The organism is Nocardioides sp. REDSEA-S30_B4 (assembly GCF_001627265.1).
GTDB lineage: Bacteria > Actinomycetota > Actinomycetes > Propionibacteriales > Nocardioidaceae > Nocardioides.
Genome location: NZ_LUPI01000104.1, coordinates 1 through 106307, shown reverse-complemented (window position 1 = coordinate 106307; position 106307 = coordinate 1). Strand labels below are relative to the sequence as shown.

Here is a 106307-nt window from a genome sequence, read left to right as displayed (position 1 = left end):
GCATCAGCCAACGTCATGGTCATCAGGTGTCTCGCTTCTCGCCCCGTGCAGGGAAGGAACTCAGAAGTGGTGTCTCACCTCAGCCTGACGCACAGGGAGGGCGCGATGCGCATTGCCATCCTGCTCGTGCTGGACCGTCATGTAGTCAAGAGCGACATGAGCCTGCCACCCCTAAGTTCGGTTACCCCAAACTGAAGCGCGCACTTCTGCCGCGACGCGTGCGCGAATCTGCCGGCGAGGGGGACAGATCTCTACGCTGAACTCATGGCCGGATCATCGTGGGGCAAGACGCCGCGAGAGCGTCGAGCAGGAGTGTGCTCGCCGTGGCAAGGATGAGGTTGTGGCGGGATGCGTCGAGCTCCTCACGAAAGGCGACGCGGACCCGGATCTGATCCTGGCCCTGGGTGGTCCGCCGGCGCGCTGGGTCGTCACCGGCGAGCCGCCAGGCCCTCCCTACTGGCTGCGTGTCTGGGCGTTGCGAGGTCTGCTGTGGGCCTGGGATGCCAGGGCACGCTCAGCAGTGGACACGGCACTTCAGGACGAGGCTTGGCGGGTGCGGGAGATGGCGCTTCGAGTCGTGGCCCGTCACCGGCTCGAAGACGCCGTGACGACAGCAGCCGACCTCCAAGACGACCCGAACGCCCGAGTGCGAGCCGCTGCGTCACGGGCTCTGGCCCGGCTCGCCAGCGACAAGGACAGCGCCTGAGAGTCATCGGAAAGACGTCCGCACATGCCGCGATCCGCGCACTTTGACGGGCGCCTCCTCGAGGGCGGGTTTCGTCAAAGTAGCCCGCATGGAGCTCGCCAATCTCCCTGCATCTCGACAGAAATGTCGAGATGCAGCGAATCTTGACAACTCGCTGTCAAGGTCAAGATCTACTCAGCGAATAGACATTCGGGGGCGTACGGTGTCGCGGCTCTTGCAGCGGCCCCGATTAGGATCCGGTTCGTGCCGCTGATCGCGCTCGACCTGGATGGGACGCTCGTCGACCAGGCGTCGGCAGCGCGCGCGTGGGCTCATGGCTTCGTCCGTGGGTGGGGCCTTCCCACCCACGAGGTCGATGTGGTCACAACTGCCCTCACCGAGCGTCGCCCCAAGGACGAGGTCTTCGCTCGACTGGTCGACCGTCTCAGGCTCCCGACGAGCGCAGACGAGGTGTGGCGTCGTTACCGCACCGAGATGCCGTCCCTGGTCACGGTCAATGACGACGACCGTCGCGCGCTCGCCGAGTTTCGCGCTGCGGGTTGGACGCTCGGCATCGTCACGAACGGCATGGCCGACAATCAAGAGGGCAAGATTCGTCGCACCGGCCTCGACACTTTGGTCGACGGCTGGGTGATCTCGGACGTGGTCGGCGCCCGCAAGCCATCCCCCGTGATCTTCCATGCCCTTGCTGAGCGGCTCGGCTGTCCACTCGATGGATGGATGATCGGCGACAGTCTCGAATTCGATGTCGCGGGAGGCGCAGGGGTCGGGTTACAGACCGCCTGGATCGACAGCGACGGATCCGACGCGACATCCTTTCAGCCAGATCTCGTCGTGCAGTCGGTCGCAGCAGCGGCGGTAACGATCCTCGACAGCTCGGCCATGGCGTAGCCGCCCACTGCGTCGCCCTGCGCAGCGACGAGGCGGCGCGACGAGGCGGCGCGACGAGGCGGAGCCCTGGGGCATGCGGAGAGCGCGTGAGCGTGTGTAACCTGTCGCTGTGCTTTGTCGATCGATCAACTGGTGGCGCGCCTAGCCAGGCGGCGTCCATCTGATCGATTCTTCTATCCGGCCGCCTCGACGAGGCGGCTGTTGCGTTATGCGAGTTGTGTCGACGAGGCCCACACCCTGAGGGCAGTCAATGTCGTTCACCGCACCGCACCGCGATCTCCCCGAACCCCCCAGCTCGAAAACGTGGCCTGATCTCCTGGACGAACTCCTCCGAGGCGGTCACCTCAATCGTGCGACGGCGCACTGGGCTATGCGGCAGATCGTGCGGGGCGAGGCCACCACAACGCAGATCGCCGGGTTCCTGGTCGCCCTCCGCGCCAAGGGTGAGACCTCCGCGGAGATCAGCGGGTTCGTCGATGCTCTCCATGAGTCGGCGACGCCAGTGATTATCCCCGGACCGACAGTCGATATCGCAGGCACCGGGGGCGACGGCACCGGCGCGATCAACGTCTCAACGATGGCCGCGATCGTCGCCGCCGCGGCGGGCATCACCGTGGTAAAGCACGGTGGCCGGTCGGCCTCATCGCTGACCTCTGGCGCCGCGGACCTGGCCGAGCATCTCGGCATCCCGCTGGACAACAAGGCCAGCGCCGCCGCCGCGACAGCCGCGAAAGCCGGCGTCACGTTCCTCTACGCGCCGCACTTCAACGCCGGACTGCGGCACGCCATCGACGCTCGTCGCGGCCTTGGGATCCCGACCGTCTTCAACACCCTCGGTCCACTGATCAATCCGGCTAACCCGCACCACAGAGTGATCGGAGCAGCCGACCGCCGGGTAGCACCACTCATTGCAGAGGTGCTGGCGGACCGCGGGCACACCGGCCTGGTCGTACGTGGCCGGGACGGCCTCGACAAGCTCACCACGACAGAGAGCTCCGACGTGTGGGTCGTACGAGAAGGCCGGGTCTCGACAGTCGAGCTGGATCCAGCCGTGCTCAGCCTCCCTCGTGCAGAGTCAGGTGACATTCGAGGCGGGACCGCGGCCGAGAACGCGGCGGCATTTCACGCGCTCCTTGCGGGTCAAATGGGTCCGATCCGTGACGTGGTTCTCCTCAACGCCGCCGCTGTCGCGGCGACAATGACGTTGACCGAAGACCCGCTGGAGGAACAGATCGGCGAGGCTCTGCCTCGATGCGCAGAGGCCATCGACAGCGGAGCCGCGGGTAAGGTCCTCCGCTGTCTGGTCGCACGGGGCGACGACTGGTAGGGGACCGGTCGACCGTAGCCGCGATCCGCGTGAACCGACATTGACAGGCCCCGCCAAGCGCGACCGTTTGGTCAGAGTTCCCCGCGGGGAGCTCGGCCATCTCCGTTACATCTCGACACCGCCGCTGTCGTAGCCGGACGGACCGAACCGGTGTGTCGAGCGGTCCGATGAGTCGGAGGCGGCGGCCTGCAGCACGTTTCGGTCCGTCCGGCTCCGGGCCGCTCGACCACGGGGCACACTGCGAGGTGTGAGCCGCTTCGGACGCCGCGACGAGCCCGGTACGCCGCTGGGCGCGGGTCGCCTGGCCGACATCTCCGACCCCGCCGTACCCGACTCGCTGCGGCGCATCGTCCGCCCGGCCGGTGGCCGGGCGCACCCGCACGTGCTGCGGATGGCCGGGGACCACCCCCGGGTGCTGGTGGCGGCACGTCCGGAGGCACTGGTCCACGTCAGCTTCGCCGACCAGGGCGACGTCGAGGCCTCCGCGGCCTGGTCGGTGGCGTTCGTGCCATGGGCGCAGGTCGAGGAGATCCGGGTGACCGGGGTGTCGATCACCTTCCGCTGGCCCGGGCACAGCGTCTCGGTGGACATGACCACCCACGAGGAGGCGCTGCAGACGGGGCTGTTCTTCCTCGACGTGCCCCACGGGTGAGCAGCGGTGCTGGGGGACGTGGTCTCGACGCCCGCTCCTCGCTGGCGCTCGTCGCTGCTCGACCACCGGAGGGCGGCCGTCGCCCTCAGCGCCGGTGCTTGCGCCCGTGCTTGAGCACGGTCACCAGCCCGCCGAGCAGGTGCTGGGTGAACCGGTCGTCGTAGTACATCGTGATCTCGTGGCCCAGCGCGGTGTACCAGGACCGCCCGCGCCCCACGCGGTGCGTCCAGGCCATCGGGTGGTCGCCCATGACCCCGCTGACGCCGGGGTAGGTGGGGAACGGGTTCGCCGGGCCGGTCGGCAGGTTCGAGGTGTTGGGGTCCTGCAGGTAGCTCGACTCGTCGATCGACAGCAGCACCCGTGACCGGCCGCGGACGCTGGAGGTGAAGGAGTAGAACTCCTCGATCGGGATCAGCCACTGCTCGGGCAGGTGCCGGGTCGAGCGGTGCGTGGCGCTCTCGGTCACCATCAGGCCCGGCTGCTCCAGCGGGTGCGCCAGGAACCGGCCGCCGGCCAGCAGCCGGGTGTAGAAGGGGTTGGAGTACTCCGTGTCCGCCGCCGAGTGGACCCCGGCCCAGCCGCCGCCGCGGCGTACGAACCTCTTCAGGGCGGTGCGCTGGGCGCCCTCGAGCACGTCGCCGGTGGTGTTGACGAAGGCGATCGCGTCGTAGCCGTCGAGGCCGCGGTGGGTGAAGGCGGTCGGGTCCTCGGTCGCGTTCACGTCGAAGCCGTGGGCGGTGCCGAGGTCGGCGATCGTGGCCACCGCCGTCTCGATCGACATGTGCCGGAAGCCGGTCGTCCTGCTGAAGACCAGCAGCCGCGGCCGCTCGATCCCCGCCCAGGTCGGGGGCGCCGAGAGCACCAGGGGCGCGACCGGCGCCGCCAGGGCGGCACCCAGCAGGGCGCGCCGGCTCGGGGCGGGGACGGTGCCGGAGGAGCCGGAGCAGGTGGAGTCGGTGCACATGGGGGTCTCCTGGAGCGGCTCAGACGGCCGAGCCGTCGGCGATGCCGCGGGCGATGCGGATCGAGTTGGCCATGATCGTCAGCGTCGGGTTGAAGCCGGGGAAGGTCGGGAACGTCGAGGCGTCGGCGACGAAGACGTTGTCGACGTCGTGCAGTCGCCCCGAGGAGGCGCACACCGAGGTGCGCGGGTCCTCGCCCATCCGCGCGGTGCCGGCCAGGTGCGCGGTGTAGGTGATGCCGGAGTTGATCAACGGGAACGGCAGCACGATCGCGCCGATCGACTCCGGGGTCGCCTGGTGGGCGGCGAGCATCTGCGCGCCGAGGTAGGTCGCGGCCGCCTGCTCGTGCCGGTGCGGGGAGTAGGTGATCCGCGCCGCCGGGTTGCCGAGGAAGTCGGTGACGTCGGGGTCGAGGTCGACCCGGTTCTCGGCCTGCGGGAGGTCCTGGTGGACCAGCTGCGAGCCGGCCACCCCGGCGTGCGGCCCGACCCGCATGGCGGCCTTGTGGGCCGCCCCGTAGCCGGCGAAGCCCGCCATCAGCTGCGCACCGTTGATCGGCGGACCGCCCGAGCCGAGCTGGATGATGCCGCCGGTCAGGTACGGCACCCCGAGCGCGCTCACCTCCGGCCCGGTGAACGGGCCCACGAGGTCGTCGATCTGCAGCGTCGTCGACTGCGCCCGCAGCGGGTGCACCGTGAAGGGGAAGAAGGCGGCGGCGATCGTGAAGTTGTGGAACATCATGTTCCGGCCGACCTGGTCCGAACGGTTGCCCAGCCCGGTCGGGTGGGCACGGTTCGCCGACATCAGCAGCAGCCGCGCGGTGTTGATCGGGCTGCCGGCCAGCACCACGGTCGAGGCGGGGATGCGGTGCACCTTCCCCCGGACGTCGCGGTAGCGCACCGCCCGCGCCCGACGGCCGTTGCGCGTGGTCTCCACCCGGTCCACGAACGCCCGCTCGACCACCCGCACCCGACCGGTCCGCATCGCGGGGTTGAGGAACGACACCAGCGCGTCGCCCCGGGCGTTGATCGGGCAGCCGAAGCCCGAGCACATCCCGCAGGAGTTGCACGCCGGACGGCCCTTGCGGTGCTCGGAGTTCACCGCCGCCGGGTAGGGGTAGGGCTCCATCCCGACCAGGCGCGCCCCCTGGGCGAGCAGGCCGGCGGCGTACCCCGTCGGGTTGGGCGGCATCGGGAAGTCGCGCCGACGCGGGGACTGCTCGAGGGTGCGCGCCGGCATCGCTGCGCGGTCGCCCTGGACGCCGACCTGGCGCTCGACGAGGTCGTAGTACGGCGCGAGGTCGTCGTAGCCGATCGGCCAGTCCGCCACCTGGGCGCCGTCGATCGGCCCCCTGTCGGAGAGCAGCGAGAAGTCCTGCTTCCAGAAGCGCGGCGTCTTGGCGTTGTAGTGCAGGCTCGTGCCGCCCACGGCCGCGCCGAGCTGACCGAGCGCGCCCTGCGCCGAGCGCGCGACCCCGGAGGAGGCCTCGGCCTGGGTGCGCGTCGTGTAGGGCTCGAGGTCGCCGTCGGGGAACCCGAAGCCGCGGTAGCCCTTCACCTCGTCCGAGCCGTACTCCGTGCCGAGCCGACCGCTCGACCGCTTGCCCAGCCCCGGGCGGAGGTTGCGTCCGCGCTCCAGGACCGTCACGTCCCACCCCTGGCGAGCCAGCTCCCACGCGGCCGCGGACCCGGCCGCGCCGGAGCCGACGACCACCGCCTCCCGGCTCACAGCAGGTCCTCCACGTCCGCCAGCAGGGCGCTGAGCCGCTCGGTGAGCACCCGGAGGTCGCCCTCGGCCTCGGCGAGCAGTCCCATCGCGGCCTCGGAGGTCGCCAGTGCCATCGCCGGGCCGTACGCCGCGAGCGCGCTGGTCACGTCGAGCAGCGGCAGCATCTCGATCTCGGGGTCGGTGACCTCCTCGTCGGTGTAGCCGCGCGGCTGTCGGTCGCCGTCGAAGCCGATGCCCTCCCAGCCCAGGCCGTCGCGGTTGCCGCCGTACTCCGGCGCACCCCACGTGCCCTCGAAGGCGTGGGTCACCGCGACACCCATCATCGCGGTGACGTCGGGGTCCTGCGTGGTCTGCAGCGCCAGGTCGCGCAGCGGCCCGGGCAGGTCGGCGAAGCCGGGGACGCTCGCGGCGAGCGCGTCGAGGCCCCGGGTGTAGACCTTCTGCAGCCGCCGCACCCGGCGCTTCCACGCCTTGCGCTCGTAGGCGTCCAGCGGCAGGAACCGCTCGAAGTCGTTGCGCCGCGCGCCGCCGCGGTCGGAGAACGGCCCACCGGCGTAGATCCGCGGTGGGTCGGTGCGGAAGGCGCCCAGCAGGGCGTCGATGCTCTCGTGCGCCCGGGCCGCCAGCGCCCCGGGGGCGCCGTCGTCCGCCGGCACCACCCGGTCGACGACCGCCGCCAGCGTGGCCAGCTGGTCCTCGTCGAGGAAGCGCGCCCGGTCGCGGCCGACCGGGACGGCCACCGCCGGGAGACCGGGTACGGCGAGCAGCGCGACCGTGCCCGCGGCGCCGGCCAGGACGCCGCGCCGGGTCGGCTGAGCGGAGCCGTCCGGCCGGTCCGGGAGGCCGGGCCAGGGCAGGTCGACAGCGGGTATGTCCGTGGTCACACCGAGATCAACGCGCAGAACTGGAACTGGTTACACCTGCGGGCCGGGGCAGCCGCGGGACGTCATACAGCAGCAGCGGACGTCCCGTCCGCATGACGTCCCACGCCCGCGACCGTCGGGAAGATCAAGTCTTCAACCAGTGTTACGAAGGCATGACCAAGAAGATCGGCTTCCTGTCCTTCGGGCACTGGACCCCCTCCCCGCACTCGGCGGCCCGCTCGGCCTCCGACGTGCTGCTCCAGTCGATCGACCTCGCGGTCGCGGCGGAGGAGCTCGGCGTGGACGGCGCCTACTTCCGGGTGCACCACTTCGCTCGGCAACTGGCCTCGCCGTTCCCGCTCCTGGCCGCCGTCGGCGCGCGCACCAGCCGGATCGAGATCGGCACCGGCGTCATCGACATGCGCTACGAGAACCCGCTCTACATGGCCGAGGACGCCGGCGCCGCCGACCTCATCAGCGGCGGACGGCTCCAGCTCGGCATCAGCCGCGGCTCACCGGAGCAGGTCGTCGACGGCTACCGCTACTTCGGCTACGAGCCGGTCGACGGCGACCACGCCGCGATGGCGCGGCAGCACACCTCGGTGCTGCTCGACGTGCTCACGGGCAAGGGGTTCGCCGAGCCGAGCCCACGCCCGATGTTCCCGAACCCGCCGGGCCTGCTGCGCATCGAGCCGCACTCCGAGGGTCTGCGGGACCGGATCTGGTGGGGCGCCGGCTCGCGGTCGACCGCGGAGTGGGCCGCCGAGCAGGGCATGAACCTGATGAGCTCCACGCTGCTGACCGAGGACACCGGCGTACCGTTCCACGAGCTGCAGGCCGAGCAGATCGAGATGTTCCGCAAGGCCTGGGAGGCCGCCGGCCACGAGCGCACCCCGCGGGTGAGCGTGAGCCGCAGCATCTTCCCGCTCGTCGACGACCGCGACCGCGCCTACTTCGGCACCCAGTCCGAGAGCCGCGACCAGGTCGGGCACATCGACGGCGGCATCGCGCGCTTCGGCAAGACGTACGCCGGTGAGCCGGACCGCCTGGTCGAGGAGCTCGCCGCCGACGAGGCCGTCCGCGCCGCCGACACGCTGCTGCTCACGGTGCCCAACCAGCTCGGCGTGGACTACAACGCCCACGTGCTGGAGTCGGTGATGACCCACCTGGCGCCGGCGCTCGGCTGGCGCTGAGAGGTCTCGAGGCTCGCTCCGCTCGCACCTCGACCAGCACGTGCCGCTGGTCGAGGTGCGAGGAGCGTCAGCGACGAGCCAGGAGACCCGGTGAGGGGACGCCCTCAGGACTCGTCGGTCTCCTCGACCGAGTCCGGGTGCGGCTCGTGCTCCACGGCCTGGGCGGGTGACTCGAGCACCTCGGCGAGGTGGACCACCGCATCGCCGGAGGACACCAGGGGGGCCTCGGTACGGCCGATGACGATTCCCTCGCGGTCGGCGTGGACCAGCCGCACCCGCTTGCCGAAGGAGTCGAAGAGCCCGCCCAGACGCTCGCCCTTGGTGACCCGCTGTCCGAGCTCGGCCTCGAGGTGGAGCATCCCGGTGCCCCGGGCGCGGACCCAGCCCGAGCGCCACGACTCCAGCGTCGGGGCGGGCGGGTCCTCCTCGGGGGGCTCGACCATCCCGAGGTGGGCGAGCACGCGGCGTACGCCGCGCACGCCCGCGTCGACGGCCCAGCCGTCCATCCGCCACGCCTCGCCCGCCTCGTAGAGCAGCACCTTGGCGCCGGCCTCACGGGCCGCGGCGCGCAGCGACCCGTCGCGCAGCCGGGCGTGCATCATCACCGGTGCGCCGAAGGCCAGCGACAGCTCGCGGGTGCGCTCGTCCTCGAGGTCGGCGCGGATCTGCGGCAGGTTCGTGCGGCGGTCCGACCCGGTGTGCAGGTCGATGCCGACCTCGCACTTGGCGACCACCTCGGTCATCATCAGGTGCGCGATCCGGGCCGCCAGCGAGCCGCGGCGCGAGCCGGGGAAGGACCGGTTGAGGTCGCGCCGGTCGGGCAGGTAGCGGTCGCCGTTCATGAAGCCGAGCACGTTGACGATCGGCACCGCGATCAGCGTGCCGCGCAGGGACTTGGCGTCGAGGTCGGCCAGCACCTGGCGCACGACCTCGACCCCCACGGCCTCGTCGCCGTGGATGGCGGCGTCGATCCAGACGATCGGCCCGTCGTGGCGCCCGTGGACGACGCGGATCGGCAGGTCGACGTCGGCCCCGGTCACCAGGCGCGTGATCGGCAGCGCCAAGGCCTGCTTGCGGCCGGCGCGGACCCGGACCGGACCGATCTCGAAGGAGTCGCGGGGCACGCTCACCGTCCCCGGTTGCGACGGCGTACGGCGACGGGCGGGCGGGGACCGAGGTAGGACCGTCCCGGGTCCACGGCGTACCCCTGCCGCAGCGCCTCGCGCCCCACCAGCATCCGGAACCCCATCTCGTCGCGCCGCGAGAGAGTCATCTCCGCGGTCACCGTCCGCTCGAGCAGGGTGATCTCCATCGGGACGACGTAGCGCTCCTCGGCGTGACCGGAGGAGGAGCGGACCTCGCGCACGTCGATCACGGGGCAGCGGGCCTGGACGGCGTCCTCGTCGGTGCCCTGCCAGGGGTGGATGGAGAACGCGACCCAGCGCTCACCGTCCACCTGCTCCTCGACGAGGTCGAAGGCGTGGATCGCGCTGGTGCGTGCGCCGGTGTCGAGCTTGGCCTTGACCCACGGCACCCCGAGGCCGGGGAGGCTCACCCACTCACGCCAACCCGCGAGGGTGTAGGAAGGAATAGGGGGGTGGTCGCCCGTCGGCTCTGCTGGCACGCTGGCTCGTCCTCTCCGTCGCTCGGCACCCGTCGGGCACATGGTGGTCCACACGTCCGGCACTCACACTCGGGTGGTCATGAAACTAGCGATCCTGTCCCGCGCACCCCGCTCGTACAGTACGCAGCGCCTGCGCACCGCCGCGCTGGACCGTGGGCACACGGTCAAGGTGCTCAACACCCTGCGCTTCGGCATCGACCTGTCGGGTGACGAGCCGGACCTGCAGTTCCGCGGCAAGCAGCTCTCGCACTACGACGCGATCCTGCCGAGGATCGGCAACTCCATCACCTACTTCGGCACCGCGGTGGTGCGGCAGTTCGAGCAGATGGACGTCTACACGCCCAACACCTCGTGGGGCATCGCCAACAGCCGCGACAAGCTCCGCGCGACCCAGATCCTGTCCCGCCACCAGATCGGGATGCCGGCCACGACCTTCGTGCAGGGCCGCGGCGACGTGATCCCCGCGATCGAGCGGGTCGGCGGGGCGCCGGTGGTCATCAAGCTGCTCGAGGGCACCCAGGGCATCGGCGTCATCCTGGCCCCCGACATCAAGGTCGCCGAGGCGATCATCGAGACGCTGCAGTCGACCCGGCAGAACGTGCTGATCCAGCGCTTCGTCAAGGAGTCCAAGGGCCGCGACATCCGCGCCCTGGTCGTCGGAGACCGGGTCGTGGCGGCGATGCGCCGGGTCGCGCAGGGCGACGAGTTCCGCTCCAACGTGCACCGCGGCGGGTCCGTGGAGCCGGTCGACCTCGACCCGGCCTTCGAGCGCGCGGCCGTGCGCTCGGCCCAGATCATGGGCCTGCGGGTCGCCGGCGTCGACATGCTCGAGGGCAACGACGGGCCGCTGGTCATGGAGGTCAACTCCTCGCCGGGCCTGGAGGGCATCGAGCGCGCCACCGACCTCGACGTCGCCGGCGCGATCATCGACTACATCGACAACCAGGTGGCCTTCCCCGAGATCGACGTGCGCCAGCGGCTCACCGTCTCCACCGGCTACGGCGTCGCGGAGATCCTGGTCTTCGAGGCCTCGGACATGGTGGGCAAGACCCTGGGCGACTCCGGCCTCCGCGAGCGCGACATCACCGCCCTGACCCTGCACCGCGGCACCCAGGTCATCCCCAACCCCAATGCCGGCCACGTGCTGGAGGCCGGCGACCGGTTGCTCTGCTTCGGCAAGCTCGAGGAGATGCGCTCGATGATCCCGAGCCGTCGCAAGCGGATGCGCAAGCCGAAGAAGCTGCCCGCCGAGCCGATCCACGACGCCTGAGATCCGCCGCCTGGGGGGTCCCCCGGCGGAGGAGCCCTGGCTCACCCGACCGCACGGCCGGGTGAGCAGCCCGCGCCGATGCGTGGGCAGGGTCGTGCGCATGACCCCCTCCGACGAGCGTGAGACGCCCGCCGAGCAGGAGTCCGTCGCGCTGGTCCTCGACGCGGGCGGGGCGCGCTCGGCCTACCAGGTCGGGGCGCTGGAGGTGCTGCTGCCGGCGCTGGCCGAGCGCGGCCACCGCCCCACGGTCCTGGTCGGCACGAGCGCGGGTGCGCTGATCTGCGGCGGACTGGCCGGGGTCGCGGACCGTCCCGCCCCGGCCCAGGCCGCGGCGCTGCGCGACCTGCTCGACCACGTCACCAAGCCGGCGGTGATCACGCCGCTCTGGCGGCAGGTGCCCGAGGTGGTGGCGAGGTACGCCTCGGAGACGCTCGGGCTGAGCAGGTTCCGCCTGCGCGGGCTCTTCGGCACCGGTCCGCTGCGCGCGACCCTGGCCGAGGCGCTGGACTGGGAGGCCGTGCACCGGCACCTGTCCGACGACACGCTCGACGCGGTGGCCGTGACCGCCACGACGGTGCGCACCGGGCAGGTCACGATGTTCACCGAGGGCCGCGGGGCCGACCTGCCGCGGCCGGCGCCCGGTCAGCACCGTCGCTACGTCGACACCCACCTCGAGGTCGAGCACCTGATGGCCTCGGCGGCCATCCCCGCGCTCTTCCCCTCGGTGCAGGTGCACGCCCCCGAGGAGGCCGCCGGGTGGTACGTCGACGGCGCCACGCGTCGCCGGCACCCTCTGGTCCCCGCGCTGGAGCTCGGCGCCACCCACGTCGTGGCCGTCGGCACCGGCAGCCTGCGCGCGCCGGCCGTCGACCGCTCCGCGGACCGGGAGCCGGTCGACCTCGGCGACGGCGTGGCGACGCTGCTCGGCGCCGTGATGGACGACCCGATGCGTCACGACCTGCGGCGGCTGCGCCAGACCAACCGCCTGCTGCAGGACCCCGGCACCGCCGAGGCCGTGCAGCGGATGCGGCGCGAGGAGGGCGAGCGGGACCTGCGGGTGGTGCCGCACGTCGCGGTCGCCCCCGATCGGGGGGACGAGCTCGCGGCCGCGGCGATGGAGGTCTTCGACCGCAACCACCGCACCCTGCTGGGGACGGCGGCCGACCCGGACCTGCAGGTCGTGCACCGGCTCCTGGGCGGGGACAGCCCGCTGCAGGGCGAGCTGCTGTCCTACTTGCTCTTCGACCGTGACTTCTTCGGGGCCGCCGCGGACCTCGGGCGCCGCGACGCCCGCCGGTGGGTCGAGGAGCACCCCGACCTCTGGGCCACCTGACCCCCCGCGGGGCGGGACTGCCGGGGCGGGGCTGCCGGGGCGGGGCTGCCGGGCGGGACTACTTGGTGCCGGCCGAGAGCCGGTAGCGACGCACCGAGAGCGGCACGAAGACGACCAGGATGATCGCGACCCACAGCAGGGTGTAGAGCACCGGGTGCTGCATCGACCAGGCGTCGGGCACGGCGCCGCGCGGGTCGACGTTGCCGAACAGCTCGCGGCTGGCCTGGGTGAGCGCCGAGACCGGGTTCCACTCGACCAACGTGCGTAGGAAGCCGTCGAAGGACTCCAGCGGCACGAAGGCGTTGGAGACGAAGGTCAGCGGCATGATGACGATGAACGAGGCGTTGTTGATGACCTCGACGCTCGGGACCATCAGCCCGACCCAGGCCATCACCCAGCTCACGGCGTAGGCGAACAGCAGCAGCAGCGCGAAGCCGAGCACCGCGTCGAGGAAGCCCTCGCGGATGCGCCAGCCCACGAGCAGGCCGGTCAGCGCCATGATCGCCAGGCTCAGCACGTTGTAGACGACGTCGGAGGTGGTGCGGCCGACCAGCACCGCGGCCTGCGACATCGGCAGGGACCGGAACCGGTCGATGATGCCCTTCTGCATGTCCTCGGCCAGCCCGGCGCCGGTGAACGTCGCCCCGAAGACGACGGTCTGGGCGAAGATGCCGGCGATGAGGAACTCGCGGTAGCCCACGCCGCCGGTGTCGATCGCGCCGCCGAAGACGAAGGCGAAGAGCAGCACGAACATGATCGGGCTGATCAGCACGAAGACGAGCACCTCGGGCACCCGCTTGATCTTGATCAGGTTGCGCTTGGCGACGACCCAGCCGTCGGTCAGCGCGCGGACCACTCCGGTGGGGCGGGACTGCTCGAAGGTCGGGGCGGGCGTGCTCATCGGGTCACCTCGGCGGTCTCGGAGGGGTCGGTCGTGGGCTGGTCGGACTCGGTCGCGTGACCGGTCAGGCTGAGGAAGACGTCGTCGAGGGTCGGGCGGCGCAGACCGATGTCGAGCACGGCGACGGACTCGCGCTCGAGGCCCTCGAGCACCCGGCGCAGCGCCCCGACGCCACCGTCGACGGCGGCGGTGAGCTCGCGGCCGTTCTCCCCGACGCCGACCTCGCCGCTGGCGACCTCGCCCAGCAGGGACCGGACCCGGTCGCGGTCGGCGGGGTCGGCCAGGACGACCTCGACCCTTTCGCCACCGGTCTGCGACTTCAGCTCGTCGGCGGTGCCGCGGGCGATGGCACGACCGCGGTCGATGACCAGGATGTCGTCGGCGAGGCGGTCGGCCTCCTCGAGGTACTGGGTGGTGAGCAGCAGCGTCGCACCCGAGGCGACCAGCTCGCGGATGACGTCCCACATCTGCACCCGGCTGCGCGGGTCGAGACCGGTCGTCGGCTCGTCGAGCACCAGCACCGGCGGCGCCGCGACCAGCGCACCGGCCAGGTCGAGGCGCCGGCGCATGCCGCCGGAGTAGGTCTTCGAGGGCCGGTCGCCGGCGTCGGCGAGGGCGAAGCGCTCCAGCAGCTCGTGCGCGCGGGCTCGCGCCTGGGTGCGGCCCATGCCGTAGAGCCGACCGACCATCTCGAGGTTCTCGAACCCGGTGAGGTGCTCGTCGACCGCGGCGTACTGGCCCGAGAGGCCGATGCGCGAGCGCACCCCGTCGGGGTCGGCGAGGATGTCGACGCCGGCGACGACCGCGGAGCCCGCGTCGGGCTTGAGCAGCGTCGTCAGCACGCGCACGGCCGTGGTCTTGCCGGCGCCGTTGGGGCCCAGCAGGGCCAGGACCGTGCCCTCGGGCACGGTGAGGTCGAGGCCGGCGAGGGCCTCCACCTCCTTGTAGCGCTTCACCAGGCCGGTGGCCGTGATCATGTCGGTCATCGCGTCCTCAGTCGTCGTGGGGTGGTCGTCGTCGGAGAGGTGGATCGAGGTGGCGGGGCATCGCCCGAGGATGCCGTCGCGACGCTACTGACCGCCACCGACATCCGAACTCATCGGATCCCGCACCGGAGTCCTCGTCGGTCGCCGTGTCCCCGGACGGGACCCTGGACGAGACCCTGGACAGGGCACGCGCGGTGCGTCAGCGTGAACCGCATGAGCATCGGGACGGTGACGTTCACGCCACGAGGAGCCGACAGCTGGGCCGACCCCTGGGGCGAGTACGCCGCGCTGCGCACCCACGACCCGGTGCACCACGTGGTCCCGCCCGAGCACCCGGAGCGCGACTACTACGTGCTGTCCCGACACGCCGACATCCTGGCCGCCGCCGTGGACACGCAGACGTTCTCCTCCGCGCAGGGCCTGACGACGGCGTACGGCGAGATCGAAGCCATCGGCCTGGCCGAGCCGCCGCTGGTGATGCAGGACCCGCCGGCGCACACGGCGTTCCGCAAGCTGGTCGCGCGCGGGTTCACCCCGCGCCAGGTCGCCGACCTCGAGCCGGACGTCCGCGCGTTCGTGCGGGAGCGGCTGCCCGCGCTGGCCGACGGCGGGGACGTGGTGGAGACGTTGTTCAAGCCGCTGCCGAGCATGATGCTGGCGTACTTCGCGGCGCTGGTGGAGCGGCGGCGCCGCGAGCCGCTCGACGACCCCGGCCCCGACACGGTCGCCCACCTCGTCGCCGCCGGCCGGGCCGACGACCAGGACGGCCTGGTCGCGGTGCTCGGCTACGTCTTCACCATGGTCACCGGCGGCAACGACACCACCACCGGGCTGCTCGGCGGCGCGGTGCAGCTGCTGGCCGCCGACCCGGCCCAGCGGGCGCGGCTGACCTCCGGCGAGGTGCCGGTCGAGGTGGCGCTCGAGGAGCTGCTCCGCCTGACCTCCCCCGTCCAGGGCCTCGCCCGGACCACCACCCGTGACGTCGAGCTGCACGGGGTGGAGGTCCCGGCCGGCCGCAAGGTCCTCCTGCTGTACGCCGCCGGTAACCGCGACCCGGAGCGCTACGGCCCCGACGCCGACTCGCTGGACGTCGGGCGGCGCCCCTCCCAGATCCTCACCTTCTCCCAGGGCAGCCACCACTGCCTCGGCGCTGCCGCCGCCCGGCTCCAGGGACGGGTCGCGCTGGAGGAGCTGCTGGCGGCGTACCCGGACTTCGAGGTCGACCCCGCCGGTGTCCGGTGGGCGCCCGGGCCCTACGTCCGGCGGCCCGCGGCGGTGCCGTTCGTGGGCCGCCCGTGACGCTTCCCACCGTGGTGGGACTGGAGTAGCATCGCGGCATGAAGATCAGCGTCAGCCTCCCCGACGAGGACGTCGCCGCGCTCGACGAGTTTGCGCAGCGAACAGGCCTGCCGTCCCGTTCGGCGGCAGTGCTGCACGCGGTCCGGCTCCTGCGTCACCCCGATCTGGAGAGCCACTACGCCGAGGCATGGGAGGACTTCGAGTCCTCGGGCGAGGCGGCGGCCTGGGCAGCGGCGACGGCCGACGGGCTCGATCGTGCGCAGGGGTGAGATCCGTCTGGTCGACCTCGACCCGGCTCGTGGCAACGAGGCCGACAAGCGTCGCCCGGCGATCCTTGTCAGCAACGACCGGGCCAACCTCACGGCGGCGCGGCTCGGCCGCGGGGTGGTGACGGTGGTGCCGGTGACCAGCAACACCGATCGGATCCTCGCCTTCCAGGCCCTCCTGCCGGCGTCCGACACGGGGTTGCGCCTGGACTCCAAGGCCCAGGCCGAGCAGGTCCGCTCGGTCTCGGTGGAGCGCATCGGGCCGCTGCTCGGCCGGGCCTCGGCCGAGGTGTTGAGCGCCGTCGACGACGCCCTACGCCTCCACCTCGACCTGTGAGCCGGCCACTCGCCGACCGGGTGGTGGTCGTGGGCGGCATCAACGCCGACCTCAAGGCCCGCACGACAGCGCCGCTGGTCCCCGGGACCTCCAACCCCGGCACCGCCACGCTCACCCCGGGCGGGGTGGGACGCAACGTCGCCGAGAACCTCGCACACCTGGGCCGCCCGGTCGCCCTCGTCGGCGTGGTCGGCGACGACGACCTGGGCCGGCTGGTGCTGGACGCGACCGCCGCGGCCGGGGTCGACGTGTCCCACGTCCGCACCCACCCCGGGCCGACCGGGTCCTACACCGCCCTGCTCGACCACCGCGGCGAGCTGGTCGCGGGCGTCGCCGACATGGCGGCCGCCGACGCGACGTCGCCCGAGGACGTCCTGCGCGCCGCCGACGTCGTGGCCGGTGCCGGGATGGTCGTGCTCGACGGCAACCTGCCCGTCGCGACCTTCACGGCCGCCCGCGCCCTCGCGGCCGAGCACGGCGTGCCGGTCGTCGTCGACCCGGTGAGCGTCCCCAAGGCGGCCCGACTGGCCGAGGAGGTGCGGGACCTGCTGGCGGTCACACCCAGCCAGGGGGAGCTCGAGGCGCTCGGCGGGGTCGCCGCCCTGCTCGCCCGGGGGGTCGCGCTGGTGTGGGAGAGGCGTGGGGCGTCCGGGTCGGTGCTGCACGCGGGGTCCGGCGCTGGCGCGGTCGAGCTGGCGGCCCCGGTGACCGAGGTCGTCGACGTCACCGGCGCGGGCGACGCGATGCTCGCGGCGTGGTGCCACGCGGTGCTGTCGGGCCGCGGCCACACTGAGGCGGCGGCGTACGCCCACGAGGCGGCGGCGCTCACCGTCGCCTCCCCGCTGACCGTCCGTCCCGACCTGGAGGAGATGCTGGCCCGATGACCGTGCACCCGATGCTGACCCTGACCGACGAGGTCGCCACCGCGCTGCGCGAGGGACGCCCGGTCGTCGCGCTGGAGTCGACGATCATCAGCCACGGCATGCCCTACCCCGACAACGTCGCGATGGCGCTCGAGGTCGAGTCGATCGTGCGAGCCGGTGGTGCCGTGCCGGCGACCGTCGCGGTGCTCGACGGGCGGCCGCGGGTCGGGCTGTCGGCCGAGGACCTCGAGCTGCTGGCCAGCCACCCCGACGTGGTCAAGGCCAGCGTGAGGGACCTGCCGTACGTCGCCGCGCGCGGCCTGCACGGCGCCACCACCGTCGCCGCCACGATGCGACTGGCGTCGATGGCCGGCATCGAGGTGTTCGTGACCGGCGGCCTCGGTGGCGTGCACCGGGGCGCCGAGACCTCGATGGACCTCTCCGCCGACCTCACCGAGCTCTCGCGCACCCCGGTCGCGGTGATCAGCGCGGGGGTGAAGTCGATCCTCGACATCGGCCTGACCCTCGAGGTGCTCGAGACGCTGGGGGTGCCGGTGCTGGTGGAGGGGAGCGACGAGTTCCCGTCGTTCTACTCGCGGGCCAGCGGGTTCGCCGCGCCGATGCGCGTGGACGGTGCGGCCGAGGCCGCCGCGGTGGCGCGCGCGACGTGGGACCTCGGGCTGGAGTGCGGTGTCGCGCTCGCCCACCCCGTGCCCGTCGAGGAGGAGATCCCGGCCGAGGAGATCGGCGTCGTCATCGACCGCGCCCTTGCCGACATGCACGCGCTCGGCATCACCGGCAAGGCGACCACGCCCTACCTGCTCGGACGCATCGTCGAGCTGACCGGCGGGTCGTCGCTGGCCACCAACATCGCGCTGGTGCGGGCCAATGCGGCGTACGGCGCGGCCGTGGCCGTCGCGCTGGCCGGCTGACGCCGGGGGCGGTGCGTGGTCAACCGTTCTGCTCGGACTGTCGGTCGATGACTCACCGCTCGACGCGGCACCGGCCGGGGCGGTGAGTGGTGAACCGATCCGGGTGGGCCGTCGGTTGATCGCCCACCGCCGGTCGCGGCCTGCCCCGAGGGCGGGTGCGTGGTCAACCGTCCCAGTTGGGCAAAGCGTTGAGGACTCACCGCCCACCCCGGGTCAGCGGGCCGCGGCCGTGACCCGGTAGCGCACGAACGACGGCACGACCAGCGCCGCGACCACGACGCCGACCACCACCAGCACGCCGCCACCCGCAGCGGCCGCACCGGCGCCGACGGCCGCGGCGGTGGCACCGTGCGCGACGTCGGCGACCCGGGGTCCACCGGCGACCACGACGATGAACACGCCCTGCAGGCGACCCCGCACCTCGTCGGCCGCGGCGCTCTGCAGCATCGAGGAGCGGAACGCCGCCGACGCCATGTCGGCCGCGCCGCCCACCACGAGCATCAGCAGCGCGGTCACGAGCATGGTCCGCTGCCAGCCCGCGCCGCCGGCGTCGGCTAGCAGCACCGCGACGCCGAAGCCGGTCATCGCCACGCCCCACACCACGATGCACACGACGACCGCCAGGCCCTGCCTCACGATCCGCGACACCCAGCCGCTCAGCACGCCGCCGACCACCGCACCGGCCGGGATGCCGGCGAAGAGCAGCGCGAAGGTCAGGCCGCCCTCCTCGGGGCCGCCGAAGTCCAGGTGGGCGATCTCGGGGAACAGCGCGCGCGGCATCCCGAAGACCATCGCGATGATGTCGACCACGAACGACATCAGCAGCACCGGCTGGTGCCGCAGATAGGCGAAGCCGTCCACGACCGCCCGGACGCCGGGCACCGCGGCCGCCACGCCCTCGATGCGCAGCGATGGCAGCCGCACCACCGCCCACAGCGTGGTGAGCAGCGAGACGGTGTCGAGCGCGTAGAGCCAGCCGAACCCGGTGAACGGGATGAGGATGCCGGCGACCAGCGGACCGGCGATCGCACCGGCCTGCATCACGGTCATGTTGAGGGAGTTCGCGGCGGGCAGCTGCTCGGGCGGCACCAGCCGGGGGAGCAGCGCGCTGCGGGTCGGCTGGTTGACCGCGAAGAACGCCTGCTGGAGCGCGAACAGCCCCAGGAGCAGCCACACGTCGCCCACGCCCGCGAAGGCCTGCACGGCGAAGAGGCCGCTGGTGACGATGAGCCCGATCGTGGTGACCAGCAGGATCGTGCGGCGGTCGAAGACGTCGGCCAGCGCACCGCCGTACAGGCCGAAGACGACGAGGGGCACCAGTCCGAAGACGCCGGTGAGCCCGACGTACGCCGAGGAGCCGGTCATCGCGTAGATCTGCGCCGGCACCGCGACGACCGTGAGCTGCGCGCCGATGACCGTCACGATGTTGGCGGTCCACAGGCGTCGGAAGTGCGGCTCCTTCAGGGGCCGGGTGTCCGCGGTCAGCCCGCGCCACCGTCCGGCCGGCACCCCGGCCGTCGACCTGCCCGCCCTCGCCACGCGCCAGAACCTACGCCTGCCGGTCACCAATCCTGCGCCGAGGGTCACGAGCCCACAACGAACCGGCGCCGACCGTTGCCCCGGCCGCACCCTTTACTGTCTGCTGGCCCACGGACAGGAGGTCATCAGGTGACGGTCGTCGATGCCGACGTCGACTTCGGGGAGCTGGACAGGCAGGGCGGCCTGGGCGTGCGCTGCCTGGGGGTCGTGCACCTCTACCGCACCTTCGAGGGCCACGACGTCGTCGCGCTGCAGGGGGTCGACCTGTCGATCCGGCCCGGCGAGCGGGTGGCGTTCCTCGGGCCGTCGGGCTCGGGCAAGTCCACGCTGCTGACGCTGCTCGGCGGCATCCAGCGCCCCAGCGCGGGCCGGATCCTCCTCGGCGACGCCGAGATCTCCCGGCTCCCGGAGCCCGAGCTCGCCCGGCTGCGCTCCCGCCGCGTCAGCACCATGCTGCAGGGCGCGACGCGCAACCTGCTCCCCTACGCCACCGCCCGGCAGAACATCGCCTTCGCCCGGCTCGCCCTCTCCGGCGCCGAGCGCAAGCAGGCCGTGCCCGACCGCGAGGTCTCGACCGGCCCGCAGCTGCTGCTCGCCGACGAGCCGACCAGCCAGCTCTCCCACGAGGACCGCGACGCCGTCATCGGCCTGATCCACGAGCTCGGGGACGAGCTCGGCACCACCATCGTCGTCGTGACCCACCAGCCCGAGGTCGCCGCGACCTTCCCGCGCACCATCACGATGAAGGGCGGCCGGGTCGGCCTCGAGGGCCGCGACGGGGCGGAGTACGTCGTCATCGGCGCCGAGGGCGTCGTCCACCTGCCCACCCACCTCGCCGAGCAGTGGCCGCAGGGCACGCTGGTGCGCATCGAGCCCGAGGACGCCGACCGGCTGCTGGTCTCCCGCTCGGCTGAAGCTGTCACGGGAGCGGTCGACGGAGAGGCCCCCACCGCGTGAGCGACCTGAGACTGAGCGGGGTGCGCTACGAGCTGACCCGCACGCTGCTGCACGACCTCGACCTGACCTTCGCGGCCGGCCGGATGACCGCGCTGTCCGGGCCGTCCGGCTCCGGCAAGACCACGCTGCTCTCCATCGCAGGCGGTCTCCTCCGTCCGACCGCCGGCGAGGCGACGTACGCTGGAGCGCCGATGTGGCGCGGCACCGGCGACCCGCGCCCGGAGGTCTCGTTCGTCCTGCAGGTCTACGGCCTGGTGCCGATCCTGTCGGCCCGAGAGAACGTCTCGGTCGCGCTGCGCGCCCGTGGCGTCGACCCCGACGAGGCCGACGAGCGGGCCGCGCAGGCGCTGGCCCGCTTCCACATCGCCGACCTCGCCGACCGTCAGGTCGAGGAGCTCTCCGGAGGTCAGATGCAACGTGTGGCACTGGCCCGCGGCCTCTGCGTCGAGGCCGGGGTGCTGCTCGCCGACGAGCCGACCTCCGAGCTCGACGAGGGCAACCGCGGGCTGGTGCTGGCCGAGCTGCGCCGCGAGGCCGACCGTGGCGCCGTCGTCGTGGTCGCCACCCACGACCCCGCCGTGGTCGACGCCTGCGACGACCACCACGCCCTCGACGAGGGGCGCCTGGTCGACCACACCGAGCCGGTGCACCTGCCCGTCACGCGGTCGTACCCCGACCCGGGGAACGGCTCGACCGGAGGGTCTCCCGTGACCCCCTCTCACGACACACCCTCCGATCCGGCCCCGGTGGTCGAGCAGGGAGGAGCGCCAGCGACGAGCGGGCGTCGAGACCACCCGGCGGAGACGTCCGATCCGGTGCGCTCGGACCTCGACCAGCCCGGGGACGACGACCCGTACGAGCTGTTCCGCCGACCCCCGGGGAGCCCGTGAGCGGCACGCGGCCGCGGCTGCGGTCCCGCACCCTGCGGGGGGCGTGGGCGCGCCGGGGCACGCTGCTGCCCCTGTTCCTGCTGACCGTCGTGGTCGTCGGTGGTGTCGTGGCCGTGGTCGGGTTCGCCGCCGCCGCGGGGACCTCGCGCCTGCTGGCCGTGCCGCTGCTGCTCGTGGGGGCCGTCGCAGTGCCCGCCACCGGTCGCGAGCTGGCCGCCGCCCGGCGTACCGAGATCGCCCTGGCCCGCCTCCGCGGCCTCGAGGGCGGCGAGCTGTTCACGCTGCTGCTCGTCGAGCCGCTGCTGGTGCTCCTGCTCGGCGCCGCAGCCGGCACCGGAGCCGGCCTCGTCGTCGCCGACCTGGCCGCCCGGGCCTGGGTCGGCGACCCGATGGGGACCCCGGGTGCCGACGTCGCCGCCGCCGTCGCGGTGGTGCTGGTCGTCGCGCTGGTCGCGGTGCTCGTCGGCATGGCCGCCGCGCTGCGCGAGCCGCTGGTCGCCCAGGTCCGCGGCGCCGCCCGCCCCCGGTCCTCGGGAGTGGCCTCGGTCTTCGCCCAGGTGCTCGCGGTGGTCGGTGCGGTGGTCGCGGTCTACCGCGCCCGGGTCGTCGACGGCACCCAGTCCGACCTGCTCGTCCTCGCCGGCCCGGCCCTCATCGGGCTCGCCGCCGGGCACGTCGCGCTGTGGCTGATGGGCACCCTCGCCCGCGTCGGGGTACGCCGGACCGGCCGGCGTGGTCTGCCGGCCTACCTCGCCACGCGGCGACTGGCCCGCTCGGCCGATGCCGCAGCGCCCCTGCGGGTGCTGGTCGCGGCGGGCGTCGTGGCCGGGCTGGCGGTCACGGGCGCGGTGCAGGTGGCGGCCTGGGCCGACGAGACGCTCTATCGCCAAGACCCGGTCTTCATGCTGGGGCAGGGGGCGGGTCTGATCGTCTACGTGCGCAATCTGGTGCTGATCTCGCGCCAGAAGGAAAGCCTGACATGAGCGGGGGGCACGCCGATGCCCTTCGGGGCAGTGCGGGGGCTGACATGGGACCACAAGAGCAGGCCCGGCGCCTGACGCAGATCGCCCTCGTCGCGATGCTTGGCCTTGTGCTGGTCGAGGTCGCGGGGGTGAGCCCCCGGGAGGAGGGCCGGCTGCGGCCGCGGGTCGAGGTGGCGCTGCGCCGTACCTCGGGGCAGGAGATGCGCGTGCGGGTGGACAGCGAGGTCGGGCTCGACGGTGCGTCCCGGACGGTCTCGACCCCGGTGGACTGCGTCGAGGGCTGCACGGTCGTCTCGATCACCCTCGCGCGCGCCGACGACGACCGCGCGCTGCCGTTCCTGGTGACCGACCTGCGGCTCGGGTCGACCTCGGTGCTCGACCGGCCCTGGTCGCCTGCCGACGCACCCAGCGCCGCCGGGCCGGGCGGACCCGTCGAGGTCGCCGAGGGACTGCTCGCGCCCGCGTCGGACGAGCCGCTCACCGCCGTGCCCTCCCGGGGCGAGGGTGCCATCCCGGTCCTGGTCACCCGCACCGCCACCTGGGACGGCGACCCGGTGCTGGAGTCCCCTGGAGGCGAGGACCTGGCGGCCCGCGTGCTGGCACGCTTCCCGGCGCTGCCGCTGGTCGAGGCCGACGGCGTCTACGCCGACCTGCCGCGGGCCGCGGCCGGGGCCCCGCCCACGATCCCGGCGGCGGAGGTGATGGTGCTGGCCCGCGACAACGCGCCGGACGCCCTCCTGGCCGCGCTGGAGGAGGAGACCGGGGCGCAGGGCCGGCCGTTGGCGCGCGTGACCGAGCAGGTGCGCGACGCGACCGGGGCTGCGCAGGCGCAGGCGTACCTGATGACCGCGATCTGCTGCCTCCTGGTCGCGCTGCTGGTGCTCGTCACCGCGGTCGCCCGGCAGCGCGAGGCCTGGGTGCGCGACGTGGCGGCCCTGCGGGCCGTCGGTGTCGACCGGGCGACGCTGCGACGCAGCACGGTCGTCGAGGCCGTGCTGCTGCTGGTGGCGACCGGGGCGGCGGTCGTGACCGGTGTCTACCTCGCGGTGGCGCTGCTGCTCGGCAGGCTCGGCCTGGTGCTGGTCCCCGAGCACGCGGTCGCCCTGCGCACCGCCGTCGCGCCGCTGCCGCTCGTGCTCCCCGCGCTGCTCGCCTCGCTGGTGGTGGTCGTCGTGCTGTGGCGAGGCCGCGAGGTCGGTGGCCGGGAGTCCGCCCCGGCGGTGCTGCGCGAGGAGGCCCGATGAGGGGGCCGGCGCTGCTGTCCACGGTGCTGCGCGGCCTGCGCTCGCGGCTGCTGCTCTCGATCGGGTCGGTCGTCCTCACCGCGCTCGCGGTCGGCTCGGCGGTGCTCGGACCCGCCTTCCAGAGCGCGGTGACCGGGTCGTTCCTGGTCTCGCGCCTCGCGGAGGCCCCGAACAACCTCACCGGGCTGTCCTGGGTCTGGACGCCCGACGGTGGGGCCGCCTCCGACCTCGACGGCGTGCTGGACGACGCGCGGGCGGCCGCCCGCGAGGCGACCGAGGAGGGCGGCGACGGCGCGGCGCTCTACGTCGAGCCCCAGGTCTTCGTGCGGACCCAGCAGACGGAGGGGCTCGGCGGCCTGGCGCGACTCGGCTGGGCACCCGGCTACTGCGACCACCTCGTGGTGGAGGGCCGCTGCCCGCAGGCGGCCGACGAGGTCCTGCTGCTCGCCCTGGACTCCACGATCACCGGCCTGTCGATCGGCGACACCTCGCCGGTGGAGGGCATCGGCACCGTCGAGGTGGTCGGCACCTACTCCGCCCCCGGGCCGGAGGAGGCCGACTACTGGTTCGAGTCCGGCCGGCTGAGCACCCGTCCGCCCACGCCGCCGCCGGCCAACATGCCCTACCAGCCGGCCCCGATGCTGGCGACCGCCGAGGCGGTCGAGCGGGCCGCGGCCACGGTGGGCTACGAGGTGCTGGTCGACCGACGGCTCGCGGTGCCCGCGGACCTCGAGGTCGCCGACCTCGAGCGCGTCGCCGAGGTCGCCCGGGCCCAGGAGGACCTCAGCGCCGCCCTGCCCGGCGGACAGCTCGTCGAGCGCTCCATCAACGACATCGACGGGGTCGTGGACGAGGTCCGCGACCAGCAGGCCACCGCCCGGGCCTCGGTCTCGCCGGCCGTCATCAGCCTCGTGCTGGTGGCGCTGGCGCTGCTGCTGCGCCTGCTCACCGCCGCCGCGGACCTGCGGATGCCCGAGCTCGCGCTCGCCTCGCTGCGCGGCCTGCCGCGCCGCCGGATGTGGTCGCTGGGGATGTCCGAGCCACTGACGCTGCTCGCGCTCGCGGTCCCGGTCGGGGGCCTGGTCGGCGTCGGCACGGTGCTGCTGCTGATCGAGGCCTGGTTGGTGCCGGGACTGCCGCTGCGGGTGCCGTGGACGTCGCTGGCGGCCGGCGGGCTGGTCGGGCTCGGCGCCGCCACGGTCGCCGTGGCGGCAGTCGGGCTCGTGGTGCGGATCCCCCTGGAGGACCAGCTCAGCGGCGTACGACGTCCCAGGCGGGCGCGCCGCGCCGCGGTCGTCGCGCAGCTGGCCCTGGTCGCCGCGGCGCTCGCGGTGCTGCTGAGCAAGCTCAGCTCCACCGAGCGCGGCCGTCCCGACGTCACCGACCTGGTCCTCCCGGTCCTGCTGGCCGTCGTCGCCGGTCTCGGCGCGACCCGGCTGACCTCGTCGCTGGCGACGTGGTGGACCCGCGCGGTGCCGCACACCCGCTCGCTCGGCTCGTTCGTGGCGGTGCGCGCGCTGTCGCGGCGCCAGGAGGGGACGCTGGTGATCCTGCCGGTGACGGCGGCGATCGCGATCTGCGTGTTCGGGGCGGGGGTCTACGACTCCTCCTCGGCCTGGCGCGCCTCCGTGGCGGCCACCCGTGCCCCGGCCGCGGTGCTGTGGACCTCCGAGCAGAGCCTCGACGACACCGTGGGCCTGACCCGCGGGATCGACCCCGACGGGGAGTGGCTGATGGCGGGCAGCACCATCGCCACCCCGCAGCCGGGGCCGGTCTTCTCCGTCCTCGACACCACCCGCCTGGCCCGCGTGGGCCTCTGGAACGAGCAGTGGACGCCCGGCACCTCGGCGTCCGAGGTCGCCGGCCTGCTGGCCACCGGGCCCGTCCCCGTGGTGACGGGCAAGCGGGTGGGCCTCGACCTCGACAACCGGCTCACCACCGAGGAGCCGTTGGTCGTCCGGCTGCGGCTGGTGCCGCCGACGGACCGGCCGCGCACCGTCTTCCTCGGCCCGGTCGGTGAGGGACGCTCGGTCGTCTCGGAGCGCACGCCGTTCTGCCGCGACGGGTGCCGCCTCGAGCAGATCACCCTCGGGTCGGCCGCCGCGCTGCCGACCGCCATGGACGGCTCGCTCACGATCGAGTCGGTCACCGTCGACCGGCAGCCCGTCGCCGACGCGCTCACCGGCGGCGCCTGGGCGCTGGTGCCGGGCGCGACCGGCAACGACGCCGTCGACTCCCTCCGGCTCGACGGGGCCGGGCTGGCCGTGTCGGTCTCCAGCCGGAGCCCGGTGATCGTCCAGATCGGCGCGGGGGACCCGCCCGCGCGGCTACCGGTCGTCGCGGGGGTCGACGCCCGCACGGAGTCCTCGGCCGACGCCTACAACGCCGGCACGCCGCTCAGCTTCGACGTCGACCCGGTGCTGGAGGCGGGCAGCGTGCCGCTGCTCGGCCCCCGGGGACTGCTCATCGACTACGACACCTTCGCCACCGGCCGGAAGGTCTACGACCAGAACACCGAGGTCTACGTCATGGCCCGCGCCGACACCCCGCCGTCGGTCGTGGGGGCGCTGCGCGACGCCGGACTCACCGAGGAGACGACGTACGCCGAGGTGAAGGCGAGCCTGGACAACACGGCGTACGCCCTGGCGCTGCGGCTCTACGCCGTCGTCGCCGCCCTCGTGCTGCTGATGGCCGTCGCCTCGTTGGCGGTCTCCACGGCGGTGCAGCTGCCCGCGCGTCGTCGCGACGCCGCCGCGCTGCGGGTGGTGGGCGTGCCGCGGCGGCAGGTGATGGGGGCGGTGCTGCGCGAGCTGGTGCTGGTGCTCGGAGGCACGGCCGTGGCCGGGCTGGCCGCCGGGTCGCTGGCGCAGTACGTCGTCCTGCGCACCGTCACGCTCGGCTACGCCGAGACCCTCTCCACCCCGGCCCTCGTCGCCGCCATCGACCCGTGGCGGCTGGCGCTCCTGGCGCTGGTCACCGCGTTGCTCTTCGGCGCCGTCGCCCTGGTCTCCGCGACCCTCACCGTCCGGGGTGCTCGGGGGTCGACGCTGCGGGAGTCGGCGCGGTAGTCGGCTGGTGTTGGGCAAGGTTCATCGGCCAGCCGATGAACCCGTCCACGGGACGACAGAACTTCGTCGTCCAGCTTCCGGGTATGTCGGCCGGCCGATGAACCTTGCCGGTCCCACCGGCACCCTGCGTCACACCCTTCACTCCCGGCACAGCCTCCACCCACCCGGCGGCAGGTCCAGCGCGGCGTCGGGGCCCCACGAGCCCCGGGGGTAGGACTGCACCGCGGGCGGGGAGTCCAGCAGCGGCTGGCAGACCTGCCAGATCCGGTCCACCTCGTCGGCGCGGGTGAACAGCGACCGGTCCCCGCGCAGCACGTCGAGGATCAGCCGCTCGTAGGCCTCCAGCGGGTCGGCGTCGGGCACGTCGCCCAGGTCCAGGCACATGGTGGCCCCGGTCAGCTCCATGTCCGGGCCGGGCAGCTTGCCCTGCAGGTGCAGCGTCACCACGGGGGAGTCGGTCAGCTCCAGCACCAGCTCGTTGCAGGCGACCGAGCGCTCGAAGATCCCCGACTGCGGTGTGCGGAAGCGGATGGTGACCGTGCGTCGGGTGGCGGCCATCGCCTTGCCGGTGCGCAGCAGGAACGGCACGCCGCGCCAGCGGTCGTTGTCGACCCAGGCCTCGAGCGCCACGAAGGTCTCGACGTCGGAGTCCGGGTCGACGTCGTCCTCCTCGCGGTAGCCCTCGAACTGGCCGAAGACGCTGCGCTCGGGGTCCAGCGGACGCATCGCCTCGAAGACCGCGGCCTTGGCGTCGCGCAGCGCGCGGGCCTCGAAGGAGCCGGGGTCCTCCAGCGCCACGAAGCCGAGGATCTGGGTGAGGTGGGTGGAGATCATGTCGCGCAGCGCGCCGGTGGACTCGTAGAACGAGCCGCGCCCCTCCAGCCCGAGCTCCTCGGGTACGTCGATCTGGACCGACTCCACCGAGCGCGCGTCCCACGCCGGCTCGAAGAGGCCGTTGGCGAAGCGGAGCGCGAGGATGTTCTGCACCGCCTCCTTGCCCAGGAAGTGGTCGATGCGGAACACCTGGTCCTCCTCGACGACGCCCTTGAGGGCGGCGTCCAGGTCGCGCGAGGACTCCAGGTCCAGGCCGAACGGCTTCTCCACGACCAGACGGGCCCGGTCCGTGAGCCCATCCTTGCCGAGCATCGCGATCATCGGCTCCATCGCGCCCGGGGGGATGGAGAGGTAGAGCAGCCGCCGGACCTCGGAGGCGTCGGCCGACATCGACTCCTCGGCCTCGCGGACGGCCTCGGCCAGGTCGGAGCCGTCCTCGGCGTCGGAGGTCTGGAAGCGCAGCCGCGAGAGCAGGTCGTCGGCGAGGTCGCCGTCGAGGTCGTCGATGCTGTCGTCGAGGGCCGAGCGGATCCGCTCGCGGAACTCCTCGTCGGTGCCGGGGGAGTGCCGCCCGGTGCCGATGACGGCGTACTCCTCGGGCAGCCGACCGGCGGCCGCGAGGTGGTAGAGCCCGGGGAGAAGCTTGCGGGAGGCCAGGTCGCCGGTCGCGCCGAAGAGGACCAGGACGTGCGGGGGCAGGGTCGAGCCGGTGGAGTCGCTCACGACCTCGAGGCTGCCCGGCGTCGCCCGCGCGGACACCACCCGCCCGGGGAGGGGCCCGTCGGGAGCCCGCGTGGGCGACCCTCACCCGTTCGAGCCAGAAAACGAGCGGGTGACCCCGTCAGGGGTTCTGACCTGGCATATTGCGGGGCATGAGTCTCGACAACGACACCGCCACCCGGGCCATCAGCGCCTACTTCGGGAGCTGTGTCTTCTCCGAGGAGCCCACGTGGTGCAGCGTCCTGCTTGACGAGGTCACCGACGCGTTCGACTCCCCGGACGACCTGCACACCGCCCTGGACCTGATGAACCTACGGGTGGAGGTACCCGCCACCAGCGCCTGAGGCGCAGGGCAGCAGCACCGACGAGCCAGGGGGGCCCGGCAGCAGGTCCCGGTCGGTGTGGACCTACGGCTGGAGCAGCTGGTCCCCGGTCCCGGGGTCGAGCACGCGGACGTACTCGGCGCTGCCGTGGATCTCGCAGTAGCTGGTGAAGGCGATCCTGACCTCGACCAGCCCCAGGTCGTCGGGACAGGAGGTCCCCCACTGCTCGACAGGAGCGGCCACGCTACGACCAGCCCCGACCTAGGCTGGCACCGTGCGACGACCTCGGCCCGAGCGGCCCGGACCCGGCCAGGAGTCGGTGTGGGACTACCCCCGACCACCCGCCCTGGAGGAGACCCACGAGCTGGTCGAGGTCGAGCTCGGCGGCGTGGTGATCGCCCGCAGCACACGCGGCTGGCGGGTCCTGGAGACCAGCCACCCGCCCACCTACTACCTGCCGCGCGAGGCCTTCGTCGACGGCGCGCTCGTCCCCACCCAGGGCAGCTCGCACTGCGAGTGGAAGGGGCAGGCGGCGTACGCCGACCTCCACGGCGGTGACCGCGTGGCGCCCCGGGCCGCCTGGACCTACCCCGACCCCACGCCGACCTTCCTCGAGCTGGCCGATGCGTGGGCGGTCATGCCCGGACTCGTCGACGCCTGCCGGGTCGACGGCGAGGTGGTGCGTCCGCAGGACGGCGGGTTCTACGGCGGCTGGATCACCGACCGTGTGGTCGGGCCCTTCAAGGGGAGCCAGGGCTCTTGGGGCTGGTAGCGAGGACGCGACCCGCGTGTCGAGACCCGGTGAGGTGGAAGACCACCCCAGCCCCCGTCAGCACCCGTTCTGGGACTTCTCGTCGCCCAGCAGCCGGTCGGCGAGCAGGTCGCACCACTGGCCCGACGCCGGGCCGCCGTTGACGGTGCCGTCGGACTCGCCGGGGTGCTTGACCCACAGGGTGCCGTCGAAGGCCTTGTCGAAGCGCAGCCGGGGCTTCTGGCCGATGCGCGCCCACGTGGGGTTGATGACGTCGCCGTCGACGGGGTTCTTGGCGCCGTTGCGCGAGGTGTCGACGACGTACTTCACGCCCTTGATGCCGAGCTTCCTCAGCTGACGCACCATCCACGCGGCGTAGTGCTTCTCGTCCTTCATCCGGCGGAAGTTGGAGACGTTGGTGCTGAAGCCGCGGGCGCCGGCGACGCCGGCCTTCTTCAGCAGCTCCGCGCGACCGTCCCAGGGCGTGTCGTCCTTGGAGGTGTCCCCGGTGGTCCAGCCGGAGTGGCCCGCGTCGATGTAGACCCAGGCGCCGGCCTTGGAGAGCTTGCGCACCGCCGAGCGGAGCGCCTTGATGCGGTTGTTCGCGTTGCCGCAGGTGCCCTGGTGGTAGAACGGCAGCGCGTCGGGCTCGAGCACCAGCATCGGCTTGCTGCTGCCGATGCCCTTGGCCACCTGGGCCACCCACTTCTTGTAGGCGTCGACCCCGGGCAGGCCACCGGAGGAGTACTGCCCGCAGTCGCGGTCGGGGATCGAGTACACGACGAGCATCGGGGTCTTGCCGGCGCTCTCGGCGAGGTCCACGTAGGTGGAGACCACGCCCGCGACCTGGTCGGTGGGGTAGTACTCCGAGCCGAGCCAGAGCGCCTGGGGCCGCTTGGCGATCTTCGAGTACGCCGGGCCCTGCTGGTGCGCGGGCATGCGCGTGTCGACGTACAGCCCGCGCGTCTTGCGTGGGTCCTTGGCCTTGCGGGCGGCGCTCGTCACGGCCCCCCTGTCGGCCCCCGTGTCCGCCCCGTCGGCGGCGCTGGAGGGCGGTCCGACCACCGCGGACGACCCCGCCACCAGGGCGAGGGCGGGGAGCGCGAGGAGCGCGCGGCGCAGCGTCAGGGCGAGGGGCACGACACCAGGGTGCGGGACGCGACCGCCTCCTGTCCCGGCAATCCCGAGGGCTTCACGCGCCGGTGGGGTCACCGAGGGGGTCGAGGAACAGGCAGAACGGGTGCCCGGCCGGGTCGAGCATGACCCGCACGTCGTCCTGCGGTTGCGTGGCGGCCTGGACCGCCCCCAGCTCCTCGGCCCGCGCGACACCCGCCGGCAGGTCGGGTACGCCGATGTCGAGGTGCGCCTGCATCTGCTGGTCACCCCCCGTGGCCGGCCAGCGCGGGGGCACGTGGTCGGCCTCGCGCTGGAAGGCCAGGCCGGTGGCGGCCCCGTGACCGGTGCCGCGCGGCTTCAGCACCACCCAGTCGGGTTCGTCGTCGCGGGTCTCCCAGTCCAGGAGCGCCCGGTAGAACGCGGCCAGCGCCCTGGGGTCGGGGGCGGCGAGCACGGTGCTGGAGAGGCGGAACCCGGTCATCGCGGACCCCTCAACGCGAGGCGCGGCGCTCGTACTCCGCGCGGGCCTCGGTGTCGACGGCGCTCAGCGAGCTGTCGGCCCGCAGGGCGTGGCTGATCGCGTCGCGGACCCGGCGCGGGAAGGTGTTGGTCCCGTAGAACAGGCCCTTGGCGTAGCCCGGGACCCAGGTCTCGAACTGCGGGCGGCGCACGGTCGCCAGCACTGCGTCCGCGACCTCCTCGGGCCGGCACGGTCGCATCCCGCGGGTCGCGGAGACGCCGGCGCCGAGCTCGGTGGCCACCACGGTCGGGAGCACCACGGAGACGTCGACGCCGACCGGGCGCAGCTCGCCGGCCATCGCCTCGGAGAAGCCGACCACGCCGAACTTGCTGGCGGAGTAGACCGCGCCGCCGGCCATCCCGATCCGTCCGACTGCCGAGGCGACGTTGACGACGTGACCGTGACCGCGGGCGCCCATCGCGCGGGCCGCCAGCCGGGTGCCGGTGATGACGCCGCGCAGGTTGATGTCGAGGACCTTGTCGATCGAGGCGTCGGACTGGTCGACCAGCGGGGAGAGCGGCATGATCCCCGCGTTGTTGACCAGCACCTCCACGGGGCCGAGCGCCTCGGCGCGGTCGAGGAAGGCGGCGAAGGACTCCCGGTCGGCCACGTCGACGACGTACCCCTCGGCTCCGCCGCCGACCTGCGCCGCTGCCTTGGCGGCGACGTCGTCGTCGAGGTCGCCGATGACCACGATCGCGCCGGCGTCGGCGAAGCGGGCGGCCGTCGCCAGACCGATGCCGCGGCCGGCGCCGGTGATGGCGACGACCTTGCCGCGCACGTCGCGGTCGGGGGTGCGGGAGAGCAGACGTGGGGCTGTGGTCCGGGTCACAGCCGGAGCGTAAACTGACAGCGGAGGCTGTCACCAGCCTCCGCCCGTGATCCGGCACGCCTCGGCGTGATTCATTCCACCGCCCGCGACGGGTAAAGAAGTGGGATGCTGTGAGCCGTGGCCGTCAAGCAGGGTGTCTACCGCGGGCAGAGCGCCGAGGAGCGCTCCACCGAACGCCGCGCCCGCCTGCTCGAGGCCACGCTCGAGGTCTGGGGGAGCCTCGACGGGCCGCCGGTGACGATGACCCGGATCTGCCAGCAGGCCGGCCTCACCGAGCGCTACTTCTACGAGCAGTTCACCGGCCTCGAGGCCGCGCTGAGCGCGGTGCTGGAGTCGATCTACGAGGAGATCCTCGACCTCACCGCCCGGGCCGTGGAGGAGACCGAGGGCGGCCCGGCCGAGCGGGCGCACGCCGCCGTCGCCGCGTTCGTCGGCATCTTCGTCGACGACCCGCGCAAGGGCCGCGCCGCGATGATCCTCGCCCCCAGCCGCCCCACCCTGCGCGCCCGCCGGCAGGCGATGCTCAAGGGCCTCGCCGACTTCGCCGAGGTCGAGGCGCTGGAGCTGTACGGCGACGAGGCCGAGCGCGGCAGCACCGGCGTGCTCGCCGCGATGCTGTTCGTCGGCGGTCTCTCCGAGCTGGTGGTGGCCTGGCTCGACGGCACCGTCGACACCACGCCCGCCGAGATCGCCGACGCCGCGACGTGGGCGTTCACGCGGCTCGCGCACCGATGAGTCGGGATAGTCCGCACGACTTCTCACCCTCAGCGCGCGCTGAGGGTGAGATCGGATGCGGACTATCCCGAGCCGACCCACTGACAGCGACACCGTGTCGCGGTTACTCTCCAGTACGTGACGGACGCACCCGTGCCGAGCTTCGGCCCCTCCCCCGACCACGTCGAGCTGCAGCAGTGGCTGCACACCTTCTCCGCCGAGGTCATCCGACCCGCGGCTGCTGAGTGGGACGAGAAGGAGGAGTTCCCCTGGCCGGTGGTCGAGGAGGCCGCCAAGGTCGGGATCTACTCCCTGGACTTCTTCGCCACCCAGTCCTTCGACCCCACCGGCCTGGGCATCCCGATCTTCATGGAGGAGGTGTTCTGGGGTGACGCCGGCATCGGCCTGTCCATCGTCGGCACGGCCCTGGCCGCCGCCGGCCTGGCCAGCAACGGCACCCCCGAGCAGCTGGCCGAGTGGGCGCCGGAGATGTTCGGCGAGCCCGGCGACCTCAAGATCGCCGCCTTCTGCTCCTCCGAGCCCGACGCCGGCAGCGACGTCGGCGCGATGCGCACCCGGGCGACGTACGACGAGGCGACCGACGAGTGGGTCATCAACGGCACCAAGACCTGGGCGACCAACGGCGGCCTGGCCGACGTGCACCTGGTGACCGCCGTGGTCGACCCCGACCTGCGCACGCGCGGCCAGGCCTCGTTCATCGTCCCGCCGGGCACCAAGGGCCTCTCCCAGGGGCAGAAGTTCCACAAGCACGGCATCCGCGCCTCGCACACCGCCGAGGTCGTCCTCGACCAGGTGCGCGTGCCGGGCCGCTGCCTGCTCGGGGGCAAGGATAAGCTCGACGCCCGGCTCGCCCGGGCCCGCGAGGGCGCGTCGACCGGCGGCTCGAACGCCAGCATGGCGACCTTCGAGCGCACCCGCCCCGCGGTGGGCGCGCAGGCGGTCGGCATCGCGCGAGCGGCGTACGAGACCGCGCTGGACTACGCCAAGACCCGCGAGCAGTTCGGCAAGCCGATCATCGAGAACCAGGGCGTCGCCTTCCAGCTCGCCGACATGGCCACCCAGATCGACGCCGCGCGGCTGATGGTGTGGCGCGCGTCGTGGAAGGCCGCGACGGGCGGGTCCTTCGACAAGGCCGAGGGGTCGATGTCGAAGCTCTTCGCCGGCGAGACCGCGATCAAGGTGACCGGCCAGGCGATGCAGATCCTCGGCGGCAACGGCTTCACGCGGGAGTACCCCGTCGAGCGCTGGGCGCGCGACGCCCGGATCTACACCATCTTCGAGGGGACCTCGGAGATCCAGCGGCTCGTCATCGCCCGCACGGTGTCGGGGGCCCCGATCAGGTGAGCAGCCAGGCCAGGCGGCCCGACACGATGGCTGCATGAAGCTGCTGCTCGCCCTGGTGATCATCGTGGCCCTTGCCTATCTCGGCTACCGGATGTTCTTCGTCAACGCGCACAAGAAGTGAGGCCACGGCGTCGATGACCCGGCAGCGGTTCGAGGGCCGGATCGCCGGGGTGGGCTCGACGTCGGGCGTGAGGGTCGTCGTCGGCCGGTGGGAGCGCGGCCCCCTGGGGGCCTTCGCCGACGCCATGGTCGCCACGCCCGAGGGGCGCCGGATCCTCCTCGCACCGAGCCAGGAGGTCGCGGACTTCGTGGCAGCGACGTACTCCTTCGACGAGGTGCGGATCGAGCCGTTCGACGTCACGGGGGACGCCACCTGGCAGGTGCGGTCCCCCTCCCTCACGCTCGCTCTCGCGGTGGGTCGTCGCACCGTGCTCGGGCGGCTGCTGCGGCTGGTCCCGCGGCGCCTGGCCACCTCTCCCGCCTGGTGCACCGTCACCGACCCGGTCGCCCGGGTGGTGCTGCGCGGGGTGCGGACCCGGGGCTCGGCCGGGAACGGCCGACGCGAGTTCTACGCCGCCACCGACCACCGGGCGGTCGTGTCCGCCAGTGGCACGCTCGACGGGACCCCGCTCGGCGCGCTGGCGCCGGTCAGCCCCGAGCCCGGATTCGGGTTCTCCTCCACGCCGCCGCGGCCCTCTGTCACGAGCCTCGTGACGACCGTCGAGCTCCCGGCGTAGCGGTCGCGGCGGGGCGGTCGCGGCGGGGAGGCCTCAGGCCAGCGCCGGCATGACCCGCTCGCACAGCAGCCGCACGTGGTCCCACGACGGCTCGGCGGGCAGCCCGCCGCAGCCGGGGTGGCTGGTCACGAGCTGCACCTCTCCCGCGCGGCAGCGGTCGACGAGGTCCTCGGGAGTCGTGACGAGGTAGACGCCCGCCGCGCGCATCTCCTCGACGGTCCGCGAGGCGTCCAGGACGTACGACGCATTCTCGCCGTGCCACTCCTGGTACGCCGTCGCGTCGGCCAGCAGGTGGTGGCCCCATCGCTCCCAGAACGCATAGACGTCCTCGGTGACGAACACGTTGGCCGGGCCGGGCGGCGCCAGCAGCACGAACCCTGGGTCCCGACCGGCCTCGCGGCAGGCGGCGTCGTAGGCCTCCTTCAACGCCGGGTCGCCGTGCTGCGGCTGGAAGCCGAGCCCCAGCCGGCCGGCCCGGCGCGCTGCGGCGACCGACCCGCCGCCGTACATCAGGAAGGGGTGGGGGCGCGAGAGCGGTCTCGGCGTCACCCGCACCGTGCGGCCCTCGTGCTCGAAGGGCTCGCCGGTCCATGCCTGCAGCAGCACCTCGAGCCGCGCCTCGAGATCGCGTCCGCGGGTCTCCCACGGGCGGCCGAATAGGTCGTACTCCTCGCGCCGGTAGCCGAGCCCCACCGTGCACGAGACCCGGCCACCGGAGAGGTGGTCGAGGACGGCGAGGTCCTCGGCGAGCCGGATCGGGTCGTAGAAGTTCACCAGCAGCGCGGAGATCGTGATCGGGACGTCGGTGGTCACCGCGGCGATCGCTGCGGCGAACGGGATCGGGCTGGGCAGGTACCCGTCGTCCGAGGCGTGGTGCTCGCTGACCATGATCGGCTGCCGGCCGCGCGCCTGGAGGTACGCCGCCTGCTCGATCGAGCGGCGGTAGAGCTCGGACCGCTCCCGGCCGGTGGCGCCGGGGGCACGCAGGTCGAAGCGGGTGACGAAGGTGACCATGCGCCATACTAGAACGTGTTCTAGTCCTTGTCCTGGATCGCGATCCGGAAGCGGCGCATCGCCAGGGCGCCGAGCAGCGGGCCGGGCGCGAGGAGCCAGAAGGCGAACTGCCACCCCACCGCCTCCGCCATCGCCGGCAGCGCCTGGATGGTCAGCACGGTCAGCGTGAAACCGACGGCGGTCTGGACCGTGAGCGCCGTCCCGACGAAGCGCTGGTCGGCGGTCTCGCTCAGCGCCGTGGAGAAGACGCCGGAGTCCGCGATCACCGAGGCTCCCCACACCGCCAGGAAGACCGCCAGCACTGCGGCCGGGACGTCGAAGACCAACGGCGAGAGCAGGCAGCTGGCACCGCTGACCAGCATCGCGCCGGAGGCGGCCGGGGCGCGGCCCCACCGGTCGGCCGCCCACCCGCCGACCAGCGCGCCGACCAGCCCGGCGCCGCCGACCGTGGCGAAGGTGACCGCGCTGACGCCGCCGGCCGACAGGTCCCACCCCCGCTGGGCGACCAGGAAGGCCGGGAGCCAGGTCCATAGGGCGTAGAGCTCCCACATGTGCCCGAAGTAGCCGAGGTTGGCCAGCCGCGGCGCCGGCTCGCGGAACCCTGCCCACGCGTGCCGCAGCTCGGGCCTGGCGCCGCGGGCCAGCAGTGGTCCCGGACGCACGGCCACCAGGGCCGCGAGCCCCGCGAGCAGGGTCAGGGACGCTGCGGTCAGCATCACCGCCCGCCAGGGCAGTGGGCCCGCCGCGGCCACGAGGTGGGGCAGCGCCGAGCCGAGGGTCAGGCAGCCGATGAGCAGCCCGAAGGCGCGGCCGCGGTCGACCGGTCGAGCCCACGACGCGGTCAGCTTCATCCCCACCGGATAGAGCCCGGCCAGGAAGGCGCCGGTCAGGAAGCGCAGCGGTACGGCGGAGCCCAACCCGTCGGACACCAGGGCGAGCGTCGCCGTGCACCCCGACGCGCCCAGCGCGCACGCGGCCGCGAGCCGGTGCGGTGGCACCCGGTCGGCGAGCGTGAGCAGCCCGGACACCACCGCGCCGGTGGCGAAGCCGAGCTGGACCGAGGCGGTGAGCCACACCGCGGCGCCGGTCGAGAGCCCCCACTCGACCCGCAGCGTCGGCGCGATCGCGGTGGCCGAGAACCACACCGCCAGGCCGAGCACCTGCACGCCGGCGATCAGCGCCAGCTGCCGCCGGGCCCCCTCGGGCTGCGGGACCGGACCGAGCCGACCCTCCTGCGTCCTGTCCACCGGGCCAGTGTGCGGGAGCCCGGTTCTGGTGGGTCGACCCGACGTGTTGATGCGCCGGTTCGGCAGTCAGACGGCGATGGCGCGGTTGACCCAGGTCTGGGTGACGACCATGCCGACCTTCTCGTAGAGGCCCAGCGCGCCGGTGCGGGAGTCGGTGGAGAGCGAGCTGCCGACGGCCCCGTGCTCGGCAGCGATGCCGAACGCGTCGACGAGCAGCGCCTGCGCCAGGCCGCGGCCGCGCTGGTCGCCCCGGGTGGCCAGTCTGTCGACGTACGCCTCGAGCTGGCCGTCCTCGCGGGGGAACATGACCAGGAACGCCATCGCCACGACCGCGCCGTCGCCGTCGAGGACGACCCGCAGGTGCCAGGGCTCGAAACCGGGGCGCAGGACGGTGCCGGCCCGCCACTCCTCGAAGGTGTCCCGCTCGCGGACCGACCACTCCAGGAAGGCGTCCTCCTGGACGGCGTGGACCTGGGGGTGCTCCTCCTCGGTCGCCGCGCGGAGCGTGTAGCCCTCCGGCAACGGCCGCTCGGGGACGACCGTGCCCTCGGGCAGCCGGAGCACCCAGGAGTGCCACCGCACGTGGTAGCCGAGCTGCTCCATCAGGCGGTCGCCGGGCGAGCCCTCGGGCTGCGGCATGCCGACCTCGGGGACGCCCTGCTCGCGGGCCTTGGCCTGCATCCAGTGCGCCAGCCAGGTGCCGATGCCCCGGCCGCGGTGGTCGGGGTGCACGCCGGCGTCGCCGCGCCCGGCGGCCATCACCTCCGCGCACGCGATGAGGCGGTCGCCGTCGAGCACGCCGACGCTGCTGGCGGAGAGGTCGTAGGAGGGTCGCTGCCAGTCGGCGACGATGTCGGCGACCTCGATCTCGGCGGTCCCGATGTCGGCGCGCTGCTGGGCGGCCATCACCTCGTAGACGGCCCGGGCGTCCTCGAGGGTGAGCGGGCGAGCCGTGAGACCGGCCGGGAGCGACGGTGCTCCGGTGGTGCCCGCGGGGTGGTCGGTCGTGGTCATGGCGGCATCGTGCACCAGGACGTGGCGAGGGGGCCGCCCATTTTCGGGCGGCCCCCTCGGGCACGTTCACGCCGGACGGACAGGCCGGGGATCAGGCGTTGCGGATCGCCGAGATGTCGAACTCGAGCTTGATCTTGTCGGAGACCAGGACGCCGCCGGTCTCGAGCGCGGCGTTCCACGTCAGGCCCCAGTCCTTGCGGTTGATGGTCGTCGAGCCCTCGAAGCCGATGCGCAGGTTGCCGAACGGGTCGCGCGCGGAGCCGGTCGACTCGAAGTCGATGGTGACCGGCTTGGAGACGCCCTTGATGGTGAGGTCGCCGGTGATGGTCCAGTCGTCGCCGTCGCGGGAGATGTCGGTGGAGACGAAGGTGATCTCGGGGGTGTTCTCGGCGTCGAAGAAGTCCGCGGAGACCAGGTGGCCGTCGCGGTCGGCGCTGCCGGTCTCGATCGAGGCGGTCTTGATGGTGAGCTCGACCTTCGAGGCGGCGGGGTTCGCGGTGTCGACGTGGGCGGTGCCCGACCAGTCGGCGAAGTGGCCGCGGACCTTGGTCACCATCGCGTGGCGGGCGGTGAAGCCGAGGCGGCTGTGGCTGACGTCGAGGGTGTAGTCCCCGGCGATGTCGTCGAGGGCGGTGGTCGGGGTGTCGAAGTCGGAGGTGCTCATGGGGTGCTCCTGGCGTAGTGGGTGAAGGTTCAACCACTCTAACCGGACCCGGGTCCGGATTCATTCCCCGGTGGTGCGGAGGTGCTCGGACCGGTCTGGACCGGCCCGCGCCGGCCGGCGCGACGAGCCCCCGGACATGACGAGAGCCCCGCCCGGGGGGCGAGGCTCTCGACAGCGGCGGTGCGGGGGAGCGGGGCTCCGGCGTACCGCCTGATGGAGTGGGGGATCAGGCGGCGTGCGTGGCGTGCATTGCTGCGGCCAGCTCGGCCGTCGTCCAGCGCGACTCCAGACGGGGGGACCCGTCGATGCCGGTCACCGTGGTCCACACCTGGACCAGGTCCTGCGAACCGCCGGCGGTCATCTGCGTGCCCATCATGAGACACCTCCTGTTCACCTTCTGTTCACCAAGGTAGCACGGCCCCCACCGGGACCGCCAGATTCGGCAAAGAAGTGGGCCCCGCGCTCCACCTGGAGGGTCGACGGGCCGAGGGACCCGTGCGTCCCGCTCCCCCGACCGGGTGAGGAGACGACGTACGCCGTCGCCCGGCCCCACTCCCTGGTGACCGACCCCACCGCGCCGACGAAGCGAGCCACGGCGGGTGGTGCCACTACCGTGGACGGGTGAGTGATACAGCAGCACCCGGCAGCACCGACAACCCCGAGGGCTCCGGCAGCCCCGACGCGCCCGTCGAGCCCGCCACCTTCGCGGACCTCGGACTGTCCGAGCCCGTGCTGCGTGCGCTGTCCGACGTCGGCTACGAGTCGCCCTCGGCGATCCAGGCCGCGACCATCCCGACGCTGCTCTCCGGCCGCGACGTCGTCGGGCTCGCGCAGACCGGCACCGGCAAGACCGCGGCGTTCGCGCTGCCGATCCTCTCCAACCTCGACGTCTCCCAGAAGTCGCCGCAGGCGCTGGTCCTCGCGCCCACCCGCGAGCTCGCGCTGCAGGTCTGCGAGGCCTTCGAGCGCTACGCCGCGCACCTCAAGGGCGTGCACGTGCTGCCCGTCTACGGCGGCCAGGGCTACGGCGTGCAGCTCTCCGCGCTGCGCCGCGGCGTCCACGTGGTCGTCGGCACCCCGGGCCGGATCATGGACCACCTGGAGAAGGGCACCCTCGACCTCTCCGAGCTGCGCTTCATGGTGCTCGACGAGGCCGACGAGATGCTCAACATGGGCTTCGCAGAGGACGTCGAGACGATCCTGGCCGACACCCCCGAGACGAAGCAGGTCGCGCTGTTCTCCGCGACCATGCCGCCGCAGATCCGCCGGCTCTCCAAGTCCTACCTCTCCGACCCGGCCGAGATCACCGTCAAGAACAAGACGGCGACCGCCAGCAACATCACCCAGCGCTACCTGCTGGTGTCCTACCCGCAGAAGGTCGACGCCCTCACGCGCATCCTCGAGGTCGAGAACTTCGAGGGGATGATCGTCTTCGTCCGCACCAAGAGCGAGACCGAGCTGCTCGCCGAGAAGCTGCGGGCCCGGGGCTTCGCGGCCGCGGCCATCAACGGCGACGTACCCCAGAACGTGCGCGAGCGGACCGTCCAGCAGCTCAAGGACGCCAAGCTCGACATCCTCGTCGCCACCGACGTCGCCGCCCGCGGCCTCGACGTCGAGCGGATCAGCCACGTCGTCAACTACGACATCCCCACCGACACCGAGTCCTACGTCCACCGCATCGGCCGCACCGGCCGGGCCGGGCGCAGCGGTGACGCCATCTCCTTCGTCACCCCGCGCGAGCGCTACCTGCTGCGCCACATCGAGAAGGCCACCAAGCAGCCGCTCACGGAGATGTCGCTGCCCAGCGTCGAGGACGTCAACAGCACCCGGCTCACGCGCTTCGACGACCAGATCACCGAGGCGCTGCAGCAGACCGACCGGATCGAGGGCTTCCGCGACATCATCGCCCACTACGTCCGCAACCACGACGTGCCGGAGACCGACGTCGCCGCCGCGCTGGCCGTGGTCGCCCAGGGCGAGACGCCGCTGCTGCTCGACCCCAACGCCGACCAGGTGCGGATGCCCAAGTCCCGCCCCGGCGACCGCGACGACCGCGACCGCCCGGCGCGTCCGGCGCGCGAGCGGCACGGCGACACCCCGATGGCGATGTACCGCATCTCCGTCGGCAAGCGGCACAAGGTCGAGCCGCGCCAGATCGTCGGCGCCCTCGCCAACGAGGGCGGGCTGAACCGCAAGGACTTCGGCAAGATCCTCATCAAGCCCGACTTCTCCCTCGTCGAGCTCCCCGCGGACCTGCCTGCCGGCACCTTCGCCGCACTCGAGCAGACCCGGATCTCCGGCAAGCTGATCGAGCTCGCCCCCGACTCCGGCCCCCCGAGCCGGGGCGCCCGGTCCGGTCCGCGTGGTGGCCAGGGCGGCCCCCGCCGCGATGACCGGGGCGACCGGGGCGACCGGGGCGACCGGGGCGACCGGGGCGGCAGGTCCTGGGACGACAAGCCGCGCAAGAAGCCCCGCCACAAGGGCTGACCCGTCCGCCGAGAGGTCGCTCGCGCACGGCCGAGAGGTCGCTCGCGCACGGCCGAGAGGTCGCTCGCGCACGGGGGCCGCCACCGAGCGTGCATGAGTGACGTCTCGAGCGTGCGTGAGTGACGGCTCGGCAGGTCGGTCGGTGGGCGGTGGCAGGATCGCGGCCATGGTTTGCACTCGGGTCCCACAGCTGCTCTCCGTGCTGGCGTTGACGGGCGCGGTGCTGCTGGCGGGCTGCACCGAGGTCAAGGACGCCGTCGCGGGCCCGGACCCCGAGCCGACGGCCACGGCGTTCGTGGAGGCGCTGGCCGCCCAGGACCTGGCGGCGGCTCCGGTGGCCGACCCGCAGGCAGCCGAGGCCGAGCGGGCGCGGATCGTCGACGGCATGGGCGGGGTCACCCCGCAGGTGGGGCTGATCGACCTCGACGAGTCCGGTGACACCGCCACCGCGACCCTGCAGTGGCGCTGGCCGCTGGTCACCTCGGGGACCGCGGCCGACTGGACCTACGAGGCCCCGCTGCGGCTGGAGCGTGAGGGCGACGGCTGGGTCGCGGTGTGGGCGCCCTCGGTCGTCGAGCCGTCCCTGGTGAAGGGCGAGACGCTCGACCTCACCACGCTGACGCCGATGCGCGGGGACATCGTCGGGGCCCGTGGACTCGCGATCGTCACCCAGCGCCCGGTCAACCGGATCGGCATCGACAAGACGCTGGTCGGCCCGAGCCGCGCGCTCGCCGACGCCAGGAAGCTCGCGCAGGCCGTCGGCATCGACGCGGCCGGCTTCGTCAAGAGTGTGAAGGCCGCCGGCGACGCCGCCTTCGTCGAGGCGATCGTGCTGCGCGTCGAGGAGGTCTCCTCCCCGATGAGCATGGCCATCTCGCGCCTCAAGGGCGCGCGACGGATCGGCGCCGAGATCCCGCTCGCCCCCTCGCGCGGCTTCGCCGCGCCGATCCTCGGCTCCGTCGGCCAGGTCACCGCGGAGATGGTCGAGGAGGACCCCGACAGCTACCGCCCGGGAGACGTGGCGGGCCTCTCGGGCCTCCAGGCCAGGTACGACGACCAGCTGCGCGGCACCCCGGGCGCGAGCGTCGACGTGGTGCCCGCCGAGGGGTCGGGCGCCGAGGTGCGCGAGGTCTTCCGGGCCGAGCCCGAGAAGGGCTCGACGCTCAAGATCAGCCTCGACGTCGACCTGCAGGCCGAGGCCGAGGCGGTGCTGCGACGCACCGGACCTGCCAGTGCCCTGGTCGCGATCGACCCGGGCACCGGCGCCGTGCTCGCCGCGGCCAACGGGCCGGGCACCGGAGGCACCAACCTGGCGACGTACGGCCAGGCCGCGCCGGGCTCGACCTTCAAGACCGTCTCCTCGCTCGCGCTGCTGCGCGCCGGGCTCGACCCGACCTCGGCCGTGCAGTGCCCGGCGACGACGGTGGTCGACGGCAAGACCTTCGGCAACTACTCCGACTACCCCTCCGGGGCCACCGGGCGGATCACCCTGCGTCAGGCCGTCGCCAACTCGTGCAACACCGCCTTCATCACCAGCCGGGGCAAGATCCGGGGCACCGGCCTGTACGACGCCGCCGCCTCCCTCGGCTTCGGCATCGACCACGACCTCGGCTTCCCGGCGTACTTCGGCCAGGTGCCGCAGCCGGAGACCGAGACCGAGGCCGCCGCCGACCTGATCGGCCAGGGCAGGGTGCTGGCCAGCCCGATGGTGATGGCCACGGTCGTGGCGTCGGTGCAGGCCGGCGAGACCGTCGTGCCGTGGCTGGTCAAGGACTACCGCGACGGCCCGCCGGAGGGTGCGAAGCCGCTGACCGGGGGCGAGGCGTCCGCGCTGCGCTCGATGCTGCGCGCCGTCGTCACCGACGGCAGCGGCCGCGGCCTGCTCGACGTGCCGGGGCCCGAGCTGATCGCCAAGACCGGCACCGCGGAGTTCGAGAAGGACGGCAAGGTGCTCACCCACGCCTGGATGGTCGCCGCGGGGTCCGACCTGGCCGTGGCGGTCTACGTCGACGAGGGCGAGTCCGGCTCGCGGACCGCGGGTCCGCTGCTCGAGGCGTTCCTGCGCGCCGCGCGCCGCTGAGGCACAGGCCCGGGGACGTCCGCAGGAACAACGAAGGGCCCGGGGTGCCCGGGCCCTTCGCGGCGGCGTCTGGCGGAGGGACGTGGGGACGTGCCGCCGGACGTAGATGAACCCCTCGCCGCATGGGGTCAGCAAGGGGTTCACAGCCGTCTTCTGAGTGCTCCCTCCGAAGTCGACAACACCTATAGTGCCACGCCCGGACACGCTGTGACGTGGATTGGTCCGAAGTCCCGGAAGTGCCAGGATTCGACCATGACTGGTCCAGACGTCCACGCCCTGCTCGACCGCCTCCTGCCCGCCGAGCAGCGCCGCCTGTGGGTGGCCGGGGAGTGGCGCGACGCCGAGGGCGGCGACACCTTCGAGGTGGTCGACCCCGCCGACGGTCAGCTGCTGGCGCGGGTGGCCGACGGGTCGGTCACCGACGCGGTCGAGGCGCTCGACGCCGCGGTCGCCGCCCAGGCCGACTGGGCCGCCACGGCCCCGCGCGAGCGCGGCGAGATCCTGCGCTCGGCGTTCGAGCTGATCGCCTCCCGCGCCGACGACCTGGCGATGCTGATGAGCCTGGAGATGGGCAAGGCCGTCGCCGAGGCCAAGGGGGAGGTCGCCTACGGCAACGAGTTCTTCCGGTGGTTCTCCGAGGAGGCGGTGCGCGTCCACGGCCGCTGGATGCAGGCCCCGGCCGGCGGCTCGCGGCTGCTGACGATCAAGAAGCCGGTCGGCCCGTGCTTCTTCGTCACCCCGTGGAACTTCCCGCTCGCGATGGGCACCCGCAAGATCGGCCCCGCGATCGCCGCCGGGTGCACGATGGTCGTCAAGCCCGCGCACCAGACCCCGCTGACGATGCTCGCGCTGGCCGGCCTGCTGACCGAGGCCGGGCTCCCCGACGGGGTCCTCAACGTCGTACCCACCACGCGGGCCAAGGAGATGAGCGAGGCGCTGCAGGGCGACGACCGGCTGCGCAAGGTTTCCTTCACCGGCTCGACCGGGGGGGGCCGCACGTTGGTGCGCCAGTCCGCCGACCAGCTGCAGCGGGTGAGCATGGAGCTCGGTGGCAACGCGCCGTTCGTGGTCTTCGAGGACGCCGACGTCGACGCCGCCGTCGACGGGGCGATGACGGCGAAGATGCGCAACATGGGCGAGGCGTGCACGGCCGCCAACCGGTTCCTCGTGCACGCGAGCGTGGCCGAGGAGTTCGCCGAGAAGCTCGCCGCCCGGATGGGCGCGCTGACCGTCGGCCGCGGCCAGGACGAGGGTGTCGACGTGGGTCCGCTGATCGAGGAGAAGGCCGTCGAGTCGGTCTCGCAGCTGGTCACCGACGCGGTACACGACGGCGCCCGGCTGCTGACCGGCGGCACCGTCCCCGACGGCCCCGGCTTCTTCTACCCCCCGACCGTCCTGCTCGGGGTGCCGGCCGACTCGGCCATCAACGCCGAGGAGATCTTCGGACCGGTCGCGCCGATCACGACCTTCGAGACCGAGGACGAGGCGGTGGCCCGCGCCAACGACACCGAGTACGGCCTGGCCTCCTACGTCTACACCCGCGACCTGTCGCGCACGATCCGGATGGCCGAGCGCCTGGAGTACGGCATGGTCGGCATCAACACCGGCCTGATCTCCAACCCCGCGGCGCCCTTCGGCGGCGTCAAGGCCTCCGGGTTCGGTCGCGAGGGGGGCTTCGAGGGCATCGAGGAGTACCTCGAGACGACGTACGTCGCCCTCCCGGTCTGACGCGGGTGGAGCTCTTCGCCGGCACCCGCCAGACCTACGCCGAGTTCGCGACCCAGGCCACGGACTCGCCCACGTTCGTGACGTGGACGCTCGGCGTCGTCGACGACCCCGAGGTGCTGGCCTGGCTCGACACGCTGCCGGCGCTCAAGCGGCAGCCCAACCTCGTCTTCGCGGCGGCGCGCTGGCACGGGCTCCCCGACGACGCGACGTACGCCGACCTGCGCGAGGTCCTGTTGGGCGACGACGGGTCCGTCCGCGCGACGGTGCTGTCCCGGGCGACCCAGACCAACGAGGCCGGCCGGCTCGCGACGCTGCTCCCCCTGCTGCGTCGGGTCGCGCTCGAGGACGGGCCTATCGCGCTGGTCGAGGTCGGCGCCAGCGGCGGGCTGACCCTCCACCCTGACCGGTGGTCCTACCGCTACCGCACCCCGGAGGGCGAGCTGCGGGTCGGCGACCCGGGAGCGCCGACGCTGGACTGCGTGGCCGAGGGTCCGGGCCCGTGGCCGGACGGTCTCCCGGAGGTCGCCTGGCGCGGCGGGATCGACCTGAACCCGCTCGACGTCACCGACCCGGACACCGCGCGCTGGCTGGAGGTGCTCGTCTGGCCCGAGCACGACGACCGCCGGGCACTCCTGCGGCGTGCCATCGAGGTGGCCCGGCAGGACCCACCGCACCTCGTGCGCGGCGACCTGCTCACCGACCTCGACCCGCTGCTGGACGAGGCCTCCGAGCACGGTCGGGTCGTGGTGCAGCACAGCGCGGTCATCGCCTACCTCGAGCGTGAGGACCGCGAGCGGTTCACCGACCAGATGCTCGCGCGCGTCGCCGAGGGTCGGTGCCGGTGGATCAGCAACGAGGGCTCCCGCGTGCTGCCCCGGGTCAGTGCGACCGGACCCGCGGCACCGGCGGACCGCTTCGTGCTGGCGCTCGACGGCCGCGCCGTCGCCTGGACTCACGGGCACGGGCGCTCGATCACCTGGTGCGCCTGAGCGGCCGATCAGCCTCGCGCCCCACCGCCCCGAGCAGTCGTACGCCGCTGGGCGCGCCGGGATCGCCGGCCACGGCAAGCGCCGGGGCGAACCGACCCTCCCCGACCAGGGCGCGTGCCACAGGGAGCAGGTCGACGGCGAGCGCCGGGGGGACGGGGTGGTCGAGGTCCAGGGCCCGTGCCACGTCCCACCCGTGGACGGTGATCTCCAGTGCGGCGGTGAGCACCAGCAGCCCGGGGTCCATGACGACACCGGCCCCACGCCCGGCCCTGCCAAGGGTGACGGGTCGCGGCGGCGCGTCGGTCCAGGCACCGAGCAGGGCGCAGGCCTTGGTGCACAGGGAGTCGGTGCCACCGGGCCGCGGGGCCCCACCGGGGCCGGTCGGGGGTGCGACCGTGCCGCCCGCGGCCTCGAGGAACGCGTCGAGGGCGTCGTCCATGTGGGCGAGCAGCGCGGCGAGGTCCCACCGGTCGCACGGGGTCGGCCGGGTCAGGTCGGTCGGCCCGACCCGTGCCAGGGCGGTGCGGGTGTAGCCCAGGGAACGCTCGAGCAGCTCGACGCCCGCGTCGAGCCGGGAGGACACGGCGGTCTCAGGCCGGTGGGGCTGCGGACGCGGCGACGCCCGCGGGGCGGTCGGGCCGGTAGTCCGCGGGCAGGCTCATGGGCAGCCCGAAGGTCTCGAAGAGCCGGGTGTCGAAGAACGCGTCGACCTGCGCGACCTCGGGGTGGTCGGGGTCGCCGTCCCACTGGAGCACCTGCAGCTGGAACGGCACGAACCCGCCCTCCGGCGTACGCATGTAGAGGCCGAAGGCGGGCTGGCCGTTGGCCCGCGTCTCGATCATCGGCATGTCCTCGGACCCGCCCGGGCACTCGTTGCCGATGAGCCAGGCGATGTTGGCGCGGCCCTTGAACCAACTGGTGAACGGCGGCATCTCCCACACCGCCTCCGCGGTGAGCATCGAGACGATGGTGTCGACGTCCTTGCGCCAGAACGCCTCGGTGTAGCGCTCGAGAAGCTGTCGCTGCGCGGTCGTCAGCTCGTCGGCGACGGTGTCCTCGGTCAGGGCGCGCGTCCTCATCTGCGCGTGCGCGCGCTGGAGGGCGGAGTTGACCGCCGCGACCGTCGTGTCGAGCGCCTCGGCGGCGCTCCAGCGCAGCACGTCGCGCAGGATCAGCACGGCGCGCTGCTTGGCCGGCAGGTGCTGCAGGGCGGCGACGAAGGCCAGCCGGATCGAGTCGCGCTCGGCCACGGTCACCGCGGCGTCGGGCACCGGCTCGAGCCAGGTGATCTCGTGGTCCTGCTCGAGGGCGTCGCCGGCCGGCTGGTCGGCGGTGCCGATGCCCGAGGGCAGCGGTCGGCGGGGACGACCCTCCAGGTTGGTCAGGCAGACGTTGGTGGCGATCCGGTAGAGCCACGTGCGCACCGAGCTGCGGCCCTGGAAGTCCGCGGAGGCCTTCCACGCACGCAGCAGCGTCTCCTGCACCAGGTCCTCGGCCTCGTGCACCGACCCGCTCATCCGGTAGCAGTGCGCGAGCAGCTCGCGCTGGTAGCGCTCGGTGAGCCGCGGGAAGTCCGCCAGCTCGTCGTCGGTCGTCGTCATCGTCGCGCCCTCCCGGGTCCGCACCGCCGTGCCCACGGCCGTCCCCGCCGCACCCGTGCCCACTGCACCCATGTCCTGCCTCCGCTCATCCTGCCCGCCCGCGGGCATATCGGACAGTGCAGACCTCCGACCGGCCCAGGACTCATCGCCGAGCCGGCGTATCAATGCGCCGGCTCGGCGGGTGAGGTGGGTCAGGAGGAGGGACGGGCCAGGGAGAGTGCGCGTCGGGCGAGCGGCTCGGCGGCAGCGCGGTCCTCGGGGACCAGGCCGACGCGGGTACGCCGGTCCAGCAGGTCGTCGACGTCGTGGGCGCCCTCGTGGGTGACCCCGAAGAGCAGCTCGGCGAGCGTGATCGGCACGGTGGCCGAGACGGGGGCGAGCAGCTCCTGGTCGGGGAGCCCGGTCAGCTCCCGGGCCGAGGACAGCACGAGCGCGGCGTCCGCGCCGTAGCGGCGCACCAGCCGGGCCGGCTCCTCCAGCGTGGCCAGCACCGACCGGGGCGCGGCGCCGGCCAGCGGCAGGGTCACGGTCACGCACGGCCCGGCCGCGAGGCCGTGGTGCTCGACCGCGGCGTCCACGGCGTCCTGCGCCATCCGGCGGTACGTCGTCAGCTTGCCGCCCACGACCGTCGTCACGCCCGAGGGGCCGGTCACGACGGCGTGCCGGCGCGACAGGTCGGCGGTGGAGCCGTCGCCACCGTCCAGCAGCGGCCGCAGCCCGGCGAAGGTCCCGACCACATCGGCGCGGTGCAGCGGCCGCGCGAACGCGGCGGACACGACGTCGAGCAGGAAGCCGATCTCGGTCTCGGTCGGCTCCGGCACGTCGGGGACCGGTCCGGGGGCGGGCTCGTCGGTGAGGCCGACGTACACCGTGCCGTCGGGCTGGGGGAGGACCATCACGAACCGGTTGGTCTCGCCGGGGACGGGTGCGAAGACACTGGCCCCCAGGCCGGGCAGCGTGTTGGCGCGCAGCACCAGGTGGGTGCCGCGACTGGGGCGCAGCCGGATGCCGTCGCTGCGGCTGCCCTCCTCGCCGAGGACCTGGTCGGCCCAGACGCCGGCGGCGTTGATGATCGCGCGGGCGCGCACGGTGTGCTCGGCCCCGGTCACCTCGTCGCGCAGGACCACCTCGCCGCGCGCGGCGCGCAGCACGCGTGCTCGGGTGCGCACGTGGGCCCCCCGGTCGGCGGCGGTGCGACCCATGGTCACGACCAGGCGGGCGTCGTCCTCGAGCTGGCCGTCCCAGCCGAGCAGGCCGCCACGCAACCCGGAGGGCCGCAGGGCGGGCACCATCGCCAGCGTCTCGGTCGCCGACATGTGGCGCGGCTGGGGGAGCGTCTCGGCGTCGGTGCGGGCGCCGCGGCGCAGCAGGTCGCCCGCCCGCAGACCGGCTCGCGCGAGCCCGCCCTGCAGGCGCGACATCGAGGAGTTGATCGGGATGACCATCGGCATCGACCGGGTCAGGTGGGGCGCGGTGACCTCCATGAGGATGCCGCGCTCGACGGCGCTCTCGTGCGCGACCCCGACCTGCCCCTTGGCCAGGTAGCGCAGGCCGCCGTGCACCATCTTCGAGCTCCAGCGCGAGGTGCCGAAGGCGAGGTCGTGGGCGTCCACGGCCAGCACCGACAGCCCGCGCGTCACGGCGTCGAGGGCCACGCCCGCGCCGGTCACGCCCAGGCCGACGACCAGGACGTCGACCTCGGTCGGCGCGCCGGCCAGGCCGGCCCGGATCACGACGCACCCCCGGCGAGGCCGCGGGTCAGCAGCAGCCGCAGCTCGTCGTCGAGCGCGTCGGCCTCGACCTCGCCGTCGACCATGGTGTGGGCCGACAGCACGAAGCCGTGGGCGGTCAGCACCATCGAGCGAGCCATCGCGACCGGGTCGCCGGCGCGCACCGAGCCCGCCGCCTGACCCTCGCGCAGCGCCTCGGTGAGCAGCCCGAGGATGAGGTCCTGCGAGCGGCCGCGCCGGCTCAGCAGGTAGGGCAGCACGAGCTCGGGGTCCAGCTCGACGATGCGCACGAAGAGCTCGTTCTCCCGCAGGGCGCGGATCGTGGCGACCACGTCATCGACCAGGCGGGTCAACGCGTCGTCGGCGGTCGAGGTGCCCACGGTGGTGGCCACCAGCCCGGTCCACTCGCGGGTCATCAGGTCGCCGAGCAGCGTGGGCATGTCGGCCCAGGAGCGGTAGATCGTCATCCGGCTGACGCCGGCCCGTCGGGCGACCTCGGTCAGCGTCGTGCGCCGCCAACCCACGTCGAGGATGCAGGCCCGCGCGGCGTCGAGGTAGGCGTCGCGGGGGCCGGGCGAAGATTCGTCGTTGTGACGAAGTGACGTCATGTGTCACACTGTAACACATGACGACCGACACCACCCCTGCTCCGCTGCCCGGCGGCCTGGGCGAGATGCACCCCCAGCGCTGGGGCGCCCCGACCGCTGCGACCGACCTCCCCGAGAGCGCGCGCGGCCTGGTCGAGATGGCCTTCGGCCTGCACCCCACGCCCGCGGTCGAGACGCCCGCCGTGCCCGCCTCCGCCCTCGGCGAGGCCCCGCTGGCGGCCCTTCGCGACGTGGTCGGCGAGCAGCACGTCCTCCTCGACGACGACGTACGCCGGCTGCGCACCCGCGGGAAGTCCACGCCCGACCTGCTGCGGGCCCGCAGCGGCGACCTGGCCGACGCCCCCGACGCCGTCGTCCGCCCCGGCAGCCACGACGACGTGGCCGCGGTGCTGGCCGTCGCCGTCGAGCACCACCTCGCGGTCGTCCCCTTCGGCGGTGGCACCTGCGTGACCGGCGGCCTCGCCGCGCGTCGTGACGGCTACGCCGGGCTCGTCTCCCTGGACCTGGTGCGGATGAAGCAGCTGCTCGCCGTCGACGAGGAATCGATGACCGCCACTCTCGAGCCGGGCCTGCGCGGCCCCGAGGCCGAGGCGCTGCTGGGCGAGCGCGGCCTGATGCTCGGTCACTTCCCGCAGTCCTTCCAGTTCGCCTCGATCGGCGGCTTCGCCGCGACCCGCTCCAGCGGCCAGTCCTCGGCCGGCTACGGCCGCTTCGACGCGATGGTCGTCGGCCTGCGCGTCGCCACCCCGCGCGGGGAGTGGGTGCTCGGCTCCTCCCCGGCCAACGCCGCCGGCCCCGACCTGCGCCAGCTGGTCCTCGGCTCCGAGGGCGCCTTCGGCGTCATCACCGCCGTCACCGTCCGGGTCCGTCGCCTGCCCGAGGTCAAGGTCTACGAGGGCTGGCGCTGGGACTCCTTCGCCGAGGGCCGCGACGCCATGCGCCACCTCGCCCAGAGCGGCTTGCTGCCCACGGTCCTGCGCCTCTCCGACGAGTCCGAGACCGCGATCAACCTCGCCCGCCCCGACGCCATCGGCGGCGAGAGCGAGTCCGAGGGCGCGTGCCTGATGATCGTCGGCCACGAGGGCACCGCCGCCCAGGTCGCGTCCCGCCGCACGTCCGTCACCGAGGCGCTCACCGCGCTCGGCGGCCGCCCCCAGGGCGAGGGTCCGGGCGAGTCGTGGGCGCACGGACGCTTCGACGCGCCGTACCTCCGCGACTCCCTCCTCGACGTCGGCGTGCTCGTCGAGACCCTGGAGACCGCGACGTTCTGGTCCAACGCCGAGGCGCTGTACGCCGGCGTGAAGCAGGCCCTGGAGTCGCACCTGCCCGGCGCGCTGGTGCTGTGCCACGTCAGCCACGTCTACGAGACCGGCTGCTCGCTGTACTTCACCGTGGCCAGCTCCCAGGGGGAGCAGCCGCTGGAGACCTGGCTGGCCGCGAAGTCCGCCGCCAACGACGCGATCGTCGCCGCCGGCGCGACCATCACCCACCACCACGCGGTCGGCACCGACCACAAGCCGTGGCTCTCCGCCGAGATCGGTGACCTGGGCGCCTCGGTGCTGCGGGCCGTCAAGGCCGACCTCGACCCGACCGGCGTGCTCAACCCGGGGGTGCTCGTCCCGTGAGGTCCTTCTCCTTCCTGGTCAACCCGGCCTCCGGCGGGGGAGCGGCGCCCGACGCCGTCGTCCCCGTCGCGCGGCTGCTGCGCGAGGCGGGCGCGACCGTCGACGTGACCTACTCGCCCGGTCCGCGGGCCACCGACGACCTCGTGCGCGCCGCCGTCGCCCGCGGTGACGTCGTGGTCAGCGTCGGCGGCGACGGGATGCTCTCCCACCTCGCCGGTGCCGTCTCCGAGGCCGGCGGCGTGCTCGGCGTGCTGCCGGCCGGCCGCGGCAACGACTTCGCGCGGATGCTCGGCCTTCCCGGCGAGCCCGACGCGGTCGCGCGGATCCTCCTCGAGGCCCCCGAGCGTCCCGTCGACCTGCTCCGCCTGACCGCCCCGGGCCAGGCGCCCCGGCTGGTCGCCGGGTCGGTCTACTCCGGTGTGGACGCCCGCGCCGCCGAGATCGTCGACGCGATGCGCTGGACGCCCAAGAAGCTGCAGTACCCCCTCGCCGCGATGCGCGCGATCCTGACCTACTCCCCGGGTCGCTTCCGGGTGAGCGTGGACGGCAGCACGCAGGAGTACGCCGCCGCCACGGTCGTGGTCGCCAACTCCGGCTACTACGGCAAGGGCATGCACATCGCCCCCGACGCGGCGGTCGACGACGGTCTGATCGACGTCGTGGTCGTCGAAGCGGCCTCGCGCTCGGCGCTGGTGCGCAGCTTCCCGAAGATCTACGACGGCTCGCACGTGGGGCTCGACGAGGTGCACGTGCTGCGGGGCACCCGCGTGGAGGTCGCGGCCGACGGCGTACGCCCGATCGCGGTGGGAGGTGACGGCGAGCCGCTGGGCACCCTGCCGGCCCTCACGTCGGCGCCCGCGGTCGTCGAGCTGGTCCCGGGGGCCCTACGCGTCCTGTTCTGACCAGGTGGTCCCCCGCTGGGGCTACGGCAGGAGCCACACCAGCAGCTCGGAGTCCACGGCCGGTGTGACCTCCCGCGCGGGCTCGTCGACGAAGCAGAAGGCGTCGCCGGCCTCCAGCGGCTCGGCCAACGACGAGCGCAGCAGCGCACCGCGGGCGACGAAGCAGTGCATCCTCGGTGCCTGCGGCAGCGTGACGGGCCGGTGGGCGGGGAGCCGGCCGACCAGCAGCCGGGCGCCGTCCACCCCCACGGGCAGCCCGGTCTCGACCAGCGTCTCGGCGCCGAGGTCGGGCACCGCGCGCTCGTACCGCGGCTCCGCGCCGGGGTCGTCGGCCGCCAGCCACACCTGCACGAAGCGCGTCGGGCCCTCGCCCGCGAGGGCCATCTCGGAGTGCTCGACCCCGCTGCCGGCCGAGAGCAGGGCCACCTCGCCGGCCCGGAGCACGGTGTCGGTGCCCAGCGAGTCGCGGTGGTGCAGCGCTCCGGAGACGACCCAGGTGACGATCTCGACGCCGGCGTGGCGGTGGGTCTCGAAACCGGTGCCTCCGCGCAGGTGGTGGTCGTCGTGGCAGACCATCGCGCCGAAGCCGGTGCGCTCGGGGTCGTAGTGGTCCCCGAAGGAGAAGGAGTGCCGGGTCTGACGACCGGTGTCGCGGCTGGTGAAGCGCGTGGCACTGCGACGGATCTCGACACTCATGACAGCCATCCTGCCGGGCCGGAGGAGTGACCGCTCGCCGGGGCGGGTCCGCGAAGTCCTGCGCGGGGGCCGCCTCGTCGGCATGATGGAGACTGTGCCCGACCGACCCTCCTTGGCGTTGCCTCCCGGCTTCCGGATCGGGACGGCCACCTCGGCGTACCAGGTCGAGGGTGCGGCGCAGGGGCGTGGGCCGTCGATCTGGGACACCTTCACCGCCGCCCCGGGCGTGGTGAGGGACGGCACCTCGGGCGCGACGGCGTCGGGTCACCTCGACCGCTACGTCGAGGACGTCGGGCTGATGAAGCAGCTCGGCACCAGTGACTACCGCTTCTCGATCTCCTGGCCGCGGGTCCAGCCCGACGGGCGCGGACCCGTCAACCCCGAGGGCCTGGACTTCTACGACCGGCTCGTCGACGAGCTGCTGGCCGCCGGGATCGACCCGATGGCCACGCTCTACCACTGGGACCTGCCCCAGGCGCTCGAGGACGACGGCGGCTGGCTCAATCGCGGCACCGTCGACCGGTTCGAGGAGTACGCCGCGATCGTGGCTGAGCGTCTCGCCGACCGCGTCGCCCACTGGGTGCCGGTCAACGAGCCCAACGTCGCCACGATGTTCGGGTACGCCGTGGGGATCCACGCTCCGGGGCGGCGCCTGATGTTCGACGCGCTGCACGTCTCGCACCACCTGCTGCTCGCCCACGGACGCGGGGCGGTCGCGCTGCGCGCGGCGGGGGCGCAGAGCGTGGGGTGCGCCAACCACCACGCCCCGATGTGGCCGGCGACCGAGGACGAGGCCGACGTCGGGGCCACCAAGCTCTTCGACGCGCTGTGGAACGGGATGTTCCTCGAGCCGATGCTGCTGGGTCGCTACCCGGCCGACCTGCAGCCGCTGCTCGAGGGCCTGGTCCGGGAGGGCGACCTGGCCACGATCCGCCAGCCGCTGGACTTCTACGGCGTCAACTACTTCATGCCGATGCGGGTCGGGGCCGCGCCGGAGGACTCCGAGATGTTCTTCGCGCTCTACGACCTCGTGGGCTACCCCGAGACCGACTTCGGCTGGCCGGTCGTCCCGGACGCGATGCGCGAGTGGCTGATCACCTTCCGGGCCCGCTACCGGGCGGCGCTGCCGCCGCTGGTCGTGACCGAGTGCGGCGCCGCCTACTCCGGGGACCCCGACGCCGACGGTCGCGTCGAGGACGAGGCCCGGATCGACTACCTGCACGGCCACCTCGAGGCGGTCGCGGCCGCGTGCCGCCGCGGCGTGGACGTGCGGGCGCTGTACGTCTGGTCGCTCCTGGACACCTTCGAGTGGACCGAGGGCTACGCCCAGCGGTTCGGGCTGGTGCACGTGGACCCGGCCACCCAGCGGCGTACCCCCAAGAAGTCCTTCCACTGGCTGGCCGGACTCATCGCGTCCCAGAGCCCGTCGGTCGGCTGAGGCTCGTTACGCTGTCGGGCATGGTCGACGCCCCCAGCCCCTCCGCGGGACCGGCTCAGCTCCTCGACACCGCGGCCGGCCGCAGGATCGTCTTCGTCGTCGGCTCGGGCCGCAGCGGCACCAGCACGCTCTCGGGCTCCCTGCAGGCGCTCGGCATGCACGTGCCGCAGCCGGAGGTCGACGCCGACGAGACCAACCCCAAGGGCTTCGGCGAGCCGCAGTGGGTCGTGGACTTCCACGACGAGCTGCTGCGCCGCGCGAACGTCGCGGTCTCCGACGCCCGGCCGTCGGCGTGGTTCGAGGCCGGCAAGCTCAACAACGTCGAGCCCGTGCGGCGGCGGCTGCAGGAGTGGATGGAGCAGCAGTTCGTCGAGGGCGGCCCCGAGCTGGTCGTGAAGGACCCGCGCCTGGCGTGGTTCATGGGGCTGTGGCGCGGGGCGGCGCTGCGCTGCGACGCGCAGCCCGGCTACGTCACGATGCTGCGCCCGGTGACCGAGGTGGTCGGCTCCAAGCAGCGCTACTACGACGCCCGCTTCGGGGAGGTCAACCGCACCGCCGCCTGGGTCAACATGATGCTGCACTGCGAGCGCGCCACCCGTGGCTTCGATCGCGCGTTCGTGCGCTACCACGACCTCCTCGACGACTGGACGGTCCCGGTCTTCGGCCTCGGCCAGCGCTTCGACCTCGACGCCGTGAAGTCGGCGGCGGCCAACGACATCCGCAAGGTGCACGCCTACATCGACCCCTCGCTGCGCCGGGTCCGGCTCACGTGGGACGACCTCGACGTGCCCAAGCGGCTGCGCGAGATCGCCCAGGAGACCTGGGAGGCGCTCGACCAGCTCCCCGACGACGGCGGCGACACCCCCGAGGTCCGGGAGACGCTCGACCAGCTGCGCGAGGCCTACGCGGAGATGTACGAGGAGGCCGCGGCGATCAGCCAGTCCACCGCGCTCGCCTCGCGCCGCGAGGGCTTCGGTGAGGGCGTGCGGTCGACCCAGAAGCGCGGCGTCGAGCGCATCCCGCACTGGGTCCGCGCGCTCGTCCCGGGATTCCTGCGTCGCGGGGCCCGCAGGGCCGTCGGTCGGGAGAGAGGGTGAGCGCGGCGTGAGCCCCGTCCGGGGCGCCGACATCCCCTGCCTCGAGCAGGATCCGGCGTACGACGTGCACTGGCCGTGGCGCGACGGCCCGCTCTCGCAGGGCCTGACCTGCGTGTTCCGCGTCAAGAACGAGGCCCGCAACCTGCCGTGGGTCATCCCGCCGATGCTCGAGGCCGTCCAGCACGTCGTGCTGGTCGACAACCTCTCCGACGACGGCACCCCCGACGTCGCCCGCGAGGCCGCGGCGTCGATCGGCGCGGCCGACCGGCTCGAGGTGCACTCCTACCCCCACCGCGTCTCGCGTGCCGGCACCGAGCACCTCGCCACCCGGCACGACTCGGTGCACTCGCTGACGCACTTCTACAACTGGTCCTTCTCCCACGTCCGCACCGCCTACTCGATGAAGTGGGACGGCGACATGGTGCTGACCACCGAGGGCGTCGGCGTGCTGCGCGACCTGTCCTGGCAGCTGCACGACTCCGGCGCGATCGTGGCGATCCCGCGGCACCCGCTCTGGATCGAGCCCGGCGGGCAGGTGGCCTGGCTCGACCTCGGATTCAAGTTCCTCGAGCCGTGGGTCTACCCCATGGGTCCGGAGTTCACCTTCGTGAAGGCCTTCGAGTGGGAGGTGCGGGAGTTCCCCGAGACCTCCCAGCGCCTCATCGCTCCCGAGGGTCTGTGCGTGGAGCTGAAGTGGCTGGACCAGGACGAGTTCTCCCACTGGTCGGCGATGGACTTCGACGAGTCCCGGGCCCCGCGCAAGCGGCGCGAGTGGCAGGTCTACTCCGCGCTGAAGGAGGGCCGGGGCGAGGAGGTCCAGGGCCTGCACCGCATCGAGGCGCCTCCCGGGGTCCACGTCATCGACTACGTCACCGACACCTGGCTGCCCCACGCCGAGCGTCCCCTGGTGCGCCGGGGCCGCCGCATCGAGTCCTGACCGCCGAGAGGTCGCTCGCGCACGGCCGAGAGGTCGCTGACGCACGGCCGAGAGGTCGCTCGCGCACGGTCAGGTCAACGCTGCCCCGAGCCGGCGCACGACCTCGGCGAGCCGGTCGGCGCTGGTGGCGATGTTGAGCCGCAGGTGGCCGTCCAGCCCCGGGTGGTAGTCGTGCCCGGCCGCGGCCATCACCCCGTGCTCGAGCCCAACGGCGGCCGGGTCGGCGACGTCGTACGCGCGGAGGTCGAGCCAGGCCAGGTACGTCGCCTCGAGCGGTCGCATCCGGGCCTGGGGCAGGTGGGTGGCGAGCAGGTCGGCCAGGTCCTCGCGCAGCACGTCGAGACGCTGGCGCAGGGTGAGCAGCCACAGGTCGGAGTTGCGCCACGCAGCGGTGCCGGCCAGGATGCCGAGCCCGGTGTAGCCGTGGTTGGCCTCGAACGGGATCCCGCGGATCGCCTCCTGGTCGTCCTCGCGCAGGGTGATGACGTGCGCGGCCTTGAGACCCGGGGTGTTGAACGACTTGGTGTGGCTGGTGACGACGATGCCGTCGGGGTCGACGGTCAGGTAGGGGGCGAACCCAGCACCCGGGAGCACCAGCGGGGCGTGGATCTCGTCGGCCACGACGCGCGCGCCGTACTCCGCGGCGAGGTCGCGGACCGCCTCCAGCTCCGCGCGGGTGAAGACCCGGCCCCAGGGGTTGTGCGGCGTGCACAGCAGCAGGGTGCGCGCGCCCGCCTCGAAGTGGGCGCGCACGGCCGCCAGGTCGAGGGCGGCGGTCTCGGCGTCCGGGTCGAGCTCGACGTACGCCGCCTCGCGACCGGCCAGCGACACGATCGTCCGGAAGGGCGGGTAGCAGGGCAGCGGCACCACGACGGGTCCCGGCGGGCACAGGTGCTCCAGCACCAGCCGCATGCCGGTGATGACGTCGCCGGTGAGGGTCGACGCACCGGCCGGCACCTGCCAGCCCCAGTGCCGCTCGGCGAAGCCCGCGAACGCCTCCTCGAGCCCGGTGACCATCGGGTGGTCGAACGGCGGGTAGCCGAGCATGCCCCTGCCCACGGCGGCGTTGACCGCCGCCGAGATCGCGGGTGCCGGGGCGTAGTCCATCTCCGCGACCCACGCGGGGATCGTGCCCTCCGGGGCGCGGCCCCACTTCAGCGGCAGCGCGGCCCGGGCCTCGGCGTCGGTGTAGTCGCGGATCACCCCGCCGACGGTAGCCCCGACCCGGGTGGTCGAGCAGCGAGCGTCAGCGAGCGGGCGTCGAGACCCTTCCGGTGAGGGGGGTCTCGACGCTCGCCTCGTCGCTGGCGCTCCTCGGCTGCTCGACCACCGGAGGATCAGAGGGCGGCGGCCACCCGGGTGCCCTGCTCGATCGCGCGCTTGGCGTCCAGCTCGGCGGCGACGTCCGCGCCGCCGATGAGGTGCGCGGAGTCGTGGGTGAGGCCGTCGAAGACCGAGCGCACCGACTCCTGGCCGGCGCAGACGACCACGTGGTCGACGAGCAGCTCGTGCTGTTCCCCGTCGACGGAGTACTGCAGCACCACGCCCTCAGGATGGTCCACCACGGCGGTGTAGCTGGCGCCGGAGACCTTGGTGACGCCCGCCTGCTTCAGCACCGCACGGTGCGCCCAGCCCGAGGTCTTGCCGAGGTTCTTGCCGATCACCGAGGTCTTGCGCTGCAGCAGCGTCACCTCGCGAGCGGCGGTGCGGGGCTTGGCCTCGGTGAGGCCGCCGGGGTGGATCGCCGGGTCGCCGACACCCCAGACCTCCATGAAGTCGTCGTGCTCGTCGTGGGTCAGCCAGTGCGACACGTCGACGCCGATGCCGCCGGCGCCGATGACGGCCACCCGGTGGCCCGGCACGACGCGGCCGGCCAGCACGTCGGCGTACGACACGACGCGCTCGTGGTCCGCGCCGGGCAGGTCGAGCACGCGTGGCTCCACGCCGGTCGCGACGACGACGTCGTCGAAGCCGGCCAGGTCGTCGGGAGCGGCGTACGTCGAGAGGCGCACGTCCACGCCGAGCACCTCGAGCCGGCGGGTGAAGTAGCGCAGCGTCTCGGCGAACTCCTCCTTGCCGGGCACCGCCATCGCCAGCCGGAACTGGCCGCCGATCTCCGGCGAGGCCTCGAAGAGCGTGACCGCGTGGCCGCGCTCGGCAGCGCTGACGGCGGCCGACAGTCCGGCCGGGCCGGCGCCGACGACGGCGACGGACCGCTTGGTGCGGGTGGGGGAGAGGACCAGCGTGGTCTCGCGACCGGCCCGCGGGTTGACCAGGCAGGACGCCAACTTGTTCTGGAACACGTGGTCCAGGCACGCCTGGTTGCAGGCGATGCAGGTGTTGATCTCGTCGGCGCGGTCCTCGGCGGCCTTGTTCACGAAGAACGGGTCGGCCAGCAGCGGCCGGGCCATCGAGACCAGGTCGGCGGTGCCGTCGGCCAGCACCTGCTCGGCGAGCTCGGGGGTGTTGATCCGGTTGGACGCGCAGACCGGCACCGACACCTGGGCCTTGAGCCGCGCGGTCGCCGAGAGCCAGGCGCCGCGGGGGACCTGGGTGATGATCGTGGGCACCCGCGCCTCGTGCCAGCCGATGCCGGTGTTGAGCACGGTGGCGCCGGCCTCGACGAGCCGGTGCGCGAGCTCGAGCACCTCGTCCCAGGTCTGGCCGCCCTCGACCAGGTCGAGCAGCGAGATGCGGTACATGATCGGCAGGTCGGGCCCGACCAGCTCGCGCGTACGCCGCACGACCTCGACCGGGAAGCGCATCCGCTTCTCCGCGCTGCCGCCCCACGCGTCGGTGCGGTCGTTGGTGCGCGCGGCGAGGAACTGGTTGATGAGGTAGCCCTCGGAGCCCATCACCTCGATGGCGTCGTAGCCGGCGCGCTGCGCGAGCGCTGCGGTGCGGGCGAACGCCGTGGCGGTCTTGTCGACGCCCTTGGTCGAGAGCGCCGAGGGCTTGAACGGGGTGATCGGGCTCTTGCGGCCCGACGCCGACACCGAGATCGGGGTGTAGCCGTAGCGGCCGGCGTGCAGCACCTGCAGCGCGATGGCGCCGCCGTGCTCGTGCACCGCACCGGTCACCGCCTTGTGCCGCTCGGCCTGCAGCCGGGTGCGCAGCTCGGAGGCGAACGGCTTGAGCCACCCGCGACGGGTCGGGGCGTATCCGCCGGTGACGATCAGGCCGGTGCCGCCCTTGGCCCGCTCACCGACGTACGCCGCCAGCTTGGGGATGTCCCACGGGGCGTCCTCGAGGCCGGTGTGCATGGAGCCCATGACGACGCGGTTGCGCAGGGTCAGGTTCCCGAGCGTCAGCGGGCTGAGCAGGTGCGGGTAGGGGGAGTGGTCGTTCACTGGTGAGCCTCCAGGTACTCGGTGAGCCAGGTGATCCAGGTCTGCTCCATCAGCACCCCGCCGCGCAGGACGAGGTACTGGTCGAGCTCGAGGCTCGGCCCCGAGGAGAGCAGGGTGGTCGGGTCGGGGTAGTCGCGCTTCATCAGCTGCTCGTAGTGGTCGAGCCGCACGTGGTGGTCGGCGAGGTTGGCGCGCACCACGTCGAGGACGGCCTCGCGGTCACCGAAGGACGCGGCGCGCATCTTCACGGCGAGCTCCGAGCGCAGGGACTGGGTGTCGGTGGGCTGGGCCAGCCAGTCGGCCAGCGCCGCGCGACCGAGCTCGGTGACGGCGTACACCTTCTTGTCGGGGCGGCCCTCCTGGGCCACGGCCTCGACGCTGACCCAGCCGTCGCCGTCCATGCGCCCGAGCACCCGGTAGATCTGCTGGTGCGTGGCGCTCCAGAAGAAGCCGATCGAACGACCGAACCGCTTGGTCAGGTCGAGGCCGGAAGCAGGCTGCTCGCACAGGGCGACCAGCAGGGCGTGCTCGAGGGCCATGGGCAGCATCGTGCCGCACCTATGCAACGAGTTGCAATGACCGGGCGGTGTGGTGCCGGTCTCGCCGTGGCCGCGGTGCGGACGCCGGTGATCCGCAAGACCCTACGATCGGCGTATGCGCCGCACCCTCGCCTCCGCCGCCGTCCTCGCACTCGGGGCGATGGCCCTGACCGCCTGTGCCCCCGTCGAGGAGGCGTCCGACCCGGCCGCCGCCCCCAGCGCGCCGGCCGACGACCTGGACCCCGCGAGCTGCGTCACCGACGAGATGCTCCTGGAGCCCGGTGTGCTCACCGTCGGCACCGACTCCCCGGCCTACGAGCCGTGGTTCGTCGACAACGACCCCACCAACGGGGAGGGCTACGAGAGCGCTGTCGCCTACGAGGTCGCCGACCGCCTCGGCTTCTCCGAGGACCAGGTCACCTGGGTGAAGGTCCCCTTCAACACCTCATACGCGCCCGGCGCGAAGGAGTTCGACCTCGACATCAACCAGATCTCGATCACTCCGAAGCGGGCCGAGGTCGTGGACTTCTCCGAGGGCTACTACCAGGCCGCGCAGGCCGTGATCGCCCTCGACGGGACCGCCGGTGCAGAGGCCACCAGCCTGGACGACCTCGCCGCCCTGCGGCTCGGTGCCCAGACGGGCACCACCTCGCTGACGGCGATCCGCGACATCATCGCGCCCACGGAGGACCCGGCCGTCTTCGAGGACACCAACGCCGCGAAGCAGGCGTTGGTCAACGACCAGGTCGACGCGATCCTGGCCGACCTGCCCACCGCGTTCTACATCTCCGCCGTGGAGATCGAGGACAGCGTGATCGTCGGGCAGTTCCAGCCCGACACCGGCGACCAGGAGGAGTTCGGGATGCTCTTCGAGAAGGGCTCCCCGCTGGTCCCCTGCGTGGACGCCGCGCTCCTCGCGATGCGCGAGGACGGCGCGCTGGAGGCCATCGAGACCGAGTGGCTCTCCGACGTCGTCGACGTCCCCGAGCTCCAGTAGTGGGCCCCGCCGGCGGCTGGACCCCCAGCGACCACGAGCTGGGCCGCCGCGAGGTCCGTCGCCGTCAGCGGCGGCGCTCCCTGCTGGTCTCCACCGGCACCACCGTGGTCGTCCTCGGGCTGCTGCTCCTCGGGCTCCTCGCCGCGCCCGGGTGGCCGCGGGTGCAGGCGCTGTTCTTCTCCTGGGAGGACGCTCGCGAGTCGTTCCCGGCGATCCTCGACGGGATCTGGCTCAACATCCGGCTCTTCGTCCTGTGCCAGCTGGCGATCCTGCCACTGGCCCTCCTGATCGCCGTCTCGCGCGGCACGCGGTCTCCCTGGCTCGCGCCGGTGCGGGTCGTGGCCGTCACCTACACCGACGTGGTGCGCGGCATCCCCACGATCCTGCTGGTGGTGCTGCTGGGGTTCGGGGTCCCGGCGCTGCAGCTGGAGGGGCTCACCAACGACCGGACCTTCTGGGCCGGTGTCGCCCTGGTGATCTCCTACTCCGCCTACGTCGCGGAGGTGTTCCGGGCCGGGATCGACTCCGTCCACCCCTCGCAGGTGGCCAGCGCCCAGGCCCTCGGCCTGGGCCACGTGCGCACGCTGCGCCACGTGGTGGTGCCGCAGGCGGTGCGCCGCGTCGTCCCGCCGCTGCTCAACGACTTCGTCTCGCTGCAGAAGGACACGGCGCTGGTCTCCGCGGTCGGGGTCTTCGACGCCGTCTACACCGCGCGGGACTACGGCGCCTACAACTTCAACTACACCCCGCTCGTGGTGGTCGCGGCGTTCTTCGTCGCGATGACGGTGCCGCTGGCGCGGCTCACCGACTGGTTGCAGCGGCGCCTGGTCGAGCGCGAGAGGGCGGGGGCACGATGAGTGGGTTGCTGGAGGTCCGCGGCCTGCGCAAGGCGTACGGCGAGCGCCTGGTCCTCGATGACGTCTCCCTGAGCGTGGCCGCCGGTGACGTCGTGTGCCTGATCGGCTCCTCGGGGTCCGGCAAGTCCACGCTGCTGCGCTGCCTGGACCTGCTCGAGCCCGTCGACGACGGCACCATCCATCTCGACGGCGTGGAGATCACCGACCCGGAGGTGGACCTGCGCGCGGTTCGTCGCCGGATGGGCATGGTCTTCCAGGCCTACAACCTCTTCCCGCACCTGACGATCCTGGAGAACTGCACGCTCGCGCCGCGACGAGCCCACGGCGTGGGTCGTCGCGAGGCCCGGGACCGGGCCCTGGACCTGCTGGGTCGCTTCGGGCTGGCCGAGCACGTGGACAAGCACCCCGACCGGCTCTCGGGTGGCCAGCAGCAGCGCGCCGCCGTCGTACGAGCCCTGTGCACGCAGCCGACCCTGCTGCTGCTCGACGAGATCACCGCCGCGCTCGACCCCGAGCTGGTGGGTGAGGTGCTCGACATCGTCCGCGACCTCGCCGCGGGCGGGACGACCATGGTGCTGGCCACTCACGAGATGGCCTTCGCCCGGGAGGTGGCGACCACCGTGTGCTTCCTGGAGGGCGGCCGCATCCTCGAGCAGGGTCCGCCCGACCGGATCTTCACCCGCCCCGGGCAGGAGCGCACCCGCGCCTTCCTGCGCCGCGTGCTCCCATCCTGAACGCCCCGTCGCACGATGACAGTTTTGCTGTCATGATCGCGCCCATGAGTATCGAGCTGGGTCAGGGCACGGGTCCGCTGAAGGGCGTCAAGGTCGTCGAGATCGCGGGCATCGGGCCCGGCCCGCACGCCTGCATGCTGCTGGCCGACCTCGGGGCCGACGTGATCCGCGTGGACCGGCCCGGCGGCCAGGCGATGACGGGCGGCTCGCACGACCTGCTCAACCGCGGTCGCCCCAGCGTGGCCCTCAACCTCAAGGATCCCGAGGCCGTCGCCACGGTGCTCGACCTCGTCGAGGGGGCGGACGTGCTGATCGAGGGCATGCGCCCCGGCGTCGCGGAGCGGCTCGGCTTCGGCCCCGAGCAGTGCCACGAGCGCAACCCGCGCCTGGTCTACGGGCGAATGACCGGGTGGGGCCAGGACGGTCCGCTGGCCACCGCCGCCGGTCACGACATGAACTACATCGCGATCACCGGCACCCTCTTCGGCCTCGGCCAGGACAAGGGCCGCCCGCACTTCCCGGCCAACCTGGTCGGCGACTTCGGCGGCGGCTCGACGTACCTCGTCATCGGCATCCTCGCCGCGCTGCTCGAGGCGAAGGTCTCGGGCCGGGGCCAGGTCATCGACGCCGCGATCGTCGACGGCACCGCCAGCCTCAACGCGATGACCGCCGCCTTCCTGCACGCGGGCACCTTCCGCGAGGAGCGTGCGGCCAACCTGCTCGACGGCGGCGCCCCGTTCTACGACGTCTACGAGACCTCCGACGGGCGGCACATGAGCGTCGGGGCGCTGGAGCCGCAGTTCTTCGCCGAGCTGGTGCGCCTGCTCGACCTCGGCGACCGCTGCCCGGGGCAGATGGAGTTCGACCGCTTCGACGAGATGCGCGCCCTCTTCGCCGAGACCTTCAAGCAGCGCACGCAGGCCGAGTGGGTCGAGCTCTTCGAGGGCACCGACGCCTGTGTCGCCGGGATCATCCCGATGAGCGAGGCCAAGGACCACCCGCACATGGCGGCGCGCCAGGTGTTCGTCGAGAAGGACGGCGTCGTGCAGCCGCAGCCGGCGCCGCGCTTCTCCCGCACGCCGGCCACGCTGGGCCTCCCGCCGTCGGCCAAGGCCGGCATCCACACCCGTGAGGCGCTCGCCGCGTGGGGCGTGGAGGACGTCGACGGTCTCATCGAGCGGGGTGCGGCCGTCCAGGCCTAGGTTCCTTCTTAGGCTTGCCCGCGTGCGGCCCTTCCTCTTCCTCGGCACGCGCGCCGAGGACCGCGCCGCCGACGGTGAGTACGACGCCGTCCTCCGCTTCTCAGGGCTCGAGGAGTCCGAGTGCCGGCGGGTGCGGCTGGAGCGCGACTCGCTCACCGACGTGCTCGGCGAGGTCGACCTCGACGACTGGTCCGGGGTCATCCTCGGGGGCGGTCCGTTCAACGTCTCCGACCCCGAGGAGCTGAAGTCGCCGGCGCAGCTGCGTGCCGAGGCCGAGCTCCGGGCGCTGGCGCTGCAGGTGATCGAGACCGACACCGCGTTCCTGGGCTGCTGCTACGGCATCGGCACCCTCGGAGGGCTGCTGGGCGGCCTGGTCGACCGGACCTACGGCGAACCGATCGGGGCGCTGCCGATCACGCTGACCGACGCCGGGCGCGAGGACCCGCTCCTCGGCGTGCTGCCGGCGACCTTCGACGCCTTCCTCGGTCACAAGGAGGCCGTCCACACGCTCCCTCGGGGCGCGGTGCTGCTCGCCTCCTCGGCCACCTGTCCTGTGCAGGCGTTCCGCCTGGGCTCGCGGGTCTACGCGACCCAGTTCCACCCCGAGCTCGACAACGACGGGCTGGTGACCCGGATCGAGGTCTACCGCCACTACGGATACTTCGAGCCCGCCGGCGCCAGTGCCCTCATCGACTCCGCGCGCGCCGCCCGGGTCACCGAGCCGCCCCGCCTGCTCGCCCGTTTCGTGGAGCTCTTCGCGCGCTGAGGACGGTGGTCGAGCAGCGAGCGCCAGCGAGCGCGCGTCGAGACTGCCGGGCTGAGGCGGTTGGTCTCGACGCCCGTTCGTCGCTGGCGCTCCTCACTGCTCGACCACCCAGCCCGCCTAATGAACATCTGTCAATAGCGCCGGTTCTCGGCTACCGTCACCCCATGAGCCAGACCCAGCCCGAGCACGTCGACGTCCTGGTGGTGGGGGCCGGCCTGTCCGGCATCGGCGCCGCCGCCCAGCTGCGCAGCCGCCACCCCGGCCGCACCGTCGCGGTGCTCGAGGCCCGCGAGAGCCTCGGTGGCACGTGGGACCTGTTCCGCTACCCCGGCATCCGCTCGGACTCCGACATGTTCACCTTCGGCTACCGCTGGCGCCCCTGGCCCAGCGACACCTCGCTGGCCGACGGTCCGCTGATCCTCGACTACCTCCGCACGGTCGCGGAGGAGTACGGCGTCGACGAGCTGATCCGCTACCGGCACAAGGTCGTCGCGGCTGCCTGGGACTCCACCGACCAGCGGTGGACCGTGACCGTCGAGGTCTCGACAGGCTCGACCGGCGGGGAGTCGGAGACCAGGACGATCACGACGGGGCTGCTGTGGGGCTGCTCGGGCTACTACGACTACGACACCGGTCACGCGCCGGAGTTCCCCGGGGCCGAGCGGTTCCAGGGCGAGATCGTGCACCCGCAGTTCTGGCCCGAGGACCTCGACCACACGGGCAAGAAGGTCGTGGTCATAGGGTCGGGCGCCACCGCGATCACGCTGGTGCCCGCGATGGCCGGCGAGACCGAGCACGTCACGATGCTGCAGCGCTCACCGACGTACGTCCTGAACCGCCCGGCCCGTGACCCACTGGCCCGCAAGCTGGCCAGGCTGCCGGAGCAGGTGCGCTACCCGGTCGTGCGCTGGGCCAACATCCTGATGCAGGTCGGGTCCTACCAGGCGTTCCAGAAGTGGCCCGCGTGGGCGCGGAAGTACATCCGCAGCCAGACGGTGAAGCTCGTCCCCGACCACGTCGACGTCGACACCCACTTCAACCCCAGCTACGACCCGTGGGACCAGCGCCTGTGCGTCGTGCCGAACGCCGACCTGTTCAAGGCGCTGCGCAGCGGCGGCGCGAGCATCGTCACCGACACCATCGAGACCTTCGACGAGACCGGCATCCGGCTCACCTCCGGCGAGCACCTCGACGCCGACGTGATCGTCACCGCCACCGGGCTCAAGCTCAAGCCGTTCGGTGGCTTCACGATGACCGTCGACGGCGCGGAGGTGAAGCTGCACGACACGATGGCCTACAAGGCGCTGATGCTCTCCGACGTGCCGAACTTCGTGTTCACCATCGGTTACACCAACGCCTCCTGGACCCTCAAGGCCGACCTGGTCAGCGACTTCGTCTGCCGGATGCTCGACCACCTCGACCGCACCGGTCAGCGGTCCTTCGTGCCGCGCCGCGACCAGGGCGTGGGGGAGCGGCCCTTCATGGACTTCCAGTCCGGCTACGTCCTGCGTGCGCTGGATGACCTGCCCGTGCAGGGTGACCGCGCGCCGTGGCTGCTCAAGCAGAACTACCTCGTCGACGTACGCCACATCCGTCGCGGCGAGCTCGACGACGGGGTGCTGGAGTTCGCCTGAGGTGCCATGCCTGAGGTGCCATGCCTGAGGTGCCGCGCCTGAGGGACCATCATCACCGCCGTACGACGCCGGCAAACCCACCCCGGCGGGCGGACCCGCCGGGGTGAACAGCCAGTGCGTCAGGCCGGGTTCCATGGAGGGGAAAGCTCATCCGAGGCACCTCTCGAAAGGGGAATCCATGGGACTGGACGACAAGCTGTCCAACAAGGCCGAGGAGCTGAAGGGCCAGGGCAAGGAGGCCTACGGCGACGCGGCCAACGACGACGAGATGAAGGCCGAGGGCAAGGGCGACCAGGCCTCGGCGGCCGTCAAGGACGCCGGTGAGAAGGTCAAGGACGCCGGCAAGAAGCTCAAGGACGGGCTCACGTGAGTCGTGCCACTCCTGGCACCGACCGTTAGGCCGACCGGGCTGCTCCCCGTACGCTGGGGAGCAGCCCGTTCCGGTCTCGCCCCGGGCTCCAGAGTCGGCCACCGCGCCGCTCCCCTCCCTCCTGGGAGGCACGTCCGCACCGCACCCGTTGCCGCGGACGACCTGGTGGGACACCCTGCAGTGAGAGATCCCTTGTCCAACCCTTCTTCGACCCCTTCGTCGACCCTGCCCTCCTTCGCCGACCTGGGCCTGCCCGCCGACCTGGCGGCCGTCCTCGCGAAGCGCGGCATCACCACCCCGACCCCGATCCAGGCGGCCACGCTGCCCGACTCGCTCGCCGGCCGGGACGTCCTCGGCCGCGGCCGGACCGGCTCCGGCAAGACCTTCGCCTTCCTGCTGCCGCTCGTCGCCCGCCTCGCCGGCGGACGCTCGGCTGCCTCCACGCGGCCCCGTGCGCTGGTCCTCGTGCCGACGCGCGAGCTGGCCCAGCAGGTCCAGGAGTCCCTGGTCCCGCTCGCCGAGGCCGCCGGCCTCACCAGCCGCACCGTCTTCGGCGGCGTCGGCCAGAACCCCCAGGTCCAGGCGCTGCGCAAGGGGGTGGACGTCCTCATCGCCTGCCCCGGCCGCCTCGAGGACCTCATCGGCCAGGGGCACTGCCGCCTCGATGCCATCGAGATCAGCGTGCTCGACGAGGCCGACCACATGGCCGACCTCGGCTTCCTCCCGGCCGTCCGCCGGCTGCTCAACGCGACGCCCAAGGGCGGGCAGCGCCTGCTCTTCTCCGCGACCCTCGACAAGGCCGTCGACGTGCTGGTCAAGCAGTTCCTCGACCAGCCCGTGACCCACGAGGCCGACTCGCCGCAGTCGCCGGTGAAGAAGATGGACCACCACGTCCTGCGGCTCGCCCGCGAGCACCGGCTGCCCACCCTGGTCGACCTGACCAGCGCGCCGGGCCGCACGGTCGTCTTCACCCGCACCAAGCACGGCGCGAAGGCGCTGACCCGGCAGCTCAACAAGGCCGGCGTGCCGACCGTCGAGCTGCACGGCAACCTCGGTCAGGGCGCCCGCACCCGCAACATGGAGGCCTTCCACTCCGGCCGGGCCACCACCCTGGTCGCGACCGACATCGCGGCGCGCGGCATCCACGTGGACGACGTCTCCCTCGTCGTCCACGCCGACCCGCCGGCCGAGCACAAGGCCTACCTGCACCGCTCGGGCCGTACGGCGCGGGCCGGCTCCGCCGGCACCGTCGTCACCCTCAGCACCCCCGAGCAGGACCGTGACGTGCGCGACCTCGCCCGGGCCGCGGGCATCAAGCCGCGCATCACCGTGCTCGAGGGCCCGGGGCACCCCGTGCTCACCGAGCTCGCGCCCGGAGAGCGGGTGCTCGTGCCCGGAGGCCTCGTGCTCACCCCGCCCACCCAGCGCTCCGGGAGCGAGGGCTCGGGCGGCAGTGCCGGCAACGGCGCCGCCAAGCGCACGCCGCAGGGTTCCGGCGGCGGCCGCTCCCGGTCGCGCCGGGGACGCGGTGGCTCCGGCTCCGGGCAGGCCAAGCAGGGCGGGGGCCAGGCCGGCCAGCGCTCGGGTCAGCGCTCGGGCCAGCGCTCGGGCCAGCGCTCGGGCCAGACCCGCCAAGGCGGCGGATCCACCGGCGGACGCGCCCAGGGCGTCGGTCAGAAGTCCCGCCACAGTGCGGCGTCCTTCAGCGCGAAGGCGCGCTGACCCGGGACGCGCACCCAGGAGCAGGAGGAGATCGCCATGAGGTCGCAGGTGCGTCGCGCTCTGTGGGACATGGTCCCGCGGGACCATCGCGAGTCGCCCCGGGCGCTGCGGCGCCGACAGCTCGTGGTGATCGCCTTCGTCCTGGTGGGGGCGGTGGTGCTCGGCTTCTCGCTGCGCACCGAGCCGGGCTCGACCCAGTTCTACGTCTTCACCCTGGTGATGGCCGCGCTCTGGACCGTGGGTGCCTTCGCATCCGGCCCGCTGCACCTGGGCCGGATCGCGTTGCGCGACGCCCACGTCCGCCCCGTGCTCACGCCCTTCGTGGTGGGGGCCGTGATGGTCGGTATCTTCACCGCGGGCGGCCTGCTGGTGCGCTCGCTGTCGTTCCTGGACCCGCTCACCGAGCAGATCCGCGACGTCCTGGCCTACACCGGCGAGAGCACGCTGTGGGTGTTGGCGCTCATCACGGCCGTCAACGGCGTCGCCGAGGAGCTGTTCTTCCGCGGCGCGGCGTACGCCGCTGTGCCGAAGCACCCGGTGACCGTCACGACCATCGCCTACACCATCGCCACGATGGCGACGGGCAACCTGATGCTGAGCTTCGCCGCGGTGCTCCTCGGCGTCGTCGTCGGGTTGGAGCGGCGGGCGTCCGGCGGCATCCTGGCCCCGATCATCACGCACCTGACCTGGTCGCTGTCGATGCTCGTCCTGCTGCCGTTGATCTTCCTCTGAGCGAGGTCAGTCGATCGGGCGCTCCTGGTCCAACCGGTCGACGATCAGCTGCCGGTCGCGGCGGAAGGTACGCAGCAGCGACGGTGTCGTCTCCCACGGCGCCTGGACCGACGGGTCCCGGTAGGCGCCCAGCGCCAGCGCCTCGCTGACCGTGACACGCAGGCGGATGCGGACGGCGACGTCGATGCGTCCCGCCGGCGTCACCACGGGCTCGATCTGGGCGAGGTGGAGGGCGCCGTCGAGGTCCTCGACGACGACCCGGGCCCCCAGGCAGGCGGTCGGGTCGTGGTGGGCGACGTCCCGGGCGGGGATCGGCTCCCCGTCCTGCGAGACCAGCCACGCCGTGCTGCGTCGTACCTGCACCAGCTCCATCGCAAGACCTCCTCATCGCGGTGTCGAACGACGATGACAGCCCCGCCGACAACGATGTGTGAACGGCTTCACCCAGCACGTGGGGATCTTGTGAAGACGGCGGCACGCAACCGTTTGCGCGCGTCCTGACCTGCGAAGAAGGCATGAAGATGAAGCCAGCGCCCTGTTCTCGCGGGTCCCCCGGGGTCACTGTGTAGACGAGGGCGGGCGTGGAGACGGTCCACGTCGAGCGGTGCAGGGACTGAGGGGACACAGTCATGGGACGGAGTGCGGTGCTCGTCGTCGACGACGACGACGACTTCCGCGCCCTGGTACGCCTGCACCTGGTGGCCTCGGGCTTCGAGGTCGTCGAGGCCGACTCCGGTGAGGGAGCACTGGACCTGGTCGATGCCTCCCCGCCCGCCCTCGTCCTCTCCGACCTGCGCATGGGCGGCATGGACGGCGCCGAGGTGCGAAGGCGGCTGTCGCGCAGTCACCCAGACCTCCCCGTGTGCGTCTGGTCGGCCCTGCCCACGACCGAGCCGTCGGTGATGCGCAAGGGACTCAAGGCCCTGGAGACGGTCATCGCCGAGCACCGGGAGCGACTCACGCGCGGCGAAGCCCGGCGAGCCGACCCCGCGTGACCTGACGCCCGCCTCCGCTGGTCCTCTGTCGGTCGCCGCGGTGAGGGCCGGCCGCTCGTCACGCCCGCACCTGCGAGGATGGTCGCGACCGACCAGGAGGTGAGCGTGAAGCCGACGCGGCGTACGCCGGTGGTCGTGGGACTGCTCAGCGTAGGAGTGACCCTGCTGGGGTTGCTGGTCCTCCTCGGCTGGCTCACCGGTGACGAGACCATCACCCGGCTCTTCCCCGTGCTGGTCGCGATGCAGCCGGCCACCGCCCTCGACTTCGTGCTGCTCGGGCTGGCGACGCTGCTGTTGCACTGCGGATGGGCGCGCGACCGGGTGCCGAAGGTGGTGGCGCTGCTGGCGGTCCTCTCGGTCGTGGTCGTCGCGGGGACCGGTCTGGTGACCGAGCTGGCCGGGTGGAGCTACCCGATCACGATCCTGGGCGACATGAGCCAGAACGAGGGCCGGATGTCGGGCATCACTGCCGTCGCCCACCTGGTCATCGCCTTCTCGCTGCTCGCCACGGTGGCGGGGCGCACGTTGGTCGCCCACAGTGCGGGCGTGCTGGCGCTCACCATCGGGCTGGTGGGCCTGTCCGGCTACGCGTTCGGACCCAGCGACCTCTACGACGTCGGCTACTTCCAGACCCTGGCGCTCCACACCGCGCTCGGCATCGCCCTGCTGGGCATGGCCCTGGTCTCCGGCAGCGGCGAGGTCGGACTGACCAAGCTGGCCCGCTCGCGCACCCTGGGGGGCCGTCTGGCACGCACCTTGCTGCCCGCGGTGCTCGTGATCCCCACCGTGCTGGGCTGGGTCGGGCTCTGGATGATGCGCAACGACTTCGGGCCCGGCTTCGTGATGGCGCTCTATGCCACGAGCGTGGCCCTCCTCACCGGCGCGCTGGTCTGGTTGTCGGGCGTGCGCCTGACCACCGCCGACGTACGCCGCAGCGAGGCCGAGGAGGCGAGGGAGGTCGCCGACCGGGCGCTGGCCGAGCTGCGGGTCGCCTCGGAGGAGCTGCGCCTGGCCAATCGGGACCTGCGTGACTTCACTGCGGCTGCGGCGCACGACCTGCGCGGACCGTTGAGCGCCGTGGTCCTCGGCGTGCAGATGCTGCATGCCGAGGGCGACCCCGCGCACGAACGCATCCTGGAGCGGATCGATGCCGCTGCCGTGCGCGGCATGACGCTGATCGACGACCTCCTGGAGTTCGGGCAGGTCCCCGTCGAGGTGGCTCGTCTGGACCTGGCCCCGCTGGTGCAAGAGATCGTCTCCGGGGTGCAGGAGTCGTCGGGACGACCGGTCCGACTCGAGGCCGGCCCGTGGTCACCCGTGCGAGCAGATGCCCGCCTCGTGCGCCGGCTGCTGACCAACCTGATCGGCAACGCCGTGAAGTACACCCAGGGCGAGGGACCCGTGGACGTCTCCGTGGGGACGGTGACGACCCCCGAGGGACGCATCCTGGTGCACGTCGCCGACCGCGGCATCACGATCCCCGAGACCGAGCGGGACCTGGTCTTCGAGATCTTCAAGCGCGGGGAGTCCGGCGCGCGCCACGCGACCGGCAACGGTGTGGGGCTGGCGGTCTGCCGCCGCATCGTCGAGCGGCACGGTGGCGAGATCTCGATCGTGGACCGTGACGGATGGTCCAAGAGCTTCGAGCTCACCCTCCCGGCAGCGGATGTCGCGCCGCGCCAGGAACCATCGATCCCGCAGGGGAGGCGACGTCAGGCCTGGTCGTCCTCGGCCAAGGCTCGACCGACCGCTTCGGCGTAGGTCAGCGGCTCGCCCGGCACCACGTCCCGGATGCTGTGGTCGGTCTGGAGGACCTCGGTGCCCATCGACTCGATGAGGTTGCCCGCCGTGGTGGCGTCCACGCCGGTGACCAGCTTGATCCACCACTCGCTGAGCATGGGGGTGCCGACCGGGACCTGGAGGATGGGGACCCGGCGCCCGTGCATCACCTCGCCGGCCTGCTGCAGCATCCCCTTGTAGGAGAGCTGGTCGGCGCCACCGACCTCGAAGACGCGTCCCTTGGCCTGCTCGTTGCCGATGACGCCCACGAGGTAGCGGATGACGTCGTCCACGGCGATCGGCTGGGTGCGCGTCGAGGCCCAGCGCGGCACGACCATGGCGGGCAGGTTCTTCACCAGCTCGCGGGTCATGTCCCACGAGACGCCGCCGGCGCCCACCACGATGGCGGCGCGCAGCACCGTCACCGGGACACCCGCCTCGCCGAGCAGCCGCTCGACCTCGCGCCGGGAGCGCAGGTGGGGCGAGAGGTCCTCCCCGTCCTTGCCGAGGCCGCCGAGGTAGACGATCTGCCCGACGCCCTGGGCGGCGGCGGCCAGCCCGAAGGCAGAGGCCGCCTCGGCGTCCTTGCGCTCGAAGTCCTGGTCGTCCAGGGAGTGCACGAGGTAGATCGCGGCGTCGACGCCCTCCAGCGGCTCGGCGAGCGAGCCGGGGTCGAAGACGTCGCCGCGGACGGGGGTGCCGGGCCCGTCGTAGGACTCCGGGCGGCGGGTCATCGCCCGCACCTCGTGCCCGGCCTCGAGGAGTGCAGGCACCAGACGGGCGCCGATGAAGCCGGTGGCCCCGGTGACGAGAACGCGCATACCCATGTCCTGAGCGTAGGTGGCGCGTCGCCCGGCCGGGTCACCCGACAGCGCTAGCCCAGAGGGCGACGAAGGCGACGCTAGGCTGGGTCAACACCGGCACGGGTCGCCGGGAGCGTCTCACCAGGAGGGTACCCAGGTGGCGTTGATCGTGGTCGTCGAGGACGACCCTGATGTCTCCAGGCTGCTCAGCGCGGTCCTCGTGGACGCGGGTCACGAGGTCCACGTGGCCGTGGACGGTGAGCAGGGGGTCGCGCTGGTCCAGCAGGTCCGGCCCGACCTGGCCCTGGTGGACGTCGGGCTCCCCGGGACCCTCGACGGGTTCGAGGTGACCCGTCGGATCCGCGCGGACGCGGCCGTCGCCGACGTACCCGTCTGGGCGCTGACCGCGCACTCCCGTGCCGAGGACCGCGAGCGAGGGGCCCAGGCGGGCGTCTCGGACTACCTCGTCAAGCCCGACGGCATCGTCGACCTGCTCCCGCGCATCGAGGCGCTGCTGGGATGACGCCCGCATCGATGGACGGCCCCGAGCCGGTGAAGGCACTGGTCGTGGACGACGACCTGCAGCTGCAGGCCGCCCTGCGCCAGATGCTGTCCAGGGCGGGTCTCGACGTCGCCGGCGCCGCGGACAAGGGCGAGGCCCTGTCGACCGCTGCCGCCTCCGCGCCGGACGTCGTGGTGCTGGACCTGTCGCTGCCCGACGGCGACGGGATCGAGGTGCTCGCCGAGCTGCGCACCTGGTCCGACGTCCCGGTGCTCGTGCTCACCGGTGCCACCGACCCGCGCCGGATGCTGGCCGCCTTCGAGGCCGGCGCCGACGACTACCTCCGCAAGCCCTTCGGTCCCGACGAGCTGCTCGCCCGGCTGCGGGCGCTGCTGCGCCGACCCCGCCGCGGCGAGGAGGAGTCCGCGCAGCGCACCTACGGGGCGCTGGAGATCGACCTCGCTGCCCGCACGGTGTCCGTGGCCGGCGAGCGCGTGCACCTCACGCCGACCGAGTGGCGGATCCTCGGCGCCCTGGTGGCGAACCCGGGCAAGCTGCTCACGCACCGCTGGATGCTCGCCGAGGTCTGGGACGGCAGCCACGGGGACGAGACCCGGGCCGCGCTGCGCGCCCACCTGCGCACCCTGCGCGCCAAGATCGGCGACGACGCCAGTGCCCCGCGCTACATCGCCACCGAGAGCGGCGCCGGCTACCGCTGGACCGCGGTGGAGGGTGAGCAGCCGGAGTCGGGGGTCGAGTCGGCAGGGCGGTCGGCAGGGCAGCCTGCAGCGGGCGACGAGACGGTCACCGACGTCGCCGCCCTCGTGCACGACCTCAACAACGCGCTGACCGCAGCGCGGCTCGCGGTGGCACTCGCACGCACCCGGGTGGCCAGGCTGGCCGGTGACGACGCTCCCGAGGACCCGGACGGGGGTGCGACGACGCCGCTCGACGACGCCGTCGACCAGCTCGAGCGGGTGGGGCGCCTGGCGTTGCGGATCGAGGCCACCGTGCGCGGCGAGAGCCCGGAGGAGGACGAGGGCTGAGTCGCGCTCGGGGCGCTCGGGCTACTTCGAGCCGCGCTCGGCCCGGGCGCGGATGCGCTCGCGGCGGGTCTCGTCCATGGCCTGCTCGTAGGCGCTGACCAGGCTGGCGATCGAGAGCGGCTTGATCCGCTCCACCACCTCGCGGATGGTCTCCGCCGACGCCCCGGCCTCCTTGTACGCCGGCCAGACCTGGGTCCGGAACAGCTCGTTGAGCTCCTCGGCCACCTCGCGACCGTGCCGGGCGTAGACCTCGGCGGCGGCCACCGCCGTCTCGGTGGGGAAGCCGAGGTCGATCAGCCCGACCCCGACCGCGAGCTGGGTCGGGGTGACCGCCCACCTGTCCTCGCCCGCACCGTGGACGATCCCGAGGGCGCCGAGCAGCTGCAGGTCGTCGGGGGTCAGCGTGCGGCCGGCGCGGGCGGCGAGCTCCTCGGTGGTCAGCTCCACCACCGCCTCCGCCTGCCACGGCGCGAGCATCGTGCGGTGCAGGGCGATCTGCTCCGGCGTGGCGTCCTCGGGCACGGCCGCGAGGTACTTCTCGATCGCCGAGAGCGTGAAGCCGTGGCTCTGCAGCTCGCGGACCAGCTCGAGCCGGGAGACGTGATCGGGGGTGTAGAAGCCCGACCGACCCCGGCGGATCGGCGGTGGCACCAGGCCCTTGGAGGTGTAGAAGCGGACGTTGCGGACGCTCATGCCGACCCTCGTGGTCAGCTCCTCGAGGGTTAGCAGCTCCTCCGGCTTGGCCTCGGCCGAGCCAGGAGAGGGAGCGGGAGAGGGGGTCGAGCCCGTCGCGCCCGCGTCCGACGTGGTGCCCATCACACCCCTTCCGGTGCGGTCCGGTCCTTGACGACAGTGACAGTAATGGTGTCACAATCGATTCCACAACGTACTGCCGTGGTCAGCGACGCCCGACGGCCCCGTCCCGGGGCCGGTCGTGGAGCGCCACCTGACCACCGAGAACCGAGGACGGTCATGGCTGAAGCATTCGTGTACGACCACATCCGTACGCCGCGAGGCAAGGGCAAGGCGGCGGGCTCGCTGCACGAGGTCAAGCCGGTCGACCTCGTCGTCGGCCTGCTCGACGAGATCAAGACCCGCAACCCCGGCCTGGACCCCGCCCGCGTCGACGACGTGGTGCTGGGCGTCGTCTCGCCGCTGGGCGAGCAGGGCGGCGACATCGCCAAGACGGCCGCTCTGGCCGCGGGCTACCCCGACACCGTCGCGGGCGTGCAGCTCAACCGCTTCTGCGCCTCGGGCCTGGAGGCGGTCAACCAGGCCGCCGGTCGCATCCGCGGCGGCATGGAGGACCTGATCCTCGCCGGCGGCGTGGAGTCGATGTCCAACGTCCCGATGGGCTCCGACGGCGGCGCCTGGGCCTCCGACCCGGCCACCGCCTTCAAGGCCGGCTTCGTGCCGCAGGGCATCGGCGCCGACCTGATCGCCACGATCGAGGGCTGGAGCCGCGAGGACGTCGACGCGTTCGCGGCCGAGTCCAACCACCGCGCCGCCAAGGCCTGGGCCAACGGCTACTTCACCGACTCGGTCATCCCGGTCAAGGACGCCAACGGCCTCACGATCCTCGACCACGACGAGCTGATCCGCCCCGACACCAGCGTCGAGGGCCTGGCCGGTCTCAAGCCCTCCTTCGCCCAGATCGGTGCCGACGCCGGCTTCGACGACGTGGCGCTGGAGAAGTACCACTGGGTCGAGAAGATCAACCACGTCCACCACGCCGGCAACTCCTCGGGCATCGTCGACGGCGCCGCCCTGATGGCCATCGGCACCGAGGAGATCGGCGCCGAGCTCGGGCTCACCCCGCGCGCCCGCATCGTGTCCATGGCCGTCTCCGGCGCTGACCCGACGATCATGCTCACCGGTCCCGCCCCCGCCGCCCGCAAGGCGCTGGCGAAGGCCGGCCTGGAGACCAAGGACATCGACCTCTTCGAGATCAACGAGGCGTTCGCCGCCGTCGCGATGCGCTTCATGCGCGACATGGGCATCACCGACGAGATCACCAACGTCAACGGTGGCGCGATCGCGATGGGCCACCCGCTCGGCGCCACCGGCGCGATGATTCTCGGCACCCTCATCGACGAGCTCCAGCGCCGCGACCAGAAGCGCGGCCTCGCCACGCTCTGCGTCGGCGGCGGCATGGGCATCGCCACCATCGTCGAGATCGTCTGACCGTCCCCCTCCGCTGGTCGAGGTGCGAAGGCCGCCAGGCCTGAGCCTCGAGACCCGGCTGCGATCGGCGACGACGCCGGCGTACGGCGCCGCGGACCCTCACCGGGTCTCGAGGCTCGTCGCTGGCGCTCCTCGCACCTCGACCACCGACCTGAGACCGAACAGGAACCCAGAACAGACATGAGCACCACCACCGAGCAGAGCGCCGTCCGCTACGAGAAGGACGCCGACGGCATCGTCACCCTCACCCTCGACGACCCCACGTCGTCGGCCAACACGATGAACGACCTCTACCGGGCGTCGATCAACACCGCGATCGACCGCCTCTACGACGAGCTCGCCGCGGACGAGTCGTCGATCAAGGGCGTCGTGATCGCCTCGGCGAAGAAGACCTTCTTCGCCGGCGGCAACCTCAAGGGCATGGTCACCGCCGGCCCCGAGGACGCCGAGGACGTCTTCAAGATGGCCGAGGACGTCAAGGCCGGCCTGCGCCGCCTGGAGAAGCTGCCCAAGCCCGTGGTCGCCGCCATCAACGGCGCCGCGCTGGGTGGCGGCCTCGAGATCACCCTCGCCTGCAACCGCCGCATCGCCGTGGACGACCGCTCGGTCAAGCTCGGCCTGCCCGAGGTCAGCCTCGGCCTGCTGCCCGGCGGTGGCGGCGTGACCCGCATCGTGCGGATGTTCGGCCTGCAGGAGGGCCTGATGGGCTTCCTGCTCGAGGGCAAGCAGTTCAGCCCGGCCGAGGCCAAGGCCAAGGGTCTGGTCGACGAGCTGGTCGCCACCCGTGAGGAGCTCGTCCCCGCGGCGAAGGCGTGGATCCTCGCCAATCCCGACGCCCACCAGAACCCGTGGGACGCGCCCGGCTACAAGATGCCCGGCGGCTCGCCGAAGTCCCCGGCCCTGGCCGGCTTCCTGCCCGCCTTCCCCGCCCTGCTGCGCAAGCAGACCAAGGGCGCGGTCTACCCCGCCGCCCGCGCGATCCTGTCCGCGGCCGTCGAGGGCGCCAACCGTGACTTCGACACCGCCTCGCGGATCGAGTCGCGCTACCTGACGAACCTCATCGTCAACCAGGGCTCGAAGAACATGATCCAGGCGTTCTTCTTCGACCTGCAGGCGATCAACGCCGGCAAGCTGCGCCCCCAGGGCATCGAGCCCTGGAAGGCCACCAAGGTCGCCGTCCTCGGCGCCGGCATGATGGGTGCGGGCATCGCCTACTCCTGCGCCCGCGCCGGCATGGAGGTCGTGCTCAAGGACGTCTCGGCCGAGGCCGCGGCCAAGGGCAAGGCGTACTCCGAGAAGATCAACGAGAAGGCCGTCTCCCGCGGCAAGCTCACCCAGGAGAAGTCCGACAAGCTGCTCGGCCGGATCACCCCGACCGACGACTACGCCGACCTGGCCGGCTGCGACCTGGTCATCGAGGCCGTCTTCGAGGACCCGTCGCTGAAGCACCAGGTCTTCGCCGAGGCCGCCAAGCACGTGAACGCCGACGCGCTCCTGTGCTCCAACACCTCGACGCTGCCGATCACCGAGCTCGCCACCGGCGTGGACCGCCCGGCGGACTTCATCGGTCTGCACTTCTTCAGCCCCGTCGACAAGATGCCGCTGGTCGAGATCATCAAGGGCAAGGACACCTCCGACGAGGCGCTGGCCAAGGCCTACGACGTGGTGCAGCAGATCAAGAAGACCCCGATCGTCGTCAACGACAGCCGTGGCTTCTACACCTCGCGCGTCATCGGCACGATGGTCAACGAGGGCCTGGCCCTGCTGGCCGAGGGCTCCGCGCCGTACTCCGTCGAGCGCGCCGCCACCCAGGCCGGCTACCCCGTCGGCCCGCTGCAGCTGACCGACGAGCTCAACATGGAGCTGATGGCCAAGATCGCCAAGGCCACCAAGGACGCGGCCGAGCGCGACGGCGGCACCTACGAGCCGCACCCCGGCTCGCTGGTCGTGGAGAAGATGATCGAGCTCGGGCGCCCCTCGCGCCTCAAGGGCGCCGGCTTCTTCGAGTACGTCGACGGCAAGCGCGGCTCCATCTGGTCGGGCCTGTCTGAGGTCTACCCGGTCGCCGAGGAGCAGATCCCGTTCGTCGACATGAAGGAGCGGATGCTGTTCGCCGAGGCGATCGAGACCGCCAAGTGCTTCGAGGAGGGCGTCATCGAGTCGGCGGCCGCCGCGAACATCGGCTCGATCATGGGCATCGGCTTCCCCCCGATGACCGGTGGCGCCGCGCAGTACATGACCGGCTACGAGGGCCCCGAGGGCACCGTCGCCGCCGGTGAGATCGGCCTGGCGGCGTTCGTGAAGCGCGCCGACGACCTGGCCGACAAGTACGGCGAGCGGTTCCGCCCCACGCAGTACCTCCGCGACCTGGTGGCGAAGGGCGAGTCCTTCCCCGCCTGATCCCGCGTCGCCGAGACGTCACTGACGCACGCTCGAGCCGTCACTCCCGCACGGGGTGGCGGCTCGAGTGCGTGCGCGAGCGACCTCTCGGCCGTGCGCGAGTGACGTCTCGGCCGAATGTGGGGTGCGGGCGGGCGGGAGCGGTCACCATGGTCCGGTGGGAGAGGGAGCGGGAGAGACGGGCCGTGCGCTCGTGGAGGTGCGGGACCTGCACGTGCGGTTCGGCGAGGTCGAGGCCGTGGGGGGCGTGCACCTGACGGCGTACGCCGGTCGCGCGACGGCACTGCTGGGGCGCAACGGGGCCGGCAAGTCGACCACGATGCGGGTGCTGGCCGGGGTGGTGCCGCCGACGAGCGGCACGGTCCTGGTGGCCGGTCACGACGTGCTGCGGCACCCGATGGCCGCCAAGCGTGCTGTCGGGTACTGCCCCGACGTGGGTGGGCTGGTGCCGCGTGCGACCCCCTGGGAGCACCTGCAGCTGGCCGCGCGGCTGCGGCGGCTGCCGGCCGGGGGGGAGCCGCGGGCCCGCGACCTGCTGGAGCGGTTCGAGCTCGGCGACGTCGCGCACCGGGTCACCGCCGGCTTCTCCCACGGCATGGGGCGCCGGCTCTCGGTCGTGCTCGCCGCGCTGCACGAGCCCGAGGTGCTGCTGCTCGACGAGCCCTTCGACGGCGTGGACCCGCTGGGGGTCGAGGCCACCTTGGAGGTGGTCGCCGACGCCCGCTCGCGCGGTGCCGCGGTGCTGGTCTCGACCCATCTGCGCGAGCTGGCGATCGAGGCCTGCTCGACGGTGTCCGTGCTGCGCGGTGGCGCGCAGGTCGCGGAGATGAGCGCGCTCGACATGGCCGGTGAGGAGGGCGCCCGTGCCTACCGCTCGCTCCTGGACTGAGGGCCTCCTGCGCGATCAGGCCAGGGCGGTCGCCGACGTCGGCACGCTGCTGCGCTTCCGCGCCGCCCACGTACGCCGCCCGCGGGCCTTCCGGGTCGGCCTGCTCGTCTTCGCGCTGGCGACGGCCGCGATCGCGGTGGTCCCCGCGTACCTCCCGGGTGCGGGCGGCCCCGGGCGGGCCCAGGACGTCCTCCTGCTGCTGCCCACCGCGCTGGCCGGCTTGGTGCTGGTCGCGGTCGTGTCCGCCGTGGCCTCCGGGGGCGGGCGCGAGCTGCTGGCGCGCGACCCCGCCTCGATCCACCCGATCAGCCCGACGACCGACCACCTCGGGGCACTGGTCCTGGCGCCGCTGAACATCGCCTGGCTGCTCCAGGCGTGGACGCTGCTGGGTGCGGCCTCCTACGGCGGGGGCCGAGAGCCGCTGCCGACGCTGCAGGTGGCGATGCTGCTGTGGCTGGTGGTGGCCACCGCGGTCGGCCAGGTGGTGGCGTGGACGGTCGAGGGTGTGCGTCGGCTGAGGTTCGGGGAGGTGGGCGTGCGCCTGCTGACCGTCGTGGCGGTCGTCGCGGTGCTGCTGCTCCAGCTCGACCAGCGGCTGGTGCCGCTGCTGGACCAGGTGCCGACGGTCCGCGTCGTCGCGCTGTCGGTCGGCGGCGTGACCGCGGCCTGGTGGGGCGTGGTCGGCGCTCTGCTGGGCCTGTCGCTGGCCGCGGTCGTCCTGGGGGCGGTGCCCGCGCACCTCGCGACCCGTCGGGTGCCCCACGACGAGCTGCGGGTGGAGAGCGAGTCGCACCGCGCCCGTCCGCTGCCGCACAGCGACCTGGCGGTGCTGCTGCGCACCGACCGCGGCTCGGTCTGGCGGGCCGTGCCGATGCGTCGCGGGCTCGCGGTCCTGGCGATCGGCCCCGGGGTGGTCGCGCTCGTCGGCGACCTCGACTGGGTGCAGCTGATCATCCTGCCCGGCCTGGTGGCCTCCGGCGGGGCGCTGCTCTTCGGCGTCAACGCGTGGTGCCTCGACGGGCGCGGAGGCCTGTGGCGCGAGAGCCTGCCGGTGGGTGCGGGCACCGTGTTCGTCGCGCGGGCGTGGGTCCTCGCGGAGTTCCTCGTCGCGGCCAGCCTGGTGACCATGGCCCTGGGTGGGCTGCGCGCCGGCGTACCCACCCCCACCGAGACGACCGCCCTGCTCGCGATGCTGGCGGTGGTGACCGTCCAGGTCGTCGGCGCCGCGATGCGCTGGTCGCTCGCGCACCCCTACGCCGTCGACCTGCGCTCGGCCCGGGCCACGCCGGCACCGCCGCTGATGATGGTCGGCTACTCCAGCCGCCTCGCGCTGTCCACCACCATGACCGGCCTGGTCTTCTCGGGCCTGGCGCGCCTGGAGGCGCCGGTGCTCCCGCTGCTGCTGGCGGTGCCGTTCATCTGCTGGTCCGGCGCCCGGCTGGTCCGCACCCACGAGCGCTGGACCGATCCGGTCCAGCGGGCGCGAGTGGTCGTCACCGCCGCTGCATGAAGCGCTCGGTGGCGTTGTGGAGGTCCGCGTCCGGACCGGGTGCCGGACTCGACCTCCACAACGGTTGCGTGAGCGGCGCCGGGGTGCGGTGGTCCCGACGCCCGCTCGCTGGCGCTCACTGCTCGACCACCGGGGGTCCGCTCGGCGGGGCTCGCTGCTCGACACGGGTCGTCGCGGGACAACCCGCGACGGACCGAGCGCCCGGTAGGTTCGCGGCCATGGACTTCGCACCGTCTTCCCGGGCCGCCGACCTCACCGAGCGCACCCGGGCGTTCATCCGCGACGTGGTCGAGCCCGTGGAGGGCGACTACCTCCGCGACCTGGCCGAGCAGCGGCGTACCGGCGACCCGTGGCGACCGCTGCCGGTCGTCGAGGAGCTCAAGGCCGAGGCCAGGGCACGTGGCCTGTGGAACCTGTGGCTGCCGAAGGAGCACGCGGGGGAGTACGCCGCACGCTTCGGCACCGACGGGGGCGAGGGCCTGACCAACGTCGACTACGCCCCGGTCGCCGAGGCCACCGGCGGCAGCCACCTCGCGCCCCTGGTGATGAACTGCAACGCGCCCGACACCGGCAACATGGAGGTGCTGCTGCGCTACGGAACCGACGAGCAGCGGGCGCAGTGGCTGGAGCCGCTGCTGGCCGGCGAGATCCGCTCGGCGTTCACGATGACCGAGCCCGACGTCGCGTCCTCCGACGCCACCAACATGGAGGCGACCGCCGTGGTCCACGGCGACGAGGTGGTCATCAACGGCCGCAAGTGGTGGTCGACCGGCGTGGGGCACCCCGAGTGCCGGATCGCGGTCTTCATGGGCCTGCGCGACACCCCGGAGAACCTCGAGGACGACCCCGGCATCGACCGCCACCACCGGCACACGATGGTGCTGGTCCCGCTGGACACCCCCGGGGTGAAGGTCGAGCGGCTGCTGCCGACGATGGGGATGTACGACGAGCCCATCGGCCACGGGGAGGTCTCGTTCACCGACGTCCGCGTCCCCGTCAGCAACATTCTGTCCGGCCCCGGTGAGGCGTTCGCGATCGCCCAGGGACGGCTCGGGCCCGGCCGCATCCACCACTGCATGCGGCTCATCGGGCTGGCCGAGATGGCGCTGGAGCGGGCCTGCCGCCGCGGGCTGGACCGCGTGGCCTTCGGCAAGCCGCTGGCCAACCTCGGCGGCAACCGCGAGCGGATCGCCGACGCCCGGATCGCCATCGAGCAGGCCCGCCTGCTGGTCCTCAACGCCGCGTGGAAGCTCGACGTCGGAGGCCCGCTCAACGCGCTCTCGGAGGTCTCGCAGATCAAGGTCGCGGTGCCGCGGATGGCGCTGCAGGTCATCGACTTCGCGATGCAGATCCACGGCGGTGGCGGGATGTCCGACGACCACCCGCTGGCCGGCGCCTGGACCGCCGCCCGCGCGCTGCGGCTGGCCGACGGCCCCGACGAGGTGCACCAGGGCGTCGTGGCGCGCCTGGAGCTCGGCAAGTACGGGGCGAAGCGATGAGCGCCGCCGACGGCCGCAGGGTCCTGATCACCGGCGCGGCCTCCGGGCTCGGCGCCGCGCTGGCCGACGCGTTCGAGGCACGGGGGGACCGGGTGCTGCGGACGGATCGGACCGGTCTCGACGCCCGCTCGCTGGCGCTCGCTGCTCGACCGGCTGTGCTGCGTCTCGACATCACCTCCGACGAGGACTGGGCCGCCGCGCTCGCGCACGTCGAGGAGACGTGGGGCGGGCTGGACGTGCTGGTCAACAACGCCGGGGTCGCCGGTGGCGGCCGGCTCGACGTGGCCACCCACGACGAGTGGCAGTGGATCTTCGACATCAACCTGTTCGGCATGGTGCGCGGGCTGCGCACCTTCGTGCCGATGCTCAAGCAGCAGGGGTCGGGCGCGATCGTCAACGTCGCGAGCCTCGCCGGGCTCGTGCACCCCGCGGGCATGGCGTCCTACAACGCAGTCAAGGCCGCGGTCGTCGCGCTCACCGAGACCGCCGGGCACGAGCTGGCCGCCCACGGCGTCACCGCGCACACGGTCTGTCCGGGCTTCTTCCGCACCAACCTGATGGACTCGCTGCAGGGCGCCGACTCCGCCCTCGGCGAGGTGATGTCCCGCCTGGTCACCGACTCACCGATCACCGCCGAGTCGGTCGCCGCGGCCGTGCTCGCCGGGCTGGACGCCGGCGACGAGCTGATCGTGCCCGACGAGCCGGCACGGGGAGCGGTCGCGCTCAAGCAGACCGACCGGGCGTCGTACGACGCGGTGATGCGGGCGCAGGCGCGCAGTCTCGACAAGCTGGCCGGCGAGACAACGGACGCAGGGGCAGAGCAGTGAGCAGCAGCGACAACAACGCGAAGCCGGTCCGCGACGAGGACGCCTTCCACGTCGACGCCCTGTCGGCGTGGCTCGCCGAGCGCGGCGAGGGGCCGGTGACCGAGGTCCAGCAGTTCCGCGGCGGGGCGTCCAACCTGACCTACCTGGTGCGGACGGCCTCGACCGACGGGCAGAGCCGCGACCTGATCCTGCGGCGCCCGCCGGCCGGCACGAAGGCCGCCGGCGCCCACGACATGGGTCGCGAGCACGGCATCCAGGCCGCGCTCGCGCCGGTCTTCCCGTACGTCGCCACGATGATCGGCCACGAGCCCGACGAGTCCGTGCTGGGCTCGGAGTTCTACGTCATGGAGAAGGTCCCGGGGCAGATCCTGCGCCAGGACCTCCCGGAGCCGGTCGCCCCCGAGGTGGCCGACGCGCTCTGCCAGCGGGTGCTCGACGTGCTGGTGGCGCTGCACTCCGTCGACGTCTCCGCGGTGCCGGAGCTGGCCGCGCTCGGCAAGGGCGAGGGGTACGTCGGTCGCCAGGTCCGCGGCTGGATCCGCCGGCTGGACGGGTCGCGCACCGACGACACCGGCGACTGGTCCGACGTGCTGGCGTGGATCGAGGAGCACCAGCCCGCCGACGTCGGGCAGGTGCTGATCCACAACGACTACCGGCTCGACAACATCGTGCTCGACGACGACCTCGGCGTCCGGGCGGTCCTGGACTGGGAGCTCGCCACCGTGGGCGACCCGCTGATGGACCTCTCCTCGATGATCGCCTACTGGGTCGAGGCCGACGACGACGAGCTGTTCCAGCTGTTCCGCCGCCAGCCGTCGAACGCGCCGGGCATGTGGACCCGCCGCGAGTGGGTCGACCGCTACTGCGCCGCCACCGGGCACGCCCCGAGCGAGCGGGACCTGGTGTTCTACGAGGTGTTCGGGCTGTTCCGGCTCGCGGTGATCGCGCAGCAGATCTGGTACCGCTACGTGCACAAGCAGACGACCAACGAGTCCTACGCGCTGCTCGGCCAGGTCGTCTCCTACCTCGAGCAGCGGTGCCGCCGGCTGATCGGCGAGGCCGCCTGATGGGCAGCGCCTGATGGGACGGGGCGACTGATGGGGCAGCTGCTGCTGGTCCGGCACGGCCAGGCGTCCTTCGGGGCCGACGACTACGACGTGCTCTCACCCACCGGGTGGGAGCAGGGGCGCCGCCTCGGCGCGCACCTCGCGGCCGCGGGCGTCGCCCCGACAGCGCTGGTGCGTGGCACGATGCGTCGCCACCGCGAGACGCTCGAGGCGATGTGCGAGGGCGCCGGCTGGGCGACGCCGGTCGACGAGGACGGCCGATGGGACGAGTTCGACCACCTCGGCGTGATCGCGCGCTTCCCCGACCTGCCCGCGGACCCGCACCAGCTGGAGCGGCGTACCTTCCAGGAGCTCTTCGAGCGGGCGACCGCGCGGTGGACCGGTGGAGCCAACGACTCGGAGTACGACGAGAGCTTCCGCGACTTCGAGGCCCGGGCCTCCGCGGCGCTGGCCGACGCGGTCGAACGGGCGGGCAGCGGGGAGACGGCGGTCGTGGTGACCTCCGGTGGCGTGGTCGGCCTCGTGGCGGCCGGCCTGCTCGGGGCGTCCGGCGACGGGCTGCCGGAGACCTGGCAGCGGCTCAACACCGTGGCCGTGAACTCCGGCGTCACCCGCGTCCTCGTCGGCCCGCGCGGCACCCGGTTGCTGACCTTCAACGAGCACGAGCACCTCGGTGGGGAGCTGCTGACCTACCGGTGACCTCGGCGGGCCCGGTGGGCGGGCCCGGCGGGGTGGCCCGCGGGTGGGGTCGGGGTGGGGGCGCGCGGGTAGGTTGCGGCCGTGTCCGACCAGGCCCTCAACGCGCTGACCGCGGTCGCGCTCGGCGGTGTGGTGGCGGTGGTGCTGTTCATCCCGGTGGCGGCCTACGAGTACCGCCGCGACGGCCGGCTCGGCGCCGGCGACCTGACCACCCTGATCACGGGCGCGGTCTACGGGCTGTCGCTGTGGACCTACACGCTGCTGCCGCTGCCGGACCGCGGCGACTTCCGCTGCCGGGTGGCCCAGACCGACCTGCTCGGCACGATCGGCCTGATGGGCTCGCCCGACGACGGGGTGCGCGTGTTCCTGCGCGACCCGGCGGTGCAGCAGGTGCTGCTCAACGTGCTGCTGTTCGTGCCGCTCGGCGTCTTCGTGCGCCTGGTGCTGCGCCGCGGCGTGGTCGTCGCGACGCTGTCGGGCCTGGCCATGTCGCTGGCGATCGAGATGACCCAGCGCACGGGTGTGTGGGGCTTCTACGACTGCGCCTACCGCAGGTTCGACGTCGACGACCTGGTGGTCAACACCCTCGGCGCGCTCGCCGGGGCACTGCTGTCGTGGCCGGTGCTGCGACGCAGGTCGGAGACCCCGCCGCCGCTGCCCACACGCGTCACCTGGGGCCGCCGGATGGCCGGCATGCTGAGCGACGCGCTCTTCGTGCTGATGCTCGGCGGTGCCGTCGCCGTCGCCTGGCGGGGGCTGATGTTCTACGTCCTGGACACCGGCCCGCACCGGGCCGAGCAGTGGCTGCTGCAGTGGTCGGTGCCGTTCGCCGTGCAGGCGCTGTGCGTGCTCGGCCTCGGTCGCACGGTCGGCGAGATCGTGGTGTCCGTACGCACGGAGTCACCGCGCCGCTGGTGGACGGGTCCGGGCCGGCTGCTCAAGCTGGCCTTCGGCATCGGCCCGGTCTTCTGGCTGGTGCTGGCACCGATCCCCTTCCGGGGGCAGCTGCTGGCGGCGTACCTCGTGCTCACGGTGGTGGCGACGTTCTGGACCCGCGAGCACCGCGGTCTCTCGCACCTGGCCTCCGGCCTGGAGCTGCGCGTCGCCCACTCCGATGCCGGGGGTCCCCCTCGGGAGTTGTCGAACGTTTGACAACTCCCGAGCGGGGGTGGGCGGGCGAGACGGGGCGGGCGAGGGCCCTGTGGAGAGGCGGTCACGCCCACGGCCGAACCGTGGTCTGGTGTGGGCATGCCTGCACCTCTCGACACGACCAGCCGCACCGCGACCCTCGCCCGGGCCGCATTCCGCGTGGTGCTCCGCGACGGTCTCGGGGGTCCGGCGCTACGGGCGATCGCTCGGGAGGCTCGGCTCAGCGCTGCGACGATCCTCCACCAGTTGGAGAGCCGCGAGCGCCTGCTCCGCCTCACGACCCACTACGCCTGCGACACGATCGCGAGCACCCAGCGCTTCGGTGTCGGAGCGGTGGCCCTGGTCCCCGGCGGGGAGTCGGTCGACGAGGTGCGCATCTGGTGCCAATGGAGCGCCTACGCCGAGGGCGACGACCTGCTCTCCGAGATCGTGCAGGACCAGCGCACCCGCGAGCAGCTGCAGCTTCGGGCCGAGCTGCCCTGGATGGACGCGCTCGACGCCGAGCTGATGCATCTGGCCATCGAGGGTGCCCGTCAGGCGATGAGCCGCCGAGCGGGGCCACTCGATCCCGAAGCCGCGGAGCGACACCTGCGACGGCTCGAGGGCCTTCTCGCCGATGCCGCGGAACTCAGATCAGCCTCTTGAGCACCGGCAGCGGGGCGTGCTTCATCACCACCGACATGGGTGCCCACGGCAGCGCCGGGACGCAGGCGGAGTCGACCCGCTTCTCGATGGCCGCGACCATCGCCTTCACGCCCTTCTCGGTGGAGGCCATCAGCGGGGTGGACTGCTGGACCTTCTCGTTCATCTCCGAGGCGATGTAGCCGGGGTAGAGCACGGTGACCTGGATCTTCTTGGCCAGCGGGGTGCCGTGCAGCTCGGTGCGGATGCCCTCGGCGAGGTGGGCGACACCGGCCTTGGTGGCGGCGTAGGTCGTCATCGACTTCGGCATCCCGCGCATCGCCGACATCGACGACACCATCACCAGGTGGCCGTGACCCTGGTCGCGGAAGACCTCCATCGCGGCCTCGCACTGGGCCAGCGCGCCGAGGAAGTTGGTCATCGCGGTCTCGCGGTTGGCGTCGGCGCGGCCGGTGCCGATGGCGGCGCCCTTGCCGAGGCCCGCGTTGACGACGTACCGGTCGAGCCCGCCGAGCTCCTCGCGCAGCGCCTGCGTCACGGCGGTGACCGCCTCGTGGTCGGTCACGTCGAGCGCGGCGATCGCGACGCGGCGCTCGGGGTGGGCGGCGAGGATCTCGGCGCGCAGCTCCTCGAGGCGCTCGGTACGTCGCGCGCAGAGCGCGAGGTCCTCCCCGTGGGCGGCGAGCTGGCGGGCCATCTCGGCGCCCAGCCCGGAGCTGGCGCCGGTGATCAGCGTCCTGGTGGCAGTCGTCGTCATGGGCTCATCCTCGCGCAGCCGTCCCCGTCGGCATCGGCGCACCTCCGCGGCGTCTCGCCGATACGGCAGACCGCCCCGGCCACCCGGGAGACCGTCCGGCCTCTTGGTCTCGGACAGGTAACTGTTGTGACCTGGCTCGGTAAGACCCTTGCTTTTTCCGGCGCGAGGGCGTGGGGTGCTGAACGCCTCGTGTTCACGTCCGGCCGGAGGGTGCCGGCGCGCGGGGGCTGATCTCGGTAAAGGAAGTATCCGTGTCGAAGAAGTTCTTCGGCGGGTCGCGTGCGCGCGCGCTCGGCCTCGCCTCGACCGGGCTCCTCGTCACCGGGCTGGCGGCAGCGATGCCGACGGCGCAGGCGGCGGAGGACCCCACCGGGCCCACGACCTACGACTCCGGGCGCTACGTCGTCCTGCTGCGCGAGGCGCCCGCCGCGTCGTACGCCGGTGACGACTCCCGCTACCCGGCGACCCGGCCCACCGAGGGCGGCGCGTTCCGCGCCGACTCGCGGGCCTCGACCCAGTACCGCCGCCACCTCGAGCGCGAGCAGGACCGCCTGGCCCGCGAGGTCGGCACCGAGGTGCTGTCCAGCTTCACCGTCGCCAGCAACGGCTTCGTCGCCGAGCTGTCGGCCGACGAGGCCCTCGACCTGGCCACCGATCGCCGCGTGCTGCTGGTCACCAAGGACGTCAAGCGCGAGATGGACACCTGGGAGACCCCCGACTCCCTCGGCCTCACCGGCCGCCGGGGTGCCTGGAAGGAGTCGGGCAACCGCAAGAAGGCCGGGGCCGGCACGGTCGTCGGCATCCTGGACTCCGGCTACTGGCCCGAGTCGCCCTCCTTCGCCGGCAAGCAGCTGACCTCCGCCCCGCAGACCAAGTGGGACATCACCATGTCCGGCGACGGCAGCACCCGGATGGAGAAGGCCGACGGCGGCGTCTTCAACGGTGCCTGCGAGACCGGCGAGGGCATGCCCGACCCGATCTGCAACACCAAGGTCGTCGGCGCCCGCTACTACTCCGAGGCCTTCGAGGAGGACATCGCCACCACCGACACCGAGAAGGCCGAGACCGAGTTCCTCTCCGCCCGCGACGGCGACGGCCACGGCACGCACACCGCGAGCACCGCGGCCGGTGCCCTGGTCAAGGACGTCAGCGTCGAGGGCCGCGACTTCGGCAAGCTCTCGGGCATGGCGCCCGGCGCCGCGCTGGCGATCTACAAGGTCTGCTGGGAGGACACCGACCCGAACTCGGGCGGCTGCTACACCAGCGCCAGCCTGGACGCGATCGACGACGCCGTCGCCGACGGCGTGGACTCGATCAACTACTCCATCTCCGGCGCGACCGACACCGTCGTCGACGCCGTCGAGGTCGCCTTCGAGGGTGCGGCCGAGGCCGGTGTCTTCATCGCCGCCTCCGCCGGCAACTCCGGCCCGGACGCCTCCACGGTCGCCCACAACAGCCCGTGGCTGACGACGGTCGCCTCGACCACGCACGTGAACTTCGAGAACACCCTGGTGCTCGGCGACGGCCAGAAGTTCGCCGGCGCCTCGATCGCCGGGACCAAGATCCCGCGCACCCCGCTGGTCGACGCCAAGGACGTCGCCCTCGAGGGCGCCGACCCCGCCGAGGCCGAGCTCTGCGCGGCCGACACCCTCGACCCCGCGCTGGCCGAGGGCCTGATCGTGGTCTGCAAGCGCGGCGTCTACGCCCGCGTCGACAAGTCCGCCGAGGTCGCCCGCGCCGGCGGCGTGGCCAGCGTGCTGGTCAACCCCAGCGAGAACAGCCTCGACGCCGACTTCCACGTCATCCCGACGATCCACGTCGACGAGGTGGCCGGCGAGGCCGTCTACGCCTACCTCGAGTCCGCCGGTGACGACGCCGCCGCCCGCTTCGCGCTCGGCAACCGCACCGACAAGACGACGCCGCTGCCGCAGGTCTCGGGCTTCTCCTCCCGCGGTCCCGCCGTCGCCAACGAGTCCGACATCCTCAAGCCGGACATCGCGGCGCCGGGCTCGAGCGTGCTCGCGGCGGTCGCCCCGCCGACCAACTCCGACCGCGACTACGACCTCTACTCCGGTACGTCGATGGCCGCGCCGCACATCGCCGGCCTGGCCGCGTTCATGCAGGGCCTGCACCCGGACTGGACCCCGCAGGAGATCCAGTCGGCGATGATGACCACCGCCAAGCCGACCCGCGACTCCGACGGCGCCAAGAGCACCGACGCCCTGGCCCAGGGCGCGGGCATCGTGAACCCGAAGAAGTTCCTCGACCCGGGCTGGTTCATCAGCTCCAGTGCGCGGGAGTGGCGTGGGTTCCTCACCGGTCAGGGCCTCGACACCGGCGTGCCGGCGCTGGCTCCGACCGAGCTGAACCTGCCGTCGATCGCGCAGGGCCAGGTCGCGGGCTCCGCGTCCTTCACCCGGACGCTGCAGTCCTCGATGAAGGGCACCTGGAACGTCCGGGTCGACATGCCCGGCTTCACCGCCGAGGCCCCCGCCACCCTGGTGGCCGGCCGCGTCGGTGACATCGAGGAGCTGCCGGTGACCTTCACCCGCACCGACGCCCCGCTGGGGGAGTTCGCGTTCGGCAAGATCGTCCTGTCCGGTCCCACGAAGCTGCGGATCCCCGTGGCGCTGCGGCCGGTCTCGGTCAAGGCGCCGCTGTCCGCCGAGGGCACCGGCACCGAGGGATCCACCGACGTGACCGTCACCCCGGCCCAGGACGGTGAGCTCGAGGTCGTGGCCAAGGGCCTGGCGAAGGCGATGACCCTGGACAGCGCCGTCGAGGGCGGCCAGCAGGTCCTCTCGGACTGCATCGAGGTCCCCGAGGGCGTCGACCACGCCCGCTTCGACCTCGACGCCGTCGACGACACCGCCGACCTGGACCTCTACGTCTACGCGGCCGAGTCCTGCGACCCGTCGACGATCTACGCGCTGGCCGGCCAGTCGGCGACCGGGTCGGCCGATGAGCGCGTCGACCTGACCGACCCGGCCCCGGGTGCCTACTACTACGAGATCGACGGGTACGCCGCCGGCGAGGCCGGTTCGCCCATCGAGTTCGTGATGGACACCTTCCTGGTGACCCCCGAGGGCGAGGGCGACCTGACCGTCGCCCCGAACCCGGTCCTCACCACCGCCAACGAGGAGACGACCTTCGAGGTCAGCTGGACCGGCCTGGAGGCCGGCACCCGCTACCTCGGTCTCCTCGAGTACGCCGGCGCCCTGGCGCCGACCGTGCTGGAGGTCGACACCACCGAGTGACGTCCGGGCGGTCGAGGAGGTTGCGCAGCAACCGTCTCGGGACCCGGTGACCTGAGGCAGGGCGGCGATCCACGCGGATCGCCGCCCTGTCCTGGTTCCGGGGCCGTGCCGATGGCGGCACGGGGCGTGGCGGGGGACGGTCGGCCCCTGCAGATCGAGGTTGCATACCGAGTATGTGTCGGCGTACGCTCGTGCATACCGGGTAGGCATCTGGCCTCCCCACGCTCGGGAGGTGGGCCGATGTCGGTCAAGCACGCGCTGCTCTCACTGCTGGAGCAGGAGCCGATGTACGGCTACCAGCTGCGCCAGGAGTTCGAGGCCCGCACCGGCGGCACCTGGCCGCTCAACGTCGGGCAGGTCTACACGACCCTGACCCGCCTGGAGCGCGACGGCCTGGTCGAGCCCGCCGCCCACGACGAGACCGCCGGGCCCGACGGTGACGACGCGACGCGGACCGCCACCCAGACCCAGGTGCGCTACCGACTCACCGACGCCGGTCGCGACGAGGTGGCCACCTGGTTCACCACCCCCGTCACCCGGTCCCAGCCGGCCCGCGACGAGCTGGCCATCAAACTGGCGCTCGCGGTCACGGTGCCCGGTGTCGACGTCGGCACGCTGATCCAGCGTCAGCGCAGCGCCTCGATGCAGGCGTTGCAGGACTACACCCGGCTCAAGCGGCAGGCCGGGGGTGAGCAGGAGCGCGCCGACCTCGCCTGGGGTCTGGTGCTCGACTCGCTGGTCTTCGCCGCCGAGGCCGAGATCCGCTGGCTCGACCACTGCGAGGCGCGGCTTCGTCGCGCGGCCCGCGAGGGCTCGGCCGCCGGGGGTGCGCGATGACCCCCCGCGCCCTGCCCAGCACCGCCGCCCGCGACCTGGCCCGCACCGAGGACCGCTGGCTGCGCAGCAGCGCCGACCGGCTCCGCCGCCGCGCGCTCGAGCGGAGGCTGGCCCGCGCCGACCGGCCCGACCTGTCGGCCACGGACGGGGAGGGCGGCCGATGAGCACGAAGGCCACCGCCCCCGTCCTGCGCCTGACCGACGTCCACCGCGTCCATGGCGACGGCGAGGCCGCCGTCCACGCCCTGCGCGGCGTCTCCTTCACGGCGTACGCCGGTGAGCTGGTCGCCGTGATGGGCCCCTCCGGGTCCGGCAAGTCGACCCTGCTGACCATCGCCGGCGGGCTCGACCAGCCCACGTCGGGGTCGGTCGAGGTCGAGGGCACCGACCTGGTCGGCTTGAGCCACGCCGAGCGCGCCCGGACGCGTCGGACCTCCGTCGGCTACGTCTTCCAGGGCTTCAACCTCGTGCCCGCGCTGACTGCCGCGGAGAACGTCGCCCTCCCGCGCGAGCTCGACGGCGTGCGGTCGGGCGAGGCCCGGCGTGACGCGCTCGCGGCGCTGGAAGAGGTCGGCATCGCGGACCTCGCCGACCGGTTCCCCGACGACATGTCCGGCGGCCAGCAGCAGCGCGTGGCCATCGCCCGGGCCATCGTGGGGGAGCGGCGATTGGTGCTCGCCGACGAGCCGACCGGCGCGCTCGACACCGAGACCGGCGAGGAGATCCTGCGCCTGCTGCGTGCCCGGTGCGACGCCGGCGCTGCCGGGGTGCTGGTCACCCACGAGGCGCGGCACGCCGCGTGGGCAGACCGCGTGGTGTTCCTGCGCGACGGCGTGGTGGTCGACGAGTCCGGCAGCGCGCCGGTCGATGACCTGCTCGAGGCCGGGCACGCGTGAGCGGCCGTCTCTCGGGCAGAAGGGGCGGGTGGTCGCTCGCCCTGCGGCTGGCCCGCCGCGACGCGATGCGGTCGAGGGGTCGCAGCCTCCTGACCCTGCTCATGATCGCCCTGCCGGTGGCCGCGGTGTCGATCGCCGACACCGTCTACGCGACCGCCGACATCTCCGGCGTCGAGGTCGTCGAGCGCCGGGTCGGGGGCGGGCAGGCGTTCGTGGACGCCGGGTACGGCGCCGGCTCGACGGTCTTCCAGATGCCCGACCCCGACGACGGGGTGGCGGTCGAGAGCAGGACCAGGGGCGGGGCCTCCCGCGATGCCATGACCCTCGAGGCGGTCGAGGAGGTCCTCGGGCCGCGCCCGGCGATCACCTACGCCCAGGGCTCCGTCGCCTACGAGACCGAGCTGGGGGTCGGTGACGTCGAGGTGCTCGAGGCCGACCTGACCGATCCGCTCGCGGCCGGCCTCGTGGACCTCACCGACGGGCGCTGGCCGACGAGCACCGACGAGGTCCTGGTCAACGCCGACCTCCTCGAGCGCGGCCCCGGCGAGGCCCTGAGCCTGCGCGATGGCACCGAGCTGCGCGTCGTCGGCACCGCCGAGAGCGGCTCCTACACGAACTACGCCCGCGCCTTCGCCCTGCCCGGCACCTTCGACCTCGGCGAGCCCAGTCGGTGGGTCGTCGGCGGCGAGCCGGTGACCTGGGACGAGGTCCTGGCGCTCAACCGCCTCGGCGCCACCGTGGTCTCCCGCGCCGTGCTCGCCGACCCGCCGCCCGACAGCGAGCTGCCCCTGGAGGTGCAGTGGGGGCAGAGCCTGCTCTCCGGGCCGGCCCTGACGATCCTGGTGCTCATCGTCGTGATGGTGCTGATCGAGGTCGTCCTGCTCGCCGGCCCGGCGTTCGCGGTCGGTGCCCGCCGCCAGGCCCGCACCCTCGCGCTCGTGGCGGCAGCCGGCGGGACGCCGGCCCAGGCGCGCCGGGTCGTGCTCGCCTCCGGTGTCGTGCTGGGTCTGGTCGCCGCGCTGCTGGGGGTGGTCCTGGGCCTGGTCCTCGCCTGGGCGGTGATGCCCGGCGTCCAGCGCTTCTCCGGCCAGCGGTTCGGCCCCTACGACGTGGTGCCGACGCACCTCGCGGCGGTGGCCGCGTTCGGCCTGGTCAGCGCCGTGCTCGCCGCGGCCGTGCCGGCCTGGCTGGCCTCCCGCCAGGACGTCGTGGCCGTCCTGGCCGGGCGTCGGGGCGACCCGAAGCCCTCGCGCCGCAGCCCGCTGCTCGGCCTCGTGCTGATGGGCGCCGGCATCGCCGGCGCGACGTACGGCGGGGCGCAGGGCACCTCGGGGGGTGGCGAGATCCCGATCGCGGTCTCGGCGATCGTCTGCGTGCTGGCGATGATCCTGCTGGCGCCGGTGGTGGTCGGTGTGGTGGCCCGGCTGGCGCGACGCCTGCCCCTGCCGCTGCGCTTCGCGGCCCGCGATGCCGCCCGGCACCGCACCCGCACGGTGCCGGCCGTCGCCGCGGTCGCGGCCACGGTGGCCGGGGTGGTCGCCCTCGGGATCGCGGTGTCCAGCGACGAGGCGCAGAACCGCGAGGGCTACACCGCGACCCTCCCCGACGACGCCGCGGCGATCGTCGACTACCGCCGACGCCCCGACCTGGACGCCATGGCGAGGCGGGTGGCCGAGGTCGCACCCGACGTCACCGTCGAGCGGGTCCTCGGCATCCGTGACAGCGGGCGGCGCCGGAACGAGGTCCGCGTCACCGGCCCCGACGGTGGCCGCATCCTCACCGGGTGGAACAGCACCCTCGGCTCCTCGATGCTGGTGGGTGACGCGGTGCCCGCGGCCATGATCGGTCTCGATGACGACCAGCGGGCGGCAGCCGATGCCGTGCTCGCCCGCGGCGGGGTCGTCGCGTTCAGCGACCGGGCCCTCGAGGCGGAGGAGGCGCGCGTGCGCCTGATCCGGCACGACGGCCGCGAGCGGCGGTCGACCAGGGTCGAGTTCCCGGCGTACTTCGTCACTCCCGAGGCGGACTTCCCGCCGGCCCAGGGGGTGCTGTCCCCGGCGGCGGCCGAGGAGCTCGGCGCGGAGGTCGTCGGAGCGGCGCTCTACCTGCCCGGTCCGCTCTCGACCGCCGAGGCCACCGACATCGACGAGGCCGTCTCGGGCATCGCGCGCAGCGCCAGCTTCTACGTCGAGCGCGGCTACCAGACCGACGACGAGACGATGATCGCCCAGCTCGTGCTCGGCGGGCTCGGGGCCGTGCTGATGCTCGGCGGCACGTTGACCGCGACGTTCCTGGCGCTCTCCGACGCGCGACCCGACCTGGCGACGCTGTCGGCGGTCGGGGCGACGCCGCGCACCCGACGCTCGGTCGCGGCGGCGTACGCGCTGGTCGTGGGGTTCGTGGGAGCAGTCCTCGGAGCGCTGGTGGGCGCGGTGCCGGGGATCGCCATCACCTACCCGCTGACCGGCCCCTACGACTACTACGGGGCGGGGCGGGCGGTGGGGCCGTCGCACTACCTCGACGTCCCGTGGCTGCTCGTCCTCGGGGTGGTCGTGGGCCTGCCGCTGCTCACCGCGGCGCTGGTGGGCGTCACCGCTCGCTCCCGCCTGCCCCTCACCGCCCGCCTCGACTGACCCATGAGACGCCGACCCGGCGCGTCCTTCCGGAAGTTTGCGCCGGTTCGACCCTCACTCCGTGCCGAGCCGGCGCGTCCTTCCGGAAGTTTGTGCCGGCTCGGCCGTCTCGGCAAGAAAAAAGCAGGGTTGACTGTTTGTTAGTGCCCGTGGTGGGCTGCGCGGGTGACGACGAGCCAGGGGGCTGCTCGCATGGAGCGCCGCGTGCCCCAGGAGGAGCGCAGCCGCGTGATGCGGGCGCGTCTGCTCGAGGCGACCGTCGAGCTGTTGGTCGAGCGCGGCTTCTCCGGTACGTCGACGACCCTGGTCAGTGAGCGGGCCGGTGTCAGCCGGGGCGCGCAGCTGCACCACTTCCCGACCAAGAACGACCTGGTCGTCGCCGCCGTCGAGCACCTGACCCAGGTCCGGGGGGCCGAGCTGGCCGCCGCGGCTGCGGCCGTCCCCACCCCGCGCAGCACCCGCGCGGTGCTCGACCTGCTCGGCGACCACTTCACCTCACCGGTCTTCACCGCCGCCCTCGAGCTGTGGGTCGCCGCACGCACCGACGCCGACCTGATGGCCGCGGTCGGACCGCTGGAGCAGAAGGTCGGCCGCGAGGTGCACCGGCTGACCGTCGAGCTGCTCGGCGTCGACGAGACCGCCCCTGGTGCCCGCGAGCTCGTGCAGGCCACGCTCGACCTGGTGCGCGGCCTCGGCCTCGCCAACACCATCACCGACGACCGGCGCCGGCGCGAGGCGATCCTCGACCGCTGGGCCCTGACCCTCGACGCCACGCTGACCGGGAGGACCCCCTGATGACCAGCAGCTCGCTGCTCGACGACCTGCTCGCCGACCTCACCGCGGAGGGCGACGCCCTGCGCGCGGTGGTGACCGGGCTGGAGCCCGACGACTGGCGCACCAGCACCCCCGCACCCGGGTGGACCATCGCCCACCAGGTCGCCCACCTCGCCTGGACCGACGAGCAGGCCGTGCTCGCCGCCCGCACCACCGACGCCGAGCGCTGGCCGACAGGCAAGGCCGACTGGGACGCCGTCGTGACCGCCGCGCTGGCCGACGTCGACGGGTTCGTCGACGCCGGGGCCGAGGAGCTCGCGGCCCTGCCGATCGAGGAGCTGCTCGCCCGCTGGGACGCCGGCCGCACCGCGCTCGGCGAGGCGCTACGGGCGGTGCCGGCCGGCGCGAAGATGCCGTGGTTCGGGCCGCCGATGTCGCCGGCCTCGATGGCCACGGCGCGGTTCATGGAGACCTGGGCGCACGCGCTGGACGTGTACGACGCGGTCGCCAACCCGGCCGCGGAGGGCGGTCGCCCGCTGCCCACCGACCGCATCAAGCACGTCGCGCACCTCGGCGTCCGCACCCGTGACTTCGCCTACTCCGTGCACCAGCAGGAACCGCCGGCCGAGCCGTTCCGCATCGAGCTGACCGCGCCCTCGGGCGAGAGCTGGACCTGGGGCCCCGAGGACGCCGAGCAGCGGGTCAGCGGGTCGGCGTACGACTTCTGCTGCCTGGTCACCCAGCGCGTGCACCGCGACGACACCGACCTGGTGGCCGTCGGTGACGACGCCGAGCACTGGCTGACGATCGCCCAGGCCTTCGCCGGCCCCGCGGGTGAGGGGCGGGACAAGCGATGAGCGCGACCACGAGCCCCGCTCGGGACCTGTTGGTCGGCAACTGCTCCGGGTTCTACGGCGACCGGCTCTCCGCGATGCGCGAGCTGGTCGAGGGCGCCCAGGAGGACGGCCGCCCGGTCGACGTGATCACCGGCGACTACCTCGCCGAGCTGACCATGCTGATCCTCGGCAAGGACACGATGAAGGACCCCTCGCTGGGGTACGCGCGGACCCACCTGCGCCAGCTCGAGGACTGCCTCGGCCTGGCGCTGGAGAAGGGCATCCGGATCGCCACCAACGCCGGCGGGCTCAACCCCGCGGGGCTGGTGGCGAAGGTCCGCGAGGTCGCGAGCGGGCTCGGGCTCGACGTCGCCGTCGCCCACGTCGAGGGCGACGACCTGCGTCCGCGGGCCACGGAGCTCGGCCTCGACGGTGCGCTCACCGCCAACGCCTACCTCGGCGGCTTCGGCATCGCCCGCGCGCTCGACGCGGGGGCGCAGGTGGTGGTCACGGGCCGGGTCACCGACGCCGCGCTGGTCGTGGGCGCCGGCGCCTCGCACTTCGGGTGGACCCCGGCCGACCACGACGCGCTCGCGGGCGCGGTCGTCGCCGGCCACGTCATCGAGTGCGGCACCCAGGCCACCGGCGGCAACTTCTCCGGCTTCCGCCAGCTGATGAAGGCCGGCATGGACCCCCGCAAGCCGCTCGGCTTCCCGGTCGCCGAGCTGCACGCCGACGGCTCCAGCGTCATCACCAAGCAGGCCGGCACCGGCGGCGCGGTCACCGTCGACACCGTCACGGCGCAGCTGGTCTACGAGATCCAGTCCACGCGCTACCTCAATCCCGACGTCACCACCCACCTCGACACCGTGCGGCTCGAGCAGCTCGGCCCCGACCGGGTCGGCATCTCCGGCGTCGTCGGCGAGGCGCCGCCGCCGCGGCTGAAGGTCTGCGTCAACGAGCTCGGCGGCTGGCGCAACTCCATGGAGCTCGTGCTCACCGGTCTCGACGTCGAGGCCAAGGCCGACTGGGTGCGCGAGCAGGTCTCCCCGCGGCTCACCGCGGCCGAGGTCGAGTGGAGCCGGGTGTCGCTGCCCGAGCTCGACGCCGACACCGAGGAGGCCGCGTCCACGCTGCTGCGCTGCACGGTCAAGGACCCCGAGCCCGGGCCGTGCGGCAAGGGCTTCACCGGCCCGCTGGTCGAGATCGCGCTGGGCTCCTACCCGGGGTTCACGATGACCACCCCGCCGAGCCAGCCGACGCCCTTCGGCGTCTACCGCGTGGCGTACGTCGAGCGCAGCGAGGTCGAGCACGTCGTCGTGCTCCCCGACGGCACCCGCGAGGTCGTGCCGGACCCCGAGGAGACCACCGAGGTCGACCACACGCTCGGCCTGCGCCCCAGCCCCTACCCGGCGCCGCCGGACACCCTCAACCGCCGTCTGCCGCTGGGCACGTTCGTGCACGCGCGCTCGGGCGACAAGGGCGGCGACGCCAACATCGGGCTGTGGGTCGCGCACGACGGCTCGGAGAAGTACGACGCCCGGGTGACCTGGCTGGCCAAGGTGATGAGTCCGCGCAAGGTGCGCGAGCTCGTCCCCGAGGCGGCCGACCTGCCCGACGACGCCATCGAGGTGCACTGCCTGCCCAACCTCGGCGCCGTCAACGTCGTCATCAAGGGCCTGCTCGGCGACGGGGTGGCCGCGTCTACCCGTTTCGACCCGCAGGCCAAGGGCCTGGGGGAGTGGATCCGCTCGCGCAGCGTGCACGTCCAGGAGGGATTGATGTGACCACCACGATCACCAACGACAGCGACGTCTTCACGCTGGGGGCGGAGTTCGCCCGGCGCGAGGTCGTCCCGCACCTGCAGGAGTGGGAGGACGCCGGCTCGCTGCCGCGCGAGCTGCACGCCGCCGCGGCCAAGCAGGGCCTGATCGGCCTTGGGTTCCCCGAGTCCGTGGGCGGCTCGGGCGGCGACCTGCTCGACACCGTCGACTGCCAGGAGGGCATCCTCTCCGAGGGTGGCACCAGCGGCCTGCTGGCCGGTCTGTTCACCTCCGGGATCGCGCTGCCGCACATGGTCGCGGCCGCCGAGCGCGGCGAGGGGCACGAGGGCGGCTCGAGCCTGGTGGACCGCTTCGTGCGCCCGACCCTGGCCGGGGAGACGATCGGCTCGCTCGCCATCACCGAGCCCGGTGGCGGGTCCGACGTCGCGGGCATCCGCACCACCGCCGTACGAGACGGTGACCACTACGTCGTCAACGGCGCCAAGACCTTCATCACCTCCGGCACCCGCGCCGACTTCGTCACCACCGCGGTGCGCACCGGCGGCCCCGGGCACGCGGGCGTGAGCCTGCTGGTGGTCGAGAGGGGCACGCCCGGCTTCACCGTCGACCGCGCCCTGACCAAGATGGGCTGGCACTGCTCCGACACCGCCCAGCTGTCATACGTCGACGTGCGGGTGCCGGTCCAGAACCTCGTCGGCCAGGAGAACGCCGGTTTCTACCAGATCGCCGAGCAGTTCGTCGTTGAGCGGATCGCGCTGGCCGTGCACGGCTACGGCATCGCCGCGCGGGCGCTCGACCTGACCGCGGCGTACTGCCAGGAGCGCGACACCTTCGGCAAGCCGCTGGTCGCCAACCAGGTGGTGCGGCACGCGCTGGTCGAGATGCGCCGCCAGATCGAGGTCGCGCGCAGCTACACCCGCGAGGTCGCGCGGCGTCACGTGGCCGGCGAGAACGTCATCGCCGAGGCCTGCCTGGCCAAGGAGACCGCCTGCAACACCGCGACGTACGTCTGCGACAAGGCCGTGCAGCTGCACGGCGGCACCGGCTACATGCACGGCACCGAGGTGGAGCGGCACTACCGCGACGCCCGGCTGCTGCCCATCGGCGGCGGCGCCACCGAGGTCCTCACCGACCTCGCGGCCAAGCTGCTCGGCTACACCCCCACCCGAGGAGATCGCTCATGAGCATCGGACAGCCCACCGGATCGGTCACCGTGACCATCGCCGCCCCGCCCGAGCAGGTGTGGGACCTGGTCACCGACGTGACCCGGATCGGGGAGTTCTCCCCGGAGACCTTCGAGGGCAAGTGGACCCGCGGGTCGACCGGTCCCGAGGTCGGCGCGCACTTCGCGGGGCACGTGAAGCGCAACGGCGTGGGGCCGACGTACTGGTCGCCCTGCAAGGTCACCGTGTGTGACCCGCCCGGAGTCGACGGCCCGGCGGTCTTCGAGTTCTCCGTCGGCACCGACTCGGTGCAGCTCAACAACTGGGGCTACCGGATCGAGCCCGACGGCGCGGGCGGCTCGAAGGTGACGGAGTACTTCCGCCTCGAGGCCGCGCTGCCGATGCGGGTCTACTGGCTGCTGCTGGGCTGGGCCCGCGGCAAGACGAACGAGAAGGGCATGCGCACCACGCTGGAGAGGATGAAGGCGGTGCTGGAGAAGTGAGCGACACCGTCACCGAGGCGGCGGCCGAGGAGGCCGCTGCGCCCACCCACCGCGAGGCGATGCTGGAGAAGATCGCCGCGCTGCACGCCGAGCAGGCCAAGGCGATCGCCGGCGGCGGGGAGAAGTCCGTCGCCCGCCACCACGCCCGCGGCAAGCTGCTGCCCCGCGAGCGCATCGAGCTGCTCATCGACGAGGGCACCGCGTTCCTCGAGCTGTCCCCACTGGCCGCGTGGGGCTCGGACTTCCCGGTCGGCGCCAGCGTCGTCACCGGCATCGGCGTCGTCGAGGGCGTCGAGGTGATGATCAGCGCCAACGACCCGTCGGTGAAGGGCGGCGCCTCGAACCCGTGGACGGTCAAGAAGATCTTCCGAGCCGCCCAGATCGCCCAGGAGAACGGGCTGCCCACGGTCTCGCTGGTGGAGTCGGGCGGCGCGGACCTGCCGACGCAGAAGGAGATCTTCATCCCCGGCGGCAAGCTGTTCCGCGACCTCACCCGGGCCAGCGCCCGCAAGGAGCCGACGGTCGCGCTGGTCTTCGGCAACTCCACCGCGGGCGGCGCCTACGTGCCCGGCATGAGCGACTACACCGTGATGGTGAAGGAGCAGGCCAAGGTCTTCCTCGGCGGTCCGCCGCTGGTGAAGATGGCCACCGGTGAGGAGTCCGACGACGAGTCGCTCGGCGGCGCCGAGATGCACGCCCGGGTCTCCGGCCTGGCCGACTACCTCGCCGAGGACGAGCGCGACGCCATCCGGATCGGTCGTCGCATCATCGCCCGCCTCAACCGGGAGCGGCGTGGGACGTCATACGGGCAGGACGTCCCCTCCAGCGCAACGTATGACGTCCCGGCGGTCGCACCGGCGTACGCCGAGCCCGACGCCGATCCCGAAGGCCTGCTCGACCTGATCCCCTCCGACCTCAAGGAGCCCTTCGACCCCCGCGAGGTCATCGCGCGGGTCGTCGACGGGGTCAGCCCCCGCAACGGGGTGGCCTTCGACGAGTTCAAGCCGCTCTACGGCACCTCACTGGTCACCGGCTGGGCGCGCATCCACGGGCAGCCGGTCGGCATCCTGGCCAACGCCCAGGGCGTGCTGTTCAGCGAGGAGGCCCAGAAGGCCACGCAGTTCGTCCAGCTGGCCAACCAGTCCGACACCCCGCTGCTGTTCCTGCACAACACGACCGGCTACATGGTCGGCAAGGAGTACGAGCAGGGCGGGATCATCAAGCACGGCGCGATGATGATCAACGCGATCTCCAACTCCACGGTGCCGCACCTCACCGTGATCATGGGCGCCTCCTACGGCGCCGGCAACTACGGCATGAACGGCCGCGCCTACGACCCGCGCTTCCTGTTCACCTGGCCCTCGGCCAAGTCCGCGGTCATGGGGCCGGCGCAGCTCGCGGGCGTCCTCGAGATCGTCGCGAAGCAGTCCGCGGAGTCCAAGGGCGAGGTGTTCGACGCCGAGGGCTTCGCCGGCATCAAGCAGATGGTGGAGGCCCAGGTCGAGGAGCAGTCGCTGCCGTTCTTCCTCTCGGGGATGTTGTACGACGACGGCGTCATCGACCCGCGCGACACCCGCTCGATCCTCGGCATCTGCCTGTCCGTCATCCGCAACAAGCCGATCGTCGGCACCGACCGATTCGGAGTCTTCCGGCCATGATCAACAGACTGCTGGTCGCCAACCGCGCCGAGATCGCCAGCCGCGTGTTCCGCACCTGCCGCCGGCTGGGCATCGAGACCGTCGCGATCCACTCCGACGCCGACGCGGGCCTGCCCTACGTGGCCGAGGCCGACACCGCCGTACGCCTGCCCGGCAACACGCCCGGCGAGACCTACCTGCGCGCCGACCTGGCCATCGAGGCCGCGAGGAAGGCCGGGGCCGACGCGATCCACCCGGGCTACGGCTTCCTGTCCGAGAACGCCGACTTCGCCCAGGCCGTCGTCGACGCCGGGCTGACGTGGGTCGGCCCGGACCCGTCGTCCATCACCTCGATGGGCTCGAAGATCGGCGCCAAGGAGCTGATGAAGTCAGCCGGCGTCCCGATCCTGGAGGCGCCGGAGTCACCGACCGAGGCCGACCTGCCGCTCCTGGTGAAGGCGTCGGCGGGCGGCGGCGGTCGCGGCATGCGCATCGTCCGCGCGCTCGCCGACCTCGAGACCGAGATCAGGAGGGCGCGCGAGGAGGCGGCGTCGGCGTTCGGCGACGGCACCGTCTTCGTCGAGCCGTACGTCGAGCGCGGCCGGCACGTCGAGGTCCAGGTCGTCGGCGACGGCGCGGGCGACGTCCTGGTGCTGGGGGAGCGCGACTGCTCGATCCAGCGTCGCCACCAGAAGGTCGTCGAGGAGGCGCCCGCGCCGGCGCTGCCGCAGGCGACCCGCGAGGCGCTGCACGAGGCCGCCCGCGCCGCTGCCGCGGCCATCGACTACCGCGGCGCCGGCACCGTGGAGTTCCTCTACGACGAGGACGCCGACCGGTTCTTCTTCCTGGAGATGAACACCCGGCTCCAGGTCGAGCACCCGGTCACCGAGCTGGTGCACGGCGTGGACCTGGTCGAGATGCAGCTGGCCGTCGCCGAGGGCCGTGGTCTCGGCGCCCGCTCCGGGCCGGCGGTCGAGGAGGTTGCTCTGCAACCGTCTCGAGACCCCGTCGGGCCCCAGGGCCACGCGATCGAGGTCCGCCTCTACGCCGAGGACCCGGCGGCGGACTACCAGCCGCAGTCGGGCGTCCTGACGACGTTCGAGGTCCCCGACGAGCCCGGGGTCCGGGTCGACGGGGGCTTCGTGACCGGCAGCGAGGTGTCGACGTTCTACGACGCGATGCTGGCCAAGGTGATGGTGCACGCGCCGTCGCGCGAGCAGGCCTGCCGCCAGCTGGCGGGGGTGCTGCGGCGTACCCGCATCCACGGCCTGGTCACCAACCGGGACCAGCTCGTCGCGATCCTCACCGACCCCGACTTCGTGGCGGGCCGCGTGAGCACGGCGTTCCTCACCGAGTGGGCACCGCCGACCCGGGACGCCGACTCCGACGCCCCGCTCGCGGCCGCGCTCGCCATCGCCGAGACGCAGCGGGCCGCGCGGACGGTCCAGCAGCGCATCCCGGTGGCGTTCCGCAACGTGCCGAGCCAGCCGCAGCGTACGGAGTTCGAGGGTGATCTCTCCGCCGAGTGGTGGGGCGGCCGGGACGGCTACAGCGCCGAGGGCGTCGTGGTCCTCGCGGCGGCGCCGGACGCGGTCACGATCGAGCGGGACGGTGTCGCGACGACGTACGCCTGCCGCGTCACCGGCCTGCCGGGGCGCGAGACCGTCGACGTCGACGCGCCGTCGGGCTACCGCCGGCTGGTGCGGGTGCCCCGGTTCCTCGACCCGTCCGAGCAGGTCGCGAGCGGATCGCTGCTCGCGCCGATGCCGGGCAGCGTGGTGAAGGTGCTCGTGGAGCAGGGCCAGCAGGTCGCCGCAGGCGACCCGGTGCTGGTGCTGGAGGCGATGAAGATGCAGCACACGGTGAGCGCGCCGACCGACGGCGTCGTCAGCCGACTCGAAGTGGCGCCCGGGACGCAGGTCGCGGCGGGCGAGGTCATGGCAGTGGTCGAGGAGAACACCGGTGGTTGAGGAGGTCGCGCAGCGACCGTCTCGAAACCCCGTAACCCAAGGAGAAGCATGAGCACGTTCAGCGAGACCGAGGAGCGCCAGGAGTTGCGCAAGCAGGTCGCCAAGCTGGCCTCGAAGTACGGCCGCGAGTACTTCGCGGAGAAGGCCCGCTCGGGTGAGAAGACCACGGACCTGTGGCTCGAGCTCGGGCGCGCGGGCTACCTCGGCATCAACGTGCCCGAGGAGTACGGCGGTGGCGGCGGCGGGATCGGTGACATCGCCGCGGTCTGCGAGGAGCTCGCGGCGCAGGGCTGCCCGATGCTGCTGATGGTCGTCTCGCCCGCCATCTGCGGCACGGTCATCGCGAAGTACGGCACCGAGGACCAGAAGCAGAAGTGGCTCCCGGGCATCTGCGACGGCACCGGGACGATGGCGTTCGCCATCACCGAGCCCGACGCCGGCACCAACACCCACAACATCACCACCACCGCGCGCCGCGACGGTGACGGGTGGGTGCTCAAGGGCCGCAAGATCTGGATCTCCGGCGTCGACGAGGCCAGCAACGTGCTGGTCGTCGCGCGTGCGGAGGACGCGAAGACGGGCAAGGTGAAGCCGGTCCTGTTCGTGGTCCCCACCGACGCGCCGGGCTTCGAGTTCAACGCGATCCCGATGGAGATCGTGAGCCCGGAGAAGCAGTTCCAGGTCTTCATCGATGACGTGCGGCTGCCCGCGGACGCGCTGGTCGGCGACGAGAACGGCGGCCTCGCGCAGCTCTTCGCCGGCCTCAACCCCGAGCGGATCATGGCGTCGTCGTTCAACACCGGCATCGCCCGCTTCGCCCTGGACCGCGCGGTCGCCTACGCCAAGGAGCGCGAGGTCTTCCAGGGCCCGATCGGCGGTCACCAGGCCATCGCGCACCCGCTGGCGCAGAGCCACATCGAGATCGAGATGGCCCGGCTGATGACGCAGAAGGCCGCCGCGCTCTACGACGAGGGTGACGAGTTCGCCGCCGGTGAGGCCGCCAACATGGCCAAGTACGCCTCCGCCGAGGCCGCCTGCGACGCCGCCGACCGCGCGGTCCAGACCCACGGTGGCTTCGGAGCCTCGCAGGAGTACGGCGTCGCCGGGCTGCTCGTCGCCACCCGCGTCGGCCGGATCGCCCCCGTGAGCCGCGAGATGATCCTCAACTTCGTCTCGATGCACTCGTTGGGGCTGCCGAAGTCCTACTGATCCACCACCTCGTAGCCAGACGGACCGAACGGTCGACCCAGAGCGCGCCCCACGCCTGCCGCCTCCGCGTGGGGGCGGTTCGGTCCGTCTGGCTACGAGCCCCGCGGGCGCGGGTCTCCATGGTCTCCGCACGGGTCCGGCAGCAGGATGGGCGCATGAGTGAGGACGTGCCCGCCGACGGGTCACCGGTGCGCGTGGCGGAGGAGCGGGACGCCGAGGTGCTGGCCGGTCTGCTGCGGGACTTCAACGCTGAGTTCGACACCCCGACCGACCCGGTGGTGCAGGTCGCGGCGCGGTTCGCGCGGCTCATCGGCGGACCGGCCGGGTTCGCGCTGGTGGCCGAGGAGGATGGGCCGGGCGGGCCGACGGCGTACGGCTTCGCGCTGGTCACCCTCCGACCCAGCGTGTACGCCGACGGGCCGGTCGCCGTCCTCGACGAGCTCTACGTCCGGCCCGACCGCCGCGGTGGCGGGACCGGCACGGCGCTGGTCGCCGCGATGCGCGCCGAGCTGTCCACGCGCGGCTGCGAGGAGATCCAGATCAACGTCGACTCGGTCGACACCGGGGCGCGACGG

At 72.9% G+C, this 106307-nt stretch carries 99 protein-coding genes and 1 pseudogene; 70 read left to right on the top strand and 30 right to left on the bottom strand.

Annotation, left to right across the window (positions count from 1 at the left end; all coding sequences use genetic code 11):
• The 5 genes from A6R01_RS18205 to A6R01_RS18185 all read left to right on the top strand — a co-directional run.
• Nucleotides 1–195: hypothetical protein (locus A6R01_RS18205; RefSeq protein WP_292609078.1), on the top strand; the 195-nt coding region annotated here is incomplete at its 5' end.
• 145 nt (nt 196–340) lie between these two features.
• The gene (locus A6R01_RS18200; RefSeq protein ID WP_292609075.1) at nt 341–706 is read left to right on the top strand and encodes a HEAT repeat domain-containing protein; all 366 of its coding nucleotides are present in this window, start codon (nt 341–343) and stop codon (nt 704–706) included.
• 243 nt (nt 707–949) lie between these two features.
• Nucleotides 950–1597, top strand: coding sequence for an HAD family hydrolase (locus A6R01_RS18195; protein WP_292609072.1), 648 nt, complete (start codon nt 950–952; stop codon nt 1595–1597).
• A gap of 250 nt (nt 1598–1847) precedes the next feature.
• Nucleotides 1848–2924 carry an anthranilate phosphoribosyltransferase gene (gene trpD, locus A6R01_RS18190; protein WP_292609069.1) on the top strand — a complete coding sequence of 359 codons (1077 nt, stop codon included), beginning with the start codon at nt 1848–1850 and terminating at the stop codon, nt 2922–2924.
• A gap of 247 nt (nt 2925–3171) precedes the next feature.
• Entirely contained in the window at nt 3172–3576 is a 405-nt protein-coding gene (locus A6R01_RS18185) for a hypothetical protein (RefSeq protein ID WP_292609066.1), read from the top strand.
• Between the two features lie 85 nt (nt 3577–3661).
• On the opposite strand, the gene A6R01_RS18180 is transcribed toward A6R01_RS18185, so the two are convergent.
• From A6R01_RS18180 to A6R01_RS18170, 3 genes are read right to left on the bottom strand one after another with little or no spacing between them, the layout of a single operon-like run.
• Complete coding sequence (locus tag A6R01_RS18180) at nt 3662–4540, bottom strand: ThuA domain-containing protein (RefSeq protein WP_292609065.1); 879 nt, start codon at nt 4538–4540, stop codon at nt 3662–3664.
• Nucleotides 4541–4559: 19 nt separating this feature from the next.
• Complete coding sequence (locus A6R01_RS18175; protein WP_292609062.1) at nt 4560–6266, bottom strand: GMC family oxidoreductase; 1707 nt, start codon at nt 6264–6266, stop codon at nt 4560–4562.
• Nucleotides 6263–7150, bottom strand: coding sequence for a gluconate 2-dehydrogenase subunit 3 family protein (locus A6R01_RS18170; protein WP_292609060.1), 888 nt, complete (start codon nt 7148–7150; stop codon nt 6263–6265). Before A6R01_RS18170 ends, A6R01_RS18175 begins: the two co-directional genes overlap by 4 nt.
• Before the next feature lie 152 nt (nt 7151–7302).
• Between A6R01_RS18170 and A6R01_RS18165 the strand changes: the two genes are divergently transcribed.
• A complete protein-coding gene (locus A6R01_RS18165) occupies nt 7303–8322 on the top strand; it encodes an LLM class flavin-dependent oxidoreductase (RefSeq protein ID WP_292609057.1) in 1020 nt (339 codons plus the stop codon).
• 104 nt (nt 8323–8426) lie between these two features.
• On the opposite strand, the gene A6R01_RS18160 is transcribed toward A6R01_RS18165, so the two are convergent.
• Nucleotides 8427–9452: a succinylglutamate desuccinylase/aspartoacylase family protein gene (locus tag A6R01_RS18160; protein WP_292609054.1), complete on the bottom strand. Its 1026-nt coding sequence runs from the start codon at nt 9450–9452 to the stop codon at nt 8427–8429.
• Nucleotides 9449–9946: a RimK/LysX family protein gene (locus A6R01_RS18155; protein ID WP_292609051.1), complete on the bottom strand. Its 498-nt coding sequence runs from the start codon at nt 9944–9946 to the stop codon at nt 9449–9451. Before A6R01_RS18155 ends, A6R01_RS18160 begins: the two co-directional genes overlap by 4 nt.
• A 79-nt stretch (nt 9947–10025) precedes the next feature.
• On the opposite strand from A6R01_RS18155, the pseudogene A6R01_RS18150 reads away from it, so the two are divergent.
• From A6R01_RS18150 to A6R01_RS18145, 3 genes and pseudogenes are all read left to right on the top strand, one after another.
• Nucleotides 10026–10883 (top strand): annotated as a pseudogene (locus A6R01_RS18150) (RimK family alpha-L-glutamate ligase); the annotation flags it as partial.
• A 9-nt stretch (nt 10884–10892) separates the two neighbouring features.
• A complete protein-coding gene (locus A6R01_RS18390; protein ID WP_366925129.1) occupies nt 10893–11216 on the top strand; it encodes a TrkA C-terminal domain-containing protein in 324 nt (107 codons plus the stop codon).
• Nucleotides 11217–11316: 100 nt separating this feature from the next.
• Nucleotides 11317–12549 carry a patatin-like phospholipase family protein gene (locus A6R01_RS18145; protein ID WP_292609045.1) on the top strand — a complete coding sequence of 411 codons (1233 nt, stop codon included), beginning with the start codon at nt 11317–11319 and terminating at the stop codon, nt 12547–12549.
• Between the two features lie 58 nt (nt 12550–12607).
• On the opposite strand, the gene A6R01_RS18140 is transcribed toward A6R01_RS18145, so the two are convergent.
• Both A6R01_RS18140 and A6R01_RS18135 read right to left on the bottom strand, forming a co-directional pair.
• Nucleotides 12608–13450, bottom strand: a complete 843-nt coding sequence (locus A6R01_RS18140; RefSeq protein ID WP_292609042.1) for an ABC transporter permease — start codon at nt 13448–13450, stop codon at nt 12608–12610.
• Nucleotides 13447–14436, bottom strand: coding sequence for an ATP-binding cassette domain-containing protein (locus tag A6R01_RS18135; protein ID WP_292609039.1), 990 nt, complete (start codon nt 14434–14436; stop codon nt 13447–13449). Before A6R01_RS18135 ends, A6R01_RS18140 begins: the two co-directional genes overlap by 4 nt.
• Nucleotides 14437–14649: 213 nt before the next feature.
• On the opposite strand from A6R01_RS18135, the gene A6R01_RS18130 reads away from it, so the two are divergent.
• From A6R01_RS18130 to A6R01_RS18110, 5 genes are read left to right on the top strand one after another with little or no spacing between them, the layout of a single operon-like run.
• Nucleotides 14650–15735: a cytochrome P450 gene (locus A6R01_RS18130; RefSeq protein WP_292609036.1), complete on the top strand. Its 1086-nt coding sequence runs from the start codon at nt 14650–14652 to the stop codon at nt 15733–15735.
• 38 nt (nt 15736–15773) lie between these two features.
• Nucleotides 15774–16004 (top strand): ribbon-helix-helix domain-containing protein, encoded by a 231-nt coding sequence (locus A6R01_RS18125; protein WP_292609031.1) that lies wholly within the window; start codon nt 15774–15776, stop codon nt 16002–16004.
• On the top strand, nt 15991–16338 hold the full coding sequence (locus tag A6R01_RS18120; protein WP_292609028.1) for a type II toxin-antitoxin system PemK/MazF family toxin: 348 nt from the start codon (nt 15991–15993) through the stop codon (nt 16336–16338). Before A6R01_RS18125 ends, A6R01_RS18120 begins: the two co-directional genes overlap by 14 nt.
• Nucleotides 16335–17222, top strand: coding sequence for a PfkB family carbohydrate kinase (locus A6R01_RS18115; protein WP_292609024.1), 888 nt, complete (start codon nt 16335–16337; stop codon nt 17220–17222). Before A6R01_RS18120 ends, A6R01_RS18115 begins: the two co-directional genes overlap by 4 nt.
• A complete protein-coding gene (locus A6R01_RS18110; protein ID WP_292609021.1) occupies nt 17219–18133 on the top strand; it encodes a pseudouridine-5'-phosphate glycosidase in 915 nt (304 codons plus the stop codon). The genes A6R01_RS18115 and A6R01_RS18110 overlap by 4 nt, the downstream gene beginning before the upstream one ends.
• 213 nt (nt 18134–18346) lie before the next feature.
• On the opposite strand, the gene A6R01_RS18105 is transcribed toward A6R01_RS18110, so the two are convergent.
• A complete protein-coding gene (locus A6R01_RS18105) occupies nt 18347–19672 on the bottom strand; it encodes an MFS transporter (protein WP_292609019.1) in 1326 nt (441 codons plus the stop codon).
• A gap of 129 nt (nt 19673–19801) precedes the next feature.
• Between A6R01_RS18105 and A6R01_RS18100 the strand changes: the two genes are divergently transcribed.
• From A6R01_RS18100 to A6R01_RS18080, 5 genes are all read left to right on the top strand, one after another.
• Nucleotides 19802–20629 carry an ATP-binding cassette domain-containing protein gene (locus A6R01_RS18100; protein ID WP_292609017.1) on the top strand — a complete coding sequence of 276 codons (828 nt, stop codon included), beginning with the start codon at nt 19802–19804 and terminating at the stop codon, nt 20627–20629.
• Nucleotides 20626–21519, top strand: a complete 894-nt coding sequence (locus A6R01_RS18095) for an ATP-binding cassette domain-containing protein (RefSeq protein WP_292609015.1) — start codon at nt 20626–20628, stop codon at nt 21517–21519. The genes A6R01_RS18100 and A6R01_RS18095 overlap by 4 nt, the downstream gene beginning before the upstream one ends.
• Entirely contained in the window at nt 21516–22502 is a 987-nt protein-coding gene (locus A6R01_RS18090; RefSeq protein ID WP_292609012.1) for an FtsX-like permease family protein, read from the top strand. The genes A6R01_RS18095 and A6R01_RS18090 overlap by 4 nt, the downstream gene beginning before the upstream one ends.
• A 128-nt stretch (nt 22503–22630) precedes the next feature.
• Nucleotides 22631–23746 (top strand): hypothetical protein, encoded by a 1116-nt coding sequence (locus tag A6R01_RS18085; protein ID WP_292609009.1) that lies wholly within the window; start codon nt 22631–22633, stop codon nt 23744–23746.
• Nucleotides 23743–26814, top strand: coding sequence for an FtsX-like permease family protein (locus A6R01_RS18080; protein ID WP_292609006.1), 3072 nt, complete (start codon nt 23743–23745; stop codon nt 26812–26814). Before A6R01_RS18085 ends, A6R01_RS18080 begins: the two co-directional genes overlap by 4 nt.
• A 138-nt stretch (nt 26815–26952) precedes the next feature.
• Here A6R01_RS18080 and zwf read toward each other — a convergent pair whose 3' ends face one another.
• The gene (gene zwf, locus A6R01_RS18075; RefSeq protein WP_292609003.1) at nt 26953–28371 is read right to left on the bottom strand and encodes a glucose-6-phosphate dehydrogenase; all 1419 of its coding nucleotides are present in this window, start codon (nt 28369–28371) and stop codon (nt 26953–26955) included.
• Nucleotides 28372–28520: 149 nt separating this feature from the next.
• On the opposite strand from zwf, the gene A6R01_RS18070 reads away from it, so the two are divergent.
• On the top strand, nt 28521–28712 hold the full coding sequence (locus A6R01_RS18070) for a hypothetical protein (protein ID WP_292609000.1): 192 nt from the start codon (nt 28521–28523) through the stop codon (nt 28710–28712).
• Between the two features lie 63 nt (nt 28713–28775).
• Here the strand turns inward: A6R01_RS18070 and A6R01_RS18065 are convergent, their stop codons facing one another.
• Nucleotides 28776–28934 (bottom strand): hypothetical protein, encoded by a 159-nt coding sequence (locus A6R01_RS18065; protein WP_292608998.1) that lies wholly within the window; start codon nt 28932–28934, stop codon nt 28776–28778.
• 31 nt (nt 28935–28965) lie between these two features.
• Between A6R01_RS18065 and A6R01_RS18060 the strand changes: the two genes are divergently transcribed.
• On the top strand, nt 28966–29463 hold the full coding sequence (locus tag A6R01_RS18060) for a DUF427 domain-containing protein (RefSeq protein WP_292608997.1): 498 nt from the start codon (nt 28966–28968) through the stop codon (nt 29461–29463).
• 57 nt (nt 29464–29520) lie between these two features.
• Here the strand turns inward: A6R01_RS18060 and A6R01_RS18055 are convergent, their stop codons facing one another.
• The 3 genes from A6R01_RS18055 to A6R01_RS18045 are packed head-to-tail and all read right to left on the bottom strand — an operon-like array spanning nt 29521 to nt 31910.
• On the bottom strand, nt 29521–30582 hold the full coding sequence (locus tag A6R01_RS18055) for a glycoside hydrolase family 6 protein (protein WP_292608995.1): 1062 nt from the start codon (nt 30580–30582) through the stop codon (nt 29521–29523).
• 52 nt (nt 30583–30634) lie between these two features.
• Nucleotides 30635–31039, bottom strand: coding sequence for a VOC family protein (locus A6R01_RS18050; RefSeq protein ID WP_292608992.1), 405 nt, complete (start codon nt 31037–31039; stop codon nt 30635–30637).
• 10 nt (nt 31040–31049) lie between these two features.
• A complete protein-coding gene (locus A6R01_RS18045) occupies nt 31050–31910 on the bottom strand; it encodes an SDR family oxidoreductase (protein ID WP_292608989.1) in 861 nt (286 codons plus the stop codon).
• 117 nt (nt 31911–32027) lie between these two features.
• Here A6R01_RS18045 and A6R01_RS18040 point away from each other — a divergent pair, with 117 nt between their 5' ends.
• The 3 genes from A6R01_RS18040 (at nt 32028) to A6R01_RS18030 (ending at nt 34726) form a co-directional block, all read left to right on the top strand.
• The gene (locus tag A6R01_RS18040; RefSeq protein ID WP_292608986.1) at nt 32028–32645 is read left to right on the top strand and encodes a TetR/AcrR family transcriptional regulator; all 618 of its coding nucleotides are present in this window, start codon (nt 32028–32030) and stop codon (nt 32643–32645) included.
• Between the two features lie 117 nt (nt 32646–32762).
• Nucleotides 32763–33989, top strand: a complete 1227-nt coding sequence (locus A6R01_RS18035; protein ID WP_292608983.1) for an acyl-CoA dehydrogenase family protein — start codon at nt 32763–32765, stop codon at nt 33987–33989.
• A gap of 134 nt (nt 33990–34123) precedes the next feature.
• Entirely contained in the window at nt 34124–34726 is a 603-nt protein-coding gene (locus A6R01_RS18030) for a hypothetical protein (RefSeq protein WP_292608980.1), read from the top strand.
• 33 nt (nt 34727–34759) lie between these two features.
• Here the strand turns inward: A6R01_RS18030 and A6R01_RS18025 are convergent, their stop codons facing one another.
• The 5 genes from A6R01_RS18025 to A6R01_RS18005 all read right to left on the bottom strand — a co-directional run bounded on the left by A6R01_RS18025 (nt 34760) and on the right by A6R01_RS18005 (nt 39041).
• The gene (locus A6R01_RS18025; protein WP_292608977.1) at nt 34760–35740 is read right to left on the bottom strand and encodes an LLM class flavin-dependent oxidoreductase; all 981 of its coding nucleotides are present in this window, start codon (nt 35738–35740) and stop codon (nt 34760–34762) included.
• 20 nt (nt 35741–35760) lie between these two features.
• The gene (locus A6R01_RS18020; protein WP_292608974.1) at nt 35761–36987 is read right to left on the bottom strand and encodes an MFS transporter; all 1227 of its coding nucleotides are present in this window, start codon (nt 36985–36987) and stop codon (nt 35761–35763) included.
• 66 nt (nt 36988–37053) lie between these two features.
• Nucleotides 37054–38001, bottom strand: coding sequence for a GNAT family N-acetyltransferase (locus A6R01_RS18015; RefSeq protein ID WP_292608971.1), 948 nt, complete (start codon nt 37999–38001; stop codon nt 37054–37056).
• A 91-nt stretch (nt 38002–38092) separates the two neighbouring features.
• On the bottom strand, nt 38093–38665 hold the full coding sequence (locus tag A6R01_RS18010; RefSeq protein ID WP_292608968.1) for a YceI family protein: 573 nt from the start codon (nt 38663–38665) through the stop codon (nt 38093–38095).
• 226 nt (nt 38666–38891) lie between these two features.
• Entirely contained in the window at nt 38892–39041 is a 150-nt protein-coding gene (locus A6R01_RS18005; protein ID WP_292608965.1) for a hypothetical protein, read from the bottom strand.
• Between the two features lie 245 nt (nt 39042–39286).
• On the opposite strand from A6R01_RS18005, the gene A6R01_RS18000 reads away from it, so the two are divergent.
• The 4 genes from A6R01_RS18000 to A6R01_RS17985 all read left to right on the top strand — a co-directional run bounded on the left by A6R01_RS18000 (nt 39287) and on the right by A6R01_RS17985 (nt 45949).
• Nucleotides 39287–41152, top strand: coding sequence for a DEAD/DEAH box helicase (locus A6R01_RS18000; RefSeq protein WP_292608963.1), 1866 nt, complete (start codon nt 39287–39289; stop codon nt 41150–41152).
• 166 nt (nt 41153–41318) lie between these two features.
• A complete protein-coding gene (locus tag A6R01_RS17995) occupies nt 41319–43232 on the top strand; it encodes a penicillin-binding transpeptidase domain-containing protein (RefSeq protein WP_292608960.1) in 1914 nt (637 codons plus the stop codon).
• Nucleotides 43233–43484: 252 nt separating this feature from the next.
• Nucleotides 43485–44960, top strand: coding sequence for an NAD-dependent succinate-semialdehyde dehydrogenase (locus A6R01_RS17990; RefSeq protein ID WP_292608957.1), 1476 nt, complete (start codon nt 43485–43487; stop codon nt 44958–44960).
• A gap of 5 nt (nt 44961–44965) precedes the next feature.
• Nucleotides 44966–45949 carry a DUF2332 domain-containing protein gene (locus A6R01_RS17985; protein WP_292608955.1) on the top strand — a complete coding sequence of 328 codons (984 nt, stop codon included), beginning with the start codon at nt 44966–44968 and terminating at the stop codon, nt 45947–45949.
• Here A6R01_RS17985 and A6R01_RS17980 read toward each other — a convergent pair.
• From A6R01_RS17980 to A6R01_RS17965, 4 genes are all read right to left on the bottom strand, one after another.
• Nucleotides 45933–46532, bottom strand: a complete 600-nt coding sequence (locus tag A6R01_RS17980) for a maleylpyruvate isomerase family mycothiol-dependent enzyme (protein WP_292608953.1) — start codon at nt 46530–46532, stop codon at nt 45933–45935. The genes A6R01_RS17985 and A6R01_RS17980 overlap by 17 nt on opposite strands.
• A 7-nt stretch (nt 46533–46539) precedes the next feature.
• Nucleotides 46540–47550 carry a sigma-70 family RNA polymerase sigma factor gene (locus A6R01_RS17975; RefSeq protein ID WP_292608950.1) on the bottom strand — a complete coding sequence of 337 codons (1011 nt, stop codon included), beginning with the start codon at nt 47548–47550 and terminating at the stop codon, nt 46540–46542.
• A 191-nt stretch (nt 47551–47741) separates the two neighbouring features.
• The gene (locus tag A6R01_RS17970) at nt 47742–49283 is read right to left on the bottom strand and encodes a glycerol-3-phosphate dehydrogenase/oxidase (protein WP_292608947.1); all 1542 of its coding nucleotides are present in this window, start codon (nt 49281–49283) and stop codon (nt 47742–47744) included.
• Complete coding sequence (locus A6R01_RS17965; RefSeq protein ID WP_292608944.1) at nt 49280–49888, bottom strand: TetR/AcrR family transcriptional regulator; 609 nt, start codon at nt 49886–49888, stop codon at nt 49280–49282. Before A6R01_RS17965 ends, A6R01_RS17970 begins: the two co-directional genes overlap by 4 nt.
• Before the next feature lie 17 nt (nt 49889–49905).
• Between A6R01_RS17965 and A6R01_RS17960 the strand changes: the two genes are divergently transcribed.
• A complete protein-coding gene (locus A6R01_RS17960; RefSeq protein ID WP_292608941.1) occupies nt 49906–51513 on the top strand; it encodes an FAD-binding oxidoreductase in 1608 nt (535 codons plus the stop codon).
• Nucleotides 51510–52415 (top strand): diacylglycerol kinase family protein, encoded by a 906-nt coding sequence (locus A6R01_RS17955; protein ID WP_292608939.1) that lies wholly within the window; start codon nt 51510–51512, stop codon nt 52413–52415. Before A6R01_RS17960 ends, A6R01_RS17955 begins: the two co-directional genes overlap by 4 nt.
• Nucleotides 52416–52436: 21 nt before the next feature.
• On the opposite strand, the gene A6R01_RS17950 is transcribed toward A6R01_RS17955, so the two are convergent.
• Entirely contained in the window at nt 52437–53111 is a 675-nt protein-coding gene (locus A6R01_RS17950) for a pirin family protein (protein ID WP_292608934.1), read from the bottom strand.
• A gap of 85 nt (nt 53112–53196) precedes the next feature.
• Between A6R01_RS17950 and A6R01_RS17945 the strand changes: the two genes are divergently transcribed.
• From A6R01_RS17945 to A6R01_RS17935, 3 genes are read left to right on the top strand one after another with little or no spacing between them, the layout of a single operon-like run.
• Nucleotides 53197–54549 (top strand): GH1 family beta-glucosidase, encoded by a 1353-nt coding sequence (locus A6R01_RS17945; protein WP_292609088.1) that lies wholly within the window; start codon nt 53197–53199, stop codon nt 54547–54549.
• A 20-nt stretch (nt 54550–54569) separates the two neighbouring features.
• The gene (locus tag A6R01_RS17940) at nt 54570–55646 is read left to right on the top strand and encodes a sulfotransferase family protein (protein WP_292608931.1); all 1077 of its coding nucleotides are present in this window, start codon (nt 54570–54572) and stop codon (nt 55644–55646) included.
• Between the two features lie 7 nt (nt 55647–55653).
• Complete coding sequence (locus tag A6R01_RS17935) at nt 55654–56583, top strand: hypothetical protein (protein WP_292608928.1); 930 nt, start codon at nt 55654–55656, stop codon at nt 56581–56583.
• Between the two features lie 69 nt (nt 56584–56652).
• On the opposite strand, the gene A6R01_RS17930 is transcribed toward A6R01_RS17935, so the two are convergent.
• The 3 genes from A6R01_RS17930 to A6R01_RS17920 all read right to left on the bottom strand — a co-directional run bounded on the left by A6R01_RS17930 (nt 56653) and on the right by A6R01_RS17920 (nt 60472).
• On the bottom strand, nt 56653–57786 hold the full coding sequence (locus tag A6R01_RS17930; protein WP_292608925.1) for an aminotransferase class I/II-fold pyridoxal phosphate-dependent enzyme: 1134 nt from the start codon (nt 57784–57786) through the stop codon (nt 56653–56655).
• Between the two features lie 134 nt (nt 57787–57920).
• Nucleotides 57921–59933, bottom strand: coding sequence for an NADPH-dependent 2,4-dienoyl-CoA reductase (locus A6R01_RS17925; RefSeq protein ID WP_292608922.1), 2013 nt, complete (start codon nt 59931–59933; stop codon nt 57921–57923).
• Nucleotides 59930–60472 carry a PadR family transcriptional regulator gene (locus tag A6R01_RS17920; protein WP_292608920.1) on the bottom strand — a complete coding sequence of 181 codons (543 nt, stop codon included), beginning with the start codon at nt 60470–60472 and terminating at the stop codon, nt 59930–59932. The genes A6R01_RS17925 and A6R01_RS17920 overlap by 4 nt, the downstream gene beginning before the upstream one ends.
• Nucleotides 60473–60587: 115 nt before the next feature.
• Between A6R01_RS17920 and A6R01_RS17915 the strand changes: the two genes are divergently transcribed.
• The 9 genes from A6R01_RS17915 to A6R01_RS17875 all read left to right on the top strand — a co-directional run bounded on the left by A6R01_RS17915 (nt 60588) and on the right by A6R01_RS17875 (nt 69486).
• A complete protein-coding gene (locus tag A6R01_RS17915; protein ID WP_292608917.1) occupies nt 60588–61469 on the top strand; it encodes an ABC transporter substrate-binding protein in 882 nt (293 codons plus the stop codon).
• Nucleotides 61469–62326, top strand: coding sequence for an amino acid ABC transporter permease (locus A6R01_RS17910; protein WP_292608914.1), 858 nt, complete (start codon nt 61469–61471; stop codon nt 62324–62326). Before A6R01_RS17915 ends, A6R01_RS17910 begins: the two co-directional genes overlap by 1 nt.
• A complete protein-coding gene (locus tag A6R01_RS17905; RefSeq protein WP_292608911.1) occupies nt 62323–63060 on the top strand; it encodes an amino acid ABC transporter ATP-binding protein in 738 nt (245 codons plus the stop codon). The genes A6R01_RS17910 and A6R01_RS17905 overlap by 4 nt, the downstream gene beginning before the upstream one ends.
• Before the next feature lie 44 nt (nt 63061–63104).
• Nucleotides 63105–64262, top strand: coding sequence for a CaiB/BaiF CoA-transferase family protein (locus tag A6R01_RS17900; RefSeq protein ID WP_292608909.1), 1158 nt, complete (start codon nt 63105–63107; stop codon nt 64260–64262).
• A 22-nt stretch (nt 64263–64284) separates the two neighbouring features.
• Entirely contained in the window at nt 64285–65028 is a 744-nt protein-coding gene (locus tag A6R01_RS17895) for a glutamine amidotransferase (RefSeq protein WP_292608906.1), read from the top strand.
• Between the two features lie 164 nt (nt 65029–65192).
• Nucleotides 65193–66662, top strand: a complete 1470-nt coding sequence (locus tag A6R01_RS17890) for an NAD(P)/FAD-dependent oxidoreductase (RefSeq protein WP_292608904.1) — start codon at nt 65193–65195, stop codon at nt 66660–66662.
• Between the two features lie 178 nt (nt 66663–66840).
• Nucleotides 66841–67032, top strand: coding sequence for a CsbD family protein (locus A6R01_RS17885; RefSeq protein ID WP_292608902.1), 192 nt, complete (start codon nt 66841–66843; stop codon nt 67030–67032).
• A gap of 192 nt (nt 67033–67224) precedes the next feature.
• Nucleotides 67225–68754 (top strand): DEAD/DEAH box helicase, encoded by a 1530-nt coding sequence (locus tag A6R01_RS17880; protein ID WP_292608899.1) that lies wholly within the window; start codon nt 67225–67227, stop codon nt 68752–68754.
• A gap of 36 nt (nt 68755–68790) precedes the next feature.
• The gene (locus tag A6R01_RS17875) at nt 68791–69486 is read left to right on the top strand and encodes a type II CAAX endopeptidase family protein (RefSeq protein WP_292608897.1); all 696 of its coding nucleotides are present in this window, start codon (nt 68791–68793) and stop codon (nt 69484–69486) included.
• A gap of 6 nt (nt 69487–69492) precedes the next feature.
• Here A6R01_RS17875 and A6R01_RS17870 read toward each other — a convergent pair whose 3' ends face one another.
• Complete coding sequence (locus A6R01_RS17870; RefSeq protein WP_292608894.1) at nt 69493–69858, bottom strand: hypothetical protein; 366 nt, start codon at nt 69856–69858, stop codon at nt 69493–69495.
• Nucleotides 69859–70115: 257 nt separating this feature from the next.
• On the opposite strand from A6R01_RS17870, the gene A6R01_RS17865 reads away from it, so the two are divergent.
• Nucleotides 70116–70481 (top strand): response regulator, encoded by a 366-nt coding sequence (locus A6R01_RS17865; protein WP_292608891.1) that lies wholly within the window; start codon nt 70116–70118, stop codon nt 70479–70481.
• A 105-nt stretch (nt 70482–70586) separates the two neighbouring features.
• Nucleotides 70587–72242, top strand: a complete 1656-nt coding sequence (locus A6R01_RS17860) for a HAMP domain-containing sensor histidine kinase (RefSeq protein ID WP_292608888.1) — start codon at nt 70587–70589, stop codon at nt 72240–72242.
• Here A6R01_RS17860 and A6R01_RS17855 read toward each other — a convergent pair.
• Nucleotides 72194–73087, bottom strand: coding sequence for an NAD(P)H-binding protein (locus A6R01_RS17855; protein WP_292608886.1), 894 nt, complete (start codon nt 73085–73087; stop codon nt 72194–72196). The genes A6R01_RS17860 and A6R01_RS17855 overlap by 49 nt on opposite strands.
• A 133-nt stretch (nt 73088–73220) precedes the next feature.
• Here A6R01_RS17855 and A6R01_RS17850 point away from each other — a divergent pair, with 133 nt between their 5' ends.
• Both A6R01_RS17850 and A6R01_RS17845 read left to right on the top strand, forming a co-directional pair.
• The gene (locus A6R01_RS17850) at nt 73221–73586 is read left to right on the top strand and encodes a response regulator (protein ID WP_292608883.1); all 366 of its coding nucleotides are present in this window, start codon (nt 73221–73223) and stop codon (nt 73584–73586) included.
• On the top strand, nt 73583–74611 hold the full coding sequence (locus A6R01_RS17845) for a response regulator transcription factor (RefSeq protein WP_292608880.1): 1029 nt from the start codon (nt 73583–73585) through the stop codon (nt 74609–74611). The genes A6R01_RS17850 and A6R01_RS17845 overlap by 4 nt, the downstream gene beginning before the upstream one ends.
• Before the next feature lie 21 nt (nt 74612–74632).
• Here the strand turns inward: A6R01_RS17845 and A6R01_RS17840 are convergent, their stop codons facing one another.
• A complete protein-coding gene (locus tag A6R01_RS17840; protein WP_292608877.1) occupies nt 74633–75427 on the bottom strand; it encodes a MerR family transcriptional regulator in 795 nt (264 codons plus the stop codon).
• 156 nt (nt 75428–75583) lie between these two features.
• On the opposite strand from A6R01_RS17840, the gene A6R01_RS17835 reads away from it, so the two are divergent.
• The 10 genes from A6R01_RS17835 (at nt 75584) to A6R01_RS17790 (ending at nt 87480) form a co-directional block, all read left to right on the top strand.
• On the top strand, nt 75584–76795 hold the full coding sequence (locus A6R01_RS17835; RefSeq protein WP_292608875.1) for an acetyl-CoA C-acetyltransferase: 1212 nt from the start codon (nt 75584–75586) through the stop codon (nt 76793–76795).
• Nucleotides 76796–76975: 180 nt separating this feature from the next.
• Nucleotides 76976–79195, top strand: coding sequence for a 3-hydroxyacyl-CoA dehydrogenase NAD-binding domain-containing protein (locus tag A6R01_RS17830; RefSeq protein WP_292608872.1), 2220 nt, complete (start codon nt 76976–76978; stop codon nt 79193–79195).
• Between the two features lie 157 nt (nt 79196–79352).
• Nucleotides 79353–80084, top strand: a complete 732-nt coding sequence (locus tag A6R01_RS17825) for an ABC transporter ATP-binding protein (protein ID WP_292608869.1) — start codon at nt 79353–79355, stop codon at nt 80082–80084.
• Complete coding sequence (locus A6R01_RS17820) at nt 80059–81594, top strand: hypothetical protein (protein ID WP_292608866.1); 1536 nt, start codon at nt 80059–80061, stop codon at nt 81592–81594. The genes A6R01_RS17825 and A6R01_RS17820 overlap by 26 nt, the downstream gene beginning before the upstream one ends.
• Before the next feature lie 218 nt (nt 81595–81812).
• Nucleotides 81813–83093: an acyl-CoA dehydrogenase family protein gene (locus A6R01_RS17815; RefSeq protein WP_292608862.1), complete on the top strand. Its 1281-nt coding sequence runs from the start codon at nt 81813–81815 to the stop codon at nt 83091–83093.
• Entirely contained in the window at nt 83090–83920 is an 831-nt protein-coding gene (locus tag A6R01_RS17810) for an SDR family NAD(P)-dependent oxidoreductase (RefSeq protein WP_292608859.1), read from the top strand. The genes A6R01_RS17815 and A6R01_RS17810 overlap by 4 nt, the downstream gene beginning before the upstream one ends.
• A complete protein-coding gene (locus A6R01_RS17805) occupies nt 83917–84987 on the top strand; it encodes a phosphotransferase family protein (protein ID WP_292608857.1) in 1071 nt (356 codons plus the stop codon). Before A6R01_RS17810 ends, A6R01_RS17805 begins: the two co-directional genes overlap by 4 nt.
• A 30-nt stretch (nt 84988–85017) precedes the next feature.
• On the top strand, nt 85018–85686 hold the full coding sequence (locus tag A6R01_RS17800) for a histidine phosphatase family protein (RefSeq protein WP_292608855.1): 669 nt from the start codon (nt 85018–85020) through the stop codon (nt 85684–85686).
• Between the two features lie 81 nt (nt 85687–85767).
• Nucleotides 85768–86838, top strand: coding sequence for a VanZ family protein (locus A6R01_RS17795; protein WP_292608852.1), 1071 nt, complete (start codon nt 85768–85770; stop codon nt 86836–86838).
• A gap of 96 nt (nt 86839–86934) precedes the next feature.
• The gene (locus A6R01_RS17790; RefSeq protein WP_292608849.1) at nt 86935–87480 is read left to right on the top strand and encodes a hypothetical protein; all 546 of its coding nucleotides are present in this window, start codon (nt 86935–86937) and stop codon (nt 87478–87480) included.
• Here A6R01_RS17790 and A6R01_RS17785 read toward each other — a convergent pair.
• Complete coding sequence (locus A6R01_RS17785; RefSeq protein WP_292608846.1) at nt 87464–88234, bottom strand: SDR family oxidoreductase; 771 nt, start codon at nt 88232–88234, stop codon at nt 87464–87466. The genes A6R01_RS17790 and A6R01_RS17785 overlap by 17 nt on opposite strands.
• A 251-nt stretch (nt 88235–88485) precedes the next feature.
• Here A6R01_RS17785 and A6R01_RS17780 point away from each other — a divergent pair, with 251 nt between their 5' ends.
• The 14 genes from A6R01_RS17780 to A6R01_RS17715 form a co-directional block, all read left to right on the top strand.
• Entirely contained in the window at nt 88486–91491 is a 3006-nt protein-coding gene (locus A6R01_RS17780; protein WP_292608843.1) for a S8 family serine peptidase, read from the top strand.
• Between the two features lie 240 nt (nt 91492–91731).
• On the top strand, nt 91732–92328 hold the full coding sequence (locus tag A6R01_RS17775; protein WP_292608840.1) for a PadR family transcriptional regulator: 597 nt from the start codon (nt 91732–91734) through the stop codon (nt 92326–92328).
• Nucleotides 92325–92492 (top strand): hypothetical protein, encoded by a 168-nt coding sequence (locus tag A6R01_RS17770; protein ID WP_292608837.1) that lies wholly within the window; start codon nt 92325–92327, stop codon nt 92490–92492. The genes A6R01_RS17775 and A6R01_RS17770 overlap by 4 nt, the downstream gene beginning before the upstream one ends.
• Nucleotides 92489–93223 carry an ABC transporter ATP-binding protein gene (locus A6R01_RS17765; RefSeq protein ID WP_292608834.1) on the top strand — a complete coding sequence of 245 codons (735 nt, stop codon included), beginning with the start codon at nt 92489–92491 and terminating at the stop codon, nt 93221–93223. Before A6R01_RS17770 ends, A6R01_RS17765 begins: the two co-directional genes overlap by 4 nt.
• Entirely contained in the window at nt 93220–95856 is a 2637-nt protein-coding gene (locus tag A6R01_RS17760; RefSeq protein WP_292608831.1) for an FtsX-like permease family protein, read from the top strand. Before A6R01_RS17765 ends, A6R01_RS17760 begins: the two co-directional genes overlap by 4 nt.
• Before the next feature lie 165 nt (nt 95857–96021).
• A complete protein-coding gene (locus A6R01_RS17755; protein WP_366925128.1) occupies nt 96022–96651 on the top strand; it encodes a TetR/AcrR family transcriptional regulator in 630 nt (209 codons plus the stop codon).
• The gene (locus A6R01_RS17750) at nt 96651–97487 is read left to right on the top strand and encodes a TIGR03084 family metal-binding protein (protein ID WP_292608829.1); all 837 of its coding nucleotides are present in this window, start codon (nt 96651–96653) and stop codon (nt 97485–97487) included. Before A6R01_RS17755 ends, A6R01_RS17750 begins: the two co-directional genes overlap by 1 nt.
• The gene (locus A6R01_RS17745; protein WP_292608828.1) at nt 97484–99253 is read left to right on the top strand and encodes an acyclic terpene utilization AtuA family protein; all 1770 of its coding nucleotides are present in this window, start codon (nt 97484–97486) and stop codon (nt 99251–99253) included. The genes A6R01_RS17750 and A6R01_RS17745 overlap by 4 nt, the downstream gene beginning before the upstream one ends.
• On the top strand, nt 99250–100434 hold the full coding sequence (locus A6R01_RS17740) for an acyl-CoA dehydrogenase family protein (protein WP_292608825.1): 1185 nt from the start codon (nt 99250–99252) through the stop codon (nt 100432–100434). Before A6R01_RS17745 ends, A6R01_RS17740 begins: the two co-directional genes overlap by 4 nt.
• Nucleotides 100431–100916 carry an SRPBCC family protein gene (locus A6R01_RS17735; protein WP_292608823.1) on the top strand — a complete coding sequence of 162 codons (486 nt, stop codon included), beginning with the start codon at nt 100431–100433 and terminating at the stop codon, nt 100914–100916. The genes A6R01_RS17740 and A6R01_RS17735 overlap by 4 nt, the downstream gene beginning before the upstream one ends.
• 59 nt (nt 100917–100975) lie before the next feature.
• Nucleotides 100976–102574 carry an acyl-CoA carboxylase subunit beta gene (locus A6R01_RS17730; protein ID WP_292609082.1) on the top strand — a complete coding sequence of 533 codons (1599 nt, stop codon included), beginning with the start codon at nt 100976–100978 and terminating at the stop codon, nt 102572–102574.
• Nucleotides 102571–104523: a biotin carboxylase N-terminal domain-containing protein gene (locus tag A6R01_RS17725; protein WP_292608820.1), complete on the top strand. Its 1953-nt coding sequence runs from the start codon at nt 102571–102573 to the stop codon at nt 104521–104523. The genes A6R01_RS17730 and A6R01_RS17725 overlap by 4 nt, the downstream gene beginning before the upstream one ends.
• Nucleotides 104524–104571: 48 nt before the next feature.
• Nucleotides 104572–105732, top strand: a complete 1161-nt coding sequence (locus A6R01_RS17720; protein WP_292608816.1) for an acyl-CoA dehydrogenase family protein — start codon at nt 104572–104574, stop codon at nt 105730–105732.
• A gap of 155 nt (nt 105733–105887) precedes the next feature.
• A partial coding sequence (locus A6R01_RS17715) for a GNAT family N-acetyltransferase (RefSeq protein ID WP_292608814.1) occupies nt 105888–106307 on the top strand: 420 nt, incomplete at its 3' end.

Bases quoted from the DNA above. Each gene is read 5' to 3' on its own strand.
- trpD (WP_292609069.1), top strand. From the start codon at position 1,848: ATGTCGTTCACCGCACCGCACCGCGATCTCCCCGAACCCCCCAGCTCG.
- A6R01_RS18180 (WP_292609065.1), bottom strand. From the start codon at position 4,540: ATGTGCACCGACTCCACCTGCTCCGGCTCCTCCGGCACCGTCCCCGCC.
- A6R01_RS18165 (WP_292609057.1), top strand. From the start codon at position 7,303: ATGACCAAGAAGATCGGCTTCCTGTCCTTCGGGCACTGGACCCCCTCC.
- A6R01_RS18145 (WP_292609045.1), top strand. From the start codon at position 11,317: ATGACCCCCTCCGACGAGCGTGAGACGCCCGCCGAGCAGGAGTCCGTC.
- A6R01_RS18140 (WP_292609042.1), bottom strand. From the start codon at position 13,450: ATGAGCACGCCCGCCCCGACCTTCGAGCAGTCCCGCCCCACCGGAGTG.
- A6R01_RS18135 (WP_292609039.1), bottom strand. From the start codon at position 14,436: ATGACCGACATGATCACGGCCACCGGCCTGGTGAAGCGCTACAAGGAG.
- A6R01_RS18130 (WP_292609036.1), top strand. From the start codon at position 14,650: ATGAGCATCGGGACGGTGACGTTCACGCCACGAGGAGCCGACAGCTGG.
- A6R01_RS18125 (WP_292609031.1), top strand. From the start codon at position 15,774: ATGAAGATCAGCGTCAGCCTCCCCGACGAGGACGTCGCCGCGCTCGAC.
- A6R01_RS18110 (WP_292609021.1), top strand. From the start codon at position 17,219: ATGACCGTGCACCCGATGCTGACCCTGACCGACGAGGTCGCCACCGCG.
- A6R01_RS18080 (WP_292609006.1), top strand. From the start codon at position 23,743: ATGAGGGGGCCGGCGCTGCTGTCCACGGTGCTGCGCGGCCTGCGCTCG.
- A6R01_RS18070 (WP_292609000.1), top strand. From the start codon at position 28,521: ATGAGTCTCGACAACGACACCGCCACCCGGGCCATCAGCGCCTACTTC.
- A6R01_RS18050 (WP_292608992.1), bottom strand. From the start codon at position 31,039: ATGACCGGGTTCCGCCTCTCCAGCACCGTGCTCGCCGCCCCCGACCCC.
- A6R01_RS18030 (WP_292608980.1), top strand. From the start codon at position 34,124: ATGACCCGGCAGCGGTTCGAGGGCCGGATCGCCGGGGTGGGCTCGACG.
- A6R01_RS18025 (WP_292608977.1), bottom strand. From the start codon at position 35,740: ATGGTCACCTTCGTCACCCGCTTCGACCTGCGTGCCCCCGGCGCCACC.
- A6R01_RS18015 (WP_292608971.1), bottom strand. From the start codon at position 38,001: ATGACCACGACCGACCACCCCGCGGGCACCACCGGAGCACCGTCGCTC.
- A6R01_RS18010 (WP_292608968.1), bottom strand. From the start codon at position 38,665: ATGAGCACCTCCGACTTCGACACCCCGACCACCGCCCTCGACGACATC.
- A6R01_RS18005 (WP_292608965.1), bottom strand. From the start codon at position 39,041: ATGATGGGCACGCAGATGACCGCCGGCGGTTCGCAGGACCTGGTCCAG.
- A6R01_RS17995 (WP_292608960.1), top strand. From the start codon at position 41,319: ATGGTTTGCACTCGGGTCCCACAGCTGCTCTCCGTGCTGGCGTTGACG.
- A6R01_RS17990 (WP_292608957.1), top strand. From the start codon at position 43,485: ATGACTGGTCCAGACGTCCACGCCCTGCTCGACCGCCTCCTGCCCGCC.
- A6R01_RS17975 (WP_292608950.1), bottom strand. From the start codon at position 47,550: ATGACGACGACCGACGACGAGCTGGCGGACTTCCCGCGGCTCACCGAG.
- A6R01_RS17965 (WP_292608944.1), bottom strand. From the start codon at position 49,888: ATGACGTCACTTCGTCACAACGACGAATCTTCGCCCGGCCCCCGCGAC.
- A6R01_RS17960 (WP_292608941.1), top strand. From the start codon at position 49,906: ATGACGACCGACACCACCCCTGCTCCGCTGCCCGGCGGCCTGGGCGAG.
- A6R01_RS17950 (WP_292608934.1), bottom strand. From the start codon at position 53,111: ATGAGTGTCGAGATCCGTCGCAGTGCCACGCGCTTCACCAGCCGCGAC.
- A6R01_RS17945 (WP_292609088.1), top strand. From the start codon at position 53,197: ATGGAGACTGTGCCCGACCGACCCTCCTTGGCGTTGCCTCCCGGCTTC.
- A6R01_RS17940 (WP_292608931.1), top strand. From the start codon at position 54,570: ATGGTCGACGCCCCCAGCCCCTCCGCGGGACCGGCTCAGCTCCTCGAC.
- A6R01_RS17920 (WP_292608920.1), bottom strand. From the start codon at position 60,472: ATGGCCCTCGAGCACGCCCTGCTGGTCGCCCTGTGCGAGCAGCCTGCT.
- A6R01_RS17915 (WP_292608917.1), top strand. From the start codon at position 60,588: ATGCGCCGCACCCTCGCCTCCGCCGCCGTCCTCGCACTCGGGGCGATG.
- A6R01_RS17905 (WP_292608911.1), top strand. From the start codon at position 62,323: ATGAGTGGGTTGCTGGAGGTCCGCGGCCTGCGCAAGGCGTACGGCGAG.
- A6R01_RS17900 (WP_292608909.1), top strand. From the start codon at position 63,105: ATGAGTATCGAGCTGGGTCAGGGCACGGGTCCGCTGAAGGGCGTCAAG.
- A6R01_RS17890 (WP_292608904.1), top strand. From the start codon at position 65,193: ATGAGCCAGACCCAGCCCGAGCACGTCGACGTCCTGGTGGTGGGGGCC.
- A6R01_RS17885 (WP_292608902.1), top strand. From the start codon at position 66,841: ATGGGACTGGACGACAAGCTGTCCAACAAGGCCGAGGAGCTGAAGGGC.
- A6R01_RS17875 (WP_292608897.1), top strand. From the start codon at position 68,791: ATGAGGTCGCAGGTGCGTCGCGCTCTGTGGGACATGGTCCCGCGGGAC.
- A6R01_RS17870 (WP_292608894.1), bottom strand. From the start codon at position 69,858: ATGGAGCTGGTGCAGGTACGACGCAGCACGGCGTGGCTGGTCTCGCAG.
- A6R01_RS17865 (WP_292608891.1), top strand. From the start codon at position 70,116: ATGGGACGGAGTGCGGTGCTCGTCGTCGACGACGACGACGACTTCCGC.
- A6R01_RS17855 (WP_292608886.1), bottom strand. From the start codon at position 73,087: ATGGGTATGCGCGTTCTCGTCACCGGGGCCACCGGCTTCATCGGCGCC.
- A6R01_RS17845 (WP_292608880.1), top strand. From the start codon at position 73,583: ATGACGCCCGCATCGATGGACGGCCCCGAGCCGGTGAAGGCACTGGTC.
- A6R01_RS17840 (WP_292608877.1), bottom strand. From the start codon at position 75,427: ATGGGCACCACGTCGGACGCGGGCGCGACGGGCTCGACCCCCTCTCCC.
- A6R01_RS17835 (WP_292608875.1), top strand. From the start codon at position 75,584: ATGGCTGAAGCATTCGTGTACGACCACATCCGTACGCCGCGAGGCAAG.
- A6R01_RS17830 (WP_292608872.1), top strand. From the start codon at position 76,976: ATGAGCACCACCACCGAGCAGAGCGCCGTCCGCTACGAGAAGGACGCC.
- A6R01_RS17815 (WP_292608862.1), top strand. From the start codon at position 81,813: ATGGACTTCGCACCGTCTTCCCGGGCCGCCGACCTCACCGAGCGCACC.
- A6R01_RS17810 (WP_292608859.1), top strand. From the start codon at position 83,090: ATGAGCGCCGCCGACGGCCGCAGGGTCCTGATCACCGGCGCGGCCTCC.
- A6R01_RS17800 (WP_292608855.1), top strand. From the start codon at position 85,018: ATGGGGCAGCTGCTGCTGGTCCGGCACGGCCAGGCGTCCTTCGGGGCC.
- A6R01_RS17790 (WP_292608849.1), top strand. From the start codon at position 86,935: ATGCCTGCACCTCTCGACACGACCAGCCGCACCGCGACCCTCGCCCGG.
- A6R01_RS17785 (WP_292608846.1), bottom strand. From the start codon at position 88,234: ATGACGACGACTGCCACCAGGACGCTGATCACCGGCGCCAGCTCCGGG.
- A6R01_RS17775 (WP_292608840.1), top strand. From the start codon at position 91,732: ATGTCGGTCAAGCACGCGCTGCTCTCACTGCTGGAGCAGGAGCCGATG.
- A6R01_RS17770 (WP_292608837.1), top strand. From the start codon at position 92,325: ATGACCCCCCGCGCCCTGCCCAGCACCGCCGCCCGCGACCTGGCCCGC.
- A6R01_RS17765 (WP_292608834.1), top strand. From the start codon at position 92,489: ATGAGCACGAAGGCCACCGCCCCCGTCCTGCGCCTGACCGACGTCCAC.
- A6R01_RS17750 (WP_292608829.1), top strand. From the start codon at position 96,651: ATGACCAGCAGCTCGCTGCTCGACGACCTGCTCGCCGACCTCACCGCG.
- A6R01_RS17745 (WP_292608828.1), top strand. From the start codon at position 97,484: ATGAGCGCGACCACGAGCCCCGCTCGGGACCTGTTGGTCGGCAACTGC.
- A6R01_RS17735 (WP_292608823.1), top strand. From the start codon at position 100,431: ATGAGCATCGGACAGCCCACCGGATCGGTCACCGTGACCATCGCCGCC.
- A6R01_RS17730 (WP_292609082.1), top strand. From the start codon at position 100,976: ATGCTGGAGAAGATCGCCGCGCTGCACGCCGAGCAGGCCAAGGCGATC.
- A6R01_RS17725 (WP_292608820.1), top strand. From the start codon at position 102,571: ATGATCAACAGACTGCTGGTCGCCAACCGCGCCGAGATCGCCAGCCGC.
- A6R01_RS17720 (WP_292608816.1), top strand. From the start codon at position 104,572: ATGAGCACGTTCAGCGAGACCGAGGAGCGCCAGGAGTTGCGCAAGCAG.